Origin of the sequence: Dyadobacter sp. LHD-138 (assembly GCF_030929615.1) — a bacterium.
Classification (GTDB): domain Bacteria; phylum Bacteroidota; class Bacteroidia; order Cytophagales; family Spirosomataceae; genus Dyadobacter.
Map to the genome: position 1 here is coordinate 1 of NZ_JAVFVU010000029.1, position 115,343 is coordinate 115,343.

100 protein-coding genes (1 of these 100 running past the window's edge) are annotated in these 115,343 nt (G+C 43.3%); 55 read left to right on the forward strand and 45 right to left on the reverse strand.

Annotation, left to right across the window (positions count from 1 at the left end; all coding sequences use genetic code 11):
* Positions 1 to 169 precede the first annotated feature (169 nt).
* A complete protein-coding gene (locus RB622_RS20140; RefSeq protein ID WP_308048429.1) occupies positions 170 to 415 on the forward strand; it encodes a hypothetical protein in 246 nt (81 codons plus the stop codon).
* Between the two features lie 857 nt (positions 416 to 1,272).
* Here the strand turns inward: RB622_RS20140 and RB622_RS20145 are convergent.
* Positions 1,273 to 1,827: a dihydrofolate reductase family protein gene (locus RB622_RS20145; protein WP_308048430.1), complete on the reverse strand. Its 555-nt coding sequence runs from the start codon at positions 1,825 to 1,827 to the stop codon at positions 1,273 to 1,275.
* Between the two features lie 429 nt (positions 1,828 to 2,256).
* On the opposite strand from RB622_RS20145, the gene RB622_RS20150 reads away from it, so the two are divergent.
* From RB622_RS20150 to RB622_RS20175, 6 genes are all read left to right on the forward strand, one after another.
* On the forward strand, positions 2,257 to 2,643 hold the full coding sequence (locus RB622_RS20150; RefSeq protein ID WP_308048431.1) for a Rid family detoxifying hydrolase: 387 nt from the start codon (positions 2,257 to 2,259) through the stop codon (positions 2,641 to 2,643).
* Positions 2,644 to 2,654: 11 nt separating this feature from the next.
* Positions 2,655 to 3,638 carry a 3-hydroxyacyl-CoA dehydrogenase family protein gene (locus tag RB622_RS20155; protein WP_308048432.1) on the forward strand — a complete coding sequence of 328 codons (984 nt, stop codon included), beginning with the start codon at positions 2,655 to 2,657 and terminating at the stop codon, positions 3,636 to 3,638.
* Between the two features lie 117 nt (positions 3,639 to 3,755).
* Positions 3,756 to 5,060, forward strand: coding sequence for an aspartate aminotransferase family protein (locus RB622_RS20160; RefSeq protein WP_308048433.1), 1,305 nt, complete (start codon positions 3,756 to 3,758; stop codon positions 5,058 to 5,060).
* Positions 5,061 to 5,082: 22 nt separating this feature from the next.
* On the forward strand, positions 5,083 to 6,024 hold the full coding sequence (locus tag RB622_RS20165; protein ID WP_308048434.1) for a 3-hydroxyacyl-CoA dehydrogenase NAD-binding domain-containing protein: 942 nt from the start codon (positions 5,083 to 5,085) through the stop codon (positions 6,022 to 6,024).
* A gap of 170 nt (positions 6,025 to 6,194) precedes the next feature.
* Positions 6,195 to 7,277: a membrane dipeptidase gene (locus RB622_RS20170; RefSeq protein ID WP_308048435.1), complete on the forward strand. Its 1,083-nt coding sequence runs from the start codon at positions 6,195 to 6,197 to the stop codon at positions 7,275 to 7,277.
* A gap of 69 nt (positions 7,278 to 7,346) precedes the next feature.
* Positions 7,347 to 8,708 carry a neutral/alkaline non-lysosomal ceramidase N-terminal domain-containing protein gene (locus RB622_RS20175; protein WP_308048436.1) on the forward strand — a complete coding sequence of 454 codons (1,362 nt, stop codon included), beginning with the start codon at positions 7,347 to 7,349 and terminating at the stop codon, positions 8,706 to 8,708.
* 47 nt (positions 8,709 to 8,755) lie between these two features.
* On the opposite strand, the gene RB622_RS20180 is transcribed toward RB622_RS20175, so the two are convergent.
* Positions 8,756 to 9,622 carry an AraC family transcriptional regulator gene (locus RB622_RS20180; protein ID WP_308048437.1) on the reverse strand — a complete coding sequence of 289 codons (867 nt, stop codon included), beginning with the start codon at positions 9,620 to 9,622 and terminating at the stop codon, positions 8,756 to 8,758.
* A gap of 109 nt (positions 9,623 to 9,731) precedes the next feature.
* Positions 9,732 to 12,044: a TonB-dependent receptor gene (locus RB622_RS20185; protein ID WP_308048438.1), complete on the reverse strand. Its 2,313-nt coding sequence runs from the start codon at positions 12,042 to 12,044 to the stop codon at positions 9,732 to 9,734.
* Between the two features lie 191 nt (positions 12,045 to 12,235).
* On the opposite strand from RB622_RS20185, the gene RB622_RS20190 reads away from it, so the two are divergent.
* From RB622_RS20190 to RB622_RS20205, 4 genes are all read left to right on the forward strand, one after another.
* Positions 12,236 to 12,610 (forward strand): BlaI/MecI/CopY family transcriptional regulator, encoded by a 375-nt coding sequence (locus tag RB622_RS20190; RefSeq protein ID WP_308048439.1) that lies wholly within the window; start codon positions 12,236 to 12,238, stop codon positions 12,608 to 12,610.
* Positions 12,603 to 14,030: a M56 family metallopeptidase gene (locus tag RB622_RS20195; RefSeq protein WP_308048440.1), complete on the forward strand. Its 1,428-nt coding sequence runs from the start codon at positions 12,603 to 12,605 to the stop codon at positions 14,028 to 14,030. Before RB622_RS20190 ends, RB622_RS20195 begins: the two co-directional genes overlap by 8 nt.
* Before the next feature lie 95 nt (positions 14,031 to 14,125).
* Positions 14,126 to 15,043: an oxygen-dependent coproporphyrinogen oxidase gene (gene hemF, locus RB622_RS20200; protein ID WP_308048441.1), complete on the forward strand. Its 918-nt coding sequence runs from the start codon at positions 14,126 to 14,128 to the stop codon at positions 15,041 to 15,043.
* A 65-nt stretch (positions 15,044 to 15,108) separates the two neighbouring features.
* Positions 15,109 to 15,579, forward strand: a complete 471-nt coding sequence (locus RB622_RS20205) for a hypothetical protein (RefSeq protein WP_308048442.1) — start codon at positions 15,109 to 15,111, stop codon at positions 15,577 to 15,579.
* 28 nt (positions 15,580 to 15,607) lie between these two features.
* Here the strand turns inward: RB622_RS20205 and menC are convergent, their stop codons facing one another.
* Positions 15,608 to 16,705, reverse strand: a complete 1,098-nt coding sequence (menC, locus tag RB622_RS20210; protein WP_308048443.1) for an o-succinylbenzoate synthase — start codon at positions 16,703 to 16,705, stop codon at positions 15,608 to 15,610.
* Positions 16,706 to 16,772: 67 nt separating this feature from the next.
* On the opposite strand from menC, the gene lpxK reads away from it, so the two are divergent.
* The 3 genes from lpxK (at position 16,773) to RB622_RS20225 (ending at position 22,944) form a co-directional block, all read left to right on the forward strand.
* Positions 16,773 to 17,804, forward strand: coding sequence for a tetraacyldisaccharide 4'-kinase (gene lpxK / locus RB622_RS20215; protein WP_308048444.1), 1,032 nt, complete (start codon positions 16,773 to 16,775; stop codon positions 17,802 to 17,804).
* A 36-nt stretch (positions 17,805 to 17,840) separates the two neighbouring features.
* Entirely contained in the window at positions 17,841 to 19,811 is a 1,971-nt protein-coding gene (locus RB622_RS20220) for a putative porin (protein WP_308048445.1), read from the forward strand.
* A 220-nt stretch (positions 19,812 to 20,031) separates the two neighbouring features.
* On the forward strand, positions 20,032 to 22,944 hold the full coding sequence (locus RB622_RS20225) for a PD-(D/E)XK nuclease family protein (protein WP_308048446.1): 2,913 nt from the start codon (positions 20,032 to 20,034) through the stop codon (positions 22,942 to 22,944).
* A gap of 6 nt (positions 22,945 to 22,950) precedes the next feature.
* Here RB622_RS20225 and RB622_RS20230 read toward each other — a convergent pair whose 3' ends face one another.
* The 7 genes from RB622_RS20230 to RB622_RS20260 all read right to left on the reverse strand — a co-directional run bounded on the left by RB622_RS20230 (position 22,951) and on the right by RB622_RS20260 (position 30,670).
* The gene (locus RB622_RS20230) at positions 22,951 to 23,145 is read right to left on the reverse strand and encodes a hypothetical protein (protein WP_308048448.1); all 195 of its coding nucleotides are present in this window, start codon (positions 23,143 to 23,145) and stop codon (positions 22,951 to 22,953) included.
* A 135-nt stretch (positions 23,146 to 23,280) separates the two neighbouring features.
* Entirely contained in the window at positions 23,281 to 24,018 is a 738-nt protein-coding gene (locus RB622_RS20235) for a glycosyltransferase family 2 protein (protein WP_308048449.1), read from the reverse strand.
* A 112-nt stretch (positions 24,019 to 24,130) separates the two neighbouring features.
* Positions 24,131 to 24,505, reverse strand: coding sequence for a hypothetical protein (locus RB622_RS20240; protein ID WP_308048450.1), 375 nt, complete (start codon positions 24,503 to 24,505; stop codon positions 24,131 to 24,133).
* 93 nt (positions 24,506 to 24,598) lie between these two features.
* Positions 24,599 to 25,348 (reverse strand): LytTR family DNA-binding domain-containing protein, encoded by a 750-nt coding sequence (locus RB622_RS20245; RefSeq protein WP_308048452.1) that lies wholly within the window; start codon positions 25,346 to 25,348, stop codon positions 24,599 to 24,601.
* 10 nt (positions 25,349 to 25,358) lie between these two features.
* Positions 25,359 to 28,937: a histidine kinase gene (locus RB622_RS20250; RefSeq protein WP_308048453.1), complete on the reverse strand. Its 3,579-nt coding sequence runs from the start codon at positions 28,935 to 28,937 to the stop codon at positions 25,359 to 25,361.
* A gap of 168 nt (positions 28,938 to 29,105) precedes the next feature.
* Positions 29,106 to 29,582, reverse strand: coding sequence for a hypothetical protein (locus tag RB622_RS20255; RefSeq protein ID WP_308048454.1), 477 nt, complete (start codon positions 29,580 to 29,582; stop codon positions 29,106 to 29,108).
* A 134-nt stretch (positions 29,583 to 29,716) separates the two neighbouring features.
* Positions 29,717 to 30,670, reverse strand: coding sequence for a threonine/serine dehydratase (locus tag RB622_RS20260; RefSeq protein WP_308048455.1), 954 nt, complete (start codon positions 30,668 to 30,670; stop codon positions 29,717 to 29,719).
* A 155-nt stretch (positions 30,671 to 30,825) separates the two neighbouring features.
* Here RB622_RS20260 and RB622_RS20265 point away from each other — a divergent pair, with 155 nt between their 5' ends.
* Positions 30,826 to 32,499 (forward strand): fatty acid--CoA ligase, encoded by a 1,674-nt coding sequence (locus RB622_RS20265; RefSeq protein WP_308048456.1) that lies wholly within the window; start codon positions 30,826 to 30,828, stop codon positions 32,497 to 32,499.
* Positions 32,500 to 32,639: 140 nt separating this feature from the next.
* Here the strand turns inward: RB622_RS20265 and RB622_RS20270 are convergent, their stop codons facing one another.
* The 3 genes from RB622_RS20270 to RB622_RS20280 all read right to left on the reverse strand — a co-directional run bounded on the left by RB622_RS20270 (position 32,640) and on the right by RB622_RS20280 (position 37,484).
* Entirely contained in the window at positions 32,640 to 33,527 is an 888-nt protein-coding gene (locus RB622_RS20270; protein ID WP_308048457.1) for an OmpA family protein, read from the reverse strand.
* 317 nt (positions 33,528 to 33,844) lie between these two features.
* Entirely contained in the window at positions 33,845 to 34,591 is a 747-nt protein-coding gene (locus RB622_RS20275; RefSeq protein ID WP_308048458.1) for a GLPGLI family protein, read from the reverse strand.
* 76 nt (positions 34,592 to 34,667) lie between these two features.
* Positions 34,668 to 37,484: an outer membrane beta-barrel family protein gene (locus RB622_RS20280; RefSeq protein WP_308048459.1), complete on the reverse strand. Its 2,817-nt coding sequence runs from the start codon at positions 37,482 to 37,484 to the stop codon at positions 34,668 to 34,670.
* A 361-nt stretch (positions 37,485 to 37,845) separates the two neighbouring features.
* On the opposite strand from RB622_RS20280, the gene RB622_RS20285 reads away from it, so the two are divergent.
* Positions 37,846 to 38,367, forward strand: a complete 522-nt coding sequence (locus tag RB622_RS20285; protein ID WP_308048461.1) for a metallophosphoesterase family protein — start codon at positions 37,846 to 37,848, stop codon at positions 38,365 to 38,367.
* Between the two features lie 112 nt (positions 38,368 to 38,479).
* On the opposite strand, the gene RB622_RS20290 is transcribed toward RB622_RS20285, so the two are convergent.
* Together RB622_RS20290 and RB622_RS20295 are read right to left on the reverse strand one after the other, a co-directional pair.
* Positions 38,480 to 39,709 (reverse strand): M20/M25/M40 family metallo-hydrolase, encoded by a 1,230-nt coding sequence (locus tag RB622_RS20290; RefSeq protein ID WP_308048462.1) that lies wholly within the window; start codon positions 39,707 to 39,709, stop codon positions 38,480 to 38,482.
* Between the two features lie 41 nt (positions 39,710 to 39,750).
* On the reverse strand, positions 39,751 to 40,062 hold the full coding sequence (locus RB622_RS20295) for a MerR family transcriptional regulator (protein WP_308048463.1): 312 nt from the start codon (positions 40,060 to 40,062) through the stop codon (positions 39,751 to 39,753).
* A gap of 183 nt (positions 40,063 to 40,245) precedes the next feature.
* Between RB622_RS20295 and RB622_RS20300 the strand changes: the two genes are divergently transcribed.
* The 5 genes from RB622_RS20300 to RB622_RS20320 all read left to right on the forward strand — a co-directional run bounded on the left by RB622_RS20300 (position 40,246) and on the right by RB622_RS20320 (position 45,689).
* Positions 40,246 to 40,836, forward strand: a complete 591-nt coding sequence (locus RB622_RS20300) for an outer membrane beta-barrel protein (protein WP_308048464.1) — start codon at positions 40,246 to 40,248, stop codon at positions 40,834 to 40,836.
* A gap of 83 nt (positions 40,837 to 40,919) precedes the next feature.
* Positions 40,920 to 41,624 (forward strand): histidine kinase, encoded by a 705-nt coding sequence (locus RB622_RS20305; protein WP_308048465.1) that lies wholly within the window; start codon positions 40,920 to 40,922, stop codon positions 41,622 to 41,624.
* A complete protein-coding gene (locus RB622_RS20310) occupies positions 41,587 to 42,309 on the forward strand; it encodes a response regulator (protein WP_308048466.1) in 723 nt (240 codons plus the stop codon). Before RB622_RS20305 ends, RB622_RS20310 begins: the two co-directional genes overlap by 38 nt.
* A gap of 171 nt (positions 42,310 to 42,480) precedes the next feature.
* Complete coding sequence (locus tag RB622_RS20315) at positions 42,481 to 44,754, forward strand: cation:proton antiporter (RefSeq protein WP_308048467.1); 2,274 nt, start codon at positions 42,481 to 42,483, stop codon at positions 44,752 to 44,754.
* A 77-nt stretch (positions 44,755 to 44,831) separates the two neighbouring features.
* Positions 44,832 to 45,689, forward strand: coding sequence for a dienelactone hydrolase family protein (locus RB622_RS20320; RefSeq protein WP_308048469.1), 858 nt, complete (start codon positions 44,832 to 44,834; stop codon positions 45,687 to 45,689).
* 52 nt (positions 45,690 to 45,741) lie between these two features.
* On the opposite strand, the gene RB622_RS20325 is transcribed toward RB622_RS20320, so the two are convergent.
* Together RB622_RS20325 and RB622_RS20330 are read right to left on the reverse strand one after the other, a co-directional pair.
* The gene (locus tag RB622_RS20325; RefSeq protein ID WP_308048470.1) at positions 45,742 to 47,883 is read right to left on the reverse strand and encodes a right-handed parallel beta-helix repeat-containing protein; all 2,142 of its coding nucleotides are present in this window, start codon (positions 47,881 to 47,883) and stop codon (positions 45,742 to 45,744) included.
* A gap of 859 nt (positions 47,884 to 48,742) precedes the next feature.
* A complete protein-coding gene (locus RB622_RS20330) occupies positions 48,743 to 49,210 on the reverse strand; it encodes a response regulator (protein WP_090335046.1) in 468 nt (155 codons plus the stop codon).
* A gap of 381 nt (positions 49,211 to 49,591) precedes the next feature.
* On the opposite strand from RB622_RS20330, the gene RB622_RS20335 reads away from it, so the two are divergent.
* The 7 genes from RB622_RS20335 (at position 49,592) to RB622_RS20365 (ending at position 57,117) form a co-directional block, all read left to right on the forward strand.
* Entirely contained in the window at positions 49,592 to 51,883 is a 2,292-nt protein-coding gene (locus RB622_RS20335; RefSeq protein WP_308048471.1) for an Rv1355c family protein, read from the forward strand.
* A complete protein-coding gene (locus tag RB622_RS20340) occupies positions 51,883 to 52,626 on the forward strand; it encodes a hypothetical protein (protein WP_308048472.1) in 744 nt (247 codons plus the stop codon). Before RB622_RS20335 ends, RB622_RS20340 begins: the two co-directional genes overlap by 1 nt.
* A gap of 17 nt (positions 52,627 to 52,643) precedes the next feature.
* Positions 52,644 to 54,803, forward strand: coding sequence for a 7TM diverse intracellular signaling domain-containing protein (locus RB622_RS20345; protein WP_308048473.1), 2,160 nt, complete (start codon positions 52,644 to 52,646; stop codon positions 54,801 to 54,803).
* Positions 54,800 to 55,891 carry a hybrid sensor histidine kinase/response regulator gene (locus RB622_RS20350; protein WP_308048474.1) on the forward strand — a complete coding sequence of 364 codons (1,092 nt, stop codon included), beginning with the start codon at positions 54,800 to 54,802 and terminating at the stop codon, positions 55,889 to 55,891. The genes RB622_RS20345 and RB622_RS20350 overlap by 4 nt, the downstream gene beginning before the upstream one ends.
* Before the next feature lie 5 nt (positions 55,892 to 55,896).
* Positions 55,897 to 56,286 (forward strand): response regulator, encoded by a 390-nt coding sequence (locus RB622_RS20355; RefSeq protein WP_308048475.1) that lies wholly within the window; start codon positions 55,897 to 55,899, stop codon positions 56,284 to 56,286.
* Between the two features lie 322 nt (positions 56,287 to 56,608).
* The gene (locus RB622_RS20360; RefSeq protein WP_308048476.1) at positions 56,609 to 56,827 is read left to right on the forward strand and encodes a hypothetical protein; all 219 of its coding nucleotides are present in this window, start codon (positions 56,609 to 56,611) and stop codon (positions 56,825 to 56,827) included.
* A gap of 146 nt (positions 56,828 to 56,973) precedes the next feature.
* A complete protein-coding gene (locus RB622_RS20365; protein WP_308048477.1) occupies positions 56,974 to 57,117 on the forward strand; it encodes a hypothetical protein in 144 nt (47 codons plus the stop codon).
* Between the two features lie 65 nt (positions 57,118 to 57,182).
* Here RB622_RS20365 and RB622_RS20370 read toward each other — a convergent pair whose 3' ends face one another.
* The 4 genes from RB622_RS20370 to RB622_RS20385 form a co-directional block, all read right to left on the reverse strand.
* Positions 57,183 to 57,884, reverse strand: coding sequence for an L-ribulose-5-phosphate 4-epimerase (locus tag RB622_RS20370; protein WP_308048479.1), 702 nt, complete (start codon positions 57,882 to 57,884; stop codon positions 57,183 to 57,185).
* A 33-nt stretch (positions 57,885 to 57,917) separates the two neighbouring features.
* Positions 57,918 to 59,408 carry an L-arabinose isomerase gene (gene araA / locus RB622_RS20375; protein WP_308048480.1) on the reverse strand — a complete coding sequence of 497 codons (1,491 nt, stop codon included), beginning with the start codon at positions 59,406 to 59,408 and terminating at the stop codon, positions 57,918 to 57,920.
* A gap of 46 nt (positions 59,409 to 59,454) precedes the next feature.
* On the reverse strand, positions 59,455 to 61,125 hold the full coding sequence (locus RB622_RS20380; protein ID WP_308048481.1) for a ribulokinase: 1,671 nt from the start codon (positions 61,123 to 61,125) through the stop codon (positions 59,455 to 59,457).
* Between the two features lie 257 nt (positions 61,126 to 61,382).
* Positions 61,383 to 62,087, reverse strand: coding sequence for an NrtR DNA-binding winged helix domain-containing protein (locus tag RB622_RS20385; RefSeq protein ID WP_308048482.1), 705 nt, complete (start codon positions 62,085 to 62,087; stop codon positions 61,383 to 61,385).
* A 266-nt stretch (positions 62,088 to 62,353) separates the two neighbouring features.
* Between RB622_RS20385 and RB622_RS20390 the strand changes: the two genes are divergently transcribed.
* The 4 genes from RB622_RS20390 (at position 62,354) to RB622_RS20405 (ending at position 70,653) form a co-directional block, all read left to right on the forward strand.
* Positions 62,354 to 64,189 (forward strand): alkaline phosphatase, encoded by a 1,836-nt coding sequence (locus tag RB622_RS20390; protein ID WP_308048483.1) that lies wholly within the window; start codon positions 62,354 to 62,356, stop codon positions 64,187 to 64,189.
* Between the two features lie 275 nt (positions 64,190 to 64,464).
* Positions 64,465 to 67,827 carry a TonB-dependent receptor gene (locus tag RB622_RS20395; RefSeq protein ID WP_308048484.1) on the forward strand — a complete coding sequence of 1,121 codons (3,363 nt, stop codon included), beginning with the start codon at positions 64,465 to 64,467 and terminating at the stop codon, positions 67,825 to 67,827.
* A gap of 34 nt (positions 67,828 to 67,861) precedes the next feature.
* Positions 67,862 to 69,643, forward strand: coding sequence for a RagB/SusD family nutrient uptake outer membrane protein (locus tag RB622_RS20400; protein ID WP_409021724.1), 1,782 nt, complete (start codon positions 67,862 to 67,864; stop codon positions 69,641 to 69,643).
* Positions 69,644 to 69,810: 167 nt separating this feature from the next.
* On the forward strand, positions 69,811 to 70,653 hold the full coding sequence (locus RB622_RS20405; protein WP_308048486.1) for an endonuclease/exonuclease/phosphatase family protein: 843 nt from the start codon (positions 69,811 to 69,813) through the stop codon (positions 70,651 to 70,653).
* 113 nt (positions 70,654 to 70,766) lie between these two features.
* Here RB622_RS20405 and RB622_RS20410 read toward each other — a convergent pair whose 3' ends face one another.
* The 3 genes from RB622_RS20410 to RB622_RS20420 all read right to left on the reverse strand — a co-directional run bounded on the left by RB622_RS20410 (position 70,767) and on the right by RB622_RS20420 (position 72,947).
* Complete coding sequence (locus RB622_RS20410; protein ID WP_308048488.1) at positions 70,767 to 71,195, reverse strand: ester cyclase; 429 nt, start codon at positions 71,193 to 71,195, stop codon at positions 70,767 to 70,769.
* Positions 71,196 to 71,268: 73 nt separating this feature from the next.
* Positions 71,269 to 71,847, reverse strand: a complete 579-nt coding sequence (locus RB622_RS20415; RefSeq protein WP_308048489.1) for a Crp/Fnr family transcriptional regulator — start codon at positions 71,845 to 71,847, stop codon at positions 71,269 to 71,271.
* Between the two features lie 113 nt (positions 71,848 to 71,960).
* A complete protein-coding gene (locus RB622_RS20420) occupies positions 71,961 to 72,947 on the reverse strand; it encodes an acyl-ACP desaturase (RefSeq protein WP_308048490.1) in 987 nt (328 codons plus the stop codon).
* A 141-nt stretch (positions 72,948 to 73,088) separates the two neighbouring features.
* On the opposite strand from RB622_RS20420, the gene RB622_RS20425 reads away from it, so the two are divergent.
* Together RB622_RS20425 and RB622_RS20430 are read left to right on the forward strand one after the other, a co-directional pair.
* Complete coding sequence (locus tag RB622_RS20425; protein WP_308048491.1) at positions 73,089 to 73,820, forward strand: lysophospholipid acyltransferase family protein; 732 nt, start codon at positions 73,089 to 73,091, stop codon at positions 73,818 to 73,820.
* Positions 73,821 to 74,484: 664 nt separating this feature from the next.
* A complete protein-coding gene (locus tag RB622_RS20430; protein ID WP_308048492.1) occupies positions 74,485 to 74,886 on the forward strand; it encodes a hypothetical protein in 402 nt (133 codons plus the stop codon).
* A 70-nt stretch (positions 74,887 to 74,956) separates the two neighbouring features.
* Here RB622_RS20430 and RB622_RS20435 read toward each other — a convergent pair whose 3' ends face one another.
* The 4 genes from RB622_RS20435 to RB622_RS20450 all read right to left on the reverse strand — a co-directional run bounded on the left by RB622_RS20435 (position 74,957) and on the right by RB622_RS20450 (position 78,005).
* On the reverse strand, positions 74,957 to 75,436 hold the full coding sequence (locus RB622_RS20435; RefSeq protein WP_308048493.1) for a GNAT family N-acetyltransferase: 480 nt from the start codon (positions 75,434 to 75,436) through the stop codon (positions 74,957 to 74,959).
* Entirely contained in the window at positions 75,408 to 76,067 is a 660-nt protein-coding gene (locus RB622_RS20440) for an SDR family oxidoreductase (RefSeq protein ID WP_308048494.1), read from the reverse strand. Before RB622_RS20440 ends, RB622_RS20435 begins: the two co-directional genes overlap by 29 nt.
* A gap of 117 nt (positions 76,068 to 76,184) precedes the next feature.
* Positions 76,185 to 76,571 carry a hypothetical protein gene (locus tag RB622_RS20445; protein WP_308048495.1) on the reverse strand — a complete coding sequence of 129 codons (387 nt, stop codon included), beginning with the start codon at positions 76,569 to 76,571 and terminating at the stop codon, positions 76,185 to 76,187.
* A 75-nt stretch (positions 76,572 to 76,646) separates the two neighbouring features.
* Positions 76,647 to 78,005, reverse strand: a complete 1,359-nt coding sequence (locus tag RB622_RS20450) for an acyl-CoA dehydrogenase family protein (protein WP_308048496.1) — start codon at positions 78,003 to 78,005, stop codon at positions 76,647 to 76,649.
* Positions 78,006 to 78,252: 247 nt separating this feature from the next.
* Between RB622_RS20450 and RB622_RS20455 the strand changes: the two genes are divergently transcribed.
* Positions 78,253 to 78,459 (forward strand): hypothetical protein, encoded by a 207-nt coding sequence (locus RB622_RS20455; protein WP_308048497.1) that lies wholly within the window; start codon positions 78,253 to 78,255, stop codon positions 78,457 to 78,459.
* Between the two features lie 65 nt (positions 78,460 to 78,524).
* On the opposite strand, the gene RB622_RS20460 is transcribed toward RB622_RS20455, so the two are convergent.
* Together RB622_RS20460 and RB622_RS20465 are read right to left on the reverse strand one after the other, a co-directional pair.
* Positions 78,525 to 80,270, reverse strand: coding sequence for a glycoside hydrolase family 9 protein (locus tag RB622_RS20460; RefSeq protein WP_308048498.1), 1,746 nt, complete (start codon positions 80,268 to 80,270; stop codon positions 78,525 to 78,527).
* A gap of 49 nt (positions 80,271 to 80,319) precedes the next feature.
* Entirely contained in the window at positions 80,320 to 80,685 is a 366-nt protein-coding gene (locus RB622_RS20465) for a helix-turn-helix domain-containing protein (RefSeq protein WP_308048499.1), read from the reverse strand.
* A 185-nt stretch (positions 80,686 to 80,870) separates the two neighbouring features.
* On the opposite strand from RB622_RS20465, the gene RB622_RS20470 reads away from it, so the two are divergent.
* Entirely contained in the window at positions 80,871 to 81,722 is an 852-nt protein-coding gene (locus tag RB622_RS20470) for a pirin family protein (protein WP_308048500.1), read from the forward strand.
* 120 nt (positions 81,723 to 81,842) lie between these two features.
* Here RB622_RS20470 and RB622_RS20475 read toward each other — a convergent pair whose 3' ends face one another.
* The 3 genes from RB622_RS20475 to RB622_RS20485 all read right to left on the reverse strand — a co-directional run bounded on the left by RB622_RS20475 (position 81,843) and on the right by RB622_RS20485 (position 83,846).
* Positions 81,843 to 82,253: a Dabb family protein gene (locus RB622_RS20475; RefSeq protein ID WP_308048501.1), complete on the reverse strand. Its 411-nt coding sequence runs from the start codon at positions 82,251 to 82,253 to the stop codon at positions 81,843 to 81,845.
* Positions 82,254 to 82,373: 120 nt separating this feature from the next.
* On the reverse strand, positions 82,374 to 82,919 hold the full coding sequence (locus RB622_RS20480) for a DUF1697 domain-containing protein (protein ID WP_308048502.1): 546 nt from the start codon (positions 82,917 to 82,919) through the stop codon (positions 82,374 to 82,376).
* Between the two features lie 108 nt (positions 82,920 to 83,027).
* Positions 83,028 to 83,846: a hypothetical protein gene (locus RB622_RS20485; protein ID WP_308048503.1), complete on the reverse strand. Its 819-nt coding sequence runs from the start codon at positions 83,844 to 83,846 to the stop codon at positions 83,028 to 83,030.
* A 183-nt stretch (positions 83,847 to 84,029) separates the two neighbouring features.
* Here RB622_RS20485 and RB622_RS20490 point away from each other — a divergent pair, with 183 nt between their 5' ends.
* Positions 84,030 to 85,172: a DEAD/DEAH box helicase gene (locus RB622_RS20490; protein WP_308048505.1), complete on the forward strand. Its 1,143-nt coding sequence runs from the start codon at positions 84,030 to 84,032 to the stop codon at positions 85,170 to 85,172.
* A gap of 18 nt (positions 85,173 to 85,190) precedes the next feature.
* Entirely contained in the window at positions 85,191 to 85,496 is a 306-nt protein-coding gene (locus tag RB622_RS20495) for a rhodanese-like domain-containing protein (RefSeq protein ID WP_308048506.1), read from the forward strand.
* 184 nt (positions 85,497 to 85,680) lie between these two features.
* Here RB622_RS20495 and RB622_RS20500 read toward each other — a convergent pair whose 3' ends face one another.
* Positions 85,681 to 86,121: a hypothetical protein gene (locus RB622_RS20500; protein WP_308048507.1), complete on the reverse strand. Its 441-nt coding sequence runs from the start codon at positions 86,119 to 86,121 to the stop codon at positions 85,681 to 85,683.
* Positions 86,122 to 86,140: 19 nt separating this feature from the next.
* Complete coding sequence (locus RB622_RS20505; protein ID WP_308048508.1) at positions 86,141 to 89,440, reverse strand: carboxypeptidase regulatory-like domain-containing protein; 3,300 nt, start codon at positions 89,438 to 89,440, stop codon at positions 86,141 to 86,143.
* Positions 89,441 to 89,816: 376 nt separating this feature from the next.
* On the opposite strand from RB622_RS20505, the gene RB622_RS20510 reads away from it, so the two are divergent.
* Complete coding sequence (locus RB622_RS20510) at positions 89,817 to 90,587, forward strand: alpha/beta fold hydrolase (RefSeq protein ID WP_308048509.1); 771 nt, start codon at positions 89,817 to 89,819, stop codon at positions 90,585 to 90,587.
* Between the two features lie 74 nt (positions 90,588 to 90,661).
* Here the strand turns inward: RB622_RS20510 and RB622_RS20515 are convergent, their stop codons facing one another.
* A complete protein-coding gene (locus RB622_RS20515) occupies positions 90,662 to 91,090 on the reverse strand; it encodes a hypothetical protein (protein WP_308048510.1) in 429 nt (142 codons plus the stop codon).
* A 90-nt stretch (positions 91,091 to 91,180) separates the two neighbouring features.
* Positions 91,181 to 91,591: a hypothetical protein gene (locus RB622_RS20520; RefSeq protein ID WP_308048512.1), complete on the reverse strand. Its 411-nt coding sequence runs from the start codon at positions 91,589 to 91,591 to the stop codon at positions 91,181 to 91,183.
* Between the two features lie 69 nt (positions 91,592 to 91,660).
* Here RB622_RS20520 and RB622_RS20525 point away from each other — a divergent pair, with 69 nt between their 5' ends.
* From RB622_RS20525 to RB622_RS20555, 7 genes are all read left to right on the forward strand, one after another.
* A complete protein-coding gene (locus RB622_RS20525) occupies positions 91,661 to 92,365 on the forward strand; it encodes an SAM-dependent methyltransferase (protein WP_308048514.1) in 705 nt (234 codons plus the stop codon).
* 143 nt (positions 92,366 to 92,508) lie between these two features.
* A complete protein-coding gene (locus tag RB622_RS20530) occupies positions 92,509 to 93,225 on the forward strand; it encodes a hypothetical protein (protein WP_308048515.1) in 717 nt (238 codons plus the stop codon).
* Between the two features lie 55 nt (positions 93,226 to 93,280).
* Positions 93,281 to 93,979 carry a hypothetical protein gene (locus tag RB622_RS20535; protein ID WP_308048516.1) on the forward strand — a complete coding sequence of 233 codons (699 nt, stop codon included), beginning with the start codon at positions 93,281 to 93,283 and terminating at the stop codon, positions 93,977 to 93,979.
* A gap of 30 nt (positions 93,980 to 94,009) precedes the next feature.
* On the forward strand, positions 94,010 to 94,708 hold the full coding sequence (locus RB622_RS20540) for a hypothetical protein (protein WP_308048518.1): 699 nt from the start codon (positions 94,010 to 94,012) through the stop codon (positions 94,706 to 94,708).
* A gap of 76 nt (positions 94,709 to 94,784) precedes the next feature.
* Entirely contained in the window at positions 94,785 to 95,423 is a 639-nt protein-coding gene (locus RB622_RS20545) for an MBL fold metallo-hydrolase (RefSeq protein WP_308048520.1), read from the forward strand.
* Positions 95,424 to 95,504: 81 nt separating this feature from the next.
* Entirely contained in the window at positions 95,505 to 96,206 is a 702-nt protein-coding gene (pssA, locus tag RB622_RS20550) for a CDP-diacylglycerol--serine O-phosphatidyltransferase (protein ID WP_308048522.1), read from the forward strand.
* A 146-nt stretch (positions 96,207 to 96,352) separates the two neighbouring features.
* A complete protein-coding gene (locus RB622_RS20555; protein ID WP_308048523.1) occupies positions 96,353 to 97,354 on the forward strand; it encodes a beta-ketoacyl-ACP synthase III in 1,002 nt (333 codons plus the stop codon).
* A 123-nt stretch (positions 97,355 to 97,477) separates the two neighbouring features.
* Here the strand turns inward: RB622_RS20555 and RB622_RS20560 are convergent, their stop codons facing one another.
* A complete protein-coding gene (locus tag RB622_RS20560; protein WP_308048524.1) occupies positions 97,478 to 97,837 on the reverse strand; it encodes a CoA-binding protein in 360 nt (119 codons plus the stop codon).
* A gap of 150 nt (positions 97,838 to 97,987) precedes the next feature.
* Between RB622_RS20560 and RB622_RS20565 the strand changes: the two genes are divergently transcribed.
* Positions 97,988 to 98,560 carry an NUMOD4 domain-containing protein gene (locus tag RB622_RS20565; protein WP_308048525.1) on the forward strand — a complete coding sequence of 191 codons (573 nt, stop codon included), beginning with the start codon at positions 97,988 to 97,990 and terminating at the stop codon, positions 98,558 to 98,560.
* Positions 98,561 to 98,584: 24 nt separating this feature from the next.
* Here RB622_RS20565 and RB622_RS20570 read toward each other — a convergent pair whose 3' ends face one another.
* A complete protein-coding gene (locus tag RB622_RS20570) occupies positions 98,585 to 98,881 on the reverse strand; it encodes an iron-sulfur cluster biosynthesis family protein (RefSeq protein ID WP_308048526.1) in 297 nt (98 codons plus the stop codon).
* A 250-nt stretch (positions 98,882 to 99,131) separates the two neighbouring features.
* Between RB622_RS20570 and RB622_RS20575 the strand changes: the two genes are divergently transcribed.
* Together RB622_RS20575 and RB622_RS20580 are read left to right on the forward strand one after the other, a co-directional pair.
* Positions 99,132 to 99,653 (forward strand): hypothetical protein, encoded by a 522-nt coding sequence (locus tag RB622_RS20575; protein WP_308048527.1) that lies wholly within the window; start codon positions 99,132 to 99,134, stop codon positions 99,651 to 99,653.
* Positions 99,654 to 99,740: 87 nt separating this feature from the next.
* Entirely contained in the window at positions 99,741 to 102,149 is a 2,409-nt protein-coding gene (locus tag RB622_RS20580; protein ID WP_308048528.1) for an endonuclease MutS2, read from the forward strand.
* Positions 102,150 to 102,341: 192 nt separating this feature from the next.
* Here RB622_RS20580 and RB622_RS20585 read toward each other — a convergent pair whose 3' ends face one another.
* Positions 102,342 to 103,580, reverse strand: a complete 1,239-nt coding sequence (locus RB622_RS20585; RefSeq protein ID WP_308048529.1) for an MFS transporter — start codon at positions 103,578 to 103,580, stop codon at positions 102,342 to 102,344.
* Positions 103,581 to 103,823: 243 nt separating this feature from the next.
* Between RB622_RS20585 and RB622_RS20590 the strand changes: the two genes are divergently transcribed.
* The 4 genes from RB622_RS20590 to RB622_RS20605 all read left to right on the forward strand — a co-directional run bounded on the left by RB622_RS20590 (position 103,824) and on the right by RB622_RS20605 (position 110,981).
* Positions 103,824 to 104,954 carry a Gfo/Idh/MocA family oxidoreductase gene (locus RB622_RS20590; protein ID WP_308048571.1) on the forward strand — a complete coding sequence of 377 codons (1,131 nt, stop codon included), beginning with the start codon at positions 103,824 to 103,826 and terminating at the stop codon, positions 104,952 to 104,954.
* 111 nt (positions 104,955 to 105,065) lie between these two features.
* Entirely contained in the window at positions 105,066 to 106,211 is a 1,146-nt protein-coding gene (locus RB622_RS20595; protein WP_308048530.1) for a Gfo/Idh/MocA family oxidoreductase, read from the forward strand.
* 152 nt (positions 106,212 to 106,363) lie between these two features.
* Positions 106,364 to 107,416 carry a sugar phosphate isomerase/epimerase gene (locus tag RB622_RS20600; protein WP_308048531.1) on the forward strand — a complete coding sequence of 351 codons (1,053 nt, stop codon included), beginning with the start codon at positions 106,364 to 106,366 and terminating at the stop codon, positions 107,414 to 107,416.
* A gap of 166 nt (positions 107,417 to 107,582) precedes the next feature.
* Positions 107,583 to 110,981: a ThuA domain-containing protein gene (locus tag RB622_RS20605; protein ID WP_308048532.1), complete on the forward strand. Its 3,399-nt coding sequence runs from the start codon at positions 107,583 to 107,585 to the stop codon at positions 110,979 to 110,981.
* A gap of 146 nt (positions 110,982 to 111,127) precedes the next feature.
* Here the strand turns inward: RB622_RS20605 and RB622_RS20610 are convergent, their stop codons facing one another.
* From RB622_RS20610 to RB622_RS20625, 4 genes are all read right to left on the reverse strand, one after another.
* Positions 111,128 to 111,946, reverse strand: a complete 819-nt coding sequence (locus RB622_RS20610) for a TIGR02757 family protein (protein WP_308048533.1) — start codon at positions 111,944 to 111,946, stop codon at positions 111,128 to 111,130.
* Positions 111,933 to 112,145, reverse strand: a complete 213-nt coding sequence (locus tag RB622_RS20615) for a hypothetical protein (protein ID WP_308048534.1) — start codon at positions 112,143 to 112,145, stop codon at positions 111,933 to 111,935. Before RB622_RS20615 ends, RB622_RS20610 begins: the two co-directional genes overlap by 14 nt.
* 93 nt (positions 112,146 to 112,238) lie before the next feature.
* Positions 112,239 to 113,231 carry a LysM peptidoglycan-binding domain-containing protein gene (locus RB622_RS20620; RefSeq protein WP_308048535.1) on the reverse strand — a complete coding sequence of 331 codons (993 nt, stop codon included), beginning with the start codon at positions 113,229 to 113,231 and terminating at the stop codon, positions 112,239 to 112,241.
* The gene (locus RB622_RS20625) at positions 113,232 to 114,023 is read right to left on the reverse strand and encodes a DUF4905 domain-containing protein (protein ID WP_308048536.1); all 792 of its coding nucleotides are present in this window, start codon (positions 114,021 to 114,023) and stop codon (positions 113,232 to 113,234) included.
* A 57-nt stretch (positions 114,024 to 114,080) separates the two neighbouring features.
* On the opposite strand from RB622_RS20625, the gene kdsB reads away from it, so the two are divergent.
* Positions 114,081 to 114,821, forward strand: coding sequence for a 3-deoxy-manno-octulosonate cytidylyltransferase (gene kdsB, locus RB622_RS20630; RefSeq protein WP_308048537.1), 741 nt, complete (start codon positions 114,081 to 114,083; stop codon positions 114,819 to 114,821).
* Positions 114,822 to 114,981: 160 nt separating this feature from the next.
* Positions 114,982 to 115,343, forward strand: the beginning of a protein-coding gene (locus RB622_RS20635) for a bifunctional response regulator/alkaline phosphatase family protein (protein WP_308048539.1). The gene runs 1,204 nt beyond the window's last position; the window shows 362 of its 1,566 coding nt (coding positions 1-362); it begins with the start codon at positions 114,982 to 114,984; its stop codon lies off the right edge, out of view.

Consider the following 115,343-nt stretch of genomic DNA (forward strand, 5'->3'; position numbering starts at 1 on the left):
AGGGTGAAAGTTTAAGAAAAAAACGGTAAAATTGTCAGCCCATCAGAATCTCTCAGATCAGAACCTAAATTAAGGGGGTCAGTATGCCCGGTACGGGGTCAGCATCAACGGAATATCCAACAAGCAAATCGTATCCGCATCCTGGATCGCAGAGTCAACCGCATTTACTTTGCCAATAAATGAGTCAAGTTCGGACTGGGGATACGGCTATCAGTGGTGGCGGGGAGTGTTTCGGGCTAAAAATAAGGTATTTCCTGTGATCTATGCAGCCGGGTATGGAGGTCAGGTTTTATACATCGTTCCCGATTTAAACCTCGTGATTCTTACATTACACCACAACCCATCGGATGTAAATGGCAGCCACTCCCTGACATGGAAAGAAATGGATAAGTTTATTCTGCCTGCTTTCCTGTGATTTACAACGCTATAAGTGATCCAGAGATGTAATTTATAGGAGCGCAAATTTCGAAAAGTGGAAATCAAATCACAGTGCATCCACAGTCTCCCAATATATTATTGAGCTTTCCGTACAGGCGGAAGTTCTTTTGTTAAGAAGTCAACGATAATAATTGCTTCGTTGCGTATCGATTCGCAGATTTGTTAACCCTTAAAAATTCACTCATATTAAAGATATGACGAAAAACATGACGAGTAGAAGCGCGTTACAAATGATGGATTTAATATTGGGGATCGCGCATAAAATTTGTTCATATACTCGGCGAATTTTGTTGCTTCTCAACTGGGTTACGCGTATCCGGCAGACTGGGACCACCATCTGACAGCACATTTACAACATGTCAGAGACTTACCTGCCGACGCTCAACAAATCTATGGCGAAAGCTGAATTGAGAGATGATATTGCATTGTCTCACGGCAAGAGCGTTATTTGTGACACTCACGTTTACTGACGAATGGTTGCGATAAGTCAATTTTATAAAGCATTTTTAACGACCGTTTTGGGGCACTCTTAACCGAAGTTTATCGATACGTATCTGTTACCAGCAGCGGTTCTGCCTGATAACCAACAGACAAACTCATTTCAGTTTACCTGTTGGTTCAATAATTCTTTATTGGTATTAACTGGCTCTTTTGTTCGCCTCCGCAGCGTGACTGGCATAAAAAAATTTACGAGGTTTCCATCCGGGTCGCGGAACAACATTGAGCGATTAGAGGCCCAATTTGTAAACGAAAACTGAGCGGCGCATTGGGCGCAAATATGTTTTTCAAAGCATCACGACTGCTATCCGGGCTGAAAATATACATTCGGTTCAGCTATTGTTGCTTCGATGGGGCATAGTACAACAATACGGCACCACTGGCAAAGGTGTGCGTCTTTGTCAATTCGAAAACAACTCCGTCTGCCAGTTCGTCAAATAAAGGCAAACCTTTTCGCGCCACCACCGGGTGAACCATCAGCTGAAATTCATCAACGAGGCCGAGGTTGATCAGGGCAATAATCAGGCTGCGGCTGCCAACCAGAATGTCACCGCCATCTTCTTCCCGGAGCGCCAGCGTTTCCGCTTCGAGGTCGCGGGTAGCAACCTTTGCGCTTTTCCAATCCACATTTTGCAAGGTGCGGGAAAATACGATTTTGGGAATAGCGTCGATATTCGTTGCAAAATCATCCATCGATTTTTCTCCGCTGGGGTGTTCCACCAAGCCTTTCCAGAACTCCATCAGCAGATAAGTTTTCCTGCCGTACAATGCAGTACCGGCATTTTTCAGGAGCTCTCCGTAGTGATCGTGCACGGCTTCGTCAGGCGAGACTGCCGTGTGATCGCAAAAACCATCGAGCGTCATATTAATAGCGGCGATTATCTTTCTCATACGTGATCAAATTTATTGATTAGGTTTTGGACAGTAGCAAAAGTAGCTAACTACCAATCCATTACCGCGGTCATTTCAAACATATTCAGGGGGCATTTGAGACAAGTTTGAAACCTTAATCTGATTAACCGTAGGCTGGCTGGTCAGCTCAGGCAGTTTGCTAACGATCAGCCCCATAATTTTCGGGATAGCTACTACAAAAAGGTATTGCTATCGTCGGGCGAAGCTGCTTATATCAACGGAGAAAATATAGTACCAGACGGCAAACGTACCACCCAACAGCAGTTACTCAAAACCGAAATATTCATTTAAATCTCCTTCGGCAATCGTAAAAAATAGTATCAGTAATCCACACAAAAGTAGGAGAACGGATGGTCATCAGGAATGTACTTTTGTGTAACAAGTATTTCTTAAAATTACATTTCGTTTATGAGAAAAATAAATCATCCCGACCGTGATCCTGACTTTGCCACGGGAGCTTATTCTGATGGTATCGTCGTTGATGGTTTTTTATTTGTAAGCGGACAAGCCGCAGTTGATTTCAAAACTTCGCAATTTATCCTGGACACCATTGAAGAAGAAACCCGACGCACGCTGGATAATATCAAGGCGATTGTAGAAGCTGCCGGTGGTACGATGGAAAATGTAGTAAAATGTACGGCACATCTCGCTGATATTAACGAATTTGACAGATACAATACCGTTTATGCCACCTATTTCCCCGGCATAAAACCTGCACGTACTACCGTACAATCCATATTGGCAGAAAACATAAGAGTAGAAATAGATTGTATCGTGAAACTGCCTTCGGCCTGATCGTTCCTGCAATGAAAGAACTTTCAAATACCGCCGAAATACATGTTGGTGTTGTCGGGCTCGGGCTGATGGGCAGCAGTATTGTGGCTGCCTTGCTGATCGCCGGCCATCAGGTCATTGCGATAGCCCCCATCGCAGCCGATGCTGAACAAGCCGCTTCGAAAATAGCCCATCAACTCGATCATTGCGTGCAGGCTGGTTTGGTTCAAAATCCCCCTGAATTTTATTTTGAACACCTGACAATCTCGGAGGACTACCATTGTCTCGAAAAGTGTAGTGTCGTAATTGAATGTGTGATTGAAAAAATTGAAATAAAAACGGTGGTCTATCAAAAAATCGCGGATGTTGTAAGCAGCAGTACGATTATTGGTTCCAATACTTCCGCCATTCCGATCAGTGTTCTTCAGGAACAGGTGCCGCACCCGGAGCGGTTTTTGGGTATCCATTGGGCTGAGCCGGCTTTCATGACGAGATTTCTGGAAATTACATGCGGAGCGTTGACGGCAAGGGAAAATGCCGACAGGATTTTCGACCTCGCGCATCACTGGGGCAAAGAACCTACCCTATTGAAAAAGGACATTCGCGGGTTTATTACCAATCGTTTAATGTACGCCGTGTATCGTGAAATCTTTCATTTACTTGAAAATAACCTCGCCAACCGGGACGATGTGGACAAGGCATTTCGATACGATGCTGGTTCCTGGATGACCTTAATGGGAATATTCAGGAGAATGGATTACACAGGGCTGGATGATTATACCACGATTGTCGATAACCTGTTTCCTGTTTTAAGCAATACCAAAAATGTACCCGAAAAGATGAAAGAAATGGTCAGTATTACGGCAAAAGGAGTGCATAACGGAAGGGGCCTCTATCCATATTCCAATGGAGAAGCAGGCCGGTGGGATGAAGCCTTTGCCAGTTTTAACAACGAAATACGTCAGCTGGCCGCGGAATATTCTGCCGGAAAAGTGAATGAATTTCTTGGACATTGATCCTGGCTCAAACCGAAGTAAAGACTTTCTGACAAAACAATAAGTATACGAGAGAGGTTAAATAGATTATCAATGAAGCCGACGGTTAATTGCCGAAAGCCCGTATCCGATGTATAAATGAAATCATACAAAGAATCTGCTATTTTACTGGAAAGAGCAAAAAAAGTGCTGGCAAGCGGTGTTTCCTCTGAATTCAGGAAGTACAATCATCCGCATGCCTTGTTTTACACCCATGGAAAGGGAAGCAAAATATATGATGTGGATGGCAACGAATATCTTGACTTTACACTGAGTCAGGGACCGCTCCTCCTCGGTCATTCCCATCCTGAGGTATTAAAAGCTGTAAAACAATATTCCGAAGACGGCCAGTTATTTGCAGGGCAGCATATCCGGGAGATAGAACTGGCGGAAAAAATCAATCAGCTAATCCCATCAGCGGAACTGATGCGCTTTTGTCTGGATGGTTCGGAAGCAGTTCAGACTGCTTTCAGGGTAGCACGTGCGAAAACAGGCCGAAAGAAATTCCTGCGCTTTGAAGGTCATTACCACGGCTGGATGGATAATGTCTGCTGGGGAATTTCTACGCCGTCCGAAGAGGCACTGGGGAGCCGTGAAAATCCCAATGTTTTTCCCTGGACCGAAGGATTGCCGGAAGGTGTTGAAAATGAATTCATCGTTTTGCCCTGGAATGATCTGGAACTGGTAAGAAAAACCGTCGCGGAAAGGTTTGAAGAAATAGCAGCCATCATTACAGAGCCTGTTATGTGCAATAATGGCTGCATTGAACCACTACCCGGCTTTCTTGAAGGTTTGAGAGAGATTTGTACAGCCAGTGGCATTGCTTTAATTTTTGATGAGGTCATTACCGGATTCCGGTTATCGCCGGGAGGGGCTCAACAGCATTTTGGGGTGACACCAGACCTTTCCATTTTCGCCAAAGCCATTGCCAGCGGCTATGCAATCAGTGCAATCGCAGGCAAAAGGGAATGGATGCAGCTGATTGAAAATGCACGGGTGATCCACGCAGGAACCATGAACGCCGGCAACCCGACGGTAGCCGCCGCCCTTGCCACAATTACAGTCCTCGAAACGGAAAAACCACATGAACGAATGTTCACACTTGGAAAAAGATTAATGGAGGGACTAAAAAAAGCGGCGGAGGAAACAGGACATAAGCTTCTCGTTGAAGGACCGGGGCCCATGTTTGCAACCAGCTTTTCCGGTCTCGATAAATCGGTGGATTACAGAAGCACACTTTCAGCAGATAAAGCAAAGCTGGGGAAATTCATTTCTGGTATGCACGAGGCTGGTATCCGTGTTATCGGCAGGGGTTTGTGGTACATCAGCGCCGTTCATACCGAAGAGGAAGTAGATCAGGCCATTGCTGCTGCGCGTCAGGTGCTGACTGAAATCAGATCATAAAAGTTTTTACACGACACCAAAAATGAAAGAAGTGGGACAAGATAACGCACCTGTACTTCTTGTGGGGAGTAATAAATTGACTTACAGCATTGCGATTTGCCTGCAAAAGGCAGGGCATCCGGTAATCCTGAGCACGACAGACAAGGAAAAAGCCGTTGACTATATTACTGGTTACTCAGCAGAAGCTGGTGAAATGGTTGTAAGCAAAGGTTTTAAAATTATACAGGATTTGGATTTTAAGCGTGAGGTAAAAATGGCAATTGCCATTACAGATGAAAACCTTTCTGCCAAAAAACAACTGATCGGCAAGCTGGAATCTAGCCTGTCGCCAAACACGCTGATCGCTATTAATACCGAATCCATACCCTTAGACGAATTACAAAATGGAGCTTCCGCGCCTGAGCGTATCGTTGGACTTAATTGGGTTGAGCCCGCTACGACAACACTTTTCCTGGAGATCATTGCCAATTCCACCACCAGGCAGTCTTATGTAGACTATATTTATCAAACAGCAAACCTAACCTGGGGAAAAGATCCCTATACGATACAAGGCGAGACAGGTATCAGGATGCGTCTTTTTGCCGCCATGCTGCGTGAAGCTTTTTATCTGGTAAAAAATGACTACGCAACGGTGGAAGATATAGACAGAGCCTGCCGCAACGATGCGGGATATTATTTACCATTTGCAGGTAATCTGCGGTACATGGACCTGATGGGAACCTATGCGTACGGAATGGTTATGAAAGATCTTAATCCTGAACTAGCCGCAGACAAAACTGCTCCTGACTTTTTTGTCTCCCTGATCCAAAATGCAACACTGGGAATGAAAAGCGGCATAGGGTTTTACGATTATAGACCAGGAGAGAGTCAAAAATGGGAAGCTTTGCTAAAACAGTTCAGTCACCAGGTTAGTGCGTTATTTGAAAAATATCCGTTTAATTACAAAACGCAGGAAGTTGGATAGCAAAAACTTAAAAATGGCAAGTAGCTGTTGGCGATTAGCCATAAGCGATTATCTCGGTAACCACATGATTAATAATTTGTTATAAAAATCAATAATATAAACTAATTTTTCACTACCACTTATTTTCGACAAACCGTTTTGGTCTTGATTAAACCCATACTAAAATCTTAATGAAGAGACTGATTTTTGATGCCCATCTGGATTTGTCCATGAACGCAATAGAATGGAACCGGGATCTGACCCGTCCGTTAACCGAGATCCGGCAACGTGAAATGAACATGTCCGACAAACCGGACCGTGGAAAGGGAACAGTTTGTTTGCCTGAACTAAGAAAAGGAAAGATCGGCATTGTGGTTGCCACGCAACTTGCCCGGTTTACGCCTTACGGAAGTGCATTATCCGGTTGGAATTCACCGCAACAAGCCTGGTCGATGACGCAGGCTCAGTTGGCCTGGTACCGGGAAATGGAAGTGCTGGGCGAAATGATCCAGATAACCGATGCAGAACAGCTGGAAACACATCTGGCATTATGGAACGACGATTCCAAACCAGACGAAGAAAAACCGGTAGGATATATCCTAAGTCTTGAAGGAGCAGACTCACTGGTGGATGTTTCTTATTTGCACAGAGCCTATGGCTACGGTTTGCGGGCAATCGGGTTATCCCATTTCGGTCCGGGACGTTATGCGCCGGGCACCAAAACGGAAGGGCCCATAACACCGCTCGGCTTTGAACTGCTCGGTGAAATGAGCAAGCTGAATATGATTCTTGACACGACCCATCTGACCGACCAGGGATTTGACCAGGTGCTTGATTTTTATGAAGGACCGGTTTGGTCGAGCCACCATAACGTGAGAAAATTTGTCCCAAACCAACGGCAGCTCAGCGACCACCAGATCGAACGCCTGATCAAACGCGGGGCCGTAATTGGCGGAATGCTGGATTGCTGGGCGATGGATATCCGGTTCATCGACACCGTTTCGGACCCCTGGCAGTTGGATATCCGGCTCGAGCAGCTCGTGGATCATTGGGACCACATCTGCCAATTGGCGGGAAACAGTCATCATGTGGCAATTGGAAGCGATCTGGATGGTATTTTTGGCACTGAGCAATCCCCCTGGGATCTGAATTCCAGTGCTGATTTGCAGAAATTCGAGTTTATTCTTTCGAATCGCGGTTACAAAGAATCGGATATAGATAATATATTTAGTAAAAACTGGCTCCGGTTTTTGAGAAAAGCCTGGAGTAAATAGAATGCAAAACGAAAAAGTCAGACCTTTTTACAATCCAATTTAAATAAGGCTTACAGCCGAGAGCCAGAAATGAAAAACAATACTTTCCATGCCGGCGCTGCCCGTGTAAAAACCACTCCGCCATTGGGTACCCGGATTAATGGCGATTTTATAACCCATTATGCCAATTTTGTTCATGACGATCTGTATTCGCGTGCATTGGTACTGCAAAACACGGGCGTAAGGATGGCGTTGGTTGTGGTGGATATTTGTGTGATGCCGAAAGAATTCCTGGATGAAGTAAAAGCAAAGATTGCCAGCGAAACGGGCATTCAGGCATTTAACGTACTCATTTCAAGCACGCATACGCATGCGGCTGGATCGGTAGCGGATGTACATCTGGGCAGTGTGGATCCTGCATACAGCAAAAAATTACCAGGCCTTATTCTGGAATCCGTTCGATTGGCCATTAAGAATCTGCGGCCTGCGCAAGTGGCATTTGGGGCTTTAAATGTGCCCGAACATTTGCGCTGCCGTCGTTATTTTATGCAGGAAGCATATGTGCCATTTAATCCCGTCACCCGGGGAGCGGATCAGATCAAAACCAATCCTTTTGGAGCAGAACAGTTTATGGAACAAAGCGTTGCGCCCGTTGATCCGCAACTTTCTTATCTGGCAGTAAAAGGACTGGACAACCGCTGGATCAGTCTGCTTGGCAATTACTCGCTTCATTATGTGGGCGACTGGGAAAACGGAACCATATCGGCGGATTACTTCGGTGTTTTTGCAAAAGAAATTTCCCGTCTGCTTCATGCAGATGACGATTTTGTGGGCATGATGAGTAACGGAACGAGCGGAGATGTGAACATTTGGGACTTCCAGGATACCTCCCGTTACCCGAAAGAGAATTTTGCAAAAAGCAAGCTGATCGGTAATGATCTGGCTGAACGCGTTTTTCAGTCATTGGAAGGTATTTCGTGGCAGACCGACCCGGTGCTTTCCGTTTTGTATGAGGACCTCGAAATTGAAACGGTGAAACCAACCGCCGATGAACTGGAGCTGGCAAAAGAGATTGTTTCTTTTGCAGATTACAACAATATTGTAATAAATCAGAAAGGATTGGAACAGCTTTATGCCCGGGAGCAAATTTTACTCAATGAATTTGACGATAACCGAACCTGTCCGGTGCAGGCATTCAGAATCGGTACTGGTATTATCGGTGGGCTTGCCGGAGAATTTTTCTCTGAAACGGGACTTTATTTGAAAACAGAGCTTAAAACAGCACATTACTTTACCATCAGTATGGCAAACGGAAACGTCGGTTATGTGCCTCCGGTGCATGAAACCGATCGCGGTGGGTACGAAACCTGGCGTTGCCGGTACAGTTGCCTTATACCGAGTGCAGAAAAAATAGTCAGGGAAAAATTGGTTGACCTTATCAGAAGGCTCTGAGATGGATCTCGTTGCTTGGATTAGGCCGATACCATTAGCTTACGACCTCATATAATGAGCGTTCTGCGGTAATCACTTGGTGTCATACTTTTTAATTTCTTGAATTGCCGGTTGAAATTAGCGAGATTGTTAAAACCACATTCATAGGCTACTTCCACCACGTTCCGGTCGTTTTCAGAAAGTAGCTTACAGGCATGTCCGATGCGCACGGTGGTCAGATATTCTACAAAAGTGACACGGAACTGTTCCTTGAAATAGTTACAGAACGCGGTAACGCCCATGCTTCCCACAGACGCTATTTCGGCAAGGCTAATTTCCTTGTCAAAATTTTGCATGATGTAGCCGGTTACCTTTTTAAACCTGTCAGAGCAATCGTAATGGAAATTCTGTACAAAGAGCGGACTGGCTAAAAGGTCATACTCGTTGGTGGTGGACATAATATCAAATATGAGAAACAAAGAGGATAACCTCTGAAGCCCGTTCATGCCCGGCATGTTTTTGATCAGCGCATTGATCTTTGCACGCGTTTCTCCGTGTAAGGTCATCCCGCGCTCGGCAAGCTTTAAAACCTTTCTGAAACTCTCGATTTCGGGAATAGTCATAAATTCCTCACCCAGAAAATCATCCGTAAAATGAACAACCAATGCATCAGCTTTATGATCTGCACGCCGTTCCAGATAAACCGGATCATTAACCCAAACATGAGGGAGCAATGAACCGATAAAAACCAGATCTTCCTCTTCAAAATAGCCGATGTGATCACCAACCATCCTTCTGCCTGTACTTTTGGTTACCAGTACAAATTCATAATGTGCATGGTAATGCCAGGGCGCGGGAAAGAAATCCCCCGTCTCCCGGAAAACAATAAAAGATTTATCAACATCCTGAGGTAGATGACATTCAACTGCTTTCATGGTATGTACATTTATCGTTTATGAAAAATAATACAAATCTTTATCTTTCACCAATTTGTGAAAGATAGTATCAGAAATGAAGATAAAAATACGATTGCCAGTATGATCATTAAAACTCCCAGCGGTAACTCAGAACCGGGATCAAACCAAGCTGGTCTTTGCGCACAACCTGTTTTTGAAACCTGTCATAATAACTATACGCCTCATTTTTGGTGGCTGAAATATTCTGAATATCCAGTGCCAGCGTCCGGCTGTATTTTGCCTTGCTTTTCTTCCAGTAAATTCTCAGATCAGGGCGGAAGTAATCTTTCATCCGGATCGCAAACGCTCGGTTGGCGTCATAAACCGTCGTATTGGCAGCAGCAGACGCATCGGTGTCAATCGGTGTTTCCCTAAACCCTCCTATCCAAAGGATTTTAGTGTTAATCCCCCAGGTGCTTTCCCTGCCCGACTTAAATTCTTTTCCTCCCGTAAAACTAAACGTGTGCCTTCCGTCAAAACGGCTTTTTCTTCTGATCCCGTCGGAACCGATGTATGTAGCATCATACAAAGAGGCTGATATCAGGTAGTAATATTGCCCGGTCAGCAACTTCTGATACGTGGCTTCAATGCCATAATTACGTCCTTTTCCCGTTCCGGAAAGTTTTTGATCAACAAAAGTTTCCACCAGATTAATCGCTGAAAATGATCCGGACAAGGCATTCACAGGGATATGATACAATTCCTGGTCGTAAACCTCCACTTTCAGGCTCATACTGTTGCTGAAATTCTTTTGATATCCCACGACAAAATGGTGTGATTTGCTTGGTCCCAAAAGCAAATTGGAATGGAGCGGCGACTGATCATTTTTCCCCGATATATAGATCTGCGGAAGTTGCAGCTGACTGTGCAAGCCATAAGAAAAACTGATTTGCTGCGATGTGTTTACCTGAAAACGCAGCGCAGCCCGCGGTTCAAAAGAATTACTTTTGAAAGTGGTATAATACAAATGATGCATACCAATTTCAGACGTCAACCGGGATGATAAATGATAATTCCAGCTCATAAACGGCTGAATCACAAATCCATTTATTTTATTTACCCGTTGCGTAGTAATATCCGGCGAAGCAATTCCGTCCGTTTGCCAGGTTGCATAAACACCCGTTTTCAGCCGGCTTCTTTCATTAAACCGATGAGTCAATGTGCTGCTCAGCGACACGCGGCCTTTGGTCTGTTCGTCACGTTCCTTTAAATTTTTGTCGTCCGCATTTTCCGGATTGACGACATAACCTACCCTTGACATTTTCAAACCCGAAGCAACAATCGTTGAATTTAACAAAGTATGGCTGTTCAAAGCAAGCGCATGTGTCGCCCCAACGGCACCCATTTTATTTTTGTAGATAATATCCTGCCCATCCTTTTCAAATTCCCAGGTCGTCGTGTCCTTATCAGCGCTAAAAGTATTGCTGCTAATACCGCCCAGGCCAAAAAATGTGAAGGTTCCGGCCTTTTCGGTGGGCAAATTAATATTGAAGGAAAAGTCCTGAAAGCGGATATCCTCCCCGCCGAAATTCACGCCCATAGCGCCCAGCAATCCCGTAAAAGAATAACGGTAATTGGCCAGATAAGAGGCCTTTGATTTTTTAGAAAATGGCCCTTCCGCCGCCAGATCCAGACCGATCAGCCCGACCTGGGCCGTAAACTCGGTCTTTTCATCATTGCCTTTTCTCAAATTCATATCCAGCACACCCGAAAGTGCGTTGCCATATTGTGCAGGAAATGCACCGTTTAGAAAATAAGAAGTACCCAGCAACTGCGTGCTCAAAATATTAACTCCCCCACCCGTTTGCGTGGCACGGTCGCTGAATGTACCGGCGTTTGAAAGGTGGTTTGGATTGACAATTTCCACGCCTTCAAGCCTCCATTGCATACTGTTGGGCGAGTTTCCACGGATCACCAGGCCGTTTGCCTGATCGTTGGCGGCGGCCACACCGGCAAATGAGGTCGTGACACGGGCTGGATCCAGATACGTAGCCGCATAACGCAGGGTTTGTTCTACGGTGATCGCCTGCACGCTGTTGAACGCAACCGGGCGGGAAGACAGCACGGTTGCCTCTGCAAGCTGCCCTGCGCGGATACTTAATTTTATCTCCTGTATATTTTCTTTTCCCGATTCAAGTAAGATTTCCGGTATAATTACCTTGTCATAACCGACAAATGAAACCGTTAAAACATACCTGCCTGCCACCAGTTCTGTAAAACGAAAGTTTCCCGAAACGTCTGTTAAGTTGCCTTTTCCCAGTGGCGCTAACAGCACATTGGCACCAGGAAGCGGAATCCCCGTATCGGCATCTTTCACCATTCCCCTGATGGTGGAAGTTATCGTTTGCGCTTTTACAGAAAACGTTGAGAACAAAAATAAAAACAGTAGACTAAATCGCATTTCGAATGATTAAGGTGGCAAATTTTCCGGTTTACATAATAAGACGTTTACCAGCGGATACTAATTGAACCTCGTATTATTTTTCCCGCCTATCCCACAAATCATTCTTTTTATTTAAATATTTTACTATATGATTTCACTATTTAAATTTTAATTCTACATTTGTAGAGTTAAATCTAAAAACATAGAACATGGAGTTAAGCAAAACCGAAGAGCAGCTCATGCATTACATATGGAAGTTAAAAAAAGCTTTCATGAAAGACCTGATCGATTCTTTTCCGGAACCAAAGCCAGCCGGTACAACCGTGGCAACGCTTCTCAAAAGAATGCAGGACAAAGGTTTTGTTGGCTACACGCTGTATGGAAATTCGCGCGAATACTATGCTTTAGTCACGAAGACCGATTACTTCTCAAAACATGTCAATGGGATGATCAAAAACTTTTTCAATGATTCGGTTTCACAATTCGGCTCATTCTTTGCGAAGGATACCAACATGAGCATGCAGGAACTTGAAGATCTAAGAAAAGTGATAGACGAAGAAATTAAAAGAAAGAAAAATGACTAGCTATCTGATAAAATCGCTTTTATGCTCAGGCTTGCTGCTGCTCTTTTATCATCTCTTTCTTGAAAAAGAAAAGATGTTTTTCTTCAACAGATTTTATCTGCTGTTCAGCATCATTTTCGTGCTCGGAATTCCCTTTTTGCGTATTGAGCTCAATCCGGAAAAACTGCCGGATGAGGTTCATCCGTATGCTCAGACGGACTTCCTGAAAACTGACATCCTGCCCGTCAAAATTCCGGACCAAACAACATATAAAGAAGAGCAAAACGATTCGGCTCACGATTTGCCCCGATTGATTTATAGTCTTATAACCTGCATTCTTTTGGTCAGGTTTCTGATCAATCTGCACTCCGTTTTGCTGCAAAAGCATGGAAAACAAATGATCCGGTACAAAAAAACAATGCTTGTGCTCGTTCCTGAAAATACAATTACCTATACATTCCTCAACCACATTTTTGTCAACAAAGACGAATTTCTTAATCGTCAGATTCCGGAGGAAATTTTAACCCATGAATATGCACACGTACGTCAGAAACATACCCTTGACGTGCTTTTCACCGAACTGGTCCAGGTTTTTTTCTGGTTCAACCCTTTCTTTTTCTATTTCAAAAAAGCGATGCGCCTGAACCACGAGTTCCTGGCCGATGAAGCAGCGCTTGCCATTGCTCAGGATCCCGGGTCTTATAAAATCCTGCTTCTTGATAAAATACTATCAGGCACACGCACAAACCTGACCAGCAGCTTTAATTATTCCATCACAAAAAAACGACTAACCATGATGACCAGAACTGCCAATCCGTCGCAAAACTTAATTAAACAAACCGTTTCATTCTTCCTGATTTTGGGACTTGGGTTTACTTTTTGTGAGAAAATTTATTCACAAAAAACCGAAGCTAACCCCGAAGAAAAACCGGCAAAAACCAGGACGGAACTAAAAACCGGCAACGGTTTATCCCAGGAACTCCTGAACGAATTTACCGAAACAATAAAAAAACACACCCGATACACCAAAGAAAAACAACCCTACAACGAAATTTATGAGCTTACTGCCGAGCAGAAAGAACGGCTGTTTTATTTGTACAGCAACATGAGTTCTGAACAACAAAAAGGATCTATTATCGATATTTACCAGAGCGCAATACCCGTTAAAAAAATACGGTCTGCCGAGTTATTCGAAAAATGGAAAAATCCAAACGTATTTGGCGTCTGGCTTAACGGCAAAAAAATCAACAATAAGGAATTGGGAAATTACAAGTATACTGACATTGTAGAGTCTGAAATACATAATCTGTATGGTGCGGCAAAAAAGGGGAGAATTTACAAATATCAGCTAGAATTGACAACCAATGATTTTTTTGACAAAACCTATCCGGAAAGAATGAAAGACAGGGTACACATACGGCAGAGAATTGTAAGGAAGTAAACACGTCGCCGTTAAATTTCTCGACGAAGATCCCTGATTAAAGCGTCCGTTTTTAGATTTATCGTAATTTTGCCCTGTACAATTTCTGATTTATAATGAAGGTTGAAGATATAGAGTCGTTTTTCAAACAGTTACAGGATAATATTTGTGCTGCAATTCAGGAAGCAGACGGCCAAAGTACGTTCAAGGAAGACTTGTGGCAGCACCATTCCGGCGGCGGCGGACGAACACGGTTAATCCAAAATGGCGGGGTGATCGAAAAAGGCGGGGTTAATTTTTCAAGTGTAAAAGGAGAAGTACATCCGCGGCTTCGTCAGCAAATGCAGTTAAACGATACCGACGATTTCCATTTCACGGCCACTGGCGTATCGATTGTTATGCATCCTAAAAACCCGCATGTGCCGATCATTCACATGAATGTGCGGTATTTTGAGCTGAGCAATGGAACCTGCTGGTTCGGAGGCGGTATTGATCTGACGCCGCATTACGTGATCGAAGCAGATGCCAGGGCTTTTCACAATCATTTAAAATCGGCCTGCGACAAACATCACCCGGATTTTTACCCCAAATTTAAAACCTGGGCCGATGATTACTTTTTCATCCAGCACCGCAACGAAACACGGGGCATCGGGGGAATTTTCTTCGATTATTTAAAACCCGATGAAGCCGGATATGGAAGTAATCTGTCCAAGGAAGCATTATTCGCTTTTGTCAGGGAGATCGGAGAAAGTTTTGCACCGATCTACACGCAGCTGATGGCTAAGCATAAAGACGAACCATTTTCCGAGGAGCAAAAGCAGTGGCAGTATCTGCGTCGTGGAAGATATGTGGAATTTAACCTGGTTTGGGACCGAGGCACCAAATTCGGGTTGGAAACCAACGGGCGTACCGAATCGATTCTGATGAGCTTACCTCCGCAGGCCAATTGGGAATATAATTTTATCCCGGAAGAAAATTCCGTGGAAGCCAAAACACTCGCCTGGTTAAGAAAGGGCGTTGACTGGGTGGATTAACCTATTCAATTCCAACCTTTTCTCATCAGAAAGCGCCTTATATCTGTGCAAAATAAACGCTTCTGATGAGAAAACTATTCAGCCTATTTTTGCTTACGCTTCTGTCTTTGTCTATATCCTGTCAGGACAAATGCGGCTGTGCGCCGCCTGCTTCGATGTATGACGATTTATTTGGAAGCTGGCAATGGGTAAAAACAAAGACGCCAACCAAAAACATTCTTGCAGAAAATGCGGGTTATTCCAAAATCATGGATTTTGTTTTCGACCGAAAGGTTCAGGCTGTCAGAATAACTTTCTACAAAAATGACAGCCTTCAGCGAAACATTTTGGTGAGCAAAAACCTGGAAGACAGCTGGGAAAACAAATCCGTTTTATTGAAATATAATAACGACATTCAATTGAAATACTTCCGGTCAAACGAATTTCACAACGATCATTACAATATCGAAGTAAGTGAAATCATGCCAACATACGACGTCCGTGCGGATACCGTCCGGCATCATTATCGGTTTGTGAAATACCTGGAAGACATTTGAAGTGTGGGAATTAAAAATAACCTGTTTCCTACCTCCAGGCATTTTCATCGAGTGCAATGTTCCATTCCCTGCTCTTGTCATAAAACAAATAACCATTTTCGGTCTTCAACGGAGAATCGAAATTATTATGATAAAGCGCTCCCGTTCCCAAACCTTGTGGTAATTGGTTATCAAAGGACGCAGCAAACTGCGCAATGGCATTGAGCCCGATATTGGATTCGAGCGCGGAGGTCATCCACCAGCCTATGGAAAGTCTGGTCGCAATTTCAATCCATTCCTTACAATGCTGAAATCCGCCCAATAACGTGGGTTTCAAAATAATAAACGGCGGCTGTGTTTTTTTCAGCAGCGCAAACTTCTTGCGGTAATCAAAAATCCCGATCAGTTCTTCATCCAAAGCCACGGGAACAGGTGAATTTGCACATAAATCGGCCAGCAGATCAAGCTGACCGGCACGAATCGGCTGTTCGATGGAATGCAGCTCAAATTGTGACAGACGTCTTAACTTTTCTTCAACATCCTGTGGCTGAAATGCCCCGTTGGCATCCACCCGTAATGTAATTTGGGAGGCAGAAAATCTTGTACGCACCGATTCCAGTACACGACACTCCTGATCGAAGTCAATGGCGCCCACTTTCATTTTCAGCGTCGTATAACCCTGTTCAAGCTTCTCTTCGATCTGGCGAACCATATGGTCGTAAGATCCCATCCAGATCAGTCCATTCATCGGGATGCCTTTTTCACCTTTCGAAAATAAATTTTTGTAAGGCGTTTTTTGCCCGCCGTTCATAAAATCAAGCAGGGCCATTTCAATACCAAAACGCACCGACGGCAAATGTTCCGGGATCACCTGCTGTAAAATAATTGACAGGTTAAAAGGAAAAACTTCCAGGTCCAGCTGATTGAATAACTCGCAAACTTCCTCCAGCTGCGCGCCAAAATCAGGGATGTCGTCCACACTGAGTCCGGGAAGCGGTCCACACTCTCCGTAACCGGTAACACCCGGCTGTTCCTCATCCGTAATTTTAAGAATCCACGAGGTTTTTTGTGTCAGCACCCCACGCGAAGTACCGGCCTCCATTCGAAAATGGAGCGTATAGGGTTGAAACACAATTCTTAAAGGCATATTTTGCGGTGTCAGTTTTTTTTCGGGGAACAATATTAACCAAAAAATATGTAATTATGCAGATAAGATGACAGAACATAATTGGATAAAAGTAATACTGACACCATTTTCGTGGGTATATGGTTTGATAACCTTGCTCCGGAATTCCCTCTATGACACCGGTATCAGCCCTTCCGGGAAGTCACCACAATTCACAATTTCCGTAGGCAACCTCACCGTGGGCGGAACGGGAAAAACCCCTGTCGTTGAATACCTTACCAAACTTTTATCTCAAAATAACCAGCCCGCAATTTTAAGCCGGGGGTATGGCAGAAAAACAAAAGGACTGCTGTTTGCCGATAACGCCTCAACGGCCTCGGACATCGGAGACGAGCCCTTGCAATATTTTTCAAAATTTGGAAAAAACATTGTTGTTGTCGTCTGCGAAAAACGTATAAACGGAGCCATTGCCATAAAGGAACGATATCCGGAACGCAATATTTTGTTACTCGATGACGCCTATCAGCACCGGGGCATTCAGCGGGACGTTAACATTTTGCTCAATGATTACAACCGTCCTTTTTACGAAGACCTCCCCTTTCCCGCAGGTCGTTTACGGGAAACACGCAACGGAGCAAACCGGGCAGATGGTATTATCGTAACCAAAACACCGGACAATTTGCCGGAAACGGAAAGAGACAAAATCCGGAAATCCATCCGCATATACAGCCGGGCCGAGGCTCCGGTTTTCTTTGCCTCCATCAGCTACTCCGAGCCGCTTGGGTATGATACCTTCCCGGTTTTGTTAAAAAAAGTTATAATCGTGGCAGGGATAGCCAATCCACAGCCCTTTACTACATACCTTCGGACCCGGTATGACGTTATTGAGGAAATTATTTTTCCGGATCATCACAATTACACCCATAGCGACCTGGAACATCTTATTAAGTACATAAAAAACGATACTTTTGTACTCACAACTGAAAAGGATATGGTCAAGCTAAAACCGCTTGCAGCACAATCAGGAGTCACGGATCGTTTTGCCTATTTGCCCATGGAGATAAATTTCGGTACAGATACCGAAGCTTTTAATCAATGGATCACCCAAAATACCCTATGACTCCGGCCTTAAATCGGTGGAATTATTGAATCGTTTATGAGAATTTTATTAGCTGTTGTTTTTTGGGTTTCATGTAGCTTCCTGCTTTTCCAACATGCTGCTGTTGCGCAGATCAAACTTCCAGGCGGTATGAATATGCCCGGAGGTGGCGGCGGCGGATCCGGAGGTGGTGGCAAAGGCGGCGGCGCAATACTTGACGACAGTACAAAAACCATTTACGGCCCGCAGACTACACTGCATTTTTTTGAAAGTGACATTATAAATAACCGCGATTCCGTGCGTTATCGCGTGGACACGCTTCTCCCTGATTTTAACCGATGGACACCGGTGGATCGTTCTTACGGGAAGCTTGTAGATTTGGGGAATGTCGGAACCGCTTCCAGAAACCTGTTTTTTACCCCGCGGCAGGATATCGGGGCTCAGCTGGGCATGCGTGCCTATGATCCTTATGCTATTCAGCAGGATGAAGTACAATACATCGATTCCAAGTCGCAATACACGGATCTTACTTACCGGTCGGGAGGGAAAAAGACCACGCTTGGCCGTTTTGGCTATTCCCAGAACGTTAACCCGCGTTTCAATTTCGGCATCAGAGGGCAACGTCTGACTTCCAACAAGCAATATGGTACTTATGGGGTCGCTTCCGAGGCCTTACTTGGGCAAAACTGGACTTTTCTGCTGCATTCACATTATTTTTCAAAAGACAAAAAATATCTGATTCTCGCGCACTACCGTCATTTAAACCAAAAAGTCCGGGAACAGGGGGGCGTATTACCCGATGAAGAAGTAGGAGGCGATGGCATTTACGCTTATGATGGTCTTGCCCGTATCAGCGATGATGCCAATTCCTGGGAAAGGCGTCAGGTTTTCCATATTTATCAGCAGTATAAGCTGGCCAACGGCTTTCAGGTTTTTGCGCAGACGGATTACCAGAGTATCATCAACCGGTATACCGACAAAAACATCAAGCGCGGTATCACCTATGGCATCTACCCTGCGTCTCGGTACGATTCGCTAAATACCAGGCAGGATATCTTTTACAAACTGTTTGATAACAAAATCGGTATCAAAGGCAGATTTTCCGGTTTTAACTACCGGGCTTACATGCGCCAGCGTTTTTATGGAATGCGTTCGAATAGTCAGGAGCCGAATACGGTTGGTTTTTTAAATACAACCTATAAAACCGGCTTAAAAATTGAAAATATTCTGGGCATATGGCTTAACTATTATTTAAAAGATTCAACTCAAAATCTGGTTGCAGAAGGGGCTTATTCGGTAGGACTGGGGGACTATCAGCTAAAAGGAGAATTGTTTACCAAATGGGGAAAAGCAAGCTTCCAAAGTATTAAGACCTCTCCCGATTTAATGGTTCAGCGGTACATAAATAATCACTTCTCATGGAGCAATAATTTTAACCCAACCAAAGTTCAAACTCTTAGCGCCTCCCTTGACCTTAAAACAAAGCGTGTAAGCTTCGTCCCGGAACTTCAAATCGATCAGATCAACGACTATATTTATTACGACACTGCTTCAATACCAAGACAATTTACGGATTTCAAAGGGTTTCGATTGTATCGAATCGGCGCAACTACCAATATCCAGCTGAACAAATGGAATTTCAAGGGAATGGGGTATTTGACTTTAAATGATAATAAAGAAATCATTCGCATTCCAGCCTATTTTGCCAGCGGACAAATTACCTATGACTTTACCTATTCCAAAGTATTGTTCATTCAGGCCGGCGTTTCGGCCATGTACCGCTCCTCTTATTTCGCAGATGCCTACATGCCGATTACCCAGCAGTTTCATATACAGAACAGTTTTGAAATCAACCAGTACACCGTTGCGGATTTGTTTGCCAATGTCAGGATCAAACGTATTCGTCTCGCGTTTAAAATGGCCCACGTCAATCAGGGACTGGGCGTGCCGGGGTACTTCCAGACACCGGGGTATCTGGGTTTGAAAAGAGCGTTTTCATTCGGAATAAACTGGCCATTGTTTGACTAGGACTTCGGCTGTCAGCTTTCAGCAATCGGCTGGGGTCGCCCCGGCTTAAAAATTTACCGGTCAATGACGCTGCGTTGTTTATTGAATGCCAATGATCCCGAACGATAATTTTAAAAGCAGAAAACCTGTTTCTTACGTCCATTTCCCTTAATTTCCCTGCAAACAAATTAACAGCCACCAGCTAAAAGCAAATTGCCCACCGCTGACAGCCAATAAACATATGCCTTCCTTCCTCAACCAAGTAGCCAACCATATTTTAGAACAAAACGGGACAGCACTGGACCGGATCAGCATCGTGGTCCCGACCCGGCGCGCTGCCTTTTTTGTGATGCAAGAACTGGCTAATAATACGACCAAGGCCATCATAAGCCCGAAAGTAGAAGCTGTGGATGATTTTGTAGAAGGTATTTGCACACTGGAAATAGAAGACCCGGTTCACCTTTTTTTTGAGCTTTACGAAACATTCAAAGAAATTGATCCGGACGTGCAATTTGACCGGTTTATGGGCTGGGCCTCTGTCCTGCTGAGCGACCTTGACAAAATTGATCAGTATCTCGTCAAGACCGATTATCTGTTTGACTATTTGTCGGAAGCAAAGGCGATTACACGCTGGCAGGAAAATTTACCTGAGGGTAAAACGCTCAAAAACAGCGGCGGCACCAAGCAATATTTTACGCTTTTTGAAAATATAAAAACCGTATACAGTACATTCCGTCAACGGTTATTTGATAAAGGCAAAGCCTACCGCGGCATGGCTTATCGGCAGCTCGCCGAAGATGTAGACACGCTGCTTTTGCAAAGAACCGACAACGACAAGATCTATTTTGCCGGTTTTAATGCCTTTACCGAATCCGAAAAGCGGATTGTAACGGCACTGGTAAAAAAAGGCAGAGCCGAGGTTTTGTGGGACACCGACCGTTATTATATGTCCGAAAACACCGGCGTGGAAGCAGGGAAAAGTTTGCGGGAATACCAGGTGCAGAAAGTATTCGGAACCTGGAACTGGACGGATGACAATTTGCTCACAACTCAAAAAGACATCACGGTTTACGGCGTTCCCAATGCTACATTGCAGACCAAGGTAGCGGGGCAGCTTTATGCCGCCATGAAGGCCCATGATATCCCCGATCAGCCCGTTTCCACGGCGATTGTTCTGGCAGACGAAAACCTGTTGCTCCCCATGCTGTATTCGCTGGATGAAGAAATTAAGGATTTCAACATCACCATGGGGCTGTCTCTGCGGAATTCCATGCTCTACACGCTTATCGATAGTGTCTTTGAGCTTCAGCAAAACGTCGTGGAGTTTAAAAACAAAAGCGGTCGTAACGTCCGGATTCCCAAGTTTAACCATAAGTCGATCAGCAAAGTACTGAACCACCCCTTTATCCGGCATTATGAACATGCCGTTTTAAGACCAGCGACAACGGAGAGCAATACGATTATTCAGGAAACACTTTGGCAGATCACCGATGGAAACCGGGTTTTTCTGAGCTCGGAAGAGCTGCTGGAGCTGGGACAAGGGAATTTGTTATTTGAAACGTTATTTAAACACTGGCCAAGAAATAACTCAAAGCTGGTTATCCAAACCTTTTACAACCTGATCGATATGCTCAGGGAAGTTTATAAAGATTACAAAAATGCGCTTGAAACGGAATATCTCTATCTGTTTTATACCCTGCTGAAACAATTTGAGCAAACCCTGGAAGACCGTTCTGAAATCATAACACTGAAAACGCTCCGGTCTTTCATGTTCGAACTAATCCGGCAGACAAGAATCCCTTTCAGCGGTGAGCCCATCAGTTCTTTGCAGATTCTGGGGATGCTCGAAACCAGGGCGCTGGACTTTGAAAGGATTATCATCCTCTCTGTGAATGAAGGCACAATTCCGCAGGCCAAACGTCAGAATTCACTGATCCCTTTTGATGCAGCGCAAGCCGTTGGTTTGCCGACACACCAGCACCAGGAAGCCGTGATGTCCTATCATTTTTACCGGTTGTTGCAGCGTGCTTCGGAAATTCATTTACTTTACACGAGCACCAATGATGCGCCGGGGGGCGGGGAAAAAAGTCGTTTTATCCAGCAGATTGAATTCGAACTGGCCCAGTACAATCCCCAAATCAGCATCCGGAACAAGACCGTTTCTTTTGCTAAAAAACCATCGGAAGAACTAAGCGAAGACGTGCCGAAAGATGCTGCCATGCTGGCTGCCATTCGTCGGTATCTTTCAGGAAAAGGTATTTATCCGACACATTTAAATGAGCTGCTCCGCTGCTCCATGCAGTTTTACCTCAAACATATCGTCGGGGTAAAAGAAGCCGAAGATGTGGAAGAAGAGCTGGGTATGGATAAAATCGGGACCTGGATACATGCAAGTCTAGAAAAGCTGGATCAGGATTTCTTTTTACACGAAAAAGATCCGACGGAAGAGCAGATCAAAACCATTTTACGTGAAGAATTTGACAGTTTATTCAAGGGTTATATCACCGATCTTGGTTTAAATAAAATATATTACCATGTTGGCGAACAGCAGATTCTGGCTTTTACCAGACACCAGACCAGCCAGCAGCCACGACGCAAAATACTCGCCGCGGAACAGCCCTTACGAACCACGCTGACACTGAACCTGCAAAACGAGGACACGGTGGTGCACGTCGGCGGGAAAATTGACCGCATTGAGTTAAGCGGTGAGCACACGCTGTACGTCATGGACTATAAAACCGGCAGCGTAGAACTGACAGGAAAACAGAAAGTTTCTGATCCGGAAAAAAGGGAAGAGATTATCCGTACCGATCCGGACAGAAAAGCCGGCTATGTGCGCCAGCTATGGCTTTATGAATATCTGATGTACCGAAAAATGCAGGACGAACAAGGGCTTACGATCGGTGGAAAAACCTATGAATTCGGACAGTATCTGGTAAGATCCGGTTTCTATTCCTTCCGTGACCCGACTAACCTAATTGCCAATCCGCTGGAATTGACAGAAGGCCTGGATGCAGCACATTTTATACAGAAGTCGGAGCGGCTTCTGACAGAAATACTTAATAATTTACTGGACCCGAAAATTTCTTTCCAAAAAACAGACGACCTGAATGTCTGTACTTACTGCGATTTTACGGGAATTTGCGGCCGATAGAAAGGATCAGGAAGATATCGCCTGATCGTTTAGGTGATATCTTCTTCTGATGTTATTGATAAGAAATTTCTTTTGTGCAGTAAAACTCTCCGGATGCATCGTTTTGAAGATATCCTCCCACTCCTCATATCTTCCACGATCTGCGTTTTGAAAAGCAGCAGAATCTACTTTTTTCCCTTTGAGGTATTCTTCAAATTCCATCCTGTTATTTTTAACCTGTATTTAAAACAAAACTAAGGAGCTGTTGGCAATTAGCTATATGCGATTAGCTCAGTAACCGAACAACTAATAACTTATTATAAAAATCAATAATATGAATTAATTTTTCACTACAATTTATTTCGCGTTGAAAAAGCCGTATTTAAAAATACAATAAATTGCCCGAACTCCGTCCTTCCAGTTGATTTTTTTCCCTTCGGCGTAAGTCCGTCCGTAATAAGAAATACCAACTTCGTATATCCTCAATCCCGGCACTCTGGCAATTTTAGCCGTTACTTCCGGCTCAAAACCAAATCTGGTTTCGGTCAGGTTAAGCTGCTGGATGGTATCGGTTTTGAAAAGTTTGTAACAAGTTTCCATGTCCGTAAGGTTCAGGTTCGTTGCCATATTGGACAGGAACGTGAGAACGAACTTGTTACCGATGGTATGCCAGAAAAACAGGATGCGATGTGGCTTTCCTCCAATAAAACGGGATCCGAAAACGACGTCAGCATGCCCGTCCCAAATTGGCTGAATCAAGATATTGTATTCTTCCGGATCATATTCAAGATCTGCATCCTGCACGATCAGGTATTCTCCCGTAGCGTGTTTGATCCCCGTGTGCAAAGCAGCGCCTTTTCCCTTATTGACCTCATGCTTGAGATAACGAATGTTAAGTTCCGGGTTATTGGCTTTATAATTAAGAATGGCCTCTTCAGTGCCATCGGTTGAAAAATCATTTACAATGATGACCTCCTTTTCAATATTATGATTCAGTTTAACGTCTTTTATCTTGTTAAGAATAAAATGAACTGTTCTGGCTTCATTATAAGCAGGAATAATAATTGAAAGCTTGGTAAAGGGATTACTGGTCATTTGATAAAGTTAAAATTCGCAACGTTTCCATCGAACGGATCGAAGATCGGACTTTTATGCGAAAAAATAATAGACCATGACGTAAAATATTACTTTCCGGTCTAAATTTATTCTATGATATTGCTCTCAAAACAATCACCTCCTTACGGTTTCCCGGATCAAATTTAACCATAAGCCTGCTGCCTGAATGCAATGGCTCTTTTTCTGCATTGGGAATAACCTGCTGAACTTCTGCCACAAAATTCCTCCCCTTATCGGGCTGAACCTGCACCTGTAACTTGACCTGGGGAAGGTCATTGATGTATAAACCTGTTTCATTTACATTCAACACAATTGCTTCGGCCAACACTCCATTTTTTTCTATTTCCTCCGCAGTCATTTTCTTCGGATTCCCAAACATTCTGAAAAGCTTCCAAGCGGCTAAAAGTATCAGGACAATGATGGCCCCTTCCAGTATGCCCACGATCTCTATGATGGTTAATTCCATAATATTTGCTTTGACAATACAAAGAAACAAATGGACTGCCGGAGCTTCAATAAAAGTAATTTAACGGCTAGACAAAACAAGCAAGTGGTAAAATCAACGAAAACTGAGCTGTTGCTGTACCTCATCCTTCTTCCGTCTTGAAATTTCAATCCTTGCACCATCGGACAGCAAAACAGATTCATGATCATTGCTTAACCTAACGATGTGCATTGAATTAACCAGGTGCGATTTATGCGTACGGATAAAATTAAATTCATCGAGCATTTCTTCAAAATGTTTCAATGTTTTACTCGCCACAAAAGGACGTTTGCCGACCAAATGGATGACGGTGTAATTCCGGTCTGCTTCCAACCTCAGAATTTCGTCCAGTGTAAAGAAAAACATGCCCTGGCTCGACGGTACGGCCAGCCGAAAGTCTTTAACCTCTTTTTTTCCGATATTCTGAATCAGGTTATCAAACAGTTCCTTCTTCTGTTTTGCCGGTTTCTGTTTGTCCAGATAGCGCACCATCGCCGCTTTCAATTCATCTGGATCGACCGGTTTGAGCAAATAATCCAGCGCACTGAACCTGATCGCCTGAATGGCATACTGATTATAAGCCGTTGTAAAAATAATTTCAAATGCCGGGTCATTTAAGGATAACAGAAAATCAAAGCCATTTTTGTGAGGCATTTCAACATCTAGAAAAACAATTCCCGGCTGATAGGTTTTAAGTATTGCCAAAGCGGCATCCGCCGAATCGGCTTGCTGAACTTCGGTGATTTCGGGAATAAAATTCGCTATATAATGATTCAGTACATTACGTGCCTTCAACTCATCATCAACGATCAGAGCCTTTACCATAGCTGTCAGTTTATAAGTTTTTCAAATAAGTTGATAATTCGATTTCTATCAAAGTCCCGGTTCCCTGCCCCCCCGCATCATATTTATCCGTTATTTTCAGGCTTGCGTGATTTCCCTGTCGTTGCAAAAGATCTATCCGGTCTTTGGAAATCTGTAACCCTCTGGACTCATGCCGCTTGGATTTGCTGTTTTGTTCTTTCAGTTCAAATGACTTCAGCCTGCCAATCCCGTTGTCCTCAATGCGGCACAAGAACAGTTCCTCATTAATTTTCCTGAATTCTATCATCAGTTCTCTTTCACCATCTTTATGCATCAATCCGTGCCATAATGCGTTTTCCACGTACGGTTGCACCAGCATGGAAGGCAGACAGACCTGATCTTCTTCCAATGCCTCATCCACCATGATGACGTAGGAAAAACTTTGTTCGAAGCGCATCTGTTCCAATTCCAGATACAACTCCAATACCTCCCGCTCCTCTTCCACCGAAACCAGGTTACGCCCTGAATTATTAAGTACCATTCGGAAAAGCTTAGAAAATTTGGTCAGATATTTACTTGCTTCTTTATACTTTTCCGTGACAATACATTCCTGAATACTGTTCAGACAATTGAAAACAAAATGCGGATTCATCTGCGCCCGCAAAGCCTTCAACTGGCTCTCTGCTAGCATTTTGTTAATTTCCAGCAACATAATCTCCTTTTCCTGCGCCTGTCCCTCGGCAATGGCTTCGGCAATTTTATTGGCACTTATCGAAGCAATGGTGGTTAGCGCCTTGGCATGATCTTCGGTAAAAAAATTTTTCTGGTGATGTTCCGAATCAATAACCCCGATCACCTTCCCATCGTGCAGGATCGGCACGGCGATCTCCGACTGCCTGACCTCATCATCGACAATATACCTTTCATCCTTTCTGGTGTCACCAATAATCAGGGGCTTCCCAATGGAAGCAACCGTGCCCACGATTCCTTTTCCTACTTCGATCTCAATGGGATTAATAATTTCATGACCCTTTGGGTTTTTAGGACCGTAAGCGGCCTTTTGTACCAGCCTGTTCTTCTCCGCATCCAGCAGATATACCACGCAGTCTTCGAATCTTAACTGAGAAATACAATTACGTGCAATGTCCCAGCAAATTTCGTTTACCGAGTTTTCGCCATATACCGAATTTGCAAAATAATCGATCGTTTTTTCAATACTTCTTTTCTGTCTCCTATCCTGTAAATTCCTGTAAACCAAAAACAAAAGTATCAGGACGATTAGAAAACAAATAAAATAAAAGCCCCAGGTTTGCCACCAGTGCGGTTTGACAAGCACATGCAGCACCGTTATCTCGCGCATCCACGTCCCTTGCTCGTCCGTGCTTCTGACTTTGAAAATATATTTTCCCGGCAAAAGATTGGTATACGAAGCCGTGATTCCGCGTCCGGCATTCACCCAGTCCTTGTCAATGCCTTCCAACTGAAAACTGTACTGAAGCGAAGGAATATCCCGGTGACTAAAAGAGGCATACTGGAAAGTAAGGTAATCCTCATCCGGTTCAACTTCCAGAAAACCGTTATTTTCAAAGTCTGTTTTTTCTTCTCCAAAGATTTTGACAGAGGTAAGATTTGGCGATTTTTTTACCGGTATTCGCGCAAATCGAAAAGGATCGATGACGGCAATATGATCCAGCATGACCGCATAAACTTTCCCACTGGCGATCGTCAGGTTATTCCAGTAATCCTGCAACGTTTTGCCCATCTCAATTTCAACTTTGGTAACGGCCCTGGTAGCGGGATTAAAAAACATAAGTCCTTCCCGGCTTGCGGCCCAAATGGCCCCGCGCGCATCAATGCCGATACTCGATATGTGATCATACAAAAGCCCATTACTGGTATCCACACTGTCGATAACTCCGCCTTTTTGATTCATCCCCAGAATCCCCCGTCCCGCAGGAGCGCTCCATATATTGCCGACTTGATCTTCCACGAGCTTGCTGACATAAAACTCATGCGGATTAGATACCGGCAAAACCGAAAATTGCTCCGTAGCATAGTCAAATTTCAATAGGCCGGTTCCGTTCATGGCAAAGTAAATATTATGATTACGGAGTTCGACGAAACTCTGGCAATTGTTATAGGTAAACAAGCCGTGGTCAGCCTCCGTACCATCATAGCGGTCGATTTTTCCGGTTTCAGGGTCGTACCGGTAAATAGCATCCTGCATCACATGAAACCATATTTTACCTTTGTGATCTGCAAAAACAAAATTCACCAGTCTTCCCGCCAGATTTCCTTTACCCGGATTTAGCCTTTTCAGCGTCGCATCACCTTTTTTCAGGAAAAACAAACCATCCTCTCCCGCAAACCACCAGGTATCCTTATACTTGGCCGACATGGTAAACCTGTTCCGCATTAAATCAGGAACAACGTACTTTTTGTAAGTTCCGTCAATCATATTGTAAGCAACAACCCCGTCTTCCTTACTTGCCATGATCACATCGCCGTCGATACTGATATGATTTGCCTGTGCAAAACCGGTCTGAAGCAAGAAACGGAAACTTGGCAATTTATAGATGGCCACCAAAGGATACTGCGCCTGACTTTTACTAACGCCATTGATCGTCCCGATCCAGACATTTTCTTCTTCATCCTCGATAATATCCCGGAAATGGCCGTAACCAATGGTATAAGTTTCGTTCTGACTGTAAGGGATTTTTTTGATCGGCTTGTCAGGTTCCTTGATAAATGCCGAAAAAAGCCAGGTCGAAATCCACAGGCGGTCTTTGCTATCGATGAACAGCCTGTTGCAGCCTTCATTGAGCACGATTCCGTCCAGTTCCAGATATTTTCGAATTGTATTTTTCCGCCAATCCCAAAAGTTAAGCGACGGGTCGTCATCACTGCCATACCAAACATTGCCATGACGGTCAACAGCAATGGCGTGTACGTTCGCAAAGTTGAGCAAGGGAAGGTGCAGTGGATTATATTCCCTGCTATAAACTTTCCTGGTTTTTAAATCGATAAAAAATGGTTTGCTTGCAGCCACCCAAAAGCCATTCCTGGCCGTGTCCCAAACCATCGTCGACAGGGCATAGTCTTCCTTATCGAGTATCTTCGCCTCTGAAAAAAAAGAAGTTACAGGAAAGATTTTCCCCTGATCATAAATATAAATTTTTGAAGAAGTCCCCAATCTTGTCCCGATCCAGATCCTGTTGCTGTTATCCTCCTGGATCGAAGCGATCACATCTTCCTTCAAAACGTCAAACCGATGATCCGTCAAAAAACGTCCTGTCCGCTTGTCAAATAACATCAGCCCTTTCCGCGTACCGATCAGTAGCGTGTCGTTTCCGTTAAAAGATTTTATGGAATTAATATACGGATTTTTAGCTCCGTCACCATTTTTGTATTGCTTGATTACCGCCCCATCGTAGCGGTTAAGCCCGTTCGTTGTACCAATCCATAAAAAACCATCCCTGTCCTTATGAAGTGCCCTAACCTGCTTGGCACTAAGCCCATCCTGCCATTTGAGATTTTGAAATATAGTCTGTGCCGGTAAAAATAACGGTATAAGACAAAACAATACAACTGTAAAAATCTTCCGATACATATTGTTGAGTCGTTAAAACCTGCTTTTCATCCCCGTTTAATGAGTAATATAACCCTTTCGGGGGTAAATATTTTCAATCGGGTCAAATAAAAGTGTTATAAATCCTGTGACAATAAAAAGGCCCGATAAAACTAGTTTTACCGGGCCTTTTTATTCTATTTTCAGGAATTACTTTTTCTTGAATTCCAGATAGTCTTCACCAGATCCACTGGTTGTCGTGTTCGCCCACTGCAATTTAATATTCAGCTGAACCACGCCGGAAGCATTCGTCACTTTCGTTGCAACACCGCTCAGTTTTTGTTTAAGCGCTTCTCCACTTGTTCGTGTTACATCCACAACTTCATCAATGGTAAAGCTATCCTCAGCAGTTACCTTTGCTTCCTTAATCACCCTGCTCTGAATATCGGTTATCACTGTTCCCGATGCCGAAACTTTAATACTCTTTGTATAATTGATTGCCAAAATATTTTTGTCCGTATTGGTAATATCCCAGTTCTGAACCGCCGTGGTACCACCGTCGACAGTAGTAGTAGAATAAGTACCCACGAATGCCGGCGCGTAGTCCGGTTCCACTGGCGCATCCTTTTCCTTATCCTTGCATGCAACAAGCAAAACAACGAGACACAAAACGATTAATTTTCTCATGCTTAAATTTTAAATGAAAGTTTGGTGATGCAAATGTAAAAACACATTGAATATATTCCATTTATAACGGAAATAATATCAAAATTGCATAACGCTATTAATATTTTTAATTGTTTAAAACCTTAGTTTCCAGATCAAAAGGGCAGTTTCCCGAGATCGACGTTGCCGCCGGAAATAATTACCCCGACTTTTTTGCCCTGAAAAAGTTCTCTATTTTTCAAGACTGCCGCCAAAACCACCGCCCCGGAAGGTTCTACAACAATTTTCATCCGCTCCCACAGCAGCCGCATGGCCGCAATAATTTCCTCGTCCGAAACCGTCAGTATATCCTTCACATGTTTCCTTATTATTTCCAGATTTTTGGGTCCTAGTGGTGTTAGCAAACCATCAGCAATGGTTTTTACAAACGGAGCTTTCTCAACCTTACCACTTTTAAATGAAAGTATGGCATCGGCAGCCCCTTCGGGTTCTCCGGCAAAAACTTCCGTTCCGGGCGAAAAATAATGGGCCGACAATGAGGTTCCGCTCAGAAGTCCTCCGCCACCCACGGGTGCGATAATCGCATCAAGCTTAACGCCCGCATCCTCAATCAGCTCTTTCGCCGCGGTCCCTTGCCCGGCTATCACTTCGTAATTGTTAAAAGGATGGACAAAAGCTGCGCCCGTTTTTTTTACGATCGCGTCAACCGTATTTTGGCGATCTTCCGGCGTATTCGGGCAAAATGTGATCTCGGCCCCATAATTTTCCACGCCTTTAACTTTTACACTCGCTGAGTTATCCGGCATCACAATATAGGCTTTCGCTCCCACTTTGGCAGCTGCAAAAGATATCGCCTGCGCGTGGTTTCCCGACGAATGCGTCGTTACACCATTTTTCAACTGTTCTTTTGAAAGGGATAAAACCGCATTCAAACCACCTCTGGCCTTAAATGCTCCGATCTTCTGAAAGTTTTCACATTTAAAAAACAGCTCCGCTCCTGATAGCTCGTTTATGAATTGCGAGGTCAGAATAGGCGTTCTGTGAATATATGGAGTAATAAGGATGTGCGCTTTTTCAATAACTTCTTTATCAGGAATACTTTCGCTCATAATATGATTTATATTACGTTTTTTCTTTTATTTTTACAATTATCAGTAACTTCCCAAGCCTGGTTTCACAACATACAAAAATCCGGTTTCCCAATCTATTTTTTCCTGAACCAATAAACAGCGCGTCAGAAATACAGCCTAAAAGTATCAAAATTATGATTCAAACCCGATTAATACCCAGAACCCCGTCTGCATACGATCCACCGTTATTGATAAAATCATTGCTGGCCCAAACTTTAAAATACAATCCGCAAAGAGAGATCATTTATCGCAATCTTTTCCGAATGGATTATTTTGAGTTTAACCGCCGGGTACGCAGGCTTGGCAATCTACTTGAAACATTGGACGTAAAACCCGGCGATATGGTTGGCGTGATGGACTGGGACAGCCACCGGTATCTGGAATGCTTTTTCGGGATTCCTTCCTATGGCGCTATTTTACACACCATCAACGTCAGACTCTCCCCTGCCCAGATTTTGTATACGATCAATCATGCGGAAGACAGGATTATACTGGTTCACGAAGATTTCGTTCCAATTCTCGAAGCCATAAAAGATCAGATTACGACGGTAAAAAAATATGTGATAATCAGTGATAAAGTTTATGCTGACAGTAAAACCGAAGTTATAAAACCCTCATTTGAAATTGCGGGCGAATATGAAGCATTACTTGCCCAGCAAAGTGACGTTTTCGAATTTCCCGACTTTGATGAAAATACCTGGGCAACCAGCTTTTATACGACCGGCACAACCGGAGACCCCAAGGGTGTTTACTTTTCACACCGGCAGCTGTTCATGCACACGATGGGACTGATCTCCTATTTTTGCGGATATCGCGCGCTGCCTTTTACAGACCAGGATGTCTATATGCCGCTCACACCGCTGTTCCACGTCCATGCCTGGGGCTTTCCGTTTGTAGCCACGATGCTGAATAATAAGCAGGTTTATCCTGGGCGCTATGAACCCGATATGCTGGCTGGCCTGCTGAAAGAACATAAAGTAACATTATCCCATTGCGTACCAACAATTTTAAATATGGTGATCAACTGCGAAGCTGCCAAACAGACAGACTTGTCTAAATGGAAGGTTTTGATAGGCGGTTCAGCCCTGACGGTTGGCCTGGCAAAGGCAGCAAATGCTATGGGCATTACGGTTTCGGCGGGTTATGGAATGTCGGAAACCGCACCAGTTTTGGCTGTTGCTTATCTGGATGAAACGCAGCAGAATCTTTCACCGGAAGAAGCCCTGAGTTTTCGCATAAAGGCCGGTCGTGTATCACCGTTCTCGGAATTACGTATTATCGATGAAGAGGGGAATTTCCTGCCGCACGATGGAAAATCTGTCGGCGAAATTGTTGGCAGAAGCCCATGGATGACGCAGGGGTATTTTAAAGACCCTGAAAACTCGGAGAAACTATGGCGTAACGGTTGGTTACATACGGGAGATGTCGGATCAATTGACGAACAATATTATCTTACCATTTCTGACCGTGTAAAAGATGTAATAAAAACTGGCGGCGAATGGGTATCTTCTCTGGATATTGAAAATCTGTTATCACAAATTGAAGGCGTTGGCGAGGTTGCGGTGGTGGGTTTGCCGGACGCACGCTGGGGAGAACGACCACAGGCACTGGTTGTGCCCAAAGCTGATTTTCAGGCATCACTGACAGCAGCGTTTATCCGGTCGGAATTACAAAAGGGAGTAGATGCCGGTAAAATCAATAAGTGGTACGTCCCCGATCAGATCCATCTGGTAAAGGAAATTCCAAAAACTAGTGTCGGGAAAATTGATAAAAAGAAGATTCGTAAGGAATTAAGTGAGAAGATTTAGTTATGTAAGACGGAAGTAGGGACCTTGCACTTATCCTGCATCGCTCCCCAAAAACTGCGCAAGTAATCCTAAAATAAGACAAAAAAAGCCCGTCAGTCAGACTGACGGGCTTCTCTATTTTCTTTCAAAAACCGGTTTTCTTATTTACCTGCGTTCGGTGTATACAGGTTAAAGAACTGATCCAATTTCGGGGTAATGATGATTTCCGTACGACGGTTCAAACTGCGGTTAGCAGGAGAATCGTTTGCAGCCTTAGGAAGATATTCTCCACGGCCACCAGCGATCAAGCGAACCGGCTCAACTCCGTATTTCTTTTGAAGTGTACGGGCAACCGAAGTAGCACGCAACACGCTCAAATCCCAGTTATCAGCCACTTTGTCCGTAGCGATAGGTACATTATCCGTATGACCTTCGATCAAGATTTCGATTTCTTTGTAGTCGTTCAGGATCTTAGCAACTTTCGCAAGTACTGTCTCAGCTTGTGAATTGATCACAGAACTTCCCGATTTGAAAAGCATTTTGTCAGAAAGAGAAACGTAAACCACACCTTTTTTCACTTCAATCTGAACATCTTCGTCACTAACATCTGCCAATGACCGTTTCAGGTTCAACACAAGTGCCATGTTAAGAGAATCTTTACGCTGGATGCTTGCGTTAAGGTCGCGAATCTGACCGCCTTGTACGTTCATCATTTCAAGAGATTTCTTGATGCTTTCAGAACCTTCCTTGCTGATCACCGAAAGATCAGACATACGATCAAGAAGGCTGTTGTTGTTTTTCTTAAGGAAATCAAGCTGATCTTCCAGTTCTTTTACTTTGTGATTTTTGGCAGTAAGCTCATCATTTTTAAGCTTAATATCATTGTTCAAACTTGCTGTTCTACTATCACAGTCATTCAAATCGGCTCTCGCTTTATCAAGTTGGATCTGAATTTCATTTGCCTTGTTCACAGCGGCAGTCATTTTTTTCTTGCTTGCACACGAGCCGAGTACAAACAACATAGCAACGGCTAAGAGCGTTTTTTTCATAAGTTATCAGGGTTTTACTAAAAATAATACAAATTTAAGTTCAACATAGTTTATCGGACTATGGTCTAGAAAATCGTGCCAGACTTCCTGTTTCATCCCTTCACAAAGCACAGTATTATTACCAGCAATACCAATAAAGGGCCATTCAATCCTCAATAAATAAAAAGCATTATCTCGTTTGAAACGAGATAATGCTGAGCAAAGCAATCTTTTACCTTTACTTCTGAACCGCAAAGGTACTAAAACAATAAATTAATTCTACCTTAAAAATATCTTTTTCTTTTGTTAATAAATCCTAATAAGCGTTAATCTAACAATTAATATGGTAACGCCCAAAAAGGATTCCGATGTGCTTTTATACTGTCCCTGATATGGGTAGATAACAATTGATCGTATTGCCGGTTCGTGATCTTTTTTCCCTTCAGTTTTTTAGGCACCCCGATATCTTCCTTATTGGCCTTCATTTCTATTTTTTTAGCGGTCACTGTGATATCACCATCGTTGACATCAAGTTCCAAAATCATACCCGGAAGTCCTCCATAGAGCTCGGGCCCAGCAGGCACCGGAAGGTTATCAGCAAACCAGGCCGTAATCTTCTGTCCCTTGATCGTATCCTCAGTCACAGCCATCATACACATATATCCCGCAATTTCCTTGATCTTATTCATCACCTTCCATTTTGGCGATTGGATAGAATCTTCCACAATGTAAGTCTTGCCCAGCATCTCAATAACATCGGTCCGTTTTTCATTTTGCTGATCACGGTATATCCGGAAATCTTTTTCATTCCACGACCAACCTCCGTCATTTTCCTGATTTTGAGGGTAGGAATAGAACGTTTTATTTTCATTGAAATACAACTTCATATCCTTTTTGTACTCATCATTTTTCCCCCAGGTCATTTTCATTCTATCTTTTTCTTCGTTACTCAAAAAAGTCAGCCTCGAATAAATTCTTGTCCAATGATATGTTTTTTCATAAGTAATTTCACCTTCCATTTTCTGCGCTGAAACAGAAAGACAAGCAGTACTTAACAACAGCAGTGTTACAACCAGTGATTTCATATAAAATCCTATTTTTATTTATGGCTTAATAAACGGATACCAACGACTAAAAAGCCCTTGGTATCCGCAAACGATTTTAGAAGTTATTGTTACGTCTTACAGATGCCGACATTCCCCTCATGTTGTAGGTAAAACTCAGCATAAAATAACGGGACAAAGTCCGTGTTCTTGATTCCGTATAATAGTTAGACGTGGCAAACTGCGAAATACCCAGGTTCTTTTTGAACACATCATTCGCAGTCAAACGGACCTCTCCCCTTTTACTTTTCAAGACGATTTTATAAACCGACAAATTCAGGATCGGCTGTCTCTGACTAAAACCAAACTGGTTATTGGTATAGGTGTTATAAGAAAAGCGGCTATTGAAATAAATTTCCTTCGGCATCTTGATGTTCATCTCCGCACCATAGGAAGCGCTCAAAACCTTCTGATTCTGGTTGGTATTGATCGAATATTTCGTGTTGGCAATATTCCAGTTGGCATTGCTGTACAAGGTAAACACATCACTCGGCGTCAGATCCAGTCTTAGTCCAAAATTATAGCCATCCGTTTTTGTGTCATTTTTAATGTTGTTGATGTAGGTCAGATTACTGCTGTAATTGATTCCCGTACTCAAATTCATCGTAGCCTTTGTTTTTTTCAAAGGAAAGCCCAAACCAATATAAGTGCCATAACGATAACCGCCTGAAATATTCATCGGCTTGGTTGTTGTAACCAGATTTTCATCAATCGTCTTGTTATAAACGATCTGGTCGACATTGTAACTGTAATTCAGACTGGCGTAAAAGTTGGTAAAACTCGACGGGTTAAACATATTATAACCTCCATAAACATTGTGGCTGGACTGCGGGATCAGGTTCGGATTACCTTCAACAATATTGAGCGGATTGCTGTTATCAACCACGGGCTGTAAATCGGCAATGGTCGGTTCCTGCACATTCAGCCCATATTGCATGTATAAATACCTGTTCTGTTTCAGGTCATAGTTTAAAGAAACATTAGGCACAACTTTGAAAAATGAACGGTCAACCTTCGTGACCTGCGTTGAGGTCTGATCCGCTGCAAATTTCCCTTTCAAATTAAACTGCTGCCCCGCTACCCCGACCGACAGGTTCAACCCTTTGTGTGAATAGCGCACACTGGTCCCCAAACGGTTGTAACTAAAATCATTCGTGTAATAACGTGTCAGAAATTTATTAACCTCTTCCTGATTATCTTCCTTGATATCGAAAACATTTCTGTCTACTTCATCTTTTCTCAGACTGTAATTGTAGAACGTTTCCCAGTAAAACTTCTTCGCAAAAGGTTCAATGTAAGATAAGCTTCCTTTCAGCTGGGTGCGATTGCTTTCCGTACCATTTCTCTGGTTAATCCGGCTGTTGCGCGAAGGATCGAGGAAAAACTCATTAATCGAATTCTGGAAGGAAGACCCGTCTGAATTGTTAATGTTGTAACCTATGCTGGCCGCAAAGTTTCTCCCTTTCTTTTTAAACTTATGACGGTACAAAAGCAGGTTTGACATGGCGAACGAATTATACAAACTGCTGTTGTTAACCGTTGATCTGTTGGTTAAACTGTCCCCGCCCCGATAATACTGCTGAAAACTATTGTAATCGCCATCTCCATTATTGATCCTGGAATTACTGATCAGAATGATCGTATTCAATGAATCGAGTGCCTTCTCAAAACGAAAACTTGGCCTGTGATTACCCGTAAAAGTCCCCCTTCTGTTCTTGTCCGATGATCGGTATGAAGCCTCGTTCGAAAGAAAGGTCTCACGGCTCGACATCACATCGTTCACCGCATCGGATTGATTATAAAAATAACTCGTGCTTAATTTTGTCTTCTTGGTATCAAAATTGTAATTGGCACCGCCCGCCCAGTTTTTTGTAAAACCCTGAGAGCCTCCGCCATAGTTTGGCTGAATAGTGATGGATTCATCGCCGCCATCACCAAAATATCGAAACCCGCTGTTAAACCCGAAGTCGCCATCGTCGCCCCAGTTGAAAGACTGGCTTCCCTTGAAGTCCTGATAATCATTTCGGGCAATACCGGACTGGTTCGTATTGTTTCCAAAACCCAGCACGGACACCTGTTGTTTGTCGTCGAAACGGTTGTAGCTGACCTTCCCTTCAAGCCGCGAATCCGTACCGACACCGGCCACAGCCTTTCCGAAACCGCCCTTTTTATGGCTGTCTTTCAACTCAAGATTAAGCGTTTTTTCTCGCTTCCCGTCATCAACGCCCGTCACTTTGGCCTGCTCGGTCTTACCGTTAAAAACCTGTACTTTGTTGATGGCTTCCGCCGGAAGGTTTTTCGTGGCCATTTTTGGATCATCTCCAAAAAACCGCTTACCGTCCACCGTCACACGTTTAATATCTTCACCTTGTGCTTTAATGTTTCCGTCGGCATCTACCTGCATACCGGGCAGCTTTCTGATCAGGTCCTCGACGGTTGATCCGGGCGGAACTTTAAACGACCGCGGATCATATTCGACCGTATCGCCTTTAATGCTCAAAGGCGCCCTGGCCGTCTTAATCACGACTTCATAGAGCTCATTATTGAGAATCTTCATCCCCACCTTTCCCAGATTTGTCACCTCTCCGTCATTGGGATTAACATTTTGCTGATGAGGCAGATAACCGACATAGGAAACTTTAAATAAATAAGAAATTCTCTTAAGATTTTTAAATTCGAATGAACCGTCTTTATTGGTTCTTCCAAAATTCACAAGTGAAGAATCCTTGGGCAGCAGCAGCATAACCGTTGCTTCGGGCAGACCAACGTCGGCGGTATCACCGACAATTCCTTTCATGGTAAAACGTCCCGTATTTTGCGCAAATGAGGCAAAACCAATGAGACTACAACATAACAGAAGTAGGATTTTTTTCAAAGCTAATAATTAAATTAAGGTGAGCAGGAAAACGTGTGTACGGTACAATAATGATCTTGTGCAATATTATAAAAACAAGGATATAAATACAACTAATTTTTTAGTTTTATCACTTATTTGTATCCATTGGATAATTTTTTAACTTTTATTAAGAAACCGACATTTTACAAAGATACGCTATCGCAACAATTGGTTACAAAGAAAGTATTAAAATAATAATTACTTAATTTGCGGACTATTAGGGGCTGGAAAGATTCTATATTTCAAAAAGAACTTACCATAATCCAATTTTATTATACTGTTATTGGTATTTATTTTTTAAGGATAAAACAAGACGCGCACCCATTGACAAACACGATAAATGAAAAGTATAGGCTTGCTTTCTGACACCCACGGATATCTTGATCCACGCATATTTGAACATTTCGCCAATTGTGATGAAATATGGCATGCCGGCGATATTGGTTCAGTAGCGATTATTGACCAATTAGAAGCATTTAAACCCGTCCGCATTGTTTTCGGAAATATTGACGAGAAGGCAATACAGGGGCGTTCACATGAGCATTTACACTTTGAACTGGAAGGATTCCGCATCTGGATGACACATATCGGAGGTGCACCACCACGTTACAATCCGCTGGTGATGCCGACGCTAAAATCAGAATTGCCCGACATTTTTATATGCGGACATTCGCATATCCTGCGCGTGATACGGGATAAGGATTTAAAAAATATGCTTTACATTAATCCGGGCGCAGCCGGGCGTGAAGGGTTTCACAAGATCAGAACATTGCTGCGCTTTAATCTGCACGAGGGGCTGATCAGTAAAATGGAAGTTATTGAACTGGGAAAACGAGGAGCGATTGAGGCGGAAATATTTTAGAAAAAAAGAGGCTCGTTGATATTAGAAGTGAATTATGGAAAAGAGAAGTCAAGACTGGGCGTCCCCGTTTCCAAAACTTGATTTCTCTAACCACCCATTCTCAAACGCTCAATTAAAAAGTAATCTTCACTACTTTTTTCTCAGCACCTCTCAAAAGTTCGGCTTCAACCTGCTGACCTTTTTCGTGATCAGCCAGTATCTCCATATAATCATAAATCGTATTAATCGTTTTTCCGGCCAGTTTGGTAATCACGTCACCAACGACTATCCCGGCAATATCGGCCGGGCGCGCTTTTGACACACCGTCGATTTTAAGGCCTTTTCCCGAAAAACTATAATCAGGCATAACACCCAATGTTACTTTAAAATTAGAAGTTGTCGCACCCGAATGAGGGTTCCCGGCTGTCAGAAACACCGGTTCAGATTTCTCATGATCCAGTTTCTCCAGCAAATCCACAATCAGGTTTAATATCTTAACCTCTCCTGCGACATTAATTTTATCAGCATCGTCGCTGATCTTGTGATAATCGCTATGGCCGCCGGTGAAAAACTGAAGTACCGGAATATTTTTCAGGTAAAACGAAGTATGGTCCGAAGCCCCGACACCGGATGAGTCGATCGTATATTTCATACTTTGTTTCCTGGCAAGATCCGGGATTATGGCTCCCCAGGCCGGACTTGTCCCCCATCCCGAAATAATAATTCCTTTTTCCTCATTAAATCTACCGATCATATCCATGTTGATCATCGCAGAAATGGATTTCAAAGGCACCGTCGGATTTTCCGTGTAGTACTTTGAACCCAGCAAACCGAGCTCCTCAGCCGAAAAGGCGATGAAAAGAAAATTGTGTTTTTCCTTCACCATGTTTGACGAGAAATATTGGGCCAGTTCAAGCACGCCGGCAGTCCCGGAGGCATTGTCGTCGGCACCGTTGTGGATGTAATTTTTACTATCCGGCGACAGCGATCCGCTTTGATAACCTTTCCCCAAATGGTCAAAATGTCCGCCGACAACAATCGTTTTTTCTGCTCCGTTATCAAGAAATCCTACGACATTTCGGGCTGTCATCTGATGCGCAACACCATCGATCCCGGCCGTTATCTGAAAAGGCTGAAAATAGGTATCGTTGGTCCCGGCAGGTTTCAATCCCGACTTCCTGAATAAATCTGCGATGTAATTAGCCGCTTTGATTTCGCCCAAAGTTGCCGTACCCCGCCCTTCGAATGCATCAGAAGCCAGCAGATCAATATGCTTTTTTATATCAGCAGAATTTATTTTTTGCGCATGGGCAAATCCTGAGGCGCCTATCAGAAGCGCTACCGAAAGAAATATTTTTTTCATTTTTTATTATTATCTCAAACACTAAATAACCTTCATGATCATTATAAACTATCCCTTAGCTCTGTGAGGAAATCTCTCACCCTGGTCAGTCTGTAAATCATTAATTGGGATTCTTCTTTTCTGCGCATCTGCTCACGAGCGCCCTTGATCGTACGCCCCTGCTTATCTTTTTGATGCATGATTTTCCTGATCACCTCAATGTCGCGTTCGGTATAACGGCGCCGGTTTCTTGAGTCTCTTTTGGGTGCCAGCTGCGGAAACTTCTTTTCCCAAAAACGTAAAGCAGAAGCCTCGCAGCCGACCATCGCGGCTACTTCATTGGTGTCATAATATAATTTCGAGTTCGGTTCCATAGTCGTGATATCTGGTACTGGCAAATGTAGTAAGCTATTTTCGTTAATTATAATTATTCTAAACAATTAGTTTTTTAATAAAGCTTAACAATCTTAAATTTGAGTTAATACAGGTTACATCATATTTTTAGTAATTTCAAATTCGTTCGCAATCCATCCGCTGTTCTTTCCTCCTGAGTCAACATGAAAAATATCTACATTGTTTTAATTCTTCTCACTTTTTCGCTGCGTTCTTTTGCACAGTCTTCACATCGGCTGAGTATTTCCTACGGTTTCGCCGCGAATGAACTTGCCCGAAAAAACGACCTGGAAGGTACTGAAAGTCACTTTGGAAAAGGTGCCGGAATGATTGGACTGCGATATATTAAAACGCTGAAAAATAATTTTGCCTTCGAAACCGGTCTGGAATATTCACGGTACAAATTTTCAGTATCGCCCGTTTTTCACCCCAATGTAGTCCGGACTTTCCGCCGGGAAAATATTGAACTGCTCTCCGTGCCTATTTATGCCAATTACACTTTCGGAAAATATTTTTTCGTCAACGGTGGTATTATTGCTGATTTTCATATTAATAAAAAAGAAAAGAAGAGTTTTGACGGGCAGTCGGGACTGGGCGCCGGACTGGGAATCGGCGCCAAATATGATTTCAACAGGATAACCATTTCAATTAATCCATACTTTCAGAAGCATGCCATTTTTGCCTTAGACAAAGAACCTCATCAGGAAAGAATTATCGAAGCAGGCATAAGATTTGGTGTAGGATACCGGTTTTGAGTGTAATTTGCCGTATGGAAGGCACAGTCAACATTTCCGGTATTTTTCTGTACACGATCATCCTCATGCTGATAATCAGTTTAATGGTGATAATCTACTTAGTCGTTCGCCTTAAAAACGAAGCCGGACTTAAAGAAAAACTTGAACAAAAGCTGAACGAAACCGACGTCCGGAAAGAAAACTTTGAGCTGGAAACCATCAAGTCAAAATTAAATCCGCACCTTTTTAAGAATGTGCTCAATTCCATCCAGTCGCACGCTTACCAGAGTTATTATGCGCTAGATAAACTGTCCAATGTTCTCGACTACATCCTCTACGAAAGCGATTGCGACTATGTGACTTTAAAAGAAGAAACCGATTTTGCGCTCAGCCTGATCGAGATCAACCGGTTAAAGGTAAGTCCGCTGTTTGACCTCAGGATAAAAAACAGAATCGATCCGGAAGATGTCCTGTTGAATCAAAAACTGATCGCCCCGTTAATCACAATCGATCTGATTGAAAATGCCTTCAAACATGCTGATATTCAAAGTCCGGATGCATTTATTGCCATTGTCATGACGTTGACCGACGCTACTTTTTCGCTGGTTGTTTCCAATAAAATCAGTGTTAAACCGATACTAAAAAAAGAAAAAAGTGGTTTTGGTAAAGAGAATTTAAGAAAAAGACTTGACCTGGTTTATGGCCCTCGTTACACGCTGGAACACAGGACCGAAAATAATATTTACATTGCTCACCTGAAAATTAACCTGCTTGAACAGAAAGCTCAGATGTCTTCTGCTGGACGATGAATTGCCCGGTTTAACCTACCTGCGCATGCTTTGCGAACAAATTCCGGAGCTGGAGGTTGTAAAAGCATTTAACGATCCGTTAAAACTGATGCAGGCAAGCACCAACCTGGATTTCGATTTATGCATTCTCGACATTGAAATGCCGGGACTGAACGGATTGGAAGTTGCGCAGTTGCTACAGGGAAAACCTGTCATTTTCATCACGGCCTACAAGGAGTTTGCGGCAGAAGCTTTTGACCTGGATGCCATCGATTACATACGCAAACCCATCCAAAAGGAACGCCTGGAAAAAGCGGTTGCGAAAGCAGCAAAGCTTATTGAAAAGGGAAAATCCGAAAAACAGTTTATACAGCTCAATACCAATAAAGGCAAGGCACTGCTTGGTTTTGACCAGCTTCTGCTGATTACATCCGCCGAAAAAGATAAGCGCGACAAGCTTGCCTATCTGGAAAACGGCGTCGAGATTATTCTTAAAAATGTCTCTTTCGAGCAGTTGCTCTCGCAATTGCCGGAAGATAGTTTCTGCCGGATCAGCAAAAAAGATATTGTAGCGCTAAAGGCTGTCCGGTTTTTCACACATCACGAAATCACCACGACAATCCTACCCGAAGGTTCTGAAAAAGAGCTTGTACTAACGCTCGGAGACAATTTCCGTAAAGAATTTATGGATAAGGTTACGGGCTGATTATTCAGTATCCCAATTTCGCCCCGGGTAAAACTATTGAAAAGCATACTGAAGAATCCGTTTCATTACAAAATACTACCTGTTCATTACATAATTAACCCCTGACGTGCCGTACCTGAAAATACCGGGACAGGAATGAGATAAATTTGGGCCTAAATTTATAACCCGGTTATGAAAAACATAAGAAATCTACTCTTTTATACACTCACGATAGGTGCCTTTTCCATACTCATGTATCTTATCATTATTCAGGGCGAAAAGCTTGAAGCAGGTAAAGTAACCATCGAAAAAATAACAGAGACCAGCTCCCACTGGCACCAGTTCATCGAGACTTATCGGCAGAATATAACCAGTCCGCTTGCCATCCTGCTCTTACAGATCATTACGATCATCATCGTCGCGAGGGCTTTTGGTTATATCTGTAAGAAAATAAAACAACCCACGGTGATCGGGGAAATCGCGGCGGGCATTTTCCTGGGACCGTCTTTTATTGGCATGTATTATCCGGAGTTTTCCGGTTTTTTGTTTCCTGTAAAATCATTGGGAAACCTTCAGTTTCTGAGCCAGATCGGGCTGATCCTTTTCATGTTCGTCATTGGTATGGAACTGGATCTTAAAATACTTAAAAACAAGGCACAGGAAGCCGTTGTCGTAAGTCACGCCAGCATTATTTTCCCTTTTGCGCTGGGTATAGGGCTGGCTTTTGTTATCTACGAACAGTTTGCGCCCAAAGAAGTTAATTTTCTATCCTTCGCCCTTTTTACCGGCATCGCATTGAGTATCACCGCTTTCCCGGTCCTGGCAAGAATCGTTCAGGAGAGGGGTTTGTCTAAAACCAAACTGGGCACCATGGCCATCACCTGTGCTGCCACGGACGATATTACGGCCTGGTGTATCCTGGCTGCCGTTATTGCCATTGTCAAAGCGGGAACCTTCATCAGTTCTGTTTACACGATCCTGATGGCGGCTAGCTATGTACTGATCATGCTGAAAGTGGTGCAGCCTTTTCTCAAAAAACTGGGCGATGTCTATTCTTATAAGGAAGGATTAACCAAACCGGTGGTGGCGGTATTTTTTATCACCTTGCTGGTTTCCTCCTATGTCACCGAAGTGATTGGTATCCATGCCCTTTTTGGCGCATTTATGGCTGGGGTGATTATGCCCGCCAATCAAAATTTCAGGAACATTTTTATTGAAAAAGTAGAAGACGTAGCACTCGTGCTGCTGCTGCCGCTATTTTTTGTATTCACGGGATTAAGAACCCAGATCGGCCTGCTGAACGATCCATATCTTTGGCAGATTACCGCATTAATTATCGCTGCTGCCGTCATTGGAAAATTCGCAGGAAGCTCCTTGGCAGCAAAATTTGTCGGGCAAAACTGGCGTGATAGCCTTATTCTGGGTGCATTAATGAATACCCGCGGACTGATGGAGCTAGTCGTGCTCAATATCGGTTATGACCTGGGTGTTCTAACGCCTGAAATTTTTGCGATGATGGTGATCATGGCACTTGTCACAACCTGCATGACCGGTCCCGCGCTTGATCTGGTCAACCGGTTCCTGCCGGAAAAGAATCCTGAGATTCCCGGGTCGGTGATTGAAACCGGTAAATATACCATTCTTGTGTCTTTCGGCAGCCCGCAGCGCGGCCGATCCATGCTGCGTCTTGCGCACAGTTTTATCAAAAAAGCGCCATCCAATGCGAGCATTACGGCTTTGCATTTATCTCCCAGTAATGACCTGAACCAGTTTAACTCGGAAGAATACGAGCAGGAAAGTTTTGAACCCATCAAACAGGAAGCCAGCAAACTGAATCTTCCGGTTATCACCATGTTCAAACCTTCTCAGAATATTGACAGGGATATCATAGAAACCGCCAACATAGGAAACTTCGATCTGCTACTTGTCGGGATTGGCCACAATGTTTTTGAAGGTACCATTCTGGGGAAAGTGCTGGGCTTCACGACAAAAATCATAAGTCCGGAAAGACTTTACGATACCATTACGGGTAAGGAAAGATTTTTTGATTACAGCGTTTTCGACGACCGCACCAAGCATATTATCAAGTCGGTAAGAATTCCGGTGGGTATTTTTGTTGAAAAAGACCTGCGAAAAATTGAGAACATCTTCATCCCGATTTTCTCACTGAGCGATAGTTTCCTACTGATCTTCGCACAAAAACTGATACACCACAGTGATGCCAGAGTCATTATCCTGGACGCAAGCGGCGTAATCCGGCAAAATCCGGAATTGAAAGAAACCATTTCCGCCATTGAGCAAATTGCGCCAAACCACATTGCGCTGTACCACGATAAGAAAATCGAAAAGGAATTTCTCGAACAGCAGGACCTGATGCTGATCAGCATGGATAGCTGGAAAAAAGCAGTTGAAACGCATAGTTTATGGCTGTCCTATTCGCCATCGGTACTCATGATCAGATCTTAATAGGAAGCTTATTCCCAAAGAGTTAAAAATCTTGAAAATTTAGGTAAATTTACCATCATCACTAACCCCGATAAGCTATGGATCAACGTATTATTAATCTTTTTGACGAATACACACATAAACCACTGACCCGGGATCACTTCCTAAAAAGGCTCGCAGAACTAGCCGGCGGCACTTCTGCTGCGCTGGCATTGCTACCCTTTCTGGAAGTAAATTATGCCAATGCCGCGACCATCGCAGAAAGTGATGATGATATAGTCGTTGAAGATGTCAAATTCGACGGAGACGGTTCGCCCATGGGAGGTTATCTGGCAAGGCCGAAAAAACCGGGTAAATACGGATCGGTCCTGGTCATTCATGAAAACCGGGGCTTAAATCCTCACACCAAAGACATTGCCAGACGTGTGGCCAAAGCCGGTTATATTGCCCTGGCTGCCGACGCGCTGGCACCATTTGGCGGAACACCCGAAAACGAAGATGAAGCCCGGGCGTTATTCGCCAAAATTGATGCCCCGAAAAATCTCAACAATTTCCTCAAAGGGCTCGATTATCTGAAAAGCCGCCCGGAAAGTAATGGTAAAACGGCTTGTATCGGTTTTTGCTGGGGAGGTGCGCTTTCAAACCAGCTCGCCGTTCATTCGCCAACTTTGAAAGCCGCAGTAGCCTATTACGGCCGTCAGCCGGAAGCCGCGGATGCTGCGAAGATCAAAGCGTTTGTCCAGCTGCATTACGGCGGGCTTGACGAACGGATCAATGCCGGGATTCCTGCCTACGAAGCTGCATTAAAGGCAGCCGGTGTCAAATATGAACTTTATGTTTACGAAGGTGCCCAGCATGCATTTTTGAATGATTCCGCACCAACCAGATATAACCCGGAGGCTGCAAAACTGGCCTGGGAAAGAACCCTGACAATTTTCAAAGCGCAAATCTCCTGATGTTTCCTTTGTTATAGCACAAAAAATTCCTTCCCGGCCGGGAAGGAATTTTTTATTTGTAATTTTTAAGATTGCCAATTTTGTCAACCGGCAAGGTTTGCCAGCCCGGTGGTGTCATCATCTGGGTGTCGTCCGGAACAAAATGCCGACTATCCATCATTTTCCAGTTGTAGGGATAAGTATCACCAACCCGGTTGGTATCCGACCAGTTGTACCAGCTGTCCTCTCCTTTCCGCGTTGTTTTTACTTTTACAAAAACGTTACTGTCGAAAAATAACCGCTTGGGTACTGCCGGATCCTGCTTCCAGTAACCGGCCAGTTCGGGATAACGGGTTGCATACGGCGGCTGATCAAATTTTACAGCACTCAGACGTTTGTCTATGATCCCGTCTTTTGCTAGTGAATTTCTGGACCAGGTCTGAAAACGGTTGTCCACGTGTATCCCCAACGGACTGTCAATAAAGAGATTATTGCTGTAAGCGATATCCTGCCCTCCGCCAATCAACACAGGAATCGTGCCCGCTTTGAAAAATATGTTGCCAAAAACTTCCATCCCGCAAGCGCCATCGTCGTGATATACCGCGGAGGTTCTATGGTTGTTTCCAAGGTGATGAAAATAGTTAAATCTTAACTTGTGACCTCTCTCAGAAGGGTCACGGCCGTAATAAAACGCTCCCTGATCATCAATTTCCCGGCAAACGTCGTAGACATTGTTATACTCCAGTACGTGATCATTGCCCTTCAGCAGGATGGCCATGCTCGGCGCATTGTAAATCTCACAATTCGATATCCGGTTTCCTACGCCGTCGATACTTACCGCCGGCCGGTACGATTTTTCAATCCTGTTAAAATCATGTATCCGGCAATTTTCAACACTGTTGCCCGCAGGCGTTAAAGATTTTCTATCACCACCACCAAGACTGACACCCCCCGCCCCGGTATTATAGATATGGCAGTTTACAATCCGATTGTTTTTTCCACCCTGACGATTAAAAGTTGTATTCTCATACATATGCTGATCCAGGCTCCCCAACAGCCTGGAAGCCTCCTGACCACTTCCTTCATGTTTCTGACTCTCAAACGGCGTTATTCCTTTTCCGATAGAAACGGCAAGCGAACCCAGGTTTCTGAAAATACAGTCCGAAATAAGGCAACCTTCCGATCTTTCCATGTAGACACCCATGCCGCGCGAAACCTCGAAAGAAATGTTTTTAAAAGTGATATTTCTCGAACCTTCAATAGCCACCATCGGCTCTTTCAACAGCGATAAATCCAATTTTGTAATCAAAGACGGTAGGTAAAAAAACAATAAGCCTCGCTCCCGGTCCAGATAATACTCACCGTTCTGATCGATTTCTTCCTGGATATTGTAGGCATACCAGCGGTTCCAGGCCTTCCCCGATTCGAATCCGTAAAGATGCGGCTGTACCGTCGTAAAAGTGCCGACAAGTGTATCAATTGCAGCAAGTTTAACGGCATCTTCCGCATAACCATAATTAAAATACCCAGAGATCCAGATGTCATTTGAATGTTTCCAAGCGGCAGGTCTGACGGTACCATAGCTAAACTTCCCGCCGCGGTTTGTCTGGTCCCCATTTCTTACAACCGACCCTTTGTCGAGTACATTCCCCATCAGCACCGTCGAATCATTCGGCCAGCGCGCGAGGCTAGTGGGGTTATCGTTGATAAACAATTCAAGCCAGGACGGCATGTACGGTCTTGAAAAACCTACACTGCGCAAATCTCCAAAATCAGCGATACCAATTTCCCGCAGGTCCAACACCCCTATTTTATTTTGTAAAAATTCCGGAAATTCATTCTTGTATTCCGTTCGGCTTAAACGCAGCACTTTCGTTGGATTAACGGTGATGCCACCCGTAAAAACCACAGTCTCACCTGGCCAGGGCATGATGACCAGGTCCTGGTCATCCTCATTAAATTCCAGTGTTTGACTAAAGCTATAAGTCCCGCCTCTAAGGTAGATAATAGCCGGCTGTATTTTCGATGACAGTGTTCTTGCCGCATCCCGGGCTTTTGCAATGGTAGCAAAAGGGCTTTCCCTGGTTCCTGCATTGTTATCATTTCCATTCAATGACACAAAAAAGGAATCAGCAGCCCGGCTCGCCGAAAAAACGAGAACAAGCAAAAACACAAACACAATTTTATTACTTCCCGCACTGACACTTATTTTCATAAAATGACTCTTTTGGACTTAAATCTGGTTAAGCAATGCATACCCTGGGTACAAAATTCCATTACCCGGAGCGTTTCTGCAACTTTAAATTTCATTAACTACTTATTGGTTCACTACGCATGACGATTGGCGGCAGCAAATGATATCCGATTGCGAAATTAACGCAAACTTCTGATCAGCATGTCTAAGTTTTTTCCACTTGAAACAATAGTACGCAATTCAAAACCGCATGACCGTTTCACCGGGATAGAAAAATAAAACGCATTTCTCAATCAGCAGGGTTCGTCTTTTCATGGGAATTATTAGAGAAGTTAGGACGATATGGCGGTTGGGACGTCAACGAACCCACCGAATTATTTCTACAACCCAAATCGACAAGAATGACTCCCGTTGAGGTATCGATCGGCTAGCTGGCTCCGTATGCCAAACTTCCGTTCAGCCGACTGATCAACTACCCTTGGCATCATGCGTCAAAAAAAAACGAGGATTTTAACCGGAATGACAGAGACGACAGCAAAAAACACCGCCGTGATTTATAAGGATTTTGGGAAAAGAACGCAAAAAAACGACGGGAATAATTATTTAACGGTTAAAATAAAAATTCAAAAAAACTTCATCAAAAACCGTTATGTCTGAATTAATCACATTTTTGCACGTTATCGGAAACCTTTTTCTGGCCGCCATTATTTTATCGGCGTTGCTTTTTTCCACATGCTACTACATAGTGGGATATCTGGTCAGGGAAATAAAAATGGGACCATTTCATAAAAATGGTCCCATTTTCAAAAGAAGATAATCCTTCATTTAATATGCATATTTCGATAAGTCGGGCTGCACTGAACCCGCGAGATAATGCCAATTATGAAATCAGTTTTTGCCGCAGCAAAAATTCAAGCTGGTTGTTTGCATCGATTAATTTTTCAAGCAAATCCCGGTTTTTCTCCCGCAAACTAAAAATTTCATATGCATTTTTGATGATAATCCGTAGCTGTTGCTCATCCCACGGTTTATTCAAATAGTAATAAATGTGACCCTTGTTAACAGCGTCAATAACAGCGGTAATATCTGAGTATCCGGTTAATAGGATTCTGATCGGATCCGTGTATTCCTTTAATACTTCAATTAAAAAATCAACGCCGGTCATCTCCGGCATACGCTGATCTGTGATGATGACATGTACCTTATTTGACTTAAGAACTTCCAGTCCCTCCTTGCCCGAAGTTACGGTTAGTACGTTAAAATCTCTTCTGAATGCTGCTTTAAAAGAATTCAAGTTATTTACTTCATCATCCACATAGAGGATACTTATTTTCTCGGGGCTTTCCATTTTTAAGGTTGTAAACTCTGAAATAAACTTATAAATTCATCTTTCTAAAAATACACGATTATTTTCAAAATACGTAATAATATTTCTACGGTAATTTTAATGTATCCGTACAAATATATATGTTTGATTATAAATTAACATATTCTAAAATTAATAGAACTAAACAACGGCGCTATTGTTACTAAAACAACATAATCTATTCTCTTAATCTCATTTGTACGATAAGAAATACTTCACCAGCGGTTACCTCCGGGCGGCAATGCTGGAATAACTTATCCGCTGGATTATTGTTCTTCTAAAATTATGTTTAGATTGTCAGACCTAAGCGGATTTTTATGAAAATTTCCTGAAAATATAACTGCTCAACGCAAGCTTAAAAAGATGTACCACGATTTAGAGTTAAGTAAAACCTATTTGCCTGTTTTCTTTGAATTAAGCCAGGAGGCCGATAAACAAAAGTTCGACGAAATTATTTCAGCCAATACGGATAAGATAGTTCTTGATTTATTTTCCTCCCAAAAAAAAGAGCTATTCAAGGTCAGAAACCCTAAAAAAAAACTAAGTGCTGCGGATACTGATGCGTTATATACCACATGGATTAAAGGAAAAACCGCAGATCATGAGGGCATTTGGGTCTACTATCCCTGGCTGAACCGCCTGATTCACATACTCAACAGAGAAGAGTTTATTGAACTGAGAACCAGCCGTAATCAGTTCAAAATAACCCCTACCGAGCAGCAAAGTCTGTTCAGTAAGACCATTGGGATAATTGGACTTTCCGTAGGACATGCGGTTGCTCTGAGTGTTGCCACGGAAAGAATATGCAGCAAGCTAAAAATAGCCGATTTTGATACGATCGAATTAAGTAACCTGAACCGGATCAAAACCGGAATTCAAAATATCGGGTTAAATAAATGTGTCGTCACTGCCCGTGAAATTGCGGAAATTGACCCATTCATAGAAATTGAATGTTATCTGGAAGGAGTTACTGAAGATAACATCGAAGCTTTTTTACTGGAAGGCGGCAAACTGGATATCCTTGTTGATGAGTGTGATGAACTGGATATTAAATTGTTATGTCGCAATGAAGCCAAAAAATACAGAATTCCGGTATTGATGGAAACCAGCGATCGGGGGATGCTCGATGTCGAAAGATTTGACATAGAACCAGATCGCCCTATTTTTCATGGCTTAATCGGAGACCTGGACCCTGCTAAGATGAAAAATCTTAGTAATGAACAAAAGATACCACTGATTATCAAGATTGTTGATGCAAAAAACAGCTCATTAAGAGGCAGAGTATCCTTGCTGGAGGTAGGCCAGTCGATTGGCACCTGGCCTCAACTGGCCAGTTCAGTAACTTTGGGAGGGGGTGTAGTCACGGATGTAGCGCGCAGGATACTCTTAAACCAGTACAAGGAATCGGGCCGGTATTATGTAGATACCGAAGCCATAATCAGGGATAAAACGATCGAAAAGGCCGACACGATTCAAAATCCGTTCCAGCCGTTTAACCTTAATGATGCAGCGGCACTTGTTGCTTCATTCGACCACCAGCCGGTTCCATTTAGTCCTGATATTGAAACCATTGAAGAAATCGTCAAGGCAGCATGTCAGGCACCTTCAACAGGGAATGATCAGCCATGGAAATGGTTGTATCGGGAAGGGACATTATTTTTGTTTCACGATATGCACCGCGCCTACTCGTTTGGAAACTTCGATAATATCGCGTCAAACATTTCTTTTGGTGCAGCATTTGAAAATATCATCCTTAAAAGCCATCAGCTTGGCCTTTACGTAAAGAAAAATTTATACCCACTGGATACTTCATCCGCGCTGGTTGCAACAATTCAATTTAGTGAAACGCCTGATGAAGGATTTGAAAAAGTATTTTCGCCCGAGTCGGTAAACATTATTTACGACCGATGTACCAATCGAAATCCATCAGAAGCAGTACCTATTTCTTCTGAGGACTTTGACGCCCTGAAAGCAGCGGCGGAGAGTGTTACGGGTGCCGGGTTAATCATTATAAAAGACGCAGTACAAATGGACGCGCTGGCCGAAATCATTGGAGCGTGCGACCGTATCAGGCTGCTCAATAAAAATGGGCATAAAGATTTTGTGCACAAAGAAATGAAATGGACGAGGGAAGAGGCCGAAAACTCCGCAGATGGAATCGATATCCAGACGCTGGGCATGGACTCCTCACAACTTGCCGCTTTATCCCTTTTAAAAGACAAAGAAATTGTACAGGTGCTTAAATCCATTGACGGCGGTAAAGCCCTGATCGACGTAAGCCGAAAAGTAATTGAATCCGCCTCTGCACTGGGCATAATAACATTACCGGATTATAATCCGAAAAACTTTTTCGAGGGGGGAATTTCCCTTGAACGTCTATGGTTAAAAGCAGAAATGCTTGGCTATGCTATACACCCGCTTATATCTCCATTTTATCTATTCCCCAGAGTGTTGCATGGTAGCAATGAAGGGTTAGATGATGATGAAGGCAGCAAACTACTGGCGCTCCGGCAAAATTTCTTAAATGTAATTCCTTTAAGAAACAACATGGCAGAAGTATTTCTTTTCAAAATTGCCAAGGCTGAGAAACCCGTAGTTAAATCGCTGAGACTACCATTTAATGAAACATTTCATGTAGTTGATAAGAAATCCTGATGATAGCTAGAATTAGAGCATACCGCGCACCTGACGATGTTGAAAACAGTTTGCGATACATTGACGGGCATCGAAAGGTGCTGGAGTCATACGGCGTGAAGCAAGTAACCTCGGCAAACCACACCTGGCTGCACGACCCTAACACGTATGTTATCATTGTTGAGTCTGAAGATGGTGATAAAATATACGGAGGTGGCAGAATACAAATTCGTTCAGTGGATTTAAAAATGCCGATGGAAGATGCCATTGCCAAGGTAGATCCGTCCATATACGGCTATGTTGACGGTTTGGGCAATCATACCATTGGTGAGTTCTGCGGCTTGTTCAATTCTAAAGAAGTAGCCGGTTACGGTATCGGCAGTATATTTCTGGGAAGAATAGGTGTTGCTATTTCCCGTCAGGTGAATGTGCAGTATCTGATGGCCTTGTGCTCACCGGCTACGCTGAGAAACTGTGCAAGAGTCGGTTTTGAAATCATCCGTGAGCTGGGAAACAATGGAACTTTCTATTACCCCAAAGAAGGACTTATCGCAACGGCACTGATCATTAACGATGTTGTGAACCTGCCCTCGGCTATGCCGGATGAAAGAGAAAAAATTTTTGACCTGAGAGCCAATCCAATTCAGCAAGTCATCGAATCCGGGCCTAAAGGTGAAATGAACATCCTTTATGAAACTCAAATTAATTCATCTTATATTACCAGTGAAAAAGTAGAAACGAATTATCAGAAAATAATTTGTTGAAAAATTCTCTCCTTTAAATGAAAACAATAAGAATTATACTTTTCGCAATATTACTTTTTCCATACCCAAATTGTTTCGCTTCCGTAATAGATTTTTATGGAGAGAAATTGGTGGTTGGAAAATCCATAGAAACATTTGAAGATAAAAACAACAGCATGACTTTATCCGAGGTAAAGTCTCAGCAGTTTGAAAAAAGTCATGTCGATTCGCCTAATTTCGGTTTAAGCAATTCTGCATTCTGGGTAAAACTGGAAATGAAGAATCATACACCTGATGATATAATTCTTCTTGAGCTGGCATACCCCATGATCGATTTGTGTCAGTTGTATTCAGGAGAAACCGGGGAACTTTTACAAAAAAACTCTGAGAATGAACCCTTTGGTGCCAGAAAAATTAACAATCCCAATTTTATTTTCGAATTAAAAATTCCTCCCGGGGCAACTAAAACTTTCTTTCTTAAAATCCAGGGAACAGAACAACTGATTATCCCATTTGTCCTGCATACGCCAAAAGGCTTCTACGATGCTTCCCTGTATAAAGAAATTCTGACAGGCATACAAATAGGTATTCTTCTGGTTATGATTTTGTATAATCTCTTTGTATACTTTTCAGTCAGGGAAAGAAGCTATCTATACTATGTATTGTATATATTTTTCATAGGTCTTACACAACTTACACTATCCGGCTATACATTCAAATACCTTTGGTCAAATACGCCGGCGTTCAACAATCTTGCCTACGTAATGTTTCCTTCATTGGCTGGCTTGTTTACTATTTTATTTATTAAAAACTTCTTACACACCAGAACCAAATCTCCGGTGCTGCATCACCTGTTGACGGTCGTAACCTGTGGCTATATGCTTGCCCTGGTATTCAGAGTGATGGGCTATGATCTGATTAGTTACCGCCTTGTTGACTATTCTGCCTTATCCGGAACCATTTGCACCCTTGTGCTGGCAATTTCCCTTTCTTTGCAGAATTACCGGCCGGCCAAGTTTTTCCTATTTGCCTGGCTGATGTTTTTAACGGGATTAATTTTCTACATTATTCGGAATCTTAATATTTTACCCTATAATGATTTTACCAATTACAGCATGCAGGTGGGAACCGTTTTCGAAGTAATTCTTCTTTCCTTTGCACTGGCTGATAAAATTAACATCCTGAAAAAGGAACGGGAATTTTCTCAGGAACAGGCACTACGTGTTTCTTTGGAAAACCAAAAAATCGTGAAAGAGCAGAATATCGTTCTTGAAAAAAGGGTCGATGAAAGAACCCTTGAGCTGAGGCAGGCAAACGCGGATCTGAACGATACGCTCAACAAGCTGAAAGATGCGCAGACACAACTGATCGAATCCGAAAAAATGGCTTCTTTGGGACAGTTGACCGCCGGTATTGCGCATGAGATCAATAATCCGATTAACTTCGTGAGTTCAAACATCCGGCCACTGAGGCGGGATATTGATGATGTGATTACAATTCTGGATTCATATGATGAAATTCCAAATATTGATTCACTGGAAGGTGTAAAACAGAAAATGGTGCAGATTGAAAAGCTCAAAGATGAATTTGATCTGGATTATATCAAAACAGAATTGGGACTTTTACTCACGGGAATGGAAGACGGCGCGCGCCGCACTGTAGAAATAGTGAAAGGATTAAAGATCTTTTCAAGAGTAGATGAATCAGACCTGAACTTTGTTAATATAAATGAAGGAATTGAGTCGACCCTGGTCATACTAAACTATCAGATGGGGACGAACATGACCCTGATAAAAGATCTTGGCAGTATTCCAAACGTGGAGTGTTACGGTGGTAAAATGAACCAGGTATTTATGAATATCCTTACCAATTCCATTTATGCCGTTCAGAAAGGTGATCTCACTGACCGAAAACCAATGATTAGTGTACGAACATTTTTGAAAGATAACGAACACGTAACCATTTCGATAAAAGACAACGGGATGGGCATGAGTGCTGCCGTCAAGGCCAAAATTTATGATCCTTTTTTTACGACGAAGGACGTCGGCGAAGGGACAGGATTGGGGTTATCGATCGTTTTCAAAATTATAGAGGTACATCACGGAACAATAGAAGTAATATCAGAAGTCAACCAGGGGACCGAATTTGTTATTACACTCCCGATAACTAAAAAACTAGCGCTACCACAATCTCAATGAGTGATAGAAAAATAAGCATATTATACATAGACGACGAAGAGCATAACCTGCAATCGTTTAAAGCATCGTTTCGGAAACAGTATGACATTACCACTACAATATCGGTTGTAGAGGCAGAAGAGATTATGGAAAAGCAAGAATTCCATGTGATTCTTGCCGACCAAAGGATGCCGGGTATGACAGGGGTCCAGTTTTTTGAAAAAATAAGGAGCAAGTTTCCTGAGTCCATCCGGATTCTGATAACCGGTCATACAGACATCAGTGCCGCAATTGATGCCATCAACAAGGGTGAGGTTTTCAGGTTTATCGATAAACCCTGGGATTACACCTACGTTGAAAATGCAATCACGCACGCCTATGATATTTTCAAAACCCGGGCTGAATTAAAACAAAGGAACCAGGACCTTCAAAAGGCCTACGAAGAGCTTGATAAATTTGTATACAGCGCTTCTCACGATTTGCGCGCGCCGCTGATGTCGGTGCTTGGGATTGTAAACCTGGCTTTAATGGAGGAAGATGTCCAGTCGCAGAATGAATATCTGGACCTGATCAAACAATCGGTTAAAAAGCTCGATACTTTTATTATCAACATCATCGACTATTATAAAAACGCCAGAGGTGTTCAGTCCATTGCTGAAATTAATTTCCAGCAACTGGTCAATGACGTTACCGAAGCGATCAAATTTTTACCTGAATTCGAAAGAATTAATGTGATCACCAATATCAGCCAAACCGGTGTTTTCTATTCCGACACGATGAAATTACGGATCATATTTAATAACCTGATTACCAATGCGGTGAAATTTCAGGACACCACCAAGGAAAATCCGTTTATAAAACTGACGATCAACGCTACCCCGGAACATACGAAAATCACTTTTGAGGATAACGGATTGGGTATAAAAAAGAATGATGTTGAAAAAATATTTAAAATGTTCTACCGAGCCGGGGCTACCAACAGCGGATCTGGAATAGGACTATACATTGTTCATGAAGCCATCACAAAACTGGAAGGGACAATAAATGTAACCTCAACACTTGGCGAAGGGAGTATTTTCCAAATAGATATTCCTTCAGTAAATAAATAGAAACTATGACTAATCAATTTGATTTTATCTTAATTGATGATAGCGCTTTTGATTTATTTATTTACGAAAAATTAATTTTTAAAAGTGGTATCGGCAATTCCGTCAAGGCTTTCAATGCCGCACAGGATGCTTTGGATTTTCTTGTAGAGGAAGGTGAAAATCTTCCCAAAACTGTTATTTTGCTTGATCTTCAAATGCCGGGAATGAACGGTTTTGAATTTATCGAACAATTTGACCTGCTGCCCGAATCGTTAAAAAATAAAACCAGGATTTACATGCTTTCTTCTACAATCGACACACGCGACATAGAAAAAGCCAAAGCAAGCCTGCATATTATTGACTTGCTTTCAAAACCATTGGAAATCGGCTTGTTAAAGTCTATCTTGCAGGAGTAAACGCTCTGGTAAGATAGACTTTGTAAGTCATACTGCTCAGACGCGCACTTTCTCAAAGCTTCCATACACACAACGCTTTTGTCAGGTAACTCCCGCACACTTTTTTTAACGGAAGAGCGACCGGTTTTTCTCAATTTGTAACTTAATGCAACACACCAGACATACCCGCTGGCTGTACATCGCTAAGCATGTTTTTTATTTATAACTAAATCATGTTTATTTATAAATAATTTAAAAAAACAAATACATCCTCGCTATCAGGTATATTTTTAATAAGAGATTTCTCTCATTATCATAAACATCTAATTATTCATAACCCCGCATGAGAACTGACAGTCAGACCTTAACAGAAATTAAAAAATTACATGATCAGTACGTACAGGAAGTAGAATTTAGTGGTATTAAACCCCTGTCTATTGAGATTTACAAATCGCATTCCAAGAATTTTGTCAGATGGATCGGAGGCGATTTTGTGCCTGGTTCTAAATTAAAAAAGACCGCAGCAGGCATTAAAACCCCGCCACAGGACGACTCTCTTTAATTTAATTCGACTATTAAAATCCCGTTTTTCGTCCCTATTAATAGCCTGCCGCGAGTAGAAATTATCAATTTCTTTACTTAGCTTTGAGTAAGGGTTTAAATTCACCTTACATCAGCTTTTAAAGACAAAATTCAATACCAGGACCCATGATATTCGCATTGCTTAATTTTCTTAAAGGACGTTTTGACAAAGAATCCATTCAGGCTGCAAAATCCAGCGAAAAACGTATGTCACGCCAGGAAGCATTCCAACAAATGAGGGAACTTGCTAAAAAATCCGGCAAAAAATAATGGTTAATGATAGATCGTTCATGTTCACCATCAACAATTTATGATTAACCATTATTCGTTAAAAATCAGCATCCTTGCCCATAGTAGGCATCCTTCCCGTGTTTACGGAAAAAGTGTTTGTCAATCAGACTTTGTTTAATCGTCGTTATGGCCGGATTGATCTGTAAGGTCAGAAATGCCATCTTCGCAATTTCCTCCAGAACAATGGCATTATAAACTGCCTTGGCCGGATCTTTCCCCCAGGTAAAAGGCCCGTGACAAGCCACGAGCACCATTTCAACTTCTTCGGGGCTCAGCGATTCTTTCGTAAAAAGATCCAGGATCTGATTGCCGGTTTCATGTTCATAATCGCCCAGAATCATTTCATCCGTCATTACCTCCGTTACCGGAACCGGCGATACCAGGTGGTCCGCATGCGTAGTACCCAGATTCGGGATCGCGCGGTGCGCTTGTGCCCAGGCCACAGCATAGGTGGAATGTGTATGACAAACCCCTCCTATCGAAGGGAAATTTCTGTACAACAAAGTGTGTGTTTTGGTATCCGATGAGGGCCGCATGGAACCTTCCACCAGCACATTATCCAAATCCACGATCACAATGTCCTCCACTTTTAGCCTATGGTAAGGCACACCACTGGGTTTAATGGCTATGACACCGGCAGCGCGGTCGATCCCGCTCACATTGCCAAAGGTGACGATGGCAAGCTCCTCGCGTGGAATTTCCATATTGGCCTCATAGACCAGCTCTTTCAAATAAGTATATGACATTTTCTGATTATTTGCCTCTGACTGGTATTATTTTCACTTGTAGTACGCTTCGCTCCACCGCAATTCATTTTTGAACTGACGAAGTTTTGTATCCTGATCAATGACGACAAGCTCAACACCCATCATTTCTGCAAATGTCTCCATGTGCTCAGTCGTCAGGTTCTGGCTATACACGGTGTGGTGGGCGCCTCCGGCATAAATCCAGGCGGCACAAGCTGTTTTCATATCCGGTGCAGGTTTCCAAAGTGCCCTTGCCACCGGTAATTTGGGCAATGCCTCCTCTACTGTCACGGCTTCCACTTCATTGACAAGAATCCTGAAACGGTTACCCATGTCAATAAGCGAAACATTGATGGCAGGTCCGGCCAGTGCATTAAAAACCAGACGTACGGGATCTTCTTTACCGCCAATACCCAGCGCATGGATCTCACAGGAAGGTTTTCCGGCCGCAATACTTGGACAAATTTCCAGCATGTGAGAGCCCAGAACGAGGTTATTTGTCGGATTAAAATGATACGTATAGTCTTCCATAAAAGAATTTCCACCCGGTAATCCGCTGCCCATCACTTTAAGTGCGCGCACCATCGCAGAGGTTTTCCAGTCACCCTCACCCGCATAGCCATAACCCGCAGCCATCAGACGTTGGGAGCCGATACCCGGTAATTGTTTCATCCCGTACAAGTCTTCAAAGGTGTTAGTGTAACCTTTGAAACCGCCTTCTTCAAGAAAGTGCTTCATGCCGAGCTCAATGCGGGCAGCATCCCGCAAAGCAGTATGTTTTTCACCGCCGTTGTGCAGCGAAGCTACCAAACTGTAACTGTTTTCATATTCTTCCGTCAACAGATTCACGGCTTCATCCGAAACCTGATTGATCACGGAAACAAGGTCGCCGACCGCATACGTGTTTACCGAAAAGCCAAATGCCATTTCAGCGGCCACTTTATCACCATCCGTAACAGCAACCTGACGCATGTTATCACCGAAACGCGCAAATTTCGCGCCTTTCATATCGTGTCTGGCCGCGGCCACTCTCGACCAGTCCGCGATGGCGCCGATGACATCATTTTGCTGCCAGTGACCCACAACCACTTTTCTGTTCAGCCGCATTCTGGTCATGATGAAACCAAACTCACGGTCGCCGTGCGCCGACTGGTTCAGGTTCATAAAATCCATATCAATATCCGCCCACGGAATATCCCGGTTGTACTGCGTGTGCAAGTGCAGCAATGGTTTTTGCAGGATCTGCAAACCGCGAATCCACATTTTGGCGGGAGAAAAAGTATGCATCCAGGTTACGATGCCGATGCAATTCTCTGCTACGTTCGCATCCTGGCAGATCCGGTGTATTTCATCAGTTGATTTTACGACGGGTTTAAAAATAACCCGGACCGGTATTTCTGCTTTTTGGTCAAAAAACTGGCTGATTATCCTGGAGTGCTCGTCCACCTGGCGAAGTGTTTCTTCCCCGTATAAATCCTGGCTGCCTGTGACAAACCAAATTTCAAACTGTTTTAAATCCAACATTGATAAGGAATCTATATTTAATAATCTGAAATGGAATACGCTCCATTTAGGCTGTTTTCAAATCCAAGGCCTTTTTGGCTTTCATCTCGTTTTCAATAAACCCACCAGCCGTAAGGTATTTTTTATATATTTTTTGATATATGTCGGCAACTTCCGGCCTTGGATGATATTCGGCATCAAACCCTGAACTCATCGCCTGCTGCGCTTCCGCCAGCGTAGCATAAACGCCGGATGCAACAGCAGCAAACATAGCGGCGCCCAAAGCACAGGCCTGGTCGGACGACGCGACCTTGATTGGCATGTTCAGGACATCAGACAGTGTCTGCATCACAAAGGCGGATTTTTTGGCGACCCCGCCAATGGCAATAACTTCATGGATCGGCACGCCCTCGCTTCGGAAACGATCGACGATATTTTTTGAACCATAAGCGGTTGCCTCCACCAGGGCTTTAAAAACACGAGCGCTGTCACTGGCCAGATTTAATCCAAAAATTGCACCCTTCAGCGTGTGGTTTGCGTCGGGGGTACGTCTGCCGTTCAACCAGTCAATGGCGACGATATCGTTTTCTGTTACCGGTAAAAGTGAGGCCTGGTGTGCCAAATGCGGAAGCAGTTTATCGGACAATTCTTTGGCGGCATCAGCACCTAAAAGTTCAGCCACCGGTGCGGTGATCAGTTTGGAAAACCAGGCATAGATATCGCCGAATGCTGACTGTCCCGCCTCCATTCCCAGCATACCGGGAACAATGGAACCATCCACCTGCCCGCAGATACCGTGGATCAGCAAATGCCCGATTTCTTCATTGGGAGCCACCAGCATATCGCAGGTTGAAGTGCCGATAACCTTGCATAAAGAATACGGTTCAATCAGCGCACCAACCGCACCCATATGGCAATCGAACGCGCCTACACCGATAACGACATCAGCCGGGATTCCCAGTTTTTCAGCCCATTGCGCAGAAATTGTGCCCATGGGCTTATCAGAAGTTTCCGTTTCAGAAAATAGCCGTTCACGCAAACCGCCTAAAAGAGGGTCCAGCGCTACAAAAAAATCTTCGGCGGGAAGTCCCTCAAAATCGTTGTGCCATAAGGCTTTATGACCGGCTGCACACCGTGACCTCCGCATGGTCAACGGATCCGTTTGCCCTGTCAGTTCTGCCGAAATCCAGTCACAATGCTCCACCCAGGAAAATGCTTTTTCCCGGACGGCTTCATCAACCCTCAGGGTTTTTAATATCTTGGCCCAGAACCATTCCGAAGAATATATTCCGCCTACATATTTGGTATAGTCAATCTCCCAGCTGTGTGCGAGCGCATTGATTTCCTCGGCTTCGGCATTCGCCGTGTGGTCTTTCCAGAGAATAAACATACCGTTGGGGTTTTCCGAAAATTCCGGCAGCATGGCCAAAGGAGTTCCCCGTTCATTCACAGCCACGGGCGTAGAACCCGTCGTATCGATGGAAATACCCGTTATATTTTCTCTGACCTCCGCGCTGACATTTTTCAACGCATCTTTGACCGATGCTTCCAGCCCTTCCAGATAATCAAGCGGATGCTGTCGGAAACGCGAGATCGAAGGATCGCAGTATTTGCCCGCTTTCCAACGGGGATATTCAAAAACCGCCGTTCCGGCCGCCTCACCGGTATGTGCATTAACCACCAGCGCTCTTACGGAATCCGTACCGTAATCAATTCCAATTACATATTTATTTTTCATATCGAGTCACTGACCGCGAAATAAGGTTTATAGAAATACGATGCGTTAAAACTTTCTGAGTTCCTTGACGGGTACGATTACCAATTTCAGCCTACCGCCACACTTTATAAAGCATAAAGCCTTTTATAAATAATCAGTTCGTAAATATAATATATTTTATTTATAGTGTATAATTGACACAATTAAATTGTTAGTTAAGCAAAAAATCAAAGCGATTTTCAAGCACTATAAAAATTGCTGTTTGCGCAACCTCAGGACTACACTGGCTTCATGGAATCCGGCATAAAATTCCAGAAGGCATGGAATTTCTCTTTGTAACGAACGGTATCCAGTTTGTACAACGTCGCTTTTTTTGTCGTTGAATTGCTGCTTTTATGCCCTGTATCGATTAGTAACCCCGTTGAAAGCAGTTTCCGGCTGAAATTCCGCCGGTCGAGTGGTGTGTTATAAATGGCTTCGTACAGTTTCTGCAACTGCGGGATAGAAAAGAACTCAGGCAAAAGTTCAAAACCAATCGGATGCAGCGCAGCTTTATAACGCAGATGTTCGATAGCCCGCATGACCATTTGCTCGTGATCAAAAATCAGCTGCGGGCGCTTATCCAGACTTATCCAGGAAGCGTTGTGGCTTCTCACGGCCTCAGCATCGTGCTCTTCGATCTGAATCAAGGCAAAAAATACGACGGAAACTGTACGCTCCGCAGGGTCTCGGTTAACCTTACCGAAGACTTCCAGCTGCTCCACATAAACATCTTTAAGCCCCGTCAGGTCAAAAAGAATCCTTGAAGCACCGGCTTCCAGATCTTCTTCTTCTTTCAGAAAACCGCCCATCAACGACCATTTACCCATTTCTGGCTCAAAATTTCTTTTGATCAGGAGTAATTTTATATCTTTCCCATCAAACCCAAAAATGATACAGTCAATCGCAAGTAAGATTCTGGACGATAGAGGATAACTATACATACTATTTAAAACTTATATTCGGACACATGATCCGGGCAAATTAAAAAGTAAATGCCAGACTTTCGAAATTGATCAAAAAAATTACGCTTTATTACCTGAAAGTTATCAGAAACTACAAAAACAAACAGATTTCTTAATACAAAATTTCCCCCGGGGAAGATTATTACATTGATTTTTGCAAAAAATTTTGCCCGCAGGCCACTCCTGTTGTTTTAATAACCGAATTTTAACTATCCTTACCGTCAGAATTCTGACGCATTTTATTTATGGAATTCATTCGTTTATCTGTTCTGGCTTTACTTTTCACCAGCACTGTTTATGCCCAAAGTCCTGTCCGTTATACCACGGCGCAGGCGCATTCTCACAACGACTACGAGCAAAACATTCCGTTTTTACGTGCTTACAATCAACAATTTGGCTCTATTGAAGCGGACATATTTTTAAGAAACGACAGTATTTTTGTCGCGCATGAGCAAGAACACATTACTGCTAAAAACACCCTTTCCAGTCTTTATTTAAAACCATTGCTCGCACAGTTTGAAAAGAATAACGGACAAATTTACCCCGACAAGAGCCAGCCCCTCCAGCTCCTTATCGATTTAAAAACACCCGGTAAGGAAACAATTCCGGTATTGATCCGGGAGCTGCAACCCTATTTGAAAGTATTTGCTCCCGCCGGTCCCGTAAAAATTGTGTTAAGCGGAGATGTCCCGGCGCCACAGGAATTTAGTCAATACCCGGATTACTTGTTTTTTGACGGACGACCTGAAATTAATTATTCCAAAACACAGCTTGAAAGAATTGGGCTGATCAGCCAGTCTTTCGGTCATTATACCAAGTGGAATGGTAAAGGGATATTGGTAAAAAAGGAAAAGGAAGCGCTTGAGGCCGTGATGAAGCATGTGCATGATCAGGGCAAAAAAATCCGCTTCTGGGGAACGCCTGACAACATCAACGCGTGGAAAATGCTTATGAATATGGGGATCGACTATCTGAATACGGATAAGGTGGAAGAGCTTGGCCCCTATTTGCGCAACCGTGCCGACGCTGAATATACCTCACCAAAAGCCCAGCCCGTATACAAACCCACCTATCGCAACAACGATAAACTTTCCAAGGTAAAAAATATCATTTTGCTCATTGGAGACGGTATGGGGCTAACCCAGATTTATTCGGGCCTGACGGCAAATCATGGCGAGCTTAATCTTGCACAATTTCTCAACATTGGGTTTTCGAAAACGAGTGCTGCTGATAGTTACATTACCGATTCCGCCGCTGGTGCAACGGCGATGGCTACCGGTAAAAAAGCCAGAAACCGTGCAATTGGTGTGGACACCAACAATATTCCGTTGAAAAACTTACCGGATATCATCAGGCCATTGGGCATTAAAACGGGATTGATATCAGCCGGGAGCATTACCGATGCCACCCCAGCCGCATTTTATGCGCATCAGCCGGAGAGAAGCCTGGATAGCCTTATTGCTCATGACTATCTGAAATCCTCCGTGGAAATTATGATCGGCGGCGGTGCGGCTATGTTCAACAAGGAAAAGGTTTCTGATTCGCTTCGTGTGAAAGGTTTTCAGGTTTCCAATCACTGGCAGGATCTGGCTTCGCTCAAAGCGCCCTTTGTGTTACTGGATGATTCCAAAACCGTTTCGATGCAAAAAGGTCGGGGCAATTTCCTGACAGAAGCATTTAACAAAACGCAGCAAACATTATCGAAAAACCCAAAAGGATTTTTTATGATGGCTGAGGGTGCGCAGATCGATTACGGCGGACACGTCAATAAAATCCCTTATGTCGTGACTGAAATGCTGGATTTTGACCAGCTCATCGGTGAGGCTTTACGCTTTGCTGACAGCAATGGTGAAACCCTGGTGATCGTCACGGCCGACCATGAAACAGGTGGATTGACCCTATTGGATGGCGATTTGAAAAAAGGTTACGTAGACGGGCATTTCAGTACCAACGATCACACGGCTGTCATGGTACCGGTTTTCGCTTATGGTCCCCATGCTTTGGATTTCAGGGGTGTTTATGAAAACACTGAAATCTTCCACAGGATCCTTGCCATTTTTAACAAATACAACAAGAAGTAATACGGATTGAAATTAATACAATCGTCAAAGAGGATGCCTTGAAATAAGGCATCCTCTTTTTCATTCACGGAATATTACCATAATTATCTTTCCGTAATATTTGTAATAATTTCATTATTTATAGACAATACATAACGCTAAAACGATTTATCATTTTAAATTATCTTTTCGTTAAATCTTAACGATTTATTAATAAAATCATAATACAAATAACCAGTAATGACATGGCAGGTCAAAATACCTTTGACGAAAATTTATTTTATCAAGACCAACCTATGTTAACATCATTACGTAGCAAGCCGATTCAGTGGGATAAAATGACCCGGATCGGATTGATGCATTTATTGTCAACGGCACTTTTAACCGGAGCCGGTTACACTAACGCTTCGCCTTTTTCTACTAAAAAGGATTTCACGCAAAATTTCACAGAGCGTTCCCGCCAGTCGTCGGACCTTGCGCAGGAAATAAAAATACAAGGTAAAGTTGTCGCCTCAGATGGCAGCGGATCGTTGCCGGGAGTAAGTGTTGTCATCAAAGGAACCTCGCAGGGTACCACAACGGACGTGGATGGTACTTTTCAAATTTCTGTTCCATCACCCGAATCTGTTTTGATATTTAGTTTTGTTGGTTACGAACCCCAGGAGGTCGTTATTGGGAACCGTTCTTCTGTTGATATTACATTAAAACCAGACACGAAGGCACTTAATGAAGTGGTTGTCGTAGGGTACGGAACACAGAAAAAAGCGAACCTGACAGGAGCAGTTGACCAGGTGAGCAGCAAAGTGCTGGAAAACCGTGCATTGCCAAACCTTTCTCAGGGACTTCAAGGGGTTATCCCAAACCTTAACCTGACGATGGGTGATGGAAAACCGACGCAATCGCCCGCATTTAACATCCGGGGGACTACTTCAATCGGACAAGGCGGTAGCGCATTGGTACTTATTGATGGCGTAGAAGGTGATCCAAGCCGTATCAACCCGAATGACGTTGCCAGCGTTTCTGTACTTAAAGATGCTGCATCGGCAGCAATTTATGGGGCCAGAGGTGCATTTGGTGTGGTTTTGATTACTACCAAAACACCGCAAAAAGACAGAACTACGGTTAATTACTCTTTTAACCAGGCAATTAAAAGTCCTATTGCCGTACCGGATTTCGTGACGGACGGATACACTTTCGCCAAAATGTTTAACGAAAGCTGGAGTGCCTGGAACGATTATGCGCAGACTCCGCAGAACGTTAACAAAACGGTAAAATTCTCTCCGGCTTATCTGGCCGAATTTGAAAGACGCTCGAAAGACCCAAGTTTGCCAAAAACGGATGTCGATCCGGTAACCGGTGAGTATGTTTACTACGGAAACATGGATTGGTACAACGAGCTTTACAAGAAAAATACCAGCGCCAGGGAGCATAATTTGTCAGTTTCCGGTGGAAGTGACAAGGCTGATTTCCTGGTAACGGGCCGCTATTTTGGTCAGGATGGTCTTTTTAAATACAACTCTGATGATTACAAAATCATGAGTTTGCGTGTGAAAGGTTCGGTTCAGCTTTACAAATGGCTTAACGTTGCCAACAACGCCGACTTCTCTTCGATGAAATATCATAACCCGGTGAACGTTGGTGAGGGTGGTTCTATCTGGAGAAACATTTCGGATGAAGGCCATACCATGGCGCCGATGTTTAACCCGGACGGAACGTTAACTTATTCCGCAGCGTATACGGTGGGAGATTTCTGGTATGGCAAAAATGGCATTGACATGGACAAGCGTGTTTTCAGAAACACGACCAGTTTTGCTTCCCAATTTTTCAATGACATATTGAGAATCAAAGGAAATTTCACGTACCAGAATACCGACAATAACGAATATCGCCGCCGCGTTCCGGTTCCTTACAGCCGCAAACCGGGTGTCATTGAATACGTTGGAACCAATTTCAATGATCTTCAAAACCTGCTGCGCAACACGCAGTACACGGCCACGAATATCTACGCTGAATTTGAACCAAAGGTTGGTGCAGATCATTACTTTAAAGTTTTGGCAGGATTTAACCAGGAACAGTCGCAGTACCGTGGTTTGCAGGTCGTTCGTAACGGACTTATTTACGAAGATGCAAGCGACATCAACCTGGCCCTTGGCCAATCGATTACCACTGGTGGCGGTTACGAAAAATGGGCCATTGCAGGTGGTTTCTACCGCTTGAATTATTCGTACAAAGAAAGATATCTGGTGGAATTCAACGGTCGCTATGACGGTTCTTCCAAATTCCCTTCCAGCCAGCGCTATGCGTTTTTCCCTTCTGTTTCGGCCGGATGGAGAATATCCAATGAATCATTCTGGAAAGCCTCTCCAAAATTGATTTCTGAATTAAAACTACGTGGATCTTACGGCTCGCTCGGGAACGGAAATATTGCCTCCTACGCATTTCAGGAACAATTCGGGATATCCCAATCGGGAAGGATTCTCAATGGTGTTCGTCCTCAGCAGTCCGGTCAACCTAATGTATTGCCGAACGGACTTACCTGGGAAACATCAAGTACGGCCGATTTCGGTCTGGATTTATCGATGCTTTCCAACCGTTTGACTTTGAATGCGGATGCTTACCAGAGAAAAACAACGGGCATGTTTACACAGGGCATGGCGCTGCCGGCTGTTTTTGGTACGGATGTTCCCAAAGGTAATTATGCTGACTTAACAACCCGCGGATGGGAAGCGGCCGTAACCTGGAAAGATCAGTTTACAGTGGGCGCGAAACCTTTGAACTATTCGGTTCGTTTGACAGTGGCCGACTACACCGCGAAGATTGACAAGTTTAACAATGCCGAAAGAAGACTTAACAATTACTATACGGGGCAGAAAGTGGGCGAAATCTGGGGTTTTGTTACTGACCGGTATTTCACGTCTGCGGATGATATTGCAAACTCGCCAAAACAGATTTTGTACAAAGCTTCAACAACTGGCAAGCTCCTTCCCGGAGACATTAAATTCCAGGATCTTAACGGCGACGGCGTTATTGACAATGGCGATAATACGGTTGACAAGCCGGGTGACAGAAAGATCATCGGAAATTCACTGCCACGTTATACCTACGGCGTGACGCTTGCAGCTGATTGGAACAACTTCTTTATCTCCGCATTTTTCCAGGGCGTCGGAAAACAGGACTGGTTCCCGGGTTCGGAAGCAGGTAATTTCTGGGGACAGTACAACCGTCCTTACAACAAGATCCCAACCTGGCAGCTTGGCAATATCTGGTCAGAGGAAAATCCTAATGCTTATTTGCCCCGTTACCGTGGTTACACCGCGCAGAATGGTTCGGGAGAACTTGCCCAGGCTCAGACCAAATACCTTCAGAATGTGGCTTACATCCGCATGAAAAACATCCAGATCGGATATAACCTGCCACAGACTCTGATCAGCAAACTGAAAATGTCGAGCGCTCGTGTTTATGTTTCAGGGGATAATCTCTTCGCCTGGTCACCGCTTTACAAAATCACCAAAGATATTGACGTAGAAAACATCGGCAGATCTGACGCTGTTTTGAACCCGTCGGATGATCCTTCTGATCCTAACAGAGGAAACAGCGGTAACGGTAACAACTACCCGATGTTAAAAGGTTTCACCATGGGATTGTCTGTGACATTCTGATGACCACCTGACTTTAAGAATATTATTAAATCAAATGACAATGAAATTTAAATTTATAGGACTGTTATTCGCAGTGGGTCTTATGGCCGGCGGATGTCAGGAACTGGACCAGGTTCCGCAGTCTACTGCTGATAACAATGCTGTCTTCGGAAGTGAGAAAGGTCTGGAGCTATACAGCAATTCTTTTTACAATATCCTGCCAAATGGTAACGACATCATCCGTTCAGACGAAATGAGCGACTTCGGTGCCCGTTCTTCTGTTCCCGATTTTCTTCGTGAAGGTGCGTATGGCCCTCGTCAGAGCAACGGCTGGGATTGGAAAGCCCTTCGTAACATCAATTATTTTATTGAGAACAATAACCGCGAAACCGTTCCGGCAGATGCAAGAAAGCATTACATAGCCCTTGCGCGTTTTTTCAGAGCGTTGTTTTATTTTGAAAAAGTAAAACGTTTCGGTGATGTACCCTGGATTAGCAAGACTGCGGCGGTTGACGATCCTTCCCTTTTCAATGGTCGCGATCCGCGTACTGTCGTGATGGATTCTGTTCTTGCCGACCTGAACTTCGCCTGTGAAAATATTCGTACGACCTCGGATCCAACGAGAAGTTTGATCACAAAATCGGTTGCGTATGGTTACAAGTCGCGCATTTGCCTTTTTGAAGGTACGTTCAGAAAATACCAGACAACCTATAACTTACAGCCGACAGCCGAAAAATGGTTGAATGAAGCCATTTCGGCGTCAGAAAAAGTGATTAAAGAAGGCGGTTTTTCATTGAACGAAACGGGAGGAAATGAAAAATCCTATCGTCAGATTTTCACAAACAATACGCCTGTCGCCAGCGAAGTCATGTTGTCTTTTGTCTGTGATCCTGCTTTAAGCATTTACAATGACGCCAACTGGTGGTGGACAAGTGCTACTTATGGAGCTCGTCTGAGTTTCACCCGCACCTATGTCAATACGTATCTGAATACCGACGGAACGCCTTTCACAAACAAAGCCGGATATCAGACGCTTACTTTTGCCGAAGAAGTAAAAGGTCGTGACAAAAGACTTCAGCAGACGATCCGTATGGGAAGTTACAAAAGGATTAACGGTGGAAAAGAAGAGGCTGCCCCTCCTATTTTTTCATACACCTACACAGGATATCAGCCAATCAAATGGACTCTGGATGATACCTATTATGACGGCGGAACGAGAAATATCAACAGTATCTCGATCATGCGTTATGCCGAAATACTGTTGAACAATGCCGAAGCAAAGGCTGAACTGAACAAATTAACGGATCAGGACTGGGCATTAACAGTCGGCGCGTTACGCAAAAGAGCAGGCATCACAGGCGGAATCTCAGCTGTTCCGACCATGGTAGATCCTTATCTGCAAACGAATTATTTCCCGGGTATATCAGATGCCGCTATTTTGGAAGTCCGTCGTGAAAGAGCTACTGAATTGTGTCTGGAAGGTTTCCGTTTTTATGATATCGTACGTTGGAAACGCGGTCCTTTGATGGAGCAAAAGTGGAATGGATTTTACGTTCCGGCCTTGAATCAGCCGATGGACCTTAACGAGGATGGAAAAATGGACGTTGCTTTTGTAAAAGGTACGCCAACCAGTCCGGTGCCGGGTGTTACTTACATCAACGTGGCCGAAACAATTAGCGCAGGCGTAAATCCTCAGCGACTAACCAACGACACATCCGGAGAAATTACCTGGCTGAACAATGTTCCGCGCAAATGGGAAGAAAAACATTACCTCTATCCTATTCCTGAAACCGATCGTCTGTTTAATCCTAAATTGGGGCAAAACCCGGGATGGTAATTTAAATCGTCGGCTGTCGGCAATTGGCTATCAGTTTGTTAATTTAGAAAACGATAGCCAATTGCTAATACCCGACGACTTAAATTACACTGAGTAAAGAAATGAAAAAATTTACTCTTTACTTTGTGACTTTACTTTTACCAATTTTTAACACTAAATTTTTACCCATGAAAAAAGCATTTCTCGTTCTGATGGTTTTGACCATGACAACGGCTGGTTTTGCTCAGAAAAAGCCCGAAACCATTAATATCGCGTCTTACAATCTTCGTTACAATAATAAAGGTGACGGCATAAACGCCTGGCCGAACCGTAAGGAAAATGTGAAAGGACTTATCCGTTTTCACGAATTCGACATTTTTGGCACGCAGGAAGTGCTGATCGGACAGCTACACGACGTGGCCGAACTTACTGAATTTGCCTTCCTTGGCAAAGGTCGTGATGACGGAAAAGAAGGCGGGGAACATTCGGCGATTTTCTATAAAAAAGATCGCTTTAAAGTGTTAAAATCTGGTAATTTCTGGCTGAGTGAAAACCCTGACAAACCTGGGTTGGGTTGGGATGCAACCTGCTGCAACCGTATTTCTTCCTGGGCAAAATTCCAGGACCTGAACACGAAAAAGGAATTTTATTTCTTTAACGTCCACTTTGACCACCAGGGCGTTGAAGCACGTCGTCAGTCAGGTCATTTGATGGTAAAGAAAATCAAAGAAATCGCAGGGAACGCTCCAACAATCTTAACAGGAGATTTTAACTCTACACCAGAAACGGAGCAGATCAAAACCATCAAGACTTTGCTTAACGATTCACACGACGTAACTGAGCAACCAGCTTACGGTCCGGAAGGAACCTTTAACAGCTTCAAATTTGACGCGCCGATGGACAAACGTATCGATTACATTTTTGTCAGCAAACCGATCAAGGTTTTAAAATATGGTGTGTTAACGGATGCGAAAGAGCAGCGTTATCCATCAGATCACCAGCCGGTTGTTATCAAGGCAGTTATCAATTAATACGGCCCGCACTTATTTGATAAGTAGCCAATGCAGCTAAAATCCTTGTGATGAATGAAACGGTTTCGTTCATCACAAGGATTTTTTCTTATCATGTCATGGAGAAAAAATTGCTATACCTGGATTTTACAGCCGTGGCTATGCACTTTTAGTTGCTCCTCAATCGCGTTGCCGTCCACTAAACCCCAGCTTTCAACGATTCTTTGATCACGAATTTTCATAAAACGATATCCTACCGCGACAACATCTTTCCCCCTGGGCTCAATTTCCCGCCAAGGCCCCACCTGCTTCAGCAGCATGCTTATTTTGATGATTACCTTATCGTTTTCACAAACCATTTCATCAATAATTGTTCTATGCTCAAAAGACAGACCTGTATTCCGTATCCATATTTTCAGCCCTTCTGAATTTTTTGGGAGTGTGGCCGGTAGCGAATGATCGATGAAATCAGGGTGGAGATAATGGTCAATCTGGTCAAACTCGCTCCTATTCCAGATATTTTCGATAAAGGCTGTTATCAGATTTTTGTTCTTTGTGTTCATCGTTTGGTTCATGTTTAGAACACAAATTTCGATGATCGAAAGCGTGCGTACCTGTGATAATTATCACAAAAGATCAAGGCTGTTTGCGGATCCGGCTCAGCGTTTCGCGCGCAACCCCCAGATAGCTGGATATCTGTGAAAGGCTTACACGCTGAATAATTTCCGGATGGTTTTTTAGCAAATATGCATAACGTTCCTTTGCATCATAAAGGGTAAACAAGTTGCTGTATTCTTCCTGTCTGATTGACAGTACTTCGACGATTTTGCGTCCAAAAGACTCAATTTCCTGAGAAACCCGATAAAGTTCCAGGAGCCGATGCTTGTCCAATTCCCAAAAAACTCCAGCTTCCGCCGCCTGTATCGAGGTTTCCGAAGGAGTACCCGAGCGCAGGCTTTTCAGATTGGTCGTGAAGTTATTTTCGAATGTGAAAGCGGTATTCATTTCATTCCCCTCTTTTATCCTGAAACTTCTCAGAAAACCTGTTTCTACAAAAAATATTTTTTTACAGACCTTTCCTTCTTCCAGCAGATATTCCCCTTTCGAAAGTACCCGCTCCTGAACACAGGCTATCAGCTTTTCGATACTTGCCTCCGACAAATATTCCAAATTTGACATGCTGGCTTTAAAACGTTCCTGGAAAGCGTTTGGCATCGTTAAAGGCTTTTCACATGAATACTGCCGGGATTACCCCAGGCAAAAAACAAAAAAATAGCGACAGTTAAAACTATCGCCATGCATTAAAAACAAAACTTTAATTCCGTTCCTTATCTGCTGATCCAGCTGAATTCATATTCCAACTCCGGAATACGGGTACGGTCAGCGATACGACGCAAACGTGCAGGCAAGGCCATTAAGTAATCACGCGCCTTTTCTGCACCTGAATTAAGATCTCTAATGGCTCCAATTTCCCACTCTGCAAGCAAAGATTCAAGAATTTCGATATAGTCCATTGTCGTATAAACTCCTAAACGCTGGGCAGCGTCTGAGAAGTGAGAGAATGTATCACCCATTTTAACTCCGGTTTCACGAAGGAAGTGGGCGGGCATTACAATTTTTTTCCGCATCATATCCTCCAAAGCCAGCATAAGTTCGGATGGATCTACGGCCAGAATGCTGCTGACGAAAGCTTTGTATGCTTTCGCGTGGCGCATTTCATCCGAAGCAATGACCCCGCAAATTTTTGACAAATGCGGATTTCCAAACTGTTTCGAAAGGGTTGCGGTACGACGGTGCGATACGTTTGTTGCCAACTCCTGGAAAGAAGTATAAATAAAGTTACGGTAAGGATCGCGGTCGGTGCCGATATCAAAGCCATCGGCAATCAGATACTGTGTAGAAACTTCCATGGCACGCATGTTCACGCGACCGGAAAGATATAAATACTTGTTTAACAGATCGCCGTGACGGTTTTCTTCTGCTGTCCATGCTCTTACCCATCGCGACCAGCCAGAAGGATTATCGACCTGATCCACGCCAATTACATCCATCAACCACGACTCATAGGTCGGAAGGGCTTCCTCCGTGATTGTATCTCCAATCAATACTGCTATATAATCGTACGGTAAATCTCTGCAACTTTCCTGCAATAATTTCACTTCGCTAAAAAAGTTCTCCTTGCTGGAATCCGGTAAAAAATCCGTTGGCTGCCAATTTTGGTCAATCGGTTTCAGGTATTCTGCCATCAGGGCATCGAGGTCCTTTCCTACATGTTGCATGACTTCAAGCCGTGCTGCTGAAAGTGCGGTTTCCATTGTTGATTCAATTTTAATCTCACATTATGATTTCACAAAGTACGTGAATTTAATGTAAGTTATACATGACAAATCTCATTTCCTGCTTTACAAATTTTCACAATCGGTGTACATTTGGGTTATTATTGTGTAAAAAAAGGAATGAAAAAAATTATAGACTACCTCCTAAGCATCGTTTACCTTATTCATTTCGGTCTGACTTTACTCGTTTTTCACGCGCTGCAAGTGGTGACACTCAATATTTTCGGTAAAAAAGCACACGAAAAAGTAGTCGATTATCTAAACTTCTTTCTTACCTACGGCTTATACCTGACGGGTTCCAGTGTAACACTCAAAAATCGCGCCGTGATACCCGACGAGCGCCCTGTCATTTTTGTGGCCAACCACCAAAGTACCTTTGACATACCGGCGCTGATCTGGTTTTTGAGAAAACGTCACCCGCTTTTCGTTTCCAAAATCGAACTTGCCAAAGGCATTCCAAGTATTTCGTATAACCTGCGCAAAAGCGGTGCAGCGCTTATCAACCGCAAAGACGGCAAACAGGCCGTCAGCGAAATTTTACGTTTGGGAAAGCTAATTCATGATACCACTGGGGCTGCCATTATTTTCCCGGAAGGGACGCGCACAGCCAGCGGCATCATGAAGCCTTTTATCCCTGGAGGTGTTGCAACATTGTTAAAAAAAGCACCCCACGCATTAATTGTACCCGTTGCAGTGAACGGAACCGGAACCTTCAATCCAAAAGGAATATTTCCGCTAAGATCATTTTCTAAATTATCGTGGACTGCCTTACCGCCGATTGAACCTGCGGGAAGAAAAGTGGAAGAAATTTTATTGGAAGCGCAAGAATCCATCAGGGCAGAATTGGCATAATGAACAGTCAGTCAAACTCCGCCAACTTTTCTGCCACCCTTTCAGGGTTTTGATATACGGTTTAACTGCCTACCTGCTATAATACTGCCAGCCTTTCAGGCTTGTTTAAACCCAACGCTTCTATTAACCGATAAAATCCCGAAGGGATGAAAGTATTATAGAAAACCAGAAAGCCGACACAATCGCATAACCCGGAACGGGTGACACAACACGACCGACCAATGTATGATCGGGCGACATCCGAATTACAGTATGCCCCTTTCAGGGTTTTAATACCCGCCTTAATCCACTTTCTGCTACAAGACTGTCAGCCTTTCGGGCTTGTTTAAACCCAACGCTTCTATTAACCGATAAAATCCCGAAGGGATGAAAGTATTATAGAAAACCAGAAAGCCGACACAATCGCGTAACCCGTTCCGGGTTACACAACACGACCGACCAATTCCTGACGAGCGACGTGATCCAAAGTTTACTTCTAAAACCAAATTTTATAAATATTTTCTCCGCTCCATTTTGCAGCCATTCTTCTCATAATAAACCCGTTACAAAACATTGAAAATTACAATTAAATCTACTTTTAACCACTTAACAATCGTTAACAAATCCCAATTAAACCTAGATCAAAGATATGCCTCTAACCTACGAAACTTAAAAAAACACTACCATGAAAAAGATACTTTTTGTAGCCGCAATTTTAGCATTTGGGTTTACTAACGCATCAGCGCAATATGGAGGCCGTGATCGTGATTACCATGGTCGTGACTACCGAAATAATCCGCGTGAATACCGGAACTACGGTATCAACGCTTTACAACGCGAAGCGCGTGAGCAAATCTCTATGGGCATTCGTCGCGGAACCTTAAACTCCCGTGAGGCAGCCGTCCTTATGAATGAGTATGACCGTATCGCTGAACGCGAAAGAAGATACAGCGCTCATGGCCGCCTTTCGCACAGAGAAGCTCGAAAATTGACCGAAGATCTTGAAAGATTAATGGCCGATACCCGCGACATGAGCCACAGACGTGGTGGTGATGGCTGGGCAAGAAACCCAAGAGGAAGATATTAAAAATCAGTTGAAGGTTTAGGTAATGTAAAAAAGCATTTCTCGGTTTGAGAAATGCTTTTTTTATATACGATCAAAAATACCTGACAAGCTTTACGTGCGACTTTTTAAAGCCTTCCTTCTGATAAAACTTGTGCGCATTTTCCCTGACATTGTTCGACGTAACTTCAATCTGCTGTGCCGATTTACTCTTGGCAAATACAACCAGTTGTTCCACCAGTGCCTTGCCTATTTCTTTTGAACGATATTCCGGTCTTACATACATTTCCTGGATCTCGGCCACCATGCAGACATGGTGCAACAAAGGCTGTACATGACAACTGCCCATGCCAACTGATTCTCCATCAAGCTCGGCAATCAGATAACAGATATGGTCATTTGCCAAATTACGATGGTAAACGTAATTAAAATCCTGTCTGTTCAGCGATTTATTTTCAAGATCACAGATCATATGATAGACCGTTTCTTCATCATAAAGGGTTGCCAGACGAATATGAAGCGCTGTGGAGACCATCAATAATTTTTTAGAACTGCTGCAATTCAGCAGAATCATGAATAAATAAACCTTTGTGTGGAAGCCGGGCGAGATTCACCATGGCATTGGCCACTTTTACCGCTTCAATAGCCGCATACTTTTTCAGGGGGCCAACCATGATAGGGTTAGCAATCCGTGACAAAACTTCGCCGATTTTTTCTCCGAAACGTGTTTCGCCTCTGTCTCCCAGCAATAACGAAGGTCTTAAGATATGCAGTGTATTAAATTGCAGATCAGCCAGTTCTTTTTCCACCTCTCCTTTTACGCGATTGTAAAAAATCATCGATTTTGAATCCGCGCCCATGGAGGTCACAATAAGATATTGACCGGAACCATTAAGTTTCCCTGCCCTGCCAACCTGCACGGGATAGAGAAAATCAACTTTCCTGAAAGCTTCCTCCGAACCCGCCTTTTTGATCGTCGTTCCAAGGCAGCAGAAAATATCATCTGCCTTGACAAGCGACGCATCCGGGTTGTCAAAATCAAAGAAAATTTCGGTTAGTTTTTTGTGCTGAATCCCTGTTGCTTTTCGGGTTAAAATTTTAACCTCTTTATAAACATCTGAATTCAGTAAATTTTGAAGTACTTGTTTACCGACAAGTCCGGTTGCTCCTGTTAATAATGCAGTTTTAAGTGTTGGGTTAGTCATAGCATAACGTTTAGAAAATGCAATTTAAAAAGTATAGCGTCAAGTTGACAACGATATGAAAAATTGTCTACTTAAAACGGATACATTTTAAAATTGCATATTTAAAGCCTGCCTATTTTATTTTTCTGGCCAAATGGTGGCGATCTTCCCGGTTCCCGCTATTACTTTGCTTTGATACTCCTTCATTTCGGCAACGGTCCATTTCGTAATGTCTACCGGGCTTCCGTCACAATAAAAACTGATACATCCAATACAAGACATGTACCCTGAGTCATAATTGAAAATGGGTTTGCCATTTACTTCAAACAGTTTGATTGTTACCAAATTCTCCTCCTTTTTCACCTTGGCGTCTTCGATGATTTTGCGTAACCATGGTAATTCCCGCATCGGATAATTCACACCGCAAACCGATGCCTTTACCGCACCAGTGGGATCCCTATCCAATTCATCTTTTTTACACGAAACAGCTAAAAATAGAAACAAAAGAATAGCATAAGTCTTCATCGTATTTTCGTTTAGGCATAACTTGATGACACCAGCCCTGCCTAAAACGTTGGAAAGCAGTACACAAAGCGGATGCTACACAAAGGCGCTTTCTCCCGTTATCGCCCTACCCACAATCAGGGAATTGATTTCCTTTGTCCCTTCATAAGAATAAATCGCCTCCGCGTCGGCAACAAAACGGGCGATGTCGTATTCTAGCAAAATACCATTTCCGCCAAAAAGTTCGCGGGCATGATCGACTATGGAACGCATCCTTAACGTACAGAATACCTTCGCCAGCGAGGCATGTTCGTCGGTAAGCTGTCCGCCATCCTGCAACTGCGATAAGCGGTACACCATCGTCTGCATCGCCGTAAGATCACCCAGCATGGTAACCAGCAAGTCCTGAACCAGCTGAAAACCGGCGATCGGGCGGCCAAACTGTTTTCTTTCCATCGTATATTTCAAGGCCAGCTCATAGGCACCACGTCCGCAGCCTACCGCCTGCCAGGCAACCCCGGCACGCGTCATACGCAGTACATTGGCGGTATCTTTAAAAGAATTGGCATTTTGTAAACGGTCAGATTCAGGTATTTTACAATCCGTTAAGGTGATCAGCGCGTTCTGAACCGTCCTCAGTGCCATTTTATCTTCCATTTTTTTCGCCTCGAAACCCTGATTATCCTTTCTGACGATAAATCCCTTCACCTGATTATCATCCAGATTACGCGCCCAGATTATGGTGATGTCTGAAAAAGTAGCATTCCCGATCCATTTTTTCTGTCCGTTCAAAACCCATTCATCACCAATTTTCTTACACGTCGTGGTCAATCCTCCGGCAACACCTGAACCAACTTCGGGCTCCGTCAATCCAAAGGCTCCGATAATTTCCATTTTCTGCATGATCGGCAGCCAATATTCTTTCTGTTCTTCGGAGCCGCAGAGATAGATGGAACCCATGGCAAGTCCGCTATGAACCCCGAAAAATGTAGAAATGGAAGAATCTACCCGCGCCATTTCCATGGCCAGAAAACCTTCCAGCAGCGCAGATTTACCTCCGCATCCGTATCCATGATAGGTTAATCCGCAAATATTGAGTTTTGCCATCAGCGAAATGATATGCATGGGAAAATGTGCCTTGTTCCAATATTCATTCGCAATGGGGCGAATTTCCGTTTCCATGAAATTCCTGACTTTCAGCAAAATTCCCCTTTCTTCAACGGTCAGGGTTTTATCCAGTTCATAAAAATCACCATTGACAGGCGGCTTTTCTTTTTTCTTTCTACTTCCGGCCTGAAGTAATTTCAGCATTTTTGCCAGATCCTCGTCATCCATTTTGGAAACCGTTGCCATCAATTTATTCAGGTCAACTTTCTTCGAGAGTTTGCTGACTGCGTTTAAATCTATGGTTTTTAAAAGCGTACGTATCTGAGAAAATGATTCGAATAAACCCATGAGGAAGATTTTTAAGTTGCTGAACGATTATCTAACTAAAAGTAACAACCGGGCCAAATCTATTCTTCAATTTAAAACGAATGTGATCCCGTCTTAGCACGATAACGTTTCTAAAAGTGAGACATTGACTTATGCCGTCGTCCAAAGTGTAGAATTTTATAATCACTCCGGATTATCCCGTCCCTTTTTCTTCCAAAATCATCGCGGTACAAGTTTTGAAACAGTATTTCAAAAAAGCACTTCAGTCATGAACAGCGAAAATAAAAACGTGGCAGGCGGATCACCTTCACGATCCGGGCCAGACAAGGCTCTGTTGCAGGAGGATGACGGCAAAAAAACTTCAAAGCAGATTAAGGAGGAAGCAATCAGGCAGTCTGAAAATGAAAATATGACGCACAAAAGAGGTTACAATGAGACGGACCCTAAAGTACCGGTAAAATCTGTCAAGAGTTAAGGATTATATATTTGACAAACAAAAATGGCGTCATAAAAAGCGCCATTTTTGTTTGTCCCAGTAATTTATTTCGTAAATAATGCTTCCAACGCGGCAGCAAGATATACAAACGGTGCATTCCAGTTAATGGCAATTTCATTCGACGCATAGGAACAGTCTGCATCGACAAAAGATTCATCTGCAAATTTGTTAGGATAACCATCGCATTTATCCTGTTGCCCCGGATTAGGGCCGCCGGATAAAAGTCCGGGTACCGGCTCCGCAATACCATCAGCAACAGAAGGACGATGGTGTGGGTGCATGACCTGTTTTGACCCAAAACCAGTTAAAAACGAATAACCCGTCGCATTTCTACCAAGCAGGTAATCCAGATTGCCCAGCGCAGCATTCAAATATTTTTTGTCCTTCGTCAGTTTATATGCCTGTATCAATGCAACTCCCTGATTGGCAGCAACCGCAGAACTTCCCCACACGTAATCTCTGGCCGTTTTCCCCATAACCGTGTGGTAGGGCTGTGTATCCAGACCAGCAAGCAGATTATCCGAAAAGTTGATCACGTTCTTTTTTATCGACCGCAGATATTGCTGATCTACCGGCCCCAGCTGGTTTTCATTTCTGATGATCGTGTAATAAGCCAACGCCTTCACCTGGCTCCACGACGGCAACGGCATTGGTTTATGGGTTTCAAAAGATAAATTTTTAAGATAATCCTCGTTTTTCGTGGTAACATACATTTCAGCCGCGGCCCAAATCCATTCATCGGTTCCGTCTTTGTCTTCATACCCACCCGTAACCACATCCGGATCCAGATTTTTATTCATTTCATTTTGATGATATTTCAGCGCAGGATTCCGCTTTGCCCAACCCCAGCCCTTTAATGCAGCGACTTTGCAAGAATCTGACAAACCGGGCAAGTCCTTTTCAAAATCCTTGAAAACCCGGCTTGCCTGTGCCATTACCGCCACAAAATCAAGTGCGGCAATCGTATTTTTTTGTACGACATAACGTGGACTTTTACAAGCATCGGGCATAACCATACCATCAAACCGAGGATTCGTTAATTTATGATAAACCCCGCCATCATGCGGATCCTGCATGGTGAGCATCCAGCGAAGATTCCATAAGACCTCATCGAGCAGATCAGGAATAGCATTCCCGCTCTCCGGAATATTGGTATTCAGCGTTTTGAAATAGGCTGGAAAATCTTCGTAAACAGAGAGCAATGTAGCCATCGTAATCCCCGAATTCACGATGTATTTATTGTAATCACCCGCATCATACCAGCCACGGGGTGAGCTGATCACCGTCATTTCCGGTCGTTCGGACGATGCAGCAGACGGATGGATCAGAATTTTGTCATCAGGATGTCCGGCTGCACGCGCCCACTTCCCGGCAAATTTCTCCGGCAACGGAACGGAAGCCCGCTGATAATAATAACCGCGAATAGCCGCGACCGCGACGTTTTTATGCACCACAGGTTTTATCTCAAAAGGATACGAAGCACCGACGGATGCTACTTCAAGTACATAATTCCCGTTCTTTTGGAAAGAAGAAAAATCCGCAACGCGTCCCTCCTTGCCCGAATAATGGCTTTTACGGATCTCGCCCAATTTCCCTTTAAAAACAACCTTCTTTGATTTAAAGTCTTTTAACACGAATTCCTGTCCGCTGTTTCCCAAAACCACCGCCCTTTTTTCAGCCTGAGGATAAAACCCGATCTGATTCAAACGTATCGACTCCGATGTAGATTGAGCAAAAGTCAGCCTGACAAGTAAAAGGAAAGCTATTGAACTGCAAAATGATTTCTTCAATATGATGGTGTTTAATCGTTCATAAACTTTCTGGCACCTCAGATTGTCCTTATTTCAAAGTCGTCTGATCACTTCCCGTAATAACGCTCCGGTGAAATTCGCCCCAGCGTCGTAACTCTTCAATCAAGGTGTTTAACGTCCTGCCGTGCTCAGTCACGGTGTATTCGATAACCACAGGTATGGAATCGTAGACTTTCCGCACAATCAAACGGTTTATTTCCAGCTCCTTTAACTCCTTGGACAACATGCGCGATGTCAGGTTGGGAATGGCTCCCTGGATTTCCATAAAGCGTTTACTCCCCAGCCCCATCGCAATCAGGATAGGAATTTTCCATTTTCCGCTCACGACGTCCAGGGCATCCCGCACGGGCAAAATTGTTTCCCGGCATTCGGGATGTTCGTTGTTTTTCAACATACCACTTACATCAAGTATAGCCCTATACTATTGTATATTACTTACAATTATATAGTTATTATTCCGAAATTTGTATTGTCAATTTAGAACAGGACAATCAGGCTGTTTGTCCTCATTGAACAAAGTAGGGTTATGAAAATCCATACTCATACTAAATCGACCTTAAAAGCTAAAACACAAAAAATATGAAAAGCAGGGAAATATCGAAAGTCGTCTTCGCACGGGAACATGCTATGGGAGAAATTACGGTAAAACAACCACTTCCATCACAAAAAGTGGATTATCTGGATCCGTTCGTGCTATTGCATCATGCAGAAAACGATGTACCAGAGGACCTGAATCTTAAACATTCCGGCGTGGGGCCGCACCCACACCGTGGGTTTGCTCCTGTTACCTTTGTTTTCGAGGGTGGTGTATATCACCAGGACAGCCGTGGAAATACCGGGACTGTCTTCACAGGAGGCGTGCAGTGGATGCATGCCGGTATGGGAATCATTCATAGCGAACGACCATCGGTCAGCGGGCATCAGGAATTTATCCAGATGTGGATTAATTCGCCTGCGAAAAATAAAATGGACCAGCCCACTTATTATCCTTTGACAGCTGAAAATACGCCACAGGTTTGGAGTGATGATAAAAAAATACGGTTATCGGCGGTAAGCGGGAATATTTTGGGAACAAAAGGCCCAATCCCAACATTAAGTCCGATCAATTCGGCGATGATCTGGGGTGAAAAAGACGGGAAAGTTTTCATTCCTTTTGAAGCCAGCCACAATGCTTTTATCTATGTGCTGACGGGGAAGGTAAAAATCGGAGACCAGGAAATATCCGCTCAAAATATGATTATTCCGGACCATAACGGCGAAGGCATTCAGCTGGAAATACTGGAAGATACCAAAGCACTTTTCATGAGTGGCGAGCCCATTGGCGAAGCCATTATCGCGCAGGGACCTTTTGTCGTTAACCAGGAAATCCAGATCGTAGAAGCTTATCGCGACTACCGGATGGGTAAAATGGGTATTTTGATTGAAGATTAGTCGTTAAGCTGTCTGTTTTCAGCATCAGCAAATCGGCGGGATTATCCGGTTGCCCGTGATCAGCTTGGTACTGATCACTGCATCAACCGGATAATTCCGCCGATCATATTTACTTACTATCTAGACTTTTTTAGGCCCAACAGAGTCGTAAATAACGACTTTCTCCCACAAGTGCGCGTAATTATTTCTGAATTCGTCGTGAATCGGGTGCGTCTGATATAATTCCTCCTCGATGATATTATCGAAAATACACATCCAGGAAAAAGTATAATCTTTAACAATCACAGAACGGCTCGTCGGTGCAGGCTTACCGATGTTCACATATTTTATTTGTGGAACTTTGGCCAGTTTTTTCAATCCTTCCAGCAACTTGGCTTCATCCTGGGCATTGCTGGGATCTTTCAGATAAAAAAGGACGTGGTGTATAAAAACCTCTTTTATTCTTTCAGGCTCAGCAGCCAGGGGTGAAATCGAGACCAATGAAGCCAACCCCGCACTTTGCAAAAACTTACGTCTAGATGAATCTTCCATGATTTGGGTGTAAATGAATTATAATATTGTGAATAATTTCCAACTGTACCTATTGTCACTTATTTACACGCGGATAACCATTGTACCCTCACAAATCTACAATTTTTCTAAAATTTACAATCAGACGCCCGCCATCTTCACCAGCTCATTAACCGTCTTCCAGTTCCTCGTCGTCGCCGTCACTTTCAGTTTCTTCTCGAAAAAATTGTTGTTGAGTTTTGTATTTCCATAACCAGTCGGACAAAAAAGATAAACGGCTTTCCCATCCACGATCCATTCATCCGGCAGGAACTGACCCGTTTCTTTTAACTTTTCAACCAAAGCTTTTTCCGGTTCCTCACCCAGAAAAGTAACGTGAAGTTTCAAAACATCTTCCTTTCGCGCCGTTAAAAACGGGTTCTGCTGCTGAATCCGAGTCAGTTCTTTTTCATCCAGAACAATGACGGGAACATCAAAGGAAAAAGTTTTTTGTATCGCGTCATGAATTTCTTCTTGCAGATTTTCGTCACTTCCCGATTTCACGCTGAACGCCACATTACCACTTTGTATGTACGTTTTCACATTTTCAAAATGAAGGTCTTCAAACATTTTTTTGAGCTCCGTCATTTTGATCAGATTCCGGCCGCTCACGTTAATACCCCGTAAAATTGCAATGCATGTTTTCATAACCTGTTTCAAAATTTCAAGGAAAGTATAATGGCTCAAAACATGCCCGTCAGTTATCCTGTACCCGGTTGGTATTCACCGGGAAGAATCAAATCCAGTAAATAATTTCTAAAATCTGAAACCAAAATTAAAGGCAAATTCCCCCGTCACCTGCATGCCATCGTTGTAAGAACGGGAAGACGAAATCCGCTGATCGAGATAACGCATACCCAGGCCGCCATTCAAACCAAGATTGATTTTCGGCGTGATCTGAAAATTCAGATAATTGTTGATGATCAGTCCCAGGCGAAAACTGTTTCTTTCAATCGAACTGTAATAGCCAGTCGTCCCGGTAGGCACATATTGACTGTCCCTGTCCTTGTTGAAACCCAACATGATGTTCGGTCCCACGGCATAGGTAACCTTCCGCTGCCCGAACGGATAAATTTTGACCCCGGGCGACACGTAAAAATTGGTATAATAATGATTGCTAAGGTCAATGCTGGAACTGTAAACATTGTACTCTTTAAAGATAAAGGCTACGGGTAAAATAATCCCTACATATTGGTTTTCCCCAATCAGTCGCTCATAGCTAAAACCGAGACCAGGGCCTGAATCTAATGCCTTAAAAGGTGAAATTGTTAAAATATTTCGGCCATAATCGGTACCATAACTGCGTTTGGCCGGCTCTTCTTTTTTCACAGGCTCACGCTCGGAAATCATAAAAACCTCTCCGTTTCCGAATTCAATACGTTCCAGTTCAGCCTTGCGAATGACGAATTTGGCACTGTTCGGATCCTGGCTGGTTTGATACCGTATCTCCTTAACACCCACTTCCGTAACCTTTCCTTCGAGGATACGACCATTTCTTTTAATCAGTTTGTCCTGCGCATGCGCAGACAAGACAACGGTCAATAAAAATACCAGAGACAATAAACTCCTTTTCATGGTAGTTGGTTTTAGATGGCTAATGTTACGCAAAGCTATGAGAAATCGGTGACATCGAAAATAAAACATAATGAACGATAAAAATCGTATCGCTGTTACCTATTCAACCTGAAAAGGTTCTTAATACTATTTCGGCTCTGTTTATACTTAAAGCTATACACATGGGCAGCTTAAAACAACCAAATGACATTTCAAGAATTAGACCTCATTGAGCCTATTAGAAAGGCTCTGACAGAAGAAGGATACACCACTCCCACTCCAATCCAGGCAAAAGCGATCCCTATTATATTGCAACACAGAGATTTGCTGGGTTGTGCGCAAACAGGTACCGGAAAAACAGCGGCTTTCGCCATTCCGATGCTTCAGATATTAGAAGAAAAGGCAAAGAGCAGATACGAAAAAGGCCCGATCAGAGCACTTATTCTGACACCAACGCGTGAATTGGCTATCCAGATCGGCGAAAGCTTTGCTGCCTATGGCCGTTTTACCAATATTACACATACCGTTATTTTTGGTGGTGTTGGTCAAAAACCACAAACCGATGCGTTGAAAAAAGGTGTTGATATTCTTATCGCCACACCAGGCCGCTTGTTAGACCTGATCAACCAGGGTTTTGTCCATTTAAAACAACTGGAAATTTTTGTTTTGGATGAAGCAGACCGTATGTTGGATATGGGTTTTGTGCATGATGTGAAAAAGATCCTGCGCTTGCTTCCTTCCAAACGCCAGTCGTTATTTTTCTCAGCAACGATGCCGCCTGTGATCATGACGCTTGCGGATACGATCCTGACCAATCCTGCAAAAGTTGAAGTAACACCCGTTTCTTCAACCGCAGATACGATTAAACAGTCCGTCTTTTTTGTTGACAAATCTGACAAAAACAGCTTGCTGCTCCACATTCTCAAAGACGACAACATTGCTACGGCACTTGTTTTCACGAGAACAAAACATGGTGCGGATAAAGTGGTGAAAGTGCTGCGTAAAGCAGGTGTGACATCGGAAGCCATCCATGGAAATAAGTCGCAGAATGCACGTCAGAATGCTTTGAAAAATTTCAAAAGCCAGGCAACACGTGTGCTCGTTGCCACGGATATCGCAGCCCGCGGTATTGATGTGGATGACCTGACACACGTAATCAACTACGAAATTCCGAATATTCCTGAAACTTATGTGCACCGTATCGGTCGTACGGGCCGTGCAGGAGCAAAAGGAACGGCTTTTTCTTTCTGTGATTTAGATGAAAAAGCATACCTGAAAGATATTCATAAATTGATCGCCAAAAACATTCCGGTTGTGAAGGATCATCCTTATTCCAACGGACGGTAATTTCAGTTGAATTGACTTATGTACAAAAATACATATACCGATATCAGCCTGACCCAAATGAATGAACTTCGTCAGCAATCCGATTCTGTGGTGGTTGATGTGCGTGAAACCTGGGAATTTGAGGAATTTAATGAAGGTGGAATCAATATTCCCCTGGCAGAAATAAGACAGCAGAGAGAGCTGCTGTCACCTTTTAAAAACATTATTGTGCTTTGCACAAATGGTGTGCGAAGCAAGGTCGCCGCACTGGATTTTTGCAGAGTGCCTGAGTGGAATGAAAAGAAGATCTTCCATTTGCACGGCGGAATTCTGGAAACTGAGTAGCGGCTTGTTTGTGTCGTACAAAAAGCGAAAAGGCTGTCCTTTCGGGGCAGTCTTTTCACTTTTTTAAGTTTTACCCGTATTAATTAAAGATATAACGAACACCAATCTGTGCCTGCCAAACGTCGTTGATTGTCTGTGATTTCACAAACGAGTCCGTCATCAAAACAGGGACATTGTTCACCACCTAGTACCCCATCCGGTAACTTGGCACACCGTCTGTAACGCCTGCAAAGTTCAGGGCATTAGAAGTCGTTGCATTGGTAGAACCCGTTGCAAGGCTTGCAACACCCCATTTGCTATGGATCAGGTTACCAATATTAAAAATATCGGTCCTTAAAAGGATGATATTTTTTTTGTTTTTGGTCCCTACTTTTACGTAAAAATCCTGCTCCACTGTAAAGTCAAAACGTGTCAGCCAGGGGTATGCCGCCGCATTGCGTTCTGCAAACTTCCCTCTGCGTTTCGACAGGTATGGATTGTTGTCGATAAACTTTTCCAGATCTGCAAAAACTTCATATTTCTTTTCAATAGCATAAATTTTCGGGGATTTAATTAATGGAGTTAGTGAACAAATCCTGATAAAAAAGAAAGATCCGGGCCCTAACAGACCCGGATCTTTACACAAAAAACTATTTCCTAAAAACTTAGAATGAATAACGCACCCCAAGCTGTGACTGCCAGCGGGAAGAGAAATCACTTACATTGTAAGGTCTTCTTGTACCTTTAATATCAGTCATGTTATTGATATTAAACTGCAAAGCAGGCGCTGCGGCAGTTGGCGTGATCGCCTTGCCATCCTGAGTCGCTGCACCTGAGTTCACCACTGCAAACAGCAACACGTTCTGGTTGTTTGCTACCTGGTTTGTAGCAGCATAACTTCTTCCCCAATCTTTATTCAAAAGATTACCAACGTTAAGTACGTCGAAGAATACCTGAAGTTTATTTTGTCCGAGTATGAAATCCTGCTGAATTCTCAGGTCAAAGTGATGCTCAAATGGCGCTCTGTCTTCGTTACGTTTTAAGTTTTTACCCAGATTATCTTTCAGATATTCGTTGTTACCCACAAATGTCTGAAAATCGGTCCATTGCTGAGAAGCCGTCGCACCACCTTTGATATCTGCGAAATTAGCCTCAGCAGCAGTAGCAGGGAGATAAACCAATGTGTTGACCTGTCCCGCAGATGCTCCCTGAATATCGTCACCAGTGATGGTTTTACTATACAGATAAGACAATCTCTGACCCGATTGGCCGGTATAGATCAAAGTGAAGGTTGTAGCCAGGTTTTTAGAATATTTAATTTCCTTGCTGATTGTTCCTACGATACGCGATCCCAGATCAAAGTTGGAGTTGCTAAGATCGAGACGGTTCAAACCGTTTGTAGCATAAGCAAAACGCCAGTTAGACTGTGCAACCGAACTTGTCAAATCTGTAAGTGATTTCGAGCGTCCATAGGTGTAGGCAAGGAATCCCGACCAACCTTTGCTGTATGGTTTCTGAACCTGGGCAGTCAGGTTATAACTGTAACCTTTGTTTGTATTTTTCAGCAAAAACACGTCAGAGAAAGCTGCGCTTGTTCTTTTTGTCCAAAGCGGGCGTGTTGTAGGTCCCAATTTAACAGTTCCTTCGCCGTTTTCACTGATGTTAATATTCTGATAATTTGCGTTGTTAACCGTTTTCGTGAAAACCCCTTCCAAACTACCGATTAATCCCCAAACACCCAGCTTCTGATCAACCGCAAGATTGGCACGGAAAATCTGAGGGAATTTAAAGTTTTTATCAATCACATTAATAATAGAAATTGGCTTGGAAGTAGTGCTTGGAATGTAAGCACCGGCATGGGCATCGTTCGGATCAAATTTGAATGGAATTTTTCCCAGATCAGCCGAGGCAGCGTTATAACTTAAACTGGCAACACCTGTATTGGACATTTGGTTAGAGATCCATACGAATGGCACACGGCCCGTAAATAATCCGGCACCTCCACGCAATTGTGTAGTAGCATCACCTTTAACATCCCAGTTAAAACCAACACGTGGAGAGAACAATGGCGCAGACTTAGGCATTTGCTGCGTTTTAACATCGTAAGCTCTAAATGCTTCATCTGCATTAAATGCTGCGTTTTCGGCTGGCTTGTTGAAGAACACAGGAAGGTCGATACGCAGACCATAAGTCAGTTTAAAATTAGATTTCACAGACCACACATCCTGTCCGTAAACGCTGAATTGAGCCGCATGCAGGGTTGCAGGTGCTTTGTCATTAGGGTCTGTGCTCGTAGAAAAACCTGCCGAATAACCTGTCAGCCCCTTGTTTGCCATAAAATTGGCGATATTATTTGTATTGGTGTTACCTGTCGAGCCGTAGGAGTAACTTCCGTAGAATCCTTGAAGGAATAAGTTTTCGCTATTGAAAAACTCATTGTTTGTTCCAAAAGTAAGCGTATGCTTGCCTTTGTATAATGTAAAGTTGTCAGTAATTGTGAAAATATCCTGGTCAAGACCGTTAACCTGAGAAGAAAAATCCGAACCCAGATTGTACTGAATTGTAAATTTCTTAACGGCATCAAAGTTATTGATGGTCAGCGCAGGAAAAAAGTTACTGGCTCTTTTATCACGAACGGTATTGTAAGTAAAACGAAGGACATTGGATGCATTGGCCGAGAACGTGCTGTTTAGTTCCAAAACGGTTGAATTGGACTTGCTCAAAAATTTGTACCCTGCGTTGGAGAAAACAACCGAGTTAGCCGATCTGCTTCTGATATCATTGCTTCCGTCTACGTAGTTATGACGCAAGGTCAATGTGTTTTTGTCATTAATGTTCCAGTCAAGACGAGCGAATAATGATGTCGATTTATTTTCATTATTGATTTCACCAAAGCTCCCCGGATCGTAGTTATATGTTTTTGTAATAAAATCTCTCAACGATTGCAACGTATCTACGTTGGCATTTGAACCCGAACCCGCAATTGTCGGGTCAAACGCAAGTGGAGTAGATTTCACATATTTTTCAGCATTTACATAAAAGAACAATTTGTTCTTGATGATCGGACCGCTTAAACTTGCGCCGAAAGTTTTATTGCTGAAATCCGGATATTTATTCCTGGTAACAACGTCATTATATGCTGCGCTCTTGCCTACAAATCCCTGGTTCTGGAACTGTCCATAAGCCGATCCGTGGAATTTGTTTGCCCCACTTTTCGTAACCGCATTAATACCGCCACCTGTGAAACCGCCCTGTGTTACATCGTAGGGAGATAACACAATCTGCATCTCCTGAATTGTTTCAATCGAAATCGGGTTAACGTTCGCCTGCCCACCGTTTGTACCACTTGAACCAAGACCAAAACCATCCGTCGCATTGGCCCCGTCAATCGTGAACTGGTTGTAACGGTTGTTTTGCCCACCGAAAGACACACCATTACCGGCAGTACTTGCCTGAGGAGTCAAACGAGCAAAATCTGAAACACTTCTGCTGATCGTCGGTACACTTTGCATTAATCTTTGCGAAATGAAAGTCGATGTACCATTTCTTGACGTACTGATCAGGTTTCCTTTGCCGCCTGAAATCACTACTTCATTTAAAGTTTGAGACGCATCTTCAAGTGCTACGTTGACAGTCAGCGGAGAGCCCAGCGTCGTAACGACGTCAGCGATTTCCTTTGTAACCAAACCAATGAAAGTAACCGTAATTTTGTAAGGACCACCTACCCGCAGATTAGGCAGTGTGTACTGTCCGTTGTCCGATGAAATTGTGGAATAAACGGTTCCGGTCGGCTCATGAAGCGCTTTGATCGTAGCACCCGGCAGGGTTTCGCCTTTGGTATCTGTGATCCGGCCGCTGATTAATGATGAAGTAACCTGGGCTTGTACTTTTCCGCTTAGGAAAGACAAGGAAAATACGAACAGCATAAGACTTGCTGCTCGGAAAAGTAAACTTTTCCTGTTCATAGAATTCGGGGATTTGATGAATTTTAGTAGTAGGTTCACTAAAAAGTGATTGCTGATATTGACCGTAAAATAAAAGTTTTTTTATTTATAAAACAATATTCGTAGTCCTACCAAAATACTATACTAAATATCATAACTAGCTGATTTATTGAAAATATACAGATTAACATCTAAAAATTGACATATTTTCAATATTAAGATTTTGTTAACATTTCAGTGCTTTTATTTTTTTCTGTCAAAGAAATACTGACGATCTTTGCAATATCATATGCATATGAAAGAAATGGTGACGTTCGGTTACTACTTCGTATATTATCGAATTGATTATCTTCGGTAAAATTATCTAAAAATAGATTTTTTCAATTTTTGTAAAAAAATGCAGCTTAATTATAAAAAGATTGGCGAAACCGGTAAACCGCTGGTTATCCTGCATGGTGTTTTCGGCTTTTTGGATAACTGGCTTACCATTGGTAAAACAATTTCAGAGCAAGGTTTTATTGTTTATCTCGTTGACCAGCGGCACCACGGCCGTTCACCGCACGAAGGTGCGCTGGACTTCCCTACCCTGGCCGCAGATCTGAAAGAATTTATCGAACAACAGCATCTGACATCACCGATTCTGATCGGGCATTCCATGGGCGGGAAAACGGTTATGGAATATGCGGTAAATTACCCTGATACGTTCGAAAAACTGGTCGTTGTCGATATTGGGCCCAAGCAATATCCGATTCATCATACCAGACTATTGCAGGGACTCAATGCCTTGCCGGTCGAAGAAATTGAAAACCGCCAGCAGGCCGATGACATTTTGAGCACCTATGAGCCCATTTTATCGGTAAGACAGTTTCTTTTGAAAAATCTTTACAGAAAAGAAGAGGGTGGTTTTGACTGGCGTTTCAATTTACCCGTATTGACACGGGATATGGCCAATGTTGGGGCGCCAATCCGGACAACGAAACCGGTTGAGACGTCGGCTCTTTTTATCCGTGGAGAAAAATCGGATTATGTTCTGGATGAAGACTGGGATGGAATTTTAAAAATATTCCCGAACGCAAAACTGGAAACCATAACCAATGCAGGTCACTGGATCCAGGCGGAGCAGCCAAAAGCTTTTGTTGAGTGTTTGCTGGCTTATCTTAACGCATAATATACTTATCAAATAAAATTTCGCCATTCCCGGGGCATAGGTCCCAATCAACCTGTACCCCGGGAATACTGTATTTATTTCCGCACATATTTACTCCTTGGCGTCTGGCATTTCGAGATAATCATTTCATTGCCTTTCATTTCAATATCCCATACCGGACAGGAACCGCAAAATACCTGCGAACAATCCTCGGTATAATTAACAGGCTGCTGCGGTATGATTTCAAATTTTTTATTATTGATATTCAGAGCCGCCGGAGAACAGCAGTTTGCCTTTTCATGTTCATTCAGGATAACCCCGTCAGAACGAAAAATGATATATTCCGGCTGCACAACATTGGCCGCCTGCCAAACCTGTTTTCCATTAACCGTTTGCTCAGTCTCAGTCAAAAGCCATTTCCCCGGTAAGGACTGAGTCAACAAGTCCATGGGCACAGAATCCGCATCATCCTTACAATTCAACAGTGTTAACAAAAATAGAGAAAAATAAAGTAGTCGTTTCATCGCTTGCTTTTTAAAATAAATTCATTCGCCCCAGGAGTAGATAAAACATACTCACCCCTTCTCATTACGTCTTTACAAATCAAAATTGGGTCAATATCTTACATACTTGACTCTTTTCTGATCACCAACAATCATTACATCACCGCCAACTTCAACGGGTAATGGCGGAGTCTCTCCGCAAAGGATGGTTAGACAAGGATAAGAATTAACACCCGTTGATTTAATATTGAACAAGGCTCCATTAATTCGTAACGCCGAAGAAGGACAGCAGCCTGGCTCATTATCCTTGTTCAGCATAACCCCGTCAAAACTGAAAGAGACATCACTCTGTTTTGCAAGAGCTATGGGCTGCCACTTTTTTTCACCTGCCACAATTTCTTCGGTCTCTATCGAATGCCATTTACCGATAACCAGCTTTAATATTTCACTTTCATCAGCCTTATTATCCTTACAATTCGACAGAAATAGCAGAAATAACAAAAAGTAAAGTAGCCGTTTCATAGCTTTGCCTTTTTATTTACAGATTCACTTTTCCGGCAAATGGTTGGAAAGGGATCAAAAAAACAACTTATGAGCCAATCTGACATAACCCTATACCTCATTCCCACCGTGCTTGCGGAAGGAACCAATGACCAGGTGCTAACGCCACAGATTAAAAATGTGATCGCCAATGTTGACGTCTTTTTTGTTGAAAACATAAGAACGGCACGCCGCTTTATCAGCAGTTTGAAATTGGGCAAAGTGATCGATAACATCACTTTTTATGAACTACATAAAGACACGCCCCGTGGCGAAACCAGAGATCAGATTAAGGGGCTGACACAAAACGCCGGTGTAATTTCCGAAGCAGGCTGTCCGGGGGTTGCAGATCCGGGATCGGTTGCCGTTGACTTTGCTCACCAAATCGGTGTGAAAGTAGTGCCGCTGGTCGGGCCATCTTCTATTTTACTTGCGTTGATGGGATCGGGTATGAGCGGTCAGTCTTTCGTCTTTCACGGATACCTTCCCATTGACAAAGCTGAAAGAAAAACGACGATCAAGCAGCTTGAAACCGATGTCATTCAGAAAAACCAGACACAGATTTTCATGGAAACACCTTTCCGTAACAACTCGTTTTTGGACGCTTTACTCGACATCTGCCAGATTGATACCCTGCTCTGTATCGCCGCCAACATTACTTCGGAAGATGAGTTTATTGAAACCCATCCGGTAAAATACTGGAAAAAGAACAAGCCCGATCTTCACAAGCAGCCAACCATATTTCTGATCGGATAACCGAACATAACAACCTCAAAATCAGCACACAATATAACATCCATAAAAGACTTCGTACCATTTTTCCAACCAACGGACGGAAACATGAATCTTGACTAGCAGTAGTTAATTAATTTTCAATGTACCAAAAGTTGTTTTAAGCTATGAAAAAATGGATGATTTTAGGCGGATTAGTCCTGGCTTTCGGGATGTTTTCTTGTGATGATCAGGATGGCATGATCAGGTCAGGTGCTGTCTTCACGTCGGATTTCGAAAGGGACGCGGAAGACTGGACGGGGGCACTGGCCGAGTACGGTAAGGCAACGGACACTTCCACAATCGAATTCAGGTTCAGGCGCACTGCATTACCGGCCCCGCTTGATGCGAAGAAAAATGGTTTAATGCTTCAGAGCCACAACCGGAGCGACGATATGTTCATGTTCCTGAAAAAGAAAGTGACAGGATTAAAAGCAAATCAAACTTATAACGTTGTATTTGAAATTGATCTGGGAACAAACGCCCGGATTAACGGCATTGGCGCAGGCGGGTCGCCCGGGAGCTCGGTGTATCTGAAAGCCGGCGCCTCGCCGAATGAGCCAATTGTAAAACTTGAAAATGATTTTTACACCTTCAATCTCGACAAGGGTGCGCAGTCTGAAGGAGGCAAGGAGCTTTTTGTCTTGGGAAATATTGAAAACGGAATCGAAAAAGATGAATATAAAATTGTCAAACGCGATAACGTGACCAAACCTGTGGAAGTAAAAGCGAACGCAAACGGAGAGATCTGGCTGTGTATAGGAACTGATTCGGGTTATGAGGGATTAACAGTACTTTATTACGACAAAATTAAAACTTCAATTACTGAAAAGGTAATGAATTAGTCAGTCGTCTCCATAATTTCGACTAGTTTTGTCTACTCAAAGCAATTTAATTTTGATGAATAAATATTTGAAGTGGGCAAAACTAGTCATATTGATAAGCCTGTCCGCCTGCAACAGCGAGGAAAGAAATAATGTAAATCCTGTGCGGACGATGATCTCTGAATTCGAAACGGGTACAGAAAGCTGGACGGCGGACTATGCTTTGTACAACCGGGCGGATACCACAAAAATTGCATTTAAGATGGAACGTGATTCCCTGCCAGCCGTTATCGACTCCACCAGATGGAGCCTGAGAATGGAGGGAAATAATGTTGGAGACAGCATTTTTATGTTTCTAAAAAAGAAGATCGCAGGCCTGAATCCCGGTAAAACCTACAATGTTTCTTTTGATATAGACGTGGCAACCAATTATCCTGACTTGCCAAACGGAGCCGGAAAAACAATCAACCTGAAAGCCGGGGCTTCCGCCACAGAACCCGTTAAAACTCCTTCTGACAAATTTTATTATAATTTATCCATCAAAAAAGGTCTTTGGGACCAGGATGGAGCCGAAATGTCTATTTTGGGTGATTTCACCAACACGGCGTTAAGATTTGTCTATGAAATGGTCAACCGAACCAGCCATTCAAAAAATATTACCGTAAAACCCGACTCGACTGGAACAATCTGGGTTTGTGTGGGAGAAGATACCCGATACAAGGGAAAAACCGTTTTTTATTACGACAAAATAAAGGTCACGTTAACGGAACAATAAATTAAGTAAGCCACAAGGGAATTGCAATACATGAAAAATTGGATATTATTCGGATGTTTGATCATAACGGTCTCTCTGGCTGCCTGCAAAAAAGCAGCGGACCCACTGCCTATCCTATTTTTCGACAGCACTTTTCAGACCGGAACAGACGATTGGGCGGGGGATTTTGCACTTTACAAAAGTGGTCAGGAAGACGCCGTCAAGTTTTTGATCAAGCAGGACAAAATCCCGGAACGGACCGATAGCACGGCACTTGGATTAAGAGTAGAAGGCGTCAATACCGGCGACAGTCTGTTTTGGTTTATCAAAAGAAAAATCACGGGACTCAATCCGGAATTGACTTACAAAGTTGCTTACCGCATCAATCTGACGACGAGTTATACCGACACAGTCGGTGGAGCCGGGCAGATCACTTATATAAAAGCAGGCGCTTCCACGGCGGAGCCAAAAAAAGTCCTGGCTTCGGATTATTACAATATTTCTATAAAAAAAGGGTCGCTGGGTAAAAGCGGAACGGAAATGTTATATCTCGGCGATGCCGGCAATAATATCGACTCCGTGGCTTACAGAAGTATCGTCAGGGACAATGCCAATCTGGCGGTCGAAGTAAAACCCAATGCAGCCGGGGAAATCTGGCTTTGCGTCGGCACGGAAACGACTTACAAGGGACGTATCCAGCTTTTCTTTGACAGGATATATGCCGCCGTTAGCGAAAAAAGGACGCTATAAGCCCAGTTTGCAATCTGTTTCGTAACTTAGCAATTATATATAGCGGAAGTCTGCGCCTATTTTTACGTTTGAAATAATGATACAAATTAAATCTTTTGTCTTCAATCCTTTTTCTGAAAATACCTATTTGCTGTACGATGAGACCGGCGAAGCGGTTATTATCGATCCGGGATGCTATGACAAAGCTGAGTACAAACAACTTTACGACTTCATCGAAAACAATGCGCTGAAACCTGTTCGGATCATCAATACGCATGCACATATTGACCATGTGCTGGGTGTGGCGGCAATCAAAGCGAAATATAATATCCCATTTTCCCTGCATAAGATTGACGAACCGCTTCTCAAAGCCGTAAAAACATACGCTTCCAACTACGGTTTTGCAGGGTTTGACGAGCCTGAGATCGATTCCTATTTTGATGAAGGCGATACCGTAACTTTTGGAAATTCCTCACTTCGGTTGCTTTTTGTACCGGGCCACGCGCCGGGGCATGTCGCTTTTGTAAACGATGAGCAGCAGTTTGTGATCGGCGGCGATGTACTTTTCAGACAAAGTATAGGACGTACCGATTTACCCGGCGGCGATTTCGAAACGCTAATTGACAGCATCAAAACCAAACTTTTTACGCTGGCGGATGGTTACACTGTTTACGCAGGCCACATGCAGCCGACAACGATTGGTTACGAGAAAAAAAATAATCCGTTTTTGAAATAAAATTTGCCTCACAAAAGTAATACCGGTTAACATCGACACGCCTTTTGTGAACAGTACCCAAACCCTGTATTGAAAATTACAATGTTTCTTCGACATATTCCCAACGCGCTCACCTGTCTTAATCTGCTTTGCGGATGTCTGGGCGTAGTGGAGGCGTTTCACAATAATATTCTTTTATCCTGCTGGCTTATCGGCATCGCCCTCGTTTTTGATTTTTTTGACGGGTTTGCGGCCCGGCTTTTAAAGGTAAGTTCTCCTATTGGACGGGACCTGGATTCTTTGGCCGATATGGTTACTTTCGGACTTTTGCCGTCGATCATTATTTATCAATTGCTGATGCAGAGCATTCCAGACCTGATGGGTATCTGGAAAGCCTACCCTGCCTTTTTAATTGCCATTTTTTCGGCAATCCGTCTGGCTAAATTCAACAATGATCCGCGCCAAAGTGATTCCTTTATTGGTGTACCTACACCGGCAAATGCATTACTGATCGCCTCACTCCCGATTATTATTTCACAGGATGAAAGCTGGAAACCGCTGATTGTCAACACCAATAACCTGTTGATATTAACCGTGGTTATGTCTTACCTGTTGGTGGCTGAAATAAAACTGCTTGCTTTGAAGTTCAAATCTTTTGGCTGGCAGGGAAATGAATTGCGCTATACGTTCATGATTCTTACGGTGCTGCTGCTGGCATTTTTCAAAATCCTGGCTATTCCACTGATATTAATCGTCTACCTCAGTTTATCGGTTACCGCCAATCTTGTGAAAAAGAACGCCTGAATTGGTAACAAGAACTTTTTGTTGCAAATTTGTGCTCATTCCAACGGATTTTTTATTATATCAGTAAACTGACGTACAGTCTTTTGGGGTAAAAAAATTAAATTTCGCCTGGCAAAACCGGGCTTTTAGTACAAAATAAATTCTGCATGACATTTTCGCGTATTACCGGCCTTGGCTACTATGTTCCTGAAAACATTGTAACAAACAATGACCTGACAAAATGGATGGACACGTCCGACGAATGGATACAGGAACGCACCGGAATTAAAGAGCGCCGTTATTTTGAGTACGGAAAAGATACCAATTACAGCATGGCAGCGGCGGCTTCCAGGCAGGCACTGGAAAGGGCCGGTTTGACACCCGATGATGTTGACGTAATTGTTTATGCCACCATAACACCGGATTATTTTTTCCCAGGATCTGCTTTTTTGATGCAGCGTGAGCTCAGAATGGACGGCAAACCGGTTTTTGATATTCGTCAGCAATGTTCGGGGTTTGTATATGCCCTGTCGATTGCCGATCAGTTCATCAAATCGGGCATGTATAAAACTGCGCTGGTGGTAGGCTCGGAAATTCAGTCATCCTGGATCGACAAAAGTACGGCGGGCAGGAACACGGCTGTTATTTTCGGTGATGGGGCGGGCGCGGCTGTCGTTCAGGCGACCCAGGATCCAAATCACCGCATTTTGTCCACACATTTACACGCTGACGGACGGTTCGCCGAAGATTTGTTCGTGCGTGAACCCGGCAGCAGCCGTGCGGGCAGGACAGCAACGACGGAAATGATTGAAGAAGGCGGCTTTAACGTACATATGAATGGGAATACCGTTTTCAAACATGCGATCGTACGTTTTGGGGAAGTAATCAACGAAGCGCTGGAAGCGAACGGCTTTCAGGCATCGGATGTAAACGTGCTGGTTCCGCATCAGGCCAATATCCGTATCAGCGATTACGTAAGACAACAAATGGGGCTTTCCGAAGAACAGGTGGTCAATAACATTCAGCGTTTTGGCAATACTACGGCAGCTTCAATTCCCATTGCGATGGCAGAAGCCTGGGAAGAAGGCAGAATAAAAGAGGGTGATCTGGTGTGTCTGGCGGCTTTTGGAAGTGGTTTTACCTGGGCTTCGGCACTGATAAAGTGGTAAATTTTATCAGAGGTTAAAAAAGGAGAGTTTTTTTGTAAATATAAGGAAATAGAAAAGTACATTTGTATCAGGGAAATGGATTGAAACAAATTCATTCTCCCTCTGCCACTCTCCTCCTCAATATTAATACTGTCCCGTTGTCAGCATCACCAACGTGCAAGCTTCAATTGGTACGATATTTTTAGCAATTAAAATGTTTTCAAATTCGCGATTTTCTGTACCAGGATTGAAAATTACACGTTTTGGTTTTAGCGAAACAATATAATCGTAATAAATCGTTTGAATGGTTGGATTGATATATAAGGTAACCGTGTCAATATTTTCCCAGGCCAGAGGCTGAATATGGATTTCCTGACCTGCTGCAAGCCCTTTTCTACGGCCAAGCAGTAAAACAGAATATCCCTTCGCCTTTAGTTTTTGGGCCGCCAGGAACGAATATCTTGCCGGATTATCTGAAGCGCCAATGATGAGAGTATGTTTCATTTGATGGCTTTAATTAGAAAAAGAGATGAATAAACCTTTTTTTGCCTTTTAAACGTTCAATAAAAGTATTAAGTCTTCAACGTTATAGTATTACTTAACAGTAACAATAAATTTAAAAAAGTTTTCAATTCAATAATCGAATGTTAAACAATGAATGAGCCAACGATAAGCCGGAGTTTTTGGAATGAGAAATGGGCTAAAATAAAGTTCGATGAAATCGAAAATCCGCCCCACTATGAAGTTTCTAATTACGGAAGACTTAAAAGTTTTCAAAATAATCCTAAGGACGGTGCAATAATAAAGGGGTCAGTAATTCAGGGTTATCGCTCTTTGAATATCCGCGCAGCCGGAGGCAAGACGATCAACAGATATGTACACAAACTGGTAGCCGAGTATTTTGTAGAGAAGACAAGTGACGAACATACTTTTGTAATTCACACGGATTTTGAAAAACAAAACAACTACTACGAGAATTTAAGATGGGTTACAAAAACAGAAATGATCGATCACAATCGTGAAAACCCTGCTTTTATCAACCGTGTTATTCCACGCAGAACAAAAAATTACAAGCTGACAGAAAGCAAGGTTAGAATCATCAAGAAATTGCTTAAAAATGACAATAACCGTCTGAAAATGATTGCAAAGCAATTTGGAATCACCCATACGCAATTGAACAGGATCCGGTCAGGAGAAAACTGGAAACATGTAACCATTGAGGACTAAAAGTAAAATAAGCAACCGGTTATGCTATTTCTTCTCAAGGGAAGAAACCGTATAACCGCTCCCGTTCATACCCTCTTCGTAATCTACCAAAACACCGAGAACGTACATTAAATGCCGTTTGTCAATAATCACTTTAATACCATCAATTTTATAGATCTGATCAAAGTCAGACGCCGTATCAAAACCAAGTAAAAACGTACCACTACACCCTCCTCCGCGCAAGCCTACCCGAAGACCGTAGGTGTCAGGAATTTTATTGGCTTCTAACGTCGTAGCGATTTCAAGCTTTGCCTTGTCTGTGATCTGTATCGGGTTCTCCATGAATTCTCGCAATAAAATTTCCTCTCAAAAACGATTCTGAGGCACCGTGACCGAGTCAGCATGCCGAGGAATAAACAATAAATAAAAGCAGGCCTTTATAGCATAAAACGACAGCGGAGATAAAGGTTTGCTAGAAGCTAACAGCAAATCGGTTTTTAGAATTCGCAATTAATTCAATTTCTTCCTTCTAATTTTCAGTTATCTTGTATTTTTGCGTTTCTTTCCGCAATCTAATACCCTTATTAAAGCTATGGAGTTTTATTCGTTTATTACCGTCATGATACTGGGAGCTATTGTAACCTATGGCATGTATCTGACCATTACCACAGTAGCCGATAAAGTTTTTGAAAAACAAAAATTTGATATACACCACAAAAATACTGAAATAACACTGCCGCTTCGTTTACAGGCTTACGAACGTATGTGTCTTTTTTTAGAACGAATTACACCCAGTAATCTGTTGTTAAGGCTGGCACCCTCCGCTTCCAACGCACTGGAATTGCAGCAGATACTGCTGCACGAAATCCGTGAGGAATTTAACCACAACCTGGCGCAGCAGATTTATATCAGCAACGATGCCTGGGGCCAAATTGTTAATGCAATGAACGAAATTGTTTCGGTGGTCAACCAGGCAGCAGCCGAAATTCCATCAGAAGCACCGGCATCTGAGCTGGCAAAGAAGATTTTTGCACAGGTCATTCAAAAAGAAATACAACCCACCACCCATGCGCTTGTTTTTCTGAAACAGGAAATTCAGGGTGTGTTTAAATAAAATCATTATCCTGCCAGGGGAAAACGGATTAAGAAGATCTGTTTTGAAATAAATCCGCTGGCGGTTCCAAAATTCGAAATACCAGAAATGTTATACCCCAATACAATTGAACAAAAATTAGGTTTTGACAAACTCCGCGAGCTACTCAAAGAAGCATGTATAAGTCCATTAGGGCGCGGCTATGTTGAAAAAATCCGGTTTTCGGATAATTTCGGCATGGTTGAAAAACTTGTCAGTCAAACCGCCGAAATGAAAAGGGTGATGGAGATCGGAGAAGATTTCCCGTCTCAGAATTACCTTGATGCTACGCCTTATTTAAAACGCGCCGCGATTGAAGGCATGTTGTTGACACTGGCCGAGTTTTCGGACCTTAAAGCTTCTTTGCAAACCATCCGTTTATGCCTCCGTTTTTTTGCAAACCAGGAGCCGGATTCATTTCCATTGCTGAGCGAATATGCCAAAACAGTCAAAGTTGACAAGGCAATAACCGATGCGATCGATAAGATTATCGATGACCGCGGGCAGATACGCGATACCGCTTCGCCCGAATTGGCACGGATTCGCAGACGGTTAATTTCCGAACAGGCTGGTATTCGTAAAAAGCTCGATGCGATGCTTCGGACCGCCAAAAATAGCGGATGGATCAGTGAAGATGTTTCCCTGACGGTCAGAAACGGCCGTATGGTCATTCCATTGGCCGCCGAACACAAACGCAAACTGAAAGGTTTTGTCCACGATGAGTCCTCTACCGGACAAACGGTTTTCATTGAACCAACGGATGTTTTTGAATCAAACAATGAAATCCGCGAACTGGAATACGAGGAGCGCCGGGAGATCAACCGGATCCTGATGCATCTGACCGATCAGCTCAGACCTTTTGTCCCTGATTTGCAAAAAGCCTATGGATTTTTGGGGTTAATGGACTTTCTGAGAGCAAAGGCAAAAATTGCCATTCAGATGAACGCCACCAACCCGACTTTTGTCAATAAGCAGGTGGTCGAATGGAAGGACGCCCGGCATCCGCTGCTGCATTTGTCGTTTCAAAAACAAGGAAAAAAAGTTGTTCCGCTTACGATTGAATTGCAGGACAAACAGAGAATCCTGATTGTTTCCGGACCTAATGCGGGAGGAAAATCAGTCTCGCTAAAAACGGTCGGTTTGATCCAGTATATGCACCAATGCGGACTTCTGGTCCCGATGGCTGACGGCTCAACGATCGGCTTTTTCCAGAATATTTTTATTGATATTGGTGACGAACAATCGCTGGAAAATGATTTGAGCACGTATAGCTCGCACTTAACCAATATGCGTCATTTCCTCACGCTCGCAAATAAAAGAACTCTCTTTCTGATCGATGAATTTGGAACGGGAACCGAACCCGGCCTGGGCGGCGCTATTGCCGAAGCGATTCTGGAAGATCTGACAAAATCGGGAGCTTATGGCGTGATCAACACCCATTATACCAATCTTAAGGTTTTGGCAGACAAAACCGACGGTCTGGTAAACGGTGCCATGCGTTTTGACGGAGAACACCTTGAACCCATTTACCAGCTGGAAATTGGCCGGCCGGGAAGTTCTTTTGCTTTTGAAATTGCTTCAAAAATCGGTTTGCCGAATGCGGTGATAAACCGCGCGAAAGATAAGCTTGGTAAACAGCAGGTAAATTTTGAAAAATTACTGAAAGAACTGGATATCGAGCGGAAGGTTTTTGCAGAGAAAAATATCGAGTTGGGTATCAAAGAAAGGAAGCTTGCACAACAGCTTTCGGAATACACAAAACTCAAATCAAATCTGGAAAACAACGAGAAAAAACTGGTTAACGAAGCGAAGCAGAAAGCCAAGAATTTGCTGTCTGATGCCAACCAGCTGATCGAAAATACCATCCGGGAGATTAAGGAAAATAAAGCCGAAAAGGAAAAAACCAAAACAGTTCGGACTGAGCTTGAAAAGTTTAGCAAAAAGAATCTGGTTATTGAGGAAGTCGAAGAGCAACCTTCCGAAGACAATGTTTTTGAAGCCGAAGACGGTGCAATAACCGTGGGAAGTTATGTTCGGATTGTCGGGCAGACAGCCATTGGAGAGGTGCTCGTTTTGAAAGGCAAAGATGTGGAAATCCGCATCGGCGACCTGAAATCCAATATCAAACTCAATCGTCTGGAAAAAGTTTCTAACAAAACTTATAAGGTTGCAACGGGCGAGAAAAAACTGAAAACGACTTCCAAGGGCATCGATCTGAATGAACGGATGATGAATTTCAGTTTTAACCTGGATATCCGTGGGAAACGCGGCGAAGAAGCTTTGGGTGTACTGGATTCATTTATGGATAATGCCATCATGCTCGGCTACGATGAGCTTCGCGTCGTACACGGCAAAGGAGACGGTATTTTGAGGACACTGGTTCGGAATCACCTGCGTGGTTATTCCCACGTTTCTAATATGCAGGACGAACATCCGGACCGTGGCGGTGCCGGTGTTACCATTGTAAAATTGAAATAAGGCTGAGAAAAGAAAGCCTTATTCTATGAGCCCGAATATAGTTCGAGAAGGCCATGCGGATGTTGAGATGACTATTCAGCCTTTATCTGACCTAGTCTTGCATGCCGATTGCCAGAAGCAACCGCTACAATCGAAAAATGTCTGCCATAATGATTATGACAGACATTTTTCAATATATGATTATCCCCTTTATCAGTGAACTCCTACCGTCGATGCAGCAGCTACCGGTTTACGGTTTTTCATCCAAAAGAACAGAATACCAAACGCAACGACCAATATGGCTGGAAAAGCGATCATGGTGCTTAGTGTCGCCTGTCCGGCAGCCAATGCTAACTCATCTCCTGTTAAGCCTTTTGCTGCTGCCTCTGCTGTATCCGAATCGATCCAGCCACCGATGATCGGCTGAAAAATTGCAGTGGATAACATACCCACACCACCAATGATGGACATACCAAGTGCCCCACTCAATGGCACATGCTGCGCAATGAATCCTACCATCGTCGGCCAGAACAAACCAACACCAAATGCGAATATCACCGCTGCAAAGTATGCCATTGGGCCCGTTACCGTACTAAACATATAGATACCTATGGCCGTTAAAATGGATGCCGTCCATAGAATTCCAGTATCTCCTAATAATTTAACAACCGGCGCAGCGAAGAATCTCATCACGGCCATTAAACCGGTTACCAAAGCCAATATCAACATTGGGCTTGCTCCACTCTTACTCATGATCATACCTGTCCACTGCTGTGGTCCAAATTCTGAAATTGCTGTAAAAGCCATGCAGAAGAATATAAACAAGAAAAGCGGTGTGAACATGGCTTTAACATTCTCTCCAATTGAGCTTACGCCATCAATATGTGATTTAGGAAATGCTTGTCCCCAGAACAAAAATGCATAAATAATTGTCGGGATCATGATTACCCATATCTGTGCTTCCCATCCCAGTCCTGCGTCAGTCATGAATTTAGAAATAAGGCTTCCTACAACAATTCCTCCCGGGAACCACATGTGAAAACGATTCAGCATCTTGTTCATTTTCAAACCAGTATACGCATCAGCAATCATTGGATTACATGCTGCTTCTGTACAACCATTTCCAATTCCTATGAAGAAAGTAGAAATCAACAACCCAGCGTAACCACCTGCATAGATGGTCATGATAATCCCGATCGCGTGACATAGGAAAGCAACTTGCATTATGATTTTTGGACCCACGGTATGATAAACGAGCCCTCCAACGACCATTGACAAGGGCATACCCAAAAATGCCATAGAGTTGATAAGTCCCAGCTGCGCGGCAGTAAGATTGAACTCGGTACCAAGCTGAGACAGGATCCCGGCACGTATACTGAATGAAAAAGCTGTGGTAATAAGCGCAAAACAACTTGCGTTAAAAAGCCGTGAGCTATTAATTGGTTGAGACATGCTTTTGTATTGGTTAAAATATTTGAGAGTGATTAATTACGGTATTCGGGGTACCAATATTATTTAAGTTTTTCACAGAAAAAACAAATATTGAACAAATCTACTGATCTATCTACTTTTTGAGGCACATTTTTTCTACGTTAAATATATCTTTGTAAGAAGTAAGAGTCATAGATACTACTCTTTATAGGTATAAAATCTTTTAAAAACTTTAAACCCAGAGGAATGTCACGAAAGATAAGGATGGGTATGGTGGGAGGAACACTTGACGCTTTTATTGGAGGTGTTCACCGCCGTGCGGCTATCATGGACGGAGAAATCGAACTTGTTTGCGGTGCTTTCAGTTCGTCTCCCGAAAAATCAAAGGAAACAGGAAAAGCTCTTTACTTGCCCGAAGACCGCGTTTATGCTAATTTCGAAGAGATGATTCTCAAAGAAAAACAGCTTCCGGAAGGAGAACGTATGGATTTTGTGGCTATTGTGACCCCAAACCATGTACACGCCGCACCAACGAAACTGGCGCTTGAAAATGGTTTCCACGTGGTATGCGACAAGCCTATCACGCTGACGATTGAAGAAGCCGAGGAAATCGTTGCGCTGGTTGAAAAAACCGGACTGGTTTTCTGTCTTACGCATAACTACACCGGATATCCCATGGTAAAAGAAGCGAAAGAAATGATCGCTTCGGGTGCCATTGGAAAAGTTCGTAAAGTCATTGTTGAATATCCCCAGGGCTGGTTGTCGACACTTGTTGAAGTGACGGGCAACAAACAGGCTGCATGGCGCACAGACCCAAGTAAGTCCGGGGCCGGCGGTGGATTAGGCGACATTGGTACCCATGCCGAAAATCTTGCTGAATATATTACCGGATTAAAAATCACACAACTTTGCGCCGACCTTACGATTTTTGTCGAAGGCCGTCAGCTGGATGATGATGCAAACATTTTGCTGCGCTTTAATAACGGAGCAAAGGGAATTCTGCAAAACAGTCAGATTGCAAACGGTGAAGAAAACGACCTGAACATCCGTGTTTATGGCGAAACAGGCGGTCTGCAATGGAAGCAAATGGAGCCCAACACGCTGGTCCATAAAACCCAGCAGGGTGTAAGGCTGATCCGTACCGGGGTAGGAAATCTTTCAAAAGCAGCCCAGGTCCATACCCGTATCCCGGCCGGTCACCCGGAAGGCTATTTCGAGGCTTTTGCCAATCTTTACCGCAATTTTGCAATCCACGTTCGTGCCCACTGGGATGGTAAAAAAGCCGATCCGGTTTATGATTTCCCATCAGCGCAAGACGGCTTACGCGGTATGAAATTCGTAAACACCGTGATTGCCTCTGATAAATCTGACACAAAGTGGACTACTTTTGAGTAGATATCAGAAAAAAACGTGTTTGAGGATCGGAACTTGTTCCGGTCTTCGCGCTATATCTTTGTATATCCACAATCTTTTTTAAATATTTTTCACAATCCTTTTACCTTGTTTATGACTAAAATAAAAGTTGGTGTAGTAGGTACCGGTTTTATTGGCCCTGCCCATATCGAAGCGTTAAGACGCCTTCCTAATGTTGAAGTAGCTGCTCTTTGTGAAGTAACTGCCGAGTTGGCAAAAGAAAAAGCAGCAGGATTGGGAATCGCCCGTTCTTACACATTTGATGAATTGCTTAAGCAGGACGATATTCAGGCAATCCACATTTGTACACCTAACTTCCTGCACTACTCACAGTCAAAAGCGGCTTTATTGGCTGGAAAACACGTGATCTGTGAAAAACCATTGGCAAAGGATCTTGCCGAAGCGGAAGAGCTTGTTGCACTTGCTGCCAAAACAGGACTTGTCAATGCGGTTCACTTCAACCTGCGTTACTACCCGCTGGCACGTCAGATGAAGTCGATGCGTGAGCGCGGTGAACTTGGTGAAATTTATTCTTTCATCGGATCCTATCTTCAGGACTGGCTATTTTACGAAACGGATTACAACTGGCGCCTTGAGCCGGATAAGTCTGGCGATTCACGCGCGATTGCTGATATCGGTTCTCATTTGATGGATATTCTTGAATACATCACAGGTTTGAAAACCGTTGAAGTACTTGCTGACTTTAATACAATCCATGAGACACGTAAGAAACCATTGAAACCGGTTGAAACGTATTCAGGAAAAATGCTTCAGCCGGAAGACTACGCTGATGTCGCGATCACAACTGAAGACCACGCAAACGTTCTTCTTCGTTTTGACAATGGCAGCAAAGGCGTGATCACAGTTTCTCAGGTTTCTGCCGGTCGTAAAAACCGTATGACCCTGGAAATTTCAGGTTCTAAGAAGACTTTCAACTGGACTTCGGAAGCACCAAACGAAATGTGGATTGGTAACCGCGACAAAAGCAATGAAATCCTGATGCGCGATCCGTCCCTTGTCAATGACGATGTTCGTTCACTGATCACTTTCCCAGGTGGCCACAACGAAGGCTTCTCTGATACGTCAAAACAACTATTTAAGGAGGTTTACGCGGCTATTGAAGCAGGTAAGCAACCAGAAAACCCTACATTCCCAACCTTCGCAGACGGATACCGCGAGCTATTGATTTGCGAAAGAATTTTGGAAAGTAATAAAAAACAGGCTTGGGTAACGGTTTAGCTTTTAGTTATTAGCTGTTAGCCCTTAGATATCCTTAATGGAGATATGTTGCACAAAGAAGTCAACTTTTAAACGGTTGACTTCTTTGTGCAATTAAAAATATTTCCTTTCTAAATACCAAAAATTACATTAAACAAACAAAACTCTTAATCATGAAGACTATAAAAGGCCCAGGCATTTTCTTAGCTCAATTTTTGGGTGATGAAGCTCCGTTTAATACACTTGATGGCTTATCAACATACATGGCCGATCTTGGTTACAAAGGCCTTCAGTTACCGATTTGGGATCCAAGAATTATCGATATCAAACTTGCTGCCGAATCTCAGACTTACGCCGATGAGCTAAAAGGTAAGTTAAAAGACAAAGGTCTGGAAATTACGGAACTTGCGTCTCACATTATCGGACAACTTGTGGCTTCACATCCGGTTTACGATGAAATGTATGATGGTTTCGCAGCTCCGGAAGTACGTAAAAATCCAAAAGCAAGAGCTGAATGGGCTACCCAGCAGCTTAAATACACCGCCATTGCCAGCAAAAACCTGGGCTTAACGGCCAGCGCAACTTTCTCTGGCGCATTGGCATGGCCATTCCTTTATCCCTGGCCTCAGCGCCCGGCTGGTCTGGTTGAAACGGCGTTTAAAGAACTGGCAGCCCGCTGGAAACCAATTTTAGACGTTTACGACGAAAACGGTGTGGATGTTTGTTATGAACTTCATCCGGGCGAGGATCTTTTCGATGGCGCGACTTTCGAAATGTTCGTCGATTATCTTGACGGTCATTCCAGAGCGAACATCAACTATGACCCAAGTCATTTCGTGTTACAGCAGCTTGACTACCTGCAATTCATCGATCTTTACCACGACCGTATCAAAGCGTTCCACGTAAAAGATGCTGAATTTAATCCAACCGGAAAACAAGGCGTTTACAGTGGATTTGCTGGTTGGGCCGACCGCGCAGGACGTTTCCGTTCATTGGGTGACGGACAGGTTGACTTCCCAAGTATCTTCTCAAAACTTTCTCAGTACGACTACGATAGCTGGGCCGTTCTGGAATGGGAATGCTGCATAAAATCGCCGGAACAAGGTGCCGCCGAAGGTGCTCCTTTTATTGCAAACCACATCATTGATGTAACGACAAAAGCTTTTGACGATTTCGCAGGAACAGGTGCCGACGAGGCGTTTAACCGCAGAATATTAGGACTTTAATTAAATAATTGTCTGTATAACAAGTATAATGAAAACCTATCGTTCTTATGACTGATAGGTTTTTTTATACATTTACTTGTAGGCTACCGAAAGTACATCGTAATGGAAATAAAAACCGCCTAAACAAACCCCTGATCTGTTACTGAAAACTCAATTAAAAACAATAATGAAGTATTCTTCTTTTAAAAAACCTATGAAATATCTGGGCGCATTTTGCCTGGCCGTATGCATTTCTGTTGCCTCCATTGCCCAAACTGTCACCCCGGAAAAACGAGTACTTGTATTTTCAAAAACAGCTGGATTCCGCCATGCATCTATTCCGGCCGGAAGAACCGCTATTATTAAACTGGGCCAAGAAAATGGTTTTAGTGTTGATACAACTGAAAATGCTGCGACTTTTACCGAAAAAAACCTTCGTAAATACAGCGCGGTTATCTTTTTGAACACAACCGGCAACATTCTTGACGATAATCAGCAGGAAGCCTTCGAACATTATATCCAGGCTGGCGGTGGTTATGTCGGTATCCATGCCGCGACGGACACGGAATACGACTGGCAGTGGTACAACAAGCTGGCAGGAGCCTATTTTGCGAGCCACCCGGGCAATCCGAATGTCCAGAATGGAGAAGCTTACGCGGTCAATAAGCAACATCCATCCATGGAAGGTTTCCCTGATCGCTGGCAGATCAAAGATGAATTTTATGATTTCAAAAACTTCAATCCACAGGTAACCGTTCTTGTCAAGATTGATGAAAAGACCTATAAAGACGGCAAAATGGGTGATAACCACCCGATGTCATGGTACCATGAGTATGACGGAGGAAAAGCATTTTACACCAACTTTGGCCATGAAGACGCAACTTTTGTAAATCCCGTATTTTTAAAACACCTGACAGGCGGCTTGAAATATGTGATGGCCTCTTCACTGGATTATTCAAAAGCACGTCCGGAAGAAAATCGTTTTACAAAAAAAGTACTGGTAAGCAAACTGGATGAGCCCACTGAACTCGTTGTCCTGGATGATCACCGCGTCCTGCTGGCCGAAAGAAAAGGAAAGCTAAAACTGTACAATCCTAAAACAGGCAAAGTGAAAGTGGTTGCCGAAGTTCCGGTTTACATTAAACAGGAATATGGATTGATGGGTTTAAATATCGACCCGAATTTCAAGACGAACAAACTTGTATACCTGTATTATTCTCCGCCATCCAGCGAAGCTGACACCGCACAACACCTGTCACGCTTCAAATATGACGACATCAAGGATACGCTTTTGTTATCTACGGAAGAGAATCTTTTAAAAGTACCCGTTAAAAGAACGGACTGCTGCCATACGGGTGGTTCCATCGCATGGGATCCTCAGGGAAATCTGTATCTATCGACAGGTGATGATGTGAACCCCTTCCAGTCTGACGGATATGGGCCTATTGACGGCCGCCCCGGACGTGAGGGTTGGGATGGTCGCCATTCTTCTTCCAACACCAACTCGTTAAGAGGAAAAATCCTTCGTATCAAACCTCGCTATGGTGATCGTCGCGCGAATATGCCTGGCGGAACCAACCTTTATGATATTCCTGAAGGCAACTTATTCCCGGTCGGCACTGACAAAACACGTCCCGAAATTTATGTCATGGGAACGCGTAACCCCTACCGAATTTCCGTGGATCAGCACACCGGTTATGTGTATTGGGGTGATGTTGGACCTGATGCTTCGAATGACAACCCAAAACGCGGACCGCGCGGTTATGACGAGGTTAACCAGGCAAGAAAACCGGGCAACTTCGGTTATCCTTTGTTTATCGGCGATAACAAGCCCTATATTGCTTACAACTTTGCTGACAGCACTTCGGGAAAACCTTTCGATGCGGCTGCTCCGATCAATGATTCTCCGCACAATACCGGTATTACCAATCTGCCTCCAGCGCAGCCTGCATTTATCTGGTATCCTTATGCCGATTCGCCTGATTTTGGTCCTATCGTAGGTAAAGGCGGACGTAATGCAATGGCCGGCCCTGTTTATTATTTCAACGATTACCAGGATAGCAAAAGCAAATTCCCGAATTATTACAACGGTAAGTTCTTCGCTTATGACTGGATCCGCGATTACATCAACATCGTAACGATGAACAAAGAAGGCGACCTCGTTAATATCGAGCGCTTTATGCCAAAAGGTAAATTCAGCCACCCGATCGATATGCAGTTTGCCAACGACGGCTCATTGTACACCCTGGAATACGGCCCGAACTGGTTCGCTCAAAATGACGAAGCAAGCCTGTCACATATTACCTACAATGCTGGAAACCGTGTTCCCGTAGCCACCGCGAAAGCGACCAATACAACCGGTGCCGTTCCGTTGAAAGTAGCTTTTTCATCCAACGGATCTCTGGATTATGATGGCGATGCAATCAAATATGAATGGTCATTTGGCAAAGGTTTAGGAAAAAGCAATTTACCAAACCCTACATTTACCTATACAAAAGCGGGTGAATTTACGGCAATCCTCAAAGTAACCGACAGCGCGGGAAACAGCAATACGTCCGAAGTAACGGTTAAAGCCGGGAATGCAATTCCGCAGGTGGACGTTGCGATCAAAGGAAACAAAACGTTTTATTGGAACGACAAACCTGTTAACTACGAAGTTTCCGTAACGGATAAAGAAGACGGAAGTCTGGTTAAGAAAACAATTCCGGAAGATGAAGTAACACTGACAATCAACTATCTGGAAGGATTCGACAAAACGGTTTTGGCACAAGGTCATCAGGCTAACACCGGTTTTGATACAGGGAAGCGTTTAATTGAATTAAGCGATTGTAAAGCATGTCACTCGGTTGACAAAAAATCGATCGGACCCGCTTATATCGAAGTCGCTAAGCGTTATGAAAAAGAACGGAATTCCTTGAAAACACTAACGGATAAGGTGATCAAAGGTGGCGGCGGTGTTTGGGGCGAACAGGCTATGGCCGCGCACCCGCAACACAAACCAGAGGAAGTCGAAGAAATGATAAAGTATATTCTTTCATTATCCAAAAAACAGGTGGTTGATAAGAAACCGCTGAAAAGTGCTTACGTAACAGAAGCGAAGAAAAAGAGCGGTTCTTACATTTTCACCGCTGCTTATACGGATAAAGGAAATGGTTTGATGGGCCCGCTTACCGGAGTAAAAACGGTGGCATTACGCCCTGCAAAAGTGCAGGCCAATACATTGGATGACGGAAAAGGTTTTGTAAAATTCAAAACAGCAGCGGGACCAGAAGTGGTTTTAGGCTCTGCAAACGGAAGTTTCATCGCCTTTGACGATATCGATTTGACAGGAATTTCTGCACTGGCAGTGTCTGTCATCAGCAGCGACAAAACGGCGGGCGGAATTTTGGAAGCTCGTCTGGATTCTCCAACGGGATTAAAAATCGGCGAAACAAAAGTTGATTCATCTACTACCGTTAACCTGGCAACCACAGCCCCGACAGATAACAAAAAGCATAGAATTGTTTTTGTTTATAAAAACCCGGAGGCAAATGGCAAACCGCTTTTCGCCATTGATTCGATTGAATTTAAGGGAAGTACGATGTAGTCGTTTATGATTTAAACGCAGAGGTAAGGTGTTAAAAGGAGTTACGCAGAGAATTAGTAAAACTCTTTGCGCAACTCCTTTTTTACACCTTACCTCTGCGTTTAAATTTCACCTCCAATTTGTAAACACCAGCCAAAACCCTCGTGTCAAATCAAAAACTCTTCTTTGGCAAACCCCTCAATACCCAACCCGAATAATGCAAAATCGTACAAAACGGGATCATTCGGATTTAACATGCGTAATGACGCTGTTAATTCCGTTGCGGTTTTCCAATCGGTTACCGGTCTTTGAATTAATCCCAATTTACGCCCAATACGATCCACATGGACATCGCAGGGGCAAACCAGCTGCGACGGGCTGATATTCTCCCAGATACCAAAATCAACGCCTTTGTTATCTTTCCGGACCATCCATCTCAAAAACATATTCAGCCGCTTACACGACGATTTCCTGACAGGCGTTGCAATATGTTTCTTTGTCCTGCCCGGAAAATTTTCCGAGTCGCTGAACAGATCATAAAAGCCGATCAAACCATTTTCAATCGTCACATCAGATACTGACATGTGGCTACTAAAAGCGTATTCCAGCGAATCGTGCTGGTTATAGAAATTTTGAAAGAAATGTAGGAAATAAAGCGTATCCGTCGCATTAAAAGTACGGTGCTTAAACCCGAGGAATTTTTTAAGATCACTTTCCTGATGGTTTTTCACGAAGTCGTAGGGGGCGTCATCCATCAGCGAAGATAACTCCAGGCATTTATTAATGATCGTTTTTCGCTGTCCCCAGGCAAGCACAGCTGCCCAGAAACCCATGATCTCGATATCTTGTTTTTTCGAAAAACGATGTGGAATACTGATGGGATCGTATGGAATAAAATCCGGCTGATTGTATTGTTCCGCCTTGGCTTCCAGCAAATCGGTGATGGCTTGTGATATGGGTCTTAATTCAACTTCAATGTTCCGCATGACCTTTTCCTAACACATAAGCCAAAGCTCTCGAAATACCCGAAAAAAACATCACGATACAAGAAAAAACAAACGTAAAAACGGCAATAAAAGGATACATCACCGTAAACAGCACGCTCCATAGTTTATATCCGGTTGTCTTTTTTAACGCCGCTCTTTCCTCTTCTCTTTTGGATCTGAACTCGGGTGAATGCTTCATTATGTTATTTTCAGAATTGAATTTTGTAGTAAGAGACCATAGATATCTGATTACCAAACCAATCCTGTCTCATTTAAATTTCTTTAATCTCGATTAATTGCTTTCCAGGTAACTGATCACCGCCCTGAAGCGCTTGCTGTTGGGCGATACTTTTTCAAAAGCGCGTGACGACAATTTGATAATAATATCATCATTCACACTTGTTTCCGGAATACGTCCGATCACGCGTACGATTATTTTTTCCTGATTATACTCGTTTAACACTTCAATCAAAGCGCCTATGGGTGCCGTGCGGTGTAATGCAAGAAATTTACTTGTACTTTCATCCGTTTCAATGACCTCCGCCAAACCTGATTCAGATTTACGTTTTCCCGACACCACCTTTGGCGGGGCAACTTCCTCCACTGGTTTCATTACTTTTTCAGCAACCGCCGCTTTCGCTCTTACAGAATCCTTTACGACATTCGTCACCACTTTTTTAGGTTCTGCTACAACCGGTTTCGTTTTTTCCGCGCCCTTTTCACTTACGATCAATTCCTGTCCTTCCGTAAGGTTATCGTCTTTGAGATTATTCCATTTACGAATATCAGCCATCAAAACACCATATTTCACGGCAACCCGGTAAAGTGTTTGTCCCGCTTCAACTTTATGGACTCCGCTGGGCGCAACCGATACTTTTGCATCCGCCGTTGGAGGCGCCGTGGTGGTGACCGGAGGCTGAGGAAGTGGTTTGGCATCCTTAACGGCCGCTTTTACCTCTTCTTTTTTAGGCTCTTCTTTTTTCAGTTCTTCCTTTTTGGGTTCTTTTTTGCTCACTTTGGGCGTATAGGGCACACGCAAAGTCTGTCCCAGTTGAACATTGTCACTGATGCCCGGATTGGCTTCCCGGAGCGACTGAATCGTTGTTCCGTACTGCCTGACGACAGCGAACATTGTCTGTCCTTGATTTACCTTATGTAAAACATAAATTTTACCCCCCACTTTTTCAAACCCTATTGAATCTACTGCACTTGTTCCATTCGCACGGGCACTTTCCGCTCCTGTTAAAAAACCTGCCAAAATGGCTAGGTATACTATGTATTTCATTCAGTAAGAAAATGTTAAACTCGAAAATTCATTATTATTTTTAAGATACACCAATATTCCGTTTTTCAGTAACATGGTAGACTGACCTACGCCATCCCGCCCCTCCGAGAGTTGTTCATGAAATACGATCTCCTTTTTATCTGTAACGATAAGAAGATATTGTACTATCTTTTCCTGCTCGTAAATATAATAAGAAAACATCATATAGGGCCTTTCATCCAAATAATCAATACAAATGGGTTTTGAAATACCCATTATTTCGGATAAAAAAGACGAAAGTTTCTCAAAATAGATATTTCCCTCCTTGTAACGAACAGGTTGTTTTAAAATTATTTCCGGCGAAAGTTGTTTCATCTTCTCCGAAGCGCCAGACAGCGCCGCCGTGTGTACATCACATTGCGCATACTGAAACTTCTCCCCCTTCTGCGTCGCCACCTCCACTTCCTCTCCCTCTAACGTGCGCACTAATACGTAGTTAGGCAGTGCCCACAATAATGCACCGTCCAGGGCCGAAACCGCCAGTAAATCCGTTGGCTGGGGCAGATCGGGGTAACGGTAGTTGTGCAAAAAAATATGTTGGTGTGAAAATGCTGTCAGGGATGTCCACCAATCTGCTCCTTCTGGCGTAACTTGCCAGCGTAATTCCGGAATAGACAGATCAATCATCGCAAATGACACTTTCTTTTCCGAACTTTCCCGCAATTCGATCGCCCATTCATTAATATCCGGGTCCGGGTGGGGAAGTATACGCCAGATATTTTGTGAAAACGTATGTGAAAAAACTTTTTGCAAATTTTTAGCTTTATTTTGAAACAAAATTTGAGATAACATCATTCAAACTTTAAACACGTGCAAATACTAGGCATAATACCAGCGCGCTACGCATCAACCCGTTTTCCTGCCAAGGCTTTGGTTGATATCGGCGGAAAATCGATGATTCAGCGTGTCTATGAACAATCTTCCAAAGCTACACAACTCAGCCAGGTTATCGTAGCAACCGACGACGAAAGAATTTTTGATCACGTACATAATTTTGGCGGAAAGGCTGTTATGACCTCTTCCGACCACCTTAGCGGAACCGACAGATGTTACGAAGCGCTTACCAAAACGGAAGGAAAATACGACTATGTCATTAATATTCAGGGAGATGAACCTTTTATCAGTCCTGAACCGATCAACAACCTGGCCGAAGTCCTGGACGGCACGATTGAACTGGCTACGCTCGTAAAAATAATCGACAGCGAAGAAATTCTTTTCAACGTGAATGTACCAAAAGCGGTATTGAATAAACGAGGCGAAGTCTTATATTTCAGCAGACAAACCATTCCTTATTTACGTGGTGTTGAAACAGATAAATGGCTTGAATCCAATACTTTTTACAAGCATATCGGGATTTACGCCTACCGGGTCGACGTACTCGCCGAAATTACAAAGCTGGAATTTTCATCATTGGAAAAAGCAGAAGCACTCGAGCAGCTCCGCTGGCTCGAAAACGGATATTCGATCAAGGCCGTGATCACCTCCGACGATTCGCATGGCGTGGATACACCAGATGATCTGGACCGCGTTACGCGTAAGTTTTTGTCCTGAATCCGGGCAATTAAGGTAATGAATTTAACAAAAACGGTTACACAGACAAATGTAGTTTTACTCTTAATTTATGTTAAAAGGCTATTATTTTTAATACCAGATCAGTCTTTGGCACGTTAATTTTCTTTGTTTTAACCATTACTAATTGAAAAACCAGCTTATGCAATATAACATTCTTTGGGCAGATGATGAAATAGATCTGCTTAAACCCCATATCATGTTCCTGACTAATAAAGGGTATAACGTAACACCGGTGAACAGTGGAGCCGATGCCCTGGACCGCATTGAAAATGACCGCTTTGATATCGTTTTCCTGGATGAAATGATGCCGGGTATGACTGGCCTTGAAACCCTTGCGCAAATCAAACAAATGCAGCCAAATCTTCCGGTTGTTATGATTACCAAAAGTGAGGAAGAGCATATCATGGAAGATGCCATCGGTTCTAAAATCGATGATTATCTGATCAAACCTCTTAATCCGAATCAGATTTTATTGTCTGTAAAAAAAATTCTTGACAACAA

Excerpts from the sequence above, each read along its gene's own strand:
- RB622_RS20145 (WP_308048430.1), bottom strand. The coding sequence starts at position 1,827 with ATGAGAAAGATAATCGCCGCTATTAATATGACGCTCGATGGTTTTTGC.
- RB622_RS20150 (WP_308048431.1), top strand. The coding sequence starts at position 2,257 with ATGAGAAAAATAAATCATCCCGACCGTGATCCTGACTTTGCCACGGGA.
- RB622_RS20155 (WP_308048432.1), top strand. The coding sequence starts at position 2,655 with ATGAAAGAACTTTCAAATACCGCCGAAATACATGTTGGTGTTGTCGGG.
- RB622_RS20160 (WP_308048433.1), top strand. The coding sequence starts at position 3,756 with ATGAAATCATACAAAGAATCTGCTATTTTACTGGAAAGAGCAAAAAAA.
- RB622_RS20165 (WP_308048434.1), top strand. The coding sequence starts at position 5,083 with ATGAAAGAAGTGGGACAAGATAACGCACCTGTACTTCTTGTGGGGAGT.
- RB622_RS20170 (WP_308048435.1), top strand. The coding sequence starts at position 6,195 with ATGAAGAGACTGATTTTTGATGCCCATCTGGATTTGTCCATGAACGCA.
- RB622_RS20175 (WP_308048436.1), top strand. The coding sequence starts at position 7,347 with ATGAAAAACAATACTTTCCATGCCGGCGCTGCCCGTGTAAAAACCACT.
- RB622_RS20180 (WP_308048437.1), bottom strand. The coding sequence starts at position 9,622 with ATGAAAGCAGTTGAATGTCATCTACCTCAGGATGTTGATAAATCTTTT.
- RB622_RS20185 (WP_308048438.1), bottom strand. The coding sequence starts at position 12,044 with ATGCGATTTAGTCTACTGTTTTTATTTTTGTTCTCAACGTTTTCTGTA.
- RB622_RS20190 (WP_308048439.1), top strand. The coding sequence starts at position 12,236 with ATGGAGTTAAGCAAAACCGAAGAGCAGCTCATGCATTACATATGGAAG.
- RB622_RS20195 (WP_308048440.1), top strand. The coding sequence starts at position 12,603 with ATGACTAGCTATCTGATAAAATCGCTTTTATGCTCAGGCTTGCTGCTG.
- hemF (WP_308048441.1), top strand. The coding sequence starts at position 14,126 with ATGAAGGTTGAAGATATAGAGTCGTTTTTCAAACAGTTACAGGATAAT.
- RB622_RS20205 (WP_308048442.1), top strand. The coding sequence starts at position 15,109 with ATGAGAAAACTATTCAGCCTATTTTTGCTTACGCTTCTGTCTTTGTCT.
- menC (WP_308048443.1), bottom strand. The coding sequence starts at position 16,705 with ATGCCTTTAAGAATTGTGTTTCAACCCTATACGCTCCATTTTCGAATG.
- lpxK (WP_308048444.1), top strand. The coding sequence starts at position 16,773 with ATGACAGAACATAATTGGATAAAAGTAATACTGACACCATTTTCGTGG.
- RB622_RS20220 (WP_308048445.1), top strand. The coding sequence starts at position 17,841 with ATGAGAATTTTATTAGCTGTTGTTTTTTGGGTTTCATGTAGCTTCCTG.
- RB622_RS20225 (WP_308048446.1), top strand. The coding sequence starts at position 20,032 with ATGCCTTCCTTCCTCAACCAAGTAGCCAACCATATTTTAGAACAAAAC.
- RB622_RS20230 (WP_308048448.1), bottom strand. The coding sequence starts at position 23,145 with ATGGAATTTGAAGAATACCTCAAAGGGAAAAAAGTAGATTCTGCTGCT.
- RB622_RS20235 (WP_308048449.1), bottom strand. The coding sequence starts at position 24,018 with ATGACCAGTAATCCCTTTACCAAGCTTTCAATTATTATTCCTGCTTAT.
- RB622_RS20240 (WP_308048450.1), bottom strand. The coding sequence starts at position 24,505 with ATGGAATTAACCATCATAGAGATCGTGGGCATACTGGAAGGGGCCATC.
- RB622_RS20245 (WP_308048452.1), bottom strand. The coding sequence starts at position 25,348 with ATGGTAAAGGCTCTGATCGTTGATGATGAGTTGAAGGCACGTAATGTA.
- RB622_RS20250 (WP_308048453.1), bottom strand. The coding sequence starts at position 28,937 with ATGTATCGGAAGATTTTTACAGTTGTATTGTTTTGTCTTATACCGTTA.
- RB622_RS20255 (WP_308048454.1), bottom strand. The coding sequence starts at position 29,582 with ATGAGAAAATTAATCGTTTTGTGTCTCGTTGTTTTGCTTGTTGCATGC.
- RB622_RS20260 (WP_308048455.1), bottom strand. The coding sequence starts at position 30,670 with ATGAGCGAAAGTATTCCTGATAAAGAAGTTATTGAAAAAGCGCACATC.
- RB622_RS20265 (WP_308048456.1), top strand. The coding sequence starts at position 30,826 with ATGATTCAAACCCGATTAATACCCAGAACCCCGTCTGCATACGATCCA.
- RB622_RS20270 (WP_308048457.1), bottom strand. The coding sequence starts at position 33,527 with ATGAAAAAAACGCTCTTAGCCGTTGCTATGTTGTTTGTACTCGGCTCG.
- RB622_RS20275 (WP_308048458.1), bottom strand. The coding sequence starts at position 34,591 with ATGAAATCACTGGTTGTAACACTGCTGTTGTTAAGTACTGCTTGTCTT.
- RB622_RS20285 (WP_308048461.1), top strand. The coding sequence starts at position 37,846 with ATGAAAAGTATAGGCTTGCTTTCTGACACCCACGGATATCTTGATCCA.
- RB622_RS20290 (WP_308048462.1), bottom strand. The coding sequence starts at position 39,709 with ATGAAAAAAATATTTCTTTCGGTAGCGCTTCTGATAGGCGCCTCAGGA.
- RB622_RS20295 (WP_308048463.1), bottom strand. The coding sequence starts at position 40,062 with ATGGAACCGAACTCGAAATTATATTATGACACCAATGAAGTAGCCGCG.
- RB622_RS20300 (WP_308048464.1), top strand. The coding sequence starts at position 40,246 with ATGAAAAATATCTACATTGTTTTAATTCTTCTCACTTTTTCGCTGCGT.
- RB622_RS20305 (WP_308048465.1), top strand. The coding sequence starts at position 40,920 with ATGGTGATAATCTACTTAGTCGTTCGCCTTAAAAACGAAGCCGGACTT.
- RB622_RS20315 (WP_308048467.1), top strand. The coding sequence starts at position 42,481 with ATGAAAAACATAAGAAATCTACTCTTTTATACACTCACGATAGGTGCC.
- RB622_RS20320 (WP_308048469.1), top strand. The coding sequence starts at position 44,832 with ATGGATCAACGTATTATTAATCTTTTTGACGAATACACACATAAACCA.
- RB622_RS20325 (WP_308048470.1), bottom strand. The coding sequence starts at position 47,883 with ATGAAAATAAGTGTCAGTGCGGGAAGTAATAAAATTGTGTTTGTGTTT.
- RB622_RS20330 (WP_090335046.1), bottom strand. The coding sequence starts at position 49,210 with ATGGAAAGCCCCGAGAAAATAAGTATCCTCTATGTGGATGATGAAGTA.
- RB622_RS20335 (WP_308048471.1), top strand. The coding sequence starts at position 49,592 with ATGTACCACGATTTAGAGTTAAGTAAAACCTATTTGCCTGTTTTCTTT.
- RB622_RS20340 (WP_308048472.1), top strand. The coding sequence starts at position 51,883 with ATGATAGCTAGAATTAGAGCATACCGCGCACCTGACGATGTTGAAAAC.
- RB622_RS20345 (WP_308048473.1), top strand. The coding sequence starts at position 52,644 with ATGAAAACAATAAGAATTATACTTTTCGCAATATTACTTTTTCCATAC.
- RB622_RS20350 (WP_308048474.1), top strand. The coding sequence starts at position 54,800 with ATGAGTGATAGAAAAATAAGCATATTATACATAGACGACGAAGAGCAT.
- RB622_RS20355 (WP_308048475.1), top strand. The coding sequence starts at position 55,897 with ATGACTAATCAATTTGATTTTATCTTAATTGATGATAGCGCTTTTGAT.
- RB622_RS20360 (WP_308048476.1), top strand. The coding sequence starts at position 56,609 with ATGAGAACTGACAGTCAGACCTTAACAGAAATTAAAAAATTACATGAT.
- RB622_RS20365 (WP_308048477.1), top strand. The coding sequence starts at position 56,974 with ATGATATTCGCATTGCTTAATTTTCTTAAAGGACGTTTTGACAAAGAA.
- RB622_RS20370 (WP_308048479.1), bottom strand. The coding sequence starts at position 57,884 with ATGTCATATACTTATTTGAAAGAGCTGGTCTATGAGGCCAATATGGAA.
- araA (WP_308048480.1), bottom strand. The coding sequence starts at position 59,408 with ATGTTGGATTTAAAACAGTTTGAAATTTGGTTTGTCACAGGCAGCCAG.
- RB622_RS20380 (WP_308048481.1), bottom strand. The coding sequence starts at position 61,125 with ATGAAAAATAAATATGTAATTGGAATTGATTACGGTACGGATTCCGTA.
- RB622_RS20385 (WP_308048482.1), bottom strand. The coding sequence starts at position 62,087 with ATGTATAGTTATCCTCTATCGTCCAGAATCTTACTTGCGATTGACTGT.
- RB622_RS20390 (WP_308048483.1), top strand. The coding sequence starts at position 62,354 with ATGGAATTCATTCGTTTATCTGTTCTGGCTTTACTTTTCACCAGCACT.
- RB622_RS20395 (WP_308048484.1), top strand. The coding sequence starts at position 64,465 with ATGTTAACATCATTACGTAGCAAGCCGATTCAGTGGGATAAAATGACC.
- RB622_RS20400 (WP_409021724.1), top strand. The coding sequence starts at position 67,862 with ATGACAATGAAATTTAAATTTATAGGACTGTTATTCGCAGTGGGTCTT.
- RB622_RS20405 (WP_308048486.1), top strand. The coding sequence starts at position 69,811 with ATGAAAAAAGCATTTCTCGTTCTGATGGTTTTGACCATGACAACGGCT.
- RB622_RS20410 (WP_308048488.1), bottom strand. The coding sequence starts at position 71,195 with ATGAACACAAAGAACAAAAATCTGATAACAGCCTTTATCGAAAATATC.
- RB622_RS20415 (WP_308048489.1), bottom strand. The coding sequence starts at position 71,847 with ATGCCAAACGCTTTCCAGGAACGTTTTAAAGCCAGCATGTCAAATTTG.
- RB622_RS20420 (WP_308048490.1), bottom strand. The coding sequence starts at position 72,947 with ATGGAAACCGCACTTTCAGCAGCACGGCTTGAAGTCATGCAACATGTA.
- RB622_RS20425 (WP_308048491.1), top strand. The coding sequence starts at position 73,089 with ATGAAAAAAATTATAGACTACCTCCTAAGCATCGTTTACCTTATTCAT.
- RB622_RS20430 (WP_308048492.1), top strand. The coding sequence starts at position 74,485 with ATGAAAAAGATACTTTTTGTAGCCGCAATTTTAGCATTTGGGTTTACT.
- RB622_RS20435 (WP_308048493.1), bottom strand. The coding sequence starts at position 75,436 with ATGATTCTGCTGAATTGCAGCAGTTCTAAAAAATTATTGATGGTCTCC.
- RB622_RS20440 (WP_308048494.1), bottom strand. The coding sequence starts at position 76,067 with ATGACTAACCCAACACTTAAAACTGCATTATTAACAGGAGCAACCGGA.
- RB622_RS20445 (WP_308048495.1), bottom strand. The coding sequence starts at position 76,571 with ATGAAGACTTATGCTATTCTTTTGTTTCTATTTTTAGCTGTTTCGTGT.
- RB622_RS20450 (WP_308048496.1), bottom strand. The coding sequence starts at position 78,005 with ATGGGTTTATTCGAATCATTTTCTCAGATACGTACGCTTTTAAAAACC.
- RB622_RS20455 (WP_308048497.1), top strand. The coding sequence starts at position 78,253 with ATGAACAGCGAAAATAAAAACGTGGCAGGCGGATCACCTTCACGATCC.
- RB622_RS20465 (WP_308048499.1), bottom strand. The coding sequence starts at position 80,685 with ATGTTGAAAAACAACGAACATCCCGAATGCCGGGAAACAATTTTGCCC.
- RB622_RS20470 (WP_308048500.1), top strand. The coding sequence starts at position 80,871 with ATGAAAAGCAGGGAAATATCGAAAGTCGTCTTCGCACGGGAACATGCT.
- RB622_RS20475 (WP_308048501.1), bottom strand. The coding sequence starts at position 82,253 with ATGGAAGATTCATCTAGACGTAAGTTTTTGCAAAGTGCGGGGTTGGCT.
- RB622_RS20480 (WP_308048502.1), bottom strand. The coding sequence starts at position 82,919 with ATGAAAACATGCATTGCAATTTTACGGGGTATTAACGTGAGCGGCCGG.
- RB622_RS20485 (WP_308048503.1), bottom strand. The coding sequence starts at position 83,846 with ATGAAAAGGAGTTTATTGTCTCTGGTATTTTTATTGACCGTTGTCTTG.
- RB622_RS20490 (WP_308048505.1), top strand. The coding sequence starts at position 84,030 with ATGACATTTCAAGAATTAGACCTCATTGAGCCTATTAGAAAGGCTCTG.
- RB622_RS20495 (WP_308048506.1), top strand. The coding sequence starts at position 85,191 with ATGTACAAAAATACATATACCGATATCAGCCTGACCCAAATGAATGAA.
- RB622_RS20505 (WP_308048508.1), bottom strand. The coding sequence starts at position 89,440 with ATGAACAGGAAAAGTTTACTTTTCCGAGCAGCAAGTCTTATGCTGTTC.
- RB622_RS20510 (WP_308048509.1), top strand. The coding sequence starts at position 89,817 with ATGCAGCTTAATTATAAAAAGATTGGCGAAACCGGTAAACCGCTGGTT.
- RB622_RS20515 (WP_308048510.1), bottom strand. The coding sequence starts at position 91,090 with ATGAAACGACTACTTTATTTTTCTCTATTTTTGTTAACACTGTTGAAT.
- RB622_RS20520 (WP_308048512.1), bottom strand. The coding sequence starts at position 91,591 with ATGAAACGGCTACTTTACTTTTTGTTATTTCTGCTATTTCTGTCGAAT.
- RB622_RS20525 (WP_308048514.1), top strand. The coding sequence starts at position 91,661 with ATGAGCCAATCTGACATAACCCTATACCTCATTCCCACCGTGCTTGCG.
- RB622_RS20530 (WP_308048515.1), top strand. The coding sequence starts at position 92,509 with ATGAAAAAATGGATGATTTTAGGCGGATTAGTCCTGGCTTTCGGGATG.
- RB622_RS20535 (WP_308048516.1), top strand. The coding sequence starts at position 93,281 with ATGAATAAATATTTGAAGTGGGCAAAACTAGTCATATTGATAAGCCTG.
- RB622_RS20540 (WP_308048518.1), top strand. The coding sequence starts at position 94,010 with ATGAAAAATTGGATATTATTCGGATGTTTGATCATAACGGTCTCTCTG.
- RB622_RS20545 (WP_308048520.1), top strand. The coding sequence starts at position 94,785 with ATGATACAAATTAAATCTTTTGTCTTCAATCCTTTTTCTGAAAATACC.
- pssA (WP_308048522.1), top strand. The coding sequence starts at position 95,505 with ATGTTTCTTCGACATATTCCCAACGCGCTCACCTGTCTTAATCTGCTT.
- RB622_RS20555 (WP_308048523.1), top strand. The coding sequence starts at position 96,353 with ATGACATTTTCGCGTATTACCGGCCTTGGCTACTATGTTCCTGAAAAC.
- RB622_RS20560 (WP_308048524.1), bottom strand. The coding sequence starts at position 97,837 with ATGAAACATACTCTCATCATTGGCGCTTCAGATAATCCGGCAAGATAT.
- RB622_RS20565 (WP_308048525.1), top strand. The coding sequence starts at position 97,988 with ATGAATGAGCCAACGATAAGCCGGAGTTTTTGGAATGAGAAATGGGCT.
- RB622_RS20570 (WP_308048526.1), bottom strand. The coding sequence starts at position 98,881 with ATGGAGAACCCGATACAGATCACAGACAAGGCAAAGCTTGAAATCGCT.
- RB622_RS20575 (WP_308048527.1), top strand. The coding sequence starts at position 99,132 with ATGGAGTTTTATTCGTTTATTACCGTCATGATACTGGGAGCTATTGTA.
- RB622_RS20580 (WP_308048528.1), top strand. The coding sequence starts at position 99,741 with ATGTTATACCCCAATACAATTGAACAAAAATTAGGTTTTGACAAACTC.
- RB622_RS20585 (WP_308048529.1), bottom strand. The coding sequence starts at position 103,580 with ATGTCTCAACCAATTAATAGCTCACGGCTTTTTAACGCAAGTTGTTTT.
- RB622_RS20590 (WP_308048571.1), top strand. The coding sequence starts at position 103,824 with ATGGGTATGGTGGGAGGAACACTTGACGCTTTTATTGGAGGTGTTCAC.
- RB622_RS20595 (WP_308048530.1), top strand. The coding sequence starts at position 105,066 with ATGACTAAAATAAAAGTTGGTGTAGTAGGTACCGGTTTTATTGGCCCT.
- RB622_RS20600 (WP_308048531.1), top strand. The coding sequence starts at position 106,364 with ATGAAGACTATAAAAGGCCCAGGCATTTTCTTAGCTCAATTTTTGGGT.
- RB622_RS20605 (WP_308048532.1), top strand. The coding sequence starts at position 107,583 with ATGAAGTATTCTTCTTTTAAAAAACCTATGAAATATCTGGGCGCATTT.
- RB622_RS20610 (WP_308048533.1), bottom strand. The coding sequence starts at position 111,946 with ATGCGGAACATTGAAGTTGAATTAAGACCCATATCACAAGCCATCACC.
- RB622_RS20615 (WP_308048534.1), bottom strand. The coding sequence starts at position 112,145 with ATGAAGCATTCACCCGAGTTCAGATCCAAAAGAGAAGAGGAAAGAGCG.
- RB622_RS20620 (WP_308048535.1), bottom strand. The coding sequence starts at position 113,231 with ATGAAATACATAGTATACCTAGCCATTTTGGCAGGTTTTTTAACAGGA.